At 70.9% G+C, this 109,275-nt stretch carries 105 protein-coding genes and 2 tRNA genes (2 of these 107 only partly in view); 49 read left to right on the plus strand and 58 right to left on the minus strand.

Annotation, left to right across the window (positions count from 1 at the left end; all coding sequences use genetic code 11):
• On the plus strand, window positions 1–1,461 hold the 3' portion of the coding sequence (locus ACO2Q3_RS07425) for a di-heme-cytochrome C peroxidase (RefSeq protein ID WP_423305919.1). It extends 300 nt beyond the left edge of the window; only the last 1,461 of its 1,761 coding nucleotides appear in the window; its start codon lies beyond the left edge, outside the window; it ends in the stop codon at window positions 1,459–1,461.
• A 59-nt stretch (window positions 1,462–1,520) separates the two neighbouring features.
• Here ACO2Q3_RS07425 and ACO2Q3_RS07430 read toward each other — a convergent pair whose 3' ends face one another.
• From ACO2Q3_RS07430 to ACO2Q3_RS07460, 7 genes are all read right to left on the minus strand, one after another.
• Entirely contained in the window at window positions 1,521–1,805 is a 285-nt protein-coding gene (locus ACO2Q3_RS07430; protein ID WP_423305920.1) for a hypothetical protein, read from the minus strand.
• A gap of 291 nt (window positions 1,806–2,096) precedes the next feature.
• Window positions 2,097–2,681 carry a hypothetical protein gene (locus ACO2Q3_RS07435; RefSeq protein WP_423305921.1) on the minus strand — a complete coding sequence of 195 codons (585 nt, stop codon included), beginning with the start codon at window positions 2,679–2,681 and terminating at the stop codon, window positions 2,097–2,099.
• A gap of 480 nt (window positions 2,682–3,161) precedes the next feature.
• Window positions 3,162–3,698 (minus strand): helix-turn-helix transcriptional regulator, encoded by a 537-nt coding sequence (locus tag ACO2Q3_RS07440; protein ID WP_423305922.1) that lies wholly within the window; start codon window positions 3,696–3,698, stop codon window positions 3,162–3,164.
• Window positions 3,699–4,226: 528 nt separating this feature from the next.
• A tRNA-Ser gene (locus ACO2Q3_RS07445) sits at window positions 4,227–4,314 on the minus strand.
• A 92-nt stretch (window positions 4,315–4,406) separates the two neighbouring features.
• On the minus strand, window positions 4,407–5,414 hold the full coding sequence (locus ACO2Q3_RS07450; protein ID WP_423305923.1) for a sodium:calcium antiporter: 1,008 nt from the start codon (window positions 5,412–5,414) through the stop codon (window positions 4,407–4,409).
• 260 nt (window positions 5,415–5,674) lie between these two features.
• Window positions 5,675–7,597 (minus strand): asparagine synthase (glutamine-hydrolyzing), encoded by a 1,923-nt coding sequence (gene asnB / locus ACO2Q3_RS07455; RefSeq protein WP_423305924.1) that lies wholly within the window; start codon window positions 7,595–7,597, stop codon window positions 5,675–5,677.
• Between the two features lie 173 nt (window positions 7,598–7,770).
• Window positions 7,771–8,949, minus strand: coding sequence for a glycosyltransferase family protein (locus ACO2Q3_RS07460; protein ID WP_423306923.1), 1,179 nt, complete (start codon window positions 8,947–8,949; stop codon window positions 7,771–7,773).
• A 170-nt stretch (window positions 8,950–9,119) separates the two neighbouring features.
• Here ACO2Q3_RS07460 and ACO2Q3_RS07465 point away from each other — a divergent pair, with 170 nt between their 5' ends.
• Both ACO2Q3_RS07465 and ACO2Q3_RS07470 read left to right on the plus strand, forming a co-directional pair.
• Entirely contained in the window at window positions 9,120–9,767 is a 648-nt protein-coding gene (locus ACO2Q3_RS07465) for a hypothetical protein (protein ID WP_423305925.1), read from the plus strand.
• A gap of 133 nt (window positions 9,768–9,900) precedes the next feature.
• Window positions 9,901–10,140 carry a sulfurtransferase TusA family protein gene (locus ACO2Q3_RS07470; protein WP_423305926.1) on the plus strand — a complete coding sequence of 80 codons (240 nt, stop codon included), beginning with the start codon at window positions 9,901–9,903 and terminating at the stop codon, window positions 10,138–10,140.
• 195 nt (window positions 10,141–10,335) lie between these two features.
• Here ACO2Q3_RS07470 and ACO2Q3_RS07475 read toward each other — a convergent pair whose 3' ends face one another.
• Window positions 10,336–11,466 (minus strand): CaiB/BaiF CoA transferase family protein, encoded by a 1,131-nt coding sequence (locus ACO2Q3_RS07475; protein WP_423305927.1) that lies wholly within the window; start codon window positions 11,464–11,466, stop codon window positions 10,336–10,338.
• 156 nt (window positions 11,467–11,622) lie between these two features.
• Here ACO2Q3_RS07475 and ACO2Q3_RS07480 point away from each other — a divergent pair, with 156 nt between their 5' ends.
• A complete protein-coding gene (locus ACO2Q3_RS07480; protein ID WP_423305928.1) occupies window positions 11,623–12,501 on the plus strand; it encodes an alpha/beta fold hydrolase in 879 nt (292 codons plus the stop codon).
• Window positions 12,502–12,669: 168 nt separating this feature from the next.
• On the opposite strand, the gene ACO2Q3_RS07485 is transcribed toward ACO2Q3_RS07480, so the two are convergent.
• A complete protein-coding gene (locus ACO2Q3_RS07485) occupies window positions 12,670–13,053 on the minus strand; it encodes an MmcQ/YjbR family DNA-binding protein (RefSeq protein WP_423305929.1) in 384 nt (127 codons plus the stop codon).
• 67 nt (window positions 13,054–13,120) lie between these two features.
• The gene (locus ACO2Q3_RS07490) at window positions 13,121–13,885 is read right to left on the minus strand and encodes an SDR family NAD(P)-dependent oxidoreductase (RefSeq protein WP_423305930.1); all 765 of its coding nucleotides are present in this window, start codon (window positions 13,883–13,885) and stop codon (window positions 13,121–13,123) included.
• 124 nt (window positions 13,886–14,009) lie between these two features.
• On the opposite strand from ACO2Q3_RS07490, the gene ACO2Q3_RS07495 reads away from it, so the two are divergent.
• A complete protein-coding gene (locus ACO2Q3_RS07495; protein WP_423305931.1) occupies window positions 14,010–15,335 on the plus strand; it encodes a diguanylate cyclase domain-containing protein in 1,326 nt (441 codons plus the stop codon).
• Window positions 15,336–15,362: 27 nt separating this feature from the next.
• Window positions 15,363–15,896 carry a hypothetical protein gene (locus ACO2Q3_RS07500; protein WP_423305932.1) on the plus strand — a complete coding sequence of 178 codons (534 nt, stop codon included), beginning with the start codon at window positions 15,363–15,365 and terminating at the stop codon, window positions 15,894–15,896.
• A 157-nt stretch (window positions 15,897–16,053) separates the two neighbouring features.
• Here the strand turns inward: ACO2Q3_RS07500 and mfd are convergent, their stop codons facing one another.
• From mfd to ACO2Q3_RS07515, 3 genes are all read right to left on the minus strand, one after another.
• Window positions 16,054–19,542 (minus strand): transcription-repair coupling factor, encoded by a 3,489-nt coding sequence (gene mfd, locus ACO2Q3_RS07505; protein ID WP_423305933.1) that lies wholly within the window; start codon window positions 19,540–19,542, stop codon window positions 16,054–16,056.
• Window positions 19,539–19,826 (minus strand): succinate dehydrogenase assembly factor 2, encoded by a 288-nt coding sequence (locus ACO2Q3_RS07510; RefSeq protein WP_423305934.1) that lies wholly within the window; start codon window positions 19,824–19,826, stop codon window positions 19,539–19,541. The genes mfd and ACO2Q3_RS07510 overlap by 4 nt, the downstream gene beginning before the upstream one ends.
• 73 nt (window positions 19,827–19,899) lie before the next feature.
• Entirely contained in the window at window positions 19,900–20,892 is a 993-nt protein-coding gene (locus ACO2Q3_RS07515) for a Tim44 domain-containing protein (RefSeq protein ID WP_423305935.1), read from the minus strand.
• A 112-nt stretch (window positions 20,893–21,004) separates the two neighbouring features.
• Here ACO2Q3_RS07515 and recG point away from each other — a divergent pair, with 112 nt between their 5' ends.
• Complete coding sequence (gene recG, locus ACO2Q3_RS07520) at window positions 21,005–23,080, plus strand: ATP-dependent DNA helicase RecG (RefSeq protein WP_423305936.1); 2,076 nt, start codon at window positions 21,005–21,007, stop codon at window positions 23,078–23,080.
• Here recG and ACO2Q3_RS07525 read toward each other — a convergent pair.
• Genes ACO2Q3_RS07525 through kdsA form a run of 5 tightly spaced genes read right to left on the minus strand, consistent with a single transcriptional unit; the run spans window position 22,998 to window position 28,801 of the window.
• Complete coding sequence (locus ACO2Q3_RS07525) at window positions 22,998–24,203, minus strand: DUF3089 domain-containing protein (RefSeq protein WP_423305937.1); 1,206 nt, start codon at window positions 24,201–24,203, stop codon at window positions 22,998–23,000. The genes recG and ACO2Q3_RS07525 overlap by 83 nt on opposite strands.
• Complete coding sequence (locus ACO2Q3_RS07530; RefSeq protein WP_423305938.1) at window positions 24,203–25,435, minus strand: FAD-dependent oxidoreductase; 1,233 nt, start codon at window positions 25,433–25,435, stop codon at window positions 24,203–24,205. The genes ACO2Q3_RS07525 and ACO2Q3_RS07530 overlap by 1 nt, the downstream gene beginning before the upstream one ends.
• 5 nt (window positions 25,436–25,440) lie before the next feature.
• On the minus strand, window positions 25,441–26,445 hold the full coding sequence (rfaD, locus tag ACO2Q3_RS07535) for an ADP-glyceromanno-heptose 6-epimerase (RefSeq protein ID WP_423305939.1): 1,005 nt from the start codon (window positions 26,443–26,445) through the stop codon (window positions 25,441–25,443).
• On the minus strand, window positions 26,442–27,908 hold the full coding sequence (gene rfaE2, locus ACO2Q3_RS07540; RefSeq protein WP_423305940.1) for a D-glycero-beta-D-manno-heptose 1-phosphate adenylyltransferase: 1,467 nt from the start codon (window positions 27,906–27,908) through the stop codon (window positions 26,442–26,444). Before rfaE2 ends, rfaD begins: the two co-directional genes overlap by 4 nt.
• A gap of 32 nt (window positions 27,909–27,940) precedes the next feature.
• Entirely contained in the window at window positions 27,941–28,801 is an 861-nt protein-coding gene (gene kdsA / locus ACO2Q3_RS07545) for a 3-deoxy-8-phosphooctulonate synthase (protein WP_423305941.1), read from the minus strand.
• A gap of 96 nt (window positions 28,802–28,897) precedes the next feature.
• On the opposite strand from kdsA, the gene ACO2Q3_RS07550 reads away from it, so the two are divergent.
• The 10 genes from ACO2Q3_RS07550 to ACO2Q3_RS07595 all read left to right on the plus strand — a co-directional run bounded on the left by ACO2Q3_RS07550 (window position 28,898) and on the right by ACO2Q3_RS07595 (window position 40,739).
• The gene (locus ACO2Q3_RS07550; RefSeq protein WP_423305942.1) at window positions 28,898–30,337 is read left to right on the plus strand and encodes a cryptochrome/photolyase family protein; all 1,440 of its coding nucleotides are present in this window, start codon (window positions 28,898–28,900) and stop codon (window positions 30,335–30,337) included.
• 57 nt (window positions 30,338–30,394) lie between these two features.
• Window positions 30,395–31,648 carry a class I SAM-dependent methyltransferase gene (locus tag ACO2Q3_RS07555; RefSeq protein ID WP_423305943.1) on the plus strand — a complete coding sequence of 418 codons (1,254 nt, stop codon included), beginning with the start codon at window positions 30,395–30,397 and terminating at the stop codon, window positions 31,646–31,648.
• 57 nt (window positions 31,649–31,705) lie between these two features.
• Window positions 31,706–32,728: a cysteine synthase A gene (locus tag ACO2Q3_RS07560; RefSeq protein ID WP_423305944.1), complete on the plus strand. Its 1,023-nt coding sequence runs from the start codon at window positions 31,706–31,708 to the stop codon at window positions 32,726–32,728.
• Entirely contained in the window at window positions 32,725–33,570 is an 846-nt protein-coding gene (gene sseA, locus ACO2Q3_RS07565) for a 3-mercaptopyruvate sulfurtransferase (RefSeq protein ID WP_423305945.1), read from the plus strand. Before ACO2Q3_RS07560 ends, sseA begins: the two co-directional genes overlap by 4 nt.
• Before the next feature lie 31 nt (window positions 33,571–33,601).
• On the plus strand, window positions 33,602–34,759 hold the full coding sequence (metC, locus tag ACO2Q3_RS07570) for a cystathionine beta-lyase (RefSeq protein WP_423305946.1): 1,158 nt from the start codon (window positions 33,602–33,604) through the stop codon (window positions 34,757–34,759).
• A gap of 66 nt (window positions 34,760–34,825) precedes the next feature.
• Window positions 34,826–35,431, plus strand: coding sequence for a hypothetical protein (locus tag ACO2Q3_RS07575; protein WP_423305947.1), 606 nt, complete (start codon window positions 34,826–34,828; stop codon window positions 35,429–35,431).
• An 88-nt stretch (window positions 35,432–35,519) separates the two neighbouring features.
• Window positions 35,520–36,314: an enoyl-CoA hydratase/isomerase family protein gene (locus tag ACO2Q3_RS07580; RefSeq protein WP_423305948.1), complete on the plus strand. Its 795-nt coding sequence runs from the start codon at window positions 35,520–35,522 to the stop codon at window positions 36,312–36,314.
• Window positions 36,315–36,428: 114 nt separating this feature from the next.
• Window positions 36,429–37,466: a bifunctional nicotinamide-nucleotide adenylyltransferase/Nudix hydroxylase gene (locus ACO2Q3_RS07585; protein WP_423305949.1), complete on the plus strand. Its 1,038-nt coding sequence runs from the start codon at window positions 36,429–36,431 to the stop codon at window positions 37,464–37,466.
• 82 nt (window positions 37,467–37,548) lie between these two features.
• Window positions 37,549–38,937, plus strand: coding sequence for a nicotinate phosphoribosyltransferase (locus tag ACO2Q3_RS07590; RefSeq protein ID WP_423305950.1), 1,389 nt, complete (start codon window positions 37,549–37,551; stop codon window positions 38,935–38,937).
• A gap of 278 nt (window positions 38,938–39,215) precedes the next feature.
• Window positions 39,216–40,739, plus strand: a complete 1,524-nt coding sequence (locus ACO2Q3_RS07595) for a DHA2 family efflux MFS transporter permease subunit (RefSeq protein ID WP_423305951.1) — start codon at window positions 39,216–39,218, stop codon at window positions 40,737–40,739.
• 1 nt (window position 40,740) lies between these two features.
• Here ACO2Q3_RS07595 and ACO2Q3_RS07600 read toward each other — a convergent pair whose 3' ends face one another.
• Complete coding sequence (locus ACO2Q3_RS07600; protein WP_423305952.1) at window positions 40,741–41,832, minus strand: M14 family metallopeptidase; 1,092 nt, start codon at window positions 41,830–41,832, stop codon at window positions 40,741–40,743.
• A 159-nt stretch (window positions 41,833–41,991) separates the two neighbouring features.
• On the opposite strand from ACO2Q3_RS07600, the gene ACO2Q3_RS07605 reads away from it, so the two are divergent.
• The gene (locus ACO2Q3_RS07605; RefSeq protein WP_423305953.1) at window positions 41,992–42,648 is read left to right on the plus strand and encodes a sulfotransferase family protein; all 657 of its coding nucleotides are present in this window, start codon (window positions 41,992–41,994) and stop codon (window positions 42,646–42,648) included.
• A 169-nt stretch (window positions 42,649–42,817) separates the two neighbouring features.
• Here ACO2Q3_RS07605 and ACO2Q3_RS07610 read toward each other — a convergent pair whose 3' ends face one another.
• A complete protein-coding gene (locus ACO2Q3_RS07610) occupies window positions 42,818–43,681 on the minus strand; it encodes a Ku protein (RefSeq protein WP_423305954.1) in 864 nt (287 codons plus the stop codon).
• 66 nt (window positions 43,682–43,747) lie between these two features.
• On the opposite strand from ACO2Q3_RS07610, the gene ACO2Q3_RS07615 reads away from it, so the two are divergent.
• Window positions 43,748–44,680, plus strand: coding sequence for a class I SAM-dependent methyltransferase (locus ACO2Q3_RS07615; protein ID WP_423305955.1), 933 nt, complete (start codon window positions 43,748–43,750; stop codon window positions 44,678–44,680).
• Window positions 44,677–45,414, plus strand: a complete 738-nt coding sequence (locus ACO2Q3_RS07620) for a pseudouridine synthase (protein ID WP_423305956.1) — start codon at window positions 44,677–44,679, stop codon at window positions 45,412–45,414. The genes ACO2Q3_RS07615 and ACO2Q3_RS07620 overlap by 4 nt, the downstream gene beginning before the upstream one ends.
• Window positions 45,415–45,589: 175 nt before the next feature.
• Here ACO2Q3_RS07620 and ACO2Q3_RS07625 read toward each other — a convergent pair whose 3' ends face one another.
• The 14 genes from ACO2Q3_RS07625 to ACO2Q3_RS07690 all read right to left on the minus strand — a co-directional run bounded on the left by ACO2Q3_RS07625 (window position 45,590) and on the right by ACO2Q3_RS07690 (window position 58,972).
• A complete protein-coding gene (locus ACO2Q3_RS07625) occupies window positions 45,590–46,666 on the minus strand; it encodes a M48 family metallopeptidase (protein ID WP_423305957.1) in 1,077 nt (358 codons plus the stop codon).
• Between the two features lie 15 nt (window positions 46,667–46,681).
• The gene (locus ACO2Q3_RS07630; RefSeq protein ID WP_423305958.1) at window positions 46,682–47,242 is read right to left on the minus strand and encodes a LemA family protein; all 561 of its coding nucleotides are present in this window, start codon (window positions 47,240–47,242) and stop codon (window positions 46,682–46,684) included.
• An 89-nt stretch (window positions 47,243–47,331) separates the two neighbouring features.
• A complete protein-coding gene (gene parC / locus ACO2Q3_RS07635) occupies window positions 47,332–49,560 on the minus strand; it encodes a DNA topoisomerase IV subunit A (protein WP_423305959.1) in 2,229 nt (742 codons plus the stop codon).
• 127 nt (window positions 49,561–49,687) lie between these two features.
• Window positions 49,688–49,975, minus strand: a complete 288-nt coding sequence (locus ACO2Q3_RS07640) for a DUF2061 domain-containing protein (RefSeq protein WP_423305960.1) — start codon at window positions 49,973–49,975, stop codon at window positions 49,688–49,690.
• A gap of 102 nt (window positions 49,976–50,077) precedes the next feature.
• A complete protein-coding gene (gene recO / locus ACO2Q3_RS07645; protein ID WP_423306924.1) occupies window positions 50,078–50,809 on the minus strand; it encodes a DNA repair protein RecO in 732 nt (243 codons plus the stop codon).
• Between the two features lie 48 nt (window positions 50,810–50,857).
• Window positions 50,858–52,339: a hypothetical protein gene (locus ACO2Q3_RS07650; protein ID WP_423305961.1), complete on the minus strand. Its 1,482-nt coding sequence runs from the start codon at window positions 52,337–52,339 to the stop codon at window positions 50,858–50,860.
• A 60-nt stretch (window positions 52,340–52,399) separates the two neighbouring features.
• Window positions 52,400–53,347, minus strand: coding sequence for a GTPase Era (era, locus tag ACO2Q3_RS07655; RefSeq protein WP_423305962.1), 948 nt, complete (start codon window positions 53,345–53,347; stop codon window positions 52,400–52,402).
• Window positions 53,344–54,045 carry a ribonuclease III gene (gene rnc, locus ACO2Q3_RS07660; RefSeq protein ID WP_423305963.1) on the minus strand — a complete coding sequence of 234 codons (702 nt, stop codon included), beginning with the start codon at window positions 54,043–54,045 and terminating at the stop codon, window positions 53,344–53,346. The genes era and rnc overlap by 4 nt, the downstream gene beginning before the upstream one ends.
• Window positions 54,046–54,075: 30 nt before the next feature.
• Window positions 54,076–54,939: a signal peptidase I gene (lepB, locus tag ACO2Q3_RS07665; protein WP_423305964.1), complete on the minus strand. Its 864-nt coding sequence runs from the start codon at window positions 54,937–54,939 to the stop codon at window positions 54,076–54,078.
• A 137-nt stretch (window positions 54,940–55,076) separates the two neighbouring features.
• Window positions 55,077–55,940 carry a signal peptidase I gene (lepB, locus tag ACO2Q3_RS07670; protein ID WP_423305965.1) on the minus strand — a complete coding sequence of 288 codons (864 nt, stop codon included), beginning with the start codon at window positions 55,938–55,940 and terminating at the stop codon, window positions 55,077–55,079.
• Window positions 55,941–56,029: 89 nt separating this feature from the next.
• Window positions 56,030–56,431 carry a holo-ACP synthase gene (acpS, locus tag ACO2Q3_RS07675; RefSeq protein WP_423305966.1) on the minus strand — a complete coding sequence of 134 codons (402 nt, stop codon included), beginning with the start codon at window positions 56,429–56,431 and terminating at the stop codon, window positions 56,030–56,032.
• Window positions 56,428–57,201 carry a pyridoxine 5'-phosphate synthase gene (locus tag ACO2Q3_RS07680; protein ID WP_423305967.1) on the minus strand — a complete coding sequence of 258 codons (774 nt, stop codon included), beginning with the start codon at window positions 57,199–57,201 and terminating at the stop codon, window positions 56,428–56,430. The genes acpS and ACO2Q3_RS07680 overlap by 4 nt, the downstream gene beginning before the upstream one ends.
• Window positions 57,198–57,782 carry an orotate phosphoribosyltransferase gene (pyrE, locus tag ACO2Q3_RS07685; protein ID WP_423305968.1) on the minus strand — a complete coding sequence of 195 codons (585 nt, stop codon included), beginning with the start codon at window positions 57,780–57,782 and terminating at the stop codon, window positions 57,198–57,200. The genes ACO2Q3_RS07680 and pyrE overlap by 4 nt, the downstream gene beginning before the upstream one ends.
• 65 nt (window positions 57,783–57,847) lie before the next feature.
• A complete protein-coding gene (locus ACO2Q3_RS07690; RefSeq protein WP_423305969.1) occupies window positions 57,848–58,972 on the minus strand; it encodes an AraC family transcriptional regulator in 1,125 nt (374 codons plus the stop codon).
• 447 nt (window positions 58,973–59,419) lie between these two features.
• Here ACO2Q3_RS07690 and ACO2Q3_RS07695 point away from each other — a divergent pair, with 447 nt between their 5' ends.
• From ACO2Q3_RS07695 to ACO2Q3_RS07705, 3 genes are read left to right on the plus strand one after another with little or no spacing between them, the layout of a single operon-like run.
• A complete protein-coding gene (locus tag ACO2Q3_RS07695; RefSeq protein ID WP_423305970.1) occupies window positions 59,420–60,001 on the plus strand; it encodes a GcrA family cell cycle regulator in 582 nt (193 codons plus the stop codon).
• 42 nt (window positions 60,002–60,043) lie between these two features.
• Window positions 60,044–60,694: a hypothetical protein gene (locus ACO2Q3_RS07700; protein ID WP_423305971.1), complete on the plus strand. Its 651-nt coding sequence runs from the start codon at window positions 60,044–60,046 to the stop codon at window positions 60,692–60,694.
• A gap of 22 nt (window positions 60,695–60,716) precedes the next feature.
• Window positions 60,717–60,998, plus strand: a complete 282-nt coding sequence (locus ACO2Q3_RS07705) for a hypothetical protein (RefSeq protein ID WP_423305972.1) — start codon at window positions 60,717–60,719, stop codon at window positions 60,996–60,998.
• A gap of 12 nt (window positions 60,999–61,010) precedes the next feature.
• On the opposite strand, the gene ACO2Q3_RS07710 is transcribed toward ACO2Q3_RS07705, so the two are convergent.
• Together ACO2Q3_RS07710 and rpoZ are read right to left on the minus strand one after the other, a co-directional pair.
• Window positions 61,011–63,230 carry a RelA/SpoT family protein gene (locus tag ACO2Q3_RS07710; protein ID WP_423306925.1) on the minus strand — a complete coding sequence of 740 codons (2,220 nt, stop codon included), beginning with the start codon at window positions 63,228–63,230 and terminating at the stop codon, window positions 61,011–61,013.
• A gap of 146 nt (window positions 63,231–63,376) precedes the next feature.
• Entirely contained in the window at window positions 63,377–63,736 is a 360-nt protein-coding gene (gene rpoZ, locus ACO2Q3_RS07715) for a DNA-directed RNA polymerase subunit omega (RefSeq protein ID WP_423305973.1), read from the minus strand.
• A 226-nt stretch (window positions 63,737–63,962) separates the two neighbouring features.
• Here rpoZ and ACO2Q3_RS07720 point away from each other — a divergent pair, with 226 nt between their 5' ends.
• The gene (locus ACO2Q3_RS07720) at window positions 63,963–64,145 is read left to right on the plus strand and encodes a hypothetical protein (RefSeq protein ID WP_423305974.1); all 183 of its coding nucleotides are present in this window, start codon (window positions 63,963–63,965) and stop codon (window positions 64,143–64,145) included.
• A gap of 46 nt (window positions 64,146–64,191) precedes the next feature.
• Here the strand turns inward: ACO2Q3_RS07720 and ACO2Q3_RS07725 are convergent, their stop codons facing one another.
• Window positions 64,192–64,728 carry an NADPH-dependent FMN reductase gene (locus tag ACO2Q3_RS07725; RefSeq protein ID WP_423305975.1) on the minus strand — a complete coding sequence of 179 codons (537 nt, stop codon included), beginning with the start codon at window positions 64,726–64,728 and terminating at the stop codon, window positions 64,192–64,194.
• A gap of 17 nt (window positions 64,729–64,745) precedes the next feature.
• The gene (locus ACO2Q3_RS07730; protein WP_423305976.1) at window positions 64,746–65,189 is read right to left on the minus strand and encodes a hypothetical protein; all 444 of its coding nucleotides are present in this window, start codon (window positions 65,187–65,189) and stop codon (window positions 64,746–64,748) included.
• 285 nt (window positions 65,190–65,474) lie between these two features.
• Between ACO2Q3_RS07730 and ACO2Q3_RS07735 the strand changes: the two genes are divergently transcribed.
• The 3 genes from ACO2Q3_RS07735 (at window position 65,475) to ACO2Q3_RS07745 (ending at window position 67,845) form a co-directional block, all read left to right on the plus strand.
• A complete protein-coding gene (locus ACO2Q3_RS07735) occupies window positions 65,475–66,368 on the plus strand; it encodes a LysR family transcriptional regulator (protein ID WP_423305977.1) in 894 nt (297 codons plus the stop codon).
• A gap of 172 nt (window positions 66,369–66,540) precedes the next feature.
• Window positions 66,541–67,563 carry a fatty acid desaturase gene (locus ACO2Q3_RS07740; RefSeq protein ID WP_423305979.1) on the plus strand — a complete coding sequence of 341 codons (1,023 nt, stop codon included), beginning with the start codon at window positions 66,541–66,543 and terminating at the stop codon, window positions 67,561–67,563.
• Between the two features lie 6 nt (window positions 67,564–67,569).
• Window positions 67,570–67,845 carry a hypothetical protein gene (locus ACO2Q3_RS07745; protein WP_423305980.1) on the plus strand — a complete coding sequence of 92 codons (276 nt, stop codon included), beginning with the start codon at window positions 67,570–67,572 and terminating at the stop codon, window positions 67,843–67,845.
• Here the strand turns inward: ACO2Q3_RS07745 and folK are convergent.
• Window positions 67,842–68,351: a 2-amino-4-hydroxy-6-hydroxymethyldihydropteridine diphosphokinase gene (gene folK / locus ACO2Q3_RS07750; protein WP_423305981.1), complete on the minus strand. Its 510-nt coding sequence runs from the start codon at window positions 68,349–68,351 to the stop codon at window positions 67,842–67,844. The two genes, ACO2Q3_RS07745 and folK, sit on opposite strands and share 4 nt — an antisense overlap.
• Window positions 68,352–68,381: 30 nt before the next feature.
• Between folK and ACO2Q3_RS07755 the strand changes: the two genes are divergently transcribed.
• From ACO2Q3_RS07755 to mdoH, 4 genes are all read left to right on the plus strand, one after another.
• Entirely contained in the window at window positions 68,382–68,975 is a 594-nt protein-coding gene (locus ACO2Q3_RS07755) for an NYN domain-containing protein (RefSeq protein ID WP_423305982.1), read from the plus strand.
• Between the two features lie 16 nt (window positions 68,976–68,991).
• Complete coding sequence (locus tag ACO2Q3_RS07760; RefSeq protein ID WP_423305983.1) at window positions 68,992–69,648, plus strand: uracil-DNA glycosylase; 657 nt, start codon at window positions 68,992–68,994, stop codon at window positions 69,646–69,648.
• A 50-nt stretch (window positions 69,649–69,698) separates the two neighbouring features.
• The gene (locus ACO2Q3_RS07765) at window positions 69,699–71,222 is read left to right on the plus strand and encodes a glucan biosynthesis protein (protein WP_423305984.1); all 1,524 of its coding nucleotides are present in this window, start codon (window positions 69,699–69,701) and stop codon (window positions 71,220–71,222) included.
• A gap of 72 nt (window positions 71,223–71,294) precedes the next feature.
• Window positions 71,295–73,208 carry a glucans biosynthesis glucosyltransferase MdoH gene (mdoH, locus tag ACO2Q3_RS07770; protein WP_423305985.1) on the plus strand — a complete coding sequence of 638 codons (1,914 nt, stop codon included), beginning with the start codon at window positions 71,295–71,297 and terminating at the stop codon, window positions 73,206–73,208.
• On the opposite strand, the gene ACO2Q3_RS07775 is transcribed toward mdoH, so the two are convergent.
• Genes ACO2Q3_RS07775 through dapA form a run of 4 tightly spaced genes read right to left on the minus strand, consistent with a single transcriptional unit; the run spans window position 73,205 to window position 76,068 of the window.
• Complete coding sequence (locus tag ACO2Q3_RS07775) at window positions 73,205–74,320, minus strand: saccharopine dehydrogenase family protein (protein ID WP_423305986.1); 1,116 nt, start codon at window positions 74,318–74,320, stop codon at window positions 73,205–73,207. The genes mdoH and ACO2Q3_RS07775 overlap by 4 nt on opposite strands.
• Window positions 74,321–74,342: 22 nt before the next feature.
• A complete protein-coding gene (locus ACO2Q3_RS07780; protein WP_423305987.1) occupies window positions 74,343–74,732 on the minus strand; it encodes a hypothetical protein in 390 nt (129 codons plus the stop codon).
• Window positions 74,729–75,181: an SsrA-binding protein SmpB gene (gene smpB, locus ACO2Q3_RS07785; RefSeq protein WP_423305988.1), complete on the minus strand. Its 453-nt coding sequence runs from the start codon at window positions 75,179–75,181 to the stop codon at window positions 74,729–74,731. The genes ACO2Q3_RS07780 and smpB overlap by 4 nt, the downstream gene beginning before the upstream one ends.
• The gene (gene dapA / locus ACO2Q3_RS07790; RefSeq protein ID WP_423305989.1) at window positions 75,181–76,068 is read right to left on the minus strand and encodes a 4-hydroxy-tetrahydrodipicolinate synthase; all 888 of its coding nucleotides are present in this window, start codon (window positions 76,066–76,068) and stop codon (window positions 75,181–75,183) included. The genes smpB and dapA overlap by 1 nt, the downstream gene beginning before the upstream one ends.
• Before the next feature lie 132 nt (window positions 76,069–76,200).
• Between dapA and ACO2Q3_RS07795 the strand changes: the two genes are divergently transcribed.
• The gene (locus ACO2Q3_RS07795; RefSeq protein WP_423305990.1) at window positions 76,201–78,372 is read left to right on the plus strand and encodes a lytic transglycosylase domain-containing protein; all 2,172 of its coding nucleotides are present in this window, start codon (window positions 76,201–76,203) and stop codon (window positions 78,370–78,372) included.
• Between the two features lie 15 nt (window positions 78,373–78,387).
• Here ACO2Q3_RS07795 and ACO2Q3_RS07800 read toward each other — a convergent pair whose 3' ends face one another.
• Complete coding sequence (locus ACO2Q3_RS07800) at window positions 78,388–78,804, minus strand: PilZ domain-containing protein (protein ID WP_423305991.1); 417 nt, start codon at window positions 78,802–78,804, stop codon at window positions 78,388–78,390.
• 177 nt (window positions 78,805–78,981) lie between these two features.
• Here ACO2Q3_RS07800 and ACO2Q3_RS07805 point away from each other — a divergent pair, with 177 nt between their 5' ends.
• Complete coding sequence (locus ACO2Q3_RS07805) at window positions 78,982–79,818, plus strand: DUF4118 domain-containing protein (RefSeq protein WP_423305992.1); 837 nt, start codon at window positions 78,982–78,984, stop codon at window positions 79,816–79,818.
• An 18-nt stretch (window positions 79,819–79,836) separates the two neighbouring features.
• Here ACO2Q3_RS07805 and ACO2Q3_RS07810 read toward each other — a convergent pair whose 3' ends face one another.
• The 5 genes from ACO2Q3_RS07810 to ACO2Q3_RS07830 all read right to left on the minus strand — a co-directional run bounded on the left by ACO2Q3_RS07810 (window position 79,837) and on the right by ACO2Q3_RS07830 (window position 82,992).
• Entirely contained in the window at window positions 79,837–80,478 is a 642-nt protein-coding gene (locus ACO2Q3_RS07810; protein WP_423305993.1) for an NrsF family protein, read from the minus strand.
• Window positions 80,468–81,019 (minus strand): sigma-70 family RNA polymerase sigma factor, encoded by a 552-nt coding sequence (locus tag ACO2Q3_RS07815; protein WP_423305995.1) that lies wholly within the window; start codon window positions 81,017–81,019, stop codon window positions 80,468–80,470. Before ACO2Q3_RS07815 ends, ACO2Q3_RS07810 begins: the two co-directional genes overlap by 11 nt.
• Window positions 81,020–81,158: 139 nt before the next feature.
• Window positions 81,159–81,545, minus strand: coding sequence for a hypothetical protein (locus tag ACO2Q3_RS07820; protein ID WP_423305996.1), 387 nt, complete (start codon window positions 81,543–81,545; stop codon window positions 81,159–81,161).
• A gap of 30 nt (window positions 81,546–81,575) precedes the next feature.
• Window positions 81,576–82,289: a DUF1223 domain-containing protein gene (locus ACO2Q3_RS07825; protein WP_423305997.1), complete on the minus strand. Its 714-nt coding sequence runs from the start codon at window positions 82,287–82,289 to the stop codon at window positions 81,576–81,578.
• A gap of 67 nt (window positions 82,290–82,356) precedes the next feature.
• Window positions 82,357–82,992 carry a TetR/AcrR family transcriptional regulator gene (locus ACO2Q3_RS07830; RefSeq protein ID WP_423305998.1) on the minus strand — a complete coding sequence of 212 codons (636 nt, stop codon included), beginning with the start codon at window positions 82,990–82,992 and terminating at the stop codon, window positions 82,357–82,359.
• Window positions 82,993–83,145: 153 nt separating this feature from the next.
• Here ACO2Q3_RS07830 and ACO2Q3_RS07835 point away from each other — a divergent pair, with 153 nt between their 5' ends.
• Together ACO2Q3_RS07835 and ACO2Q3_RS07840 are read left to right on the plus strand one after the other, a co-directional pair.
• Window positions 83,146–84,045 (plus strand): class I SAM-dependent methyltransferase, encoded by a 900-nt coding sequence (locus ACO2Q3_RS07835; protein ID WP_423305999.1) that lies wholly within the window; start codon window positions 83,146–83,148, stop codon window positions 84,043–84,045.
• Window positions 84,046–84,837: a TrmH family RNA methyltransferase gene (locus tag ACO2Q3_RS07840; RefSeq protein ID WP_423306000.1), complete on the plus strand. Its 792-nt coding sequence runs from the start codon at window positions 84,046–84,048 to the stop codon at window positions 84,835–84,837.
• A gap of 26 nt (window positions 84,838–84,863) precedes the next feature.
• Here the strand turns inward: ACO2Q3_RS07840 and ACO2Q3_RS07845 are convergent, their stop codons facing one another.
• The gene (locus tag ACO2Q3_RS07845; RefSeq protein ID WP_423306001.1) at window positions 84,864–86,468 is read right to left on the minus strand and encodes an APC family permease; all 1,605 of its coding nucleotides are present in this window, start codon (window positions 86,466–86,468) and stop codon (window positions 84,864–84,866) included.
• A 143-nt stretch (window positions 86,469–86,611) separates the two neighbouring features.
• Window positions 86,612–89,047: an ATP-dependent helicase HrpB gene (gene hrpB / locus ACO2Q3_RS07850; protein WP_423306002.1), complete on the minus strand. Its 2,436-nt coding sequence runs from the start codon at window positions 89,045–89,047 to the stop codon at window positions 86,612–86,614.
• 137 nt (window positions 89,048–89,184) lie between these two features.
• Between hrpB and ACO2Q3_RS07855 the strand changes: the two genes are divergently transcribed.
• The 3 genes from ACO2Q3_RS07855 (at window position 89,185) to ACO2Q3_RS07865 (ending at window position 92,043) form a co-directional block, all read left to right on the plus strand.
• On the plus strand, window positions 89,185–89,856 hold the full coding sequence (locus ACO2Q3_RS07855; protein ID WP_423306926.1) for an MBL fold metallo-hydrolase: 672 nt from the start codon (window positions 89,185–89,187) through the stop codon (window positions 89,854–89,856).
• 103 nt (window positions 89,857–89,959) lie between these two features.
• Window positions 89,960–90,709 carry a response regulator gene (locus ACO2Q3_RS07860; protein WP_423306003.1) on the plus strand — a complete coding sequence of 250 codons (750 nt, stop codon included), beginning with the start codon at window positions 89,960–89,962 and terminating at the stop codon, window positions 90,707–90,709.
• Window positions 90,706–92,043, plus strand: a complete 1,338-nt coding sequence (locus ACO2Q3_RS07865; protein WP_423306004.1) for an ATP-binding protein — start codon at window positions 90,706–90,708, stop codon at window positions 92,041–92,043. Before ACO2Q3_RS07860 ends, ACO2Q3_RS07865 begins: the two co-directional genes overlap by 4 nt.
• Before the next feature lie 4 nt (window positions 92,044–92,047).
• Here ACO2Q3_RS07865 and ACO2Q3_RS07870 read toward each other — a convergent pair whose 3' ends face one another.
• Window positions 92,048–92,692, minus strand: a complete 645-nt coding sequence (locus ACO2Q3_RS07870; protein WP_423306005.1) for a DUF1345 domain-containing protein — start codon at window positions 92,690–92,692, stop codon at window positions 92,048–92,050.
• Between the two features lie 117 nt (window positions 92,693–92,809).
• On the opposite strand from ACO2Q3_RS07870, the gene ACO2Q3_RS07875 reads away from it, so the two are divergent.
• A complete protein-coding gene (locus ACO2Q3_RS07875) occupies window positions 92,810–93,025 on the plus strand; it encodes a general stress protein (RefSeq protein WP_423306006.1) in 216 nt (71 codons plus the stop codon).
• 47 nt (window positions 93,026–93,072) lie between these two features.
• On the opposite strand, the gene egtB is transcribed toward ACO2Q3_RS07875, so the two are convergent.
• Window positions 93,073–95,241: an ergothioneine biosynthesis protein EgtB gene (gene egtB / locus ACO2Q3_RS07880; protein ID WP_423306007.1), complete on the minus strand. Its 2,169-nt coding sequence runs from the start codon at window positions 95,239–95,241 to the stop codon at window positions 93,073–93,075.
• Between the two features lie 270 nt (window positions 95,242–95,511).
• Between egtB and ACO2Q3_RS07885 the strand changes: the two genes are divergently transcribed.
• Window positions 95,512–96,078, plus strand: coding sequence for a sigma-70 family RNA polymerase sigma factor (locus tag ACO2Q3_RS07885; RefSeq protein ID WP_423306008.1), 567 nt, complete (start codon window positions 95,512–95,514; stop codon window positions 96,076–96,078).
• Here ACO2Q3_RS07885 and ACO2Q3_RS07890 read toward each other — a convergent pair.
• On the minus strand, window positions 96,030–96,992 hold the full coding sequence (locus ACO2Q3_RS07890) for a quinone oxidoreductase family protein (RefSeq protein WP_423306009.1): 963 nt from the start codon (window positions 96,990–96,992) through the stop codon (window positions 96,030–96,032). The two genes, ACO2Q3_RS07885 and ACO2Q3_RS07890, sit on opposite strands and share 49 nt — an antisense overlap.
• Before the next feature lie 90 nt (window positions 96,993–97,082).
• Between ACO2Q3_RS07890 and ACO2Q3_RS07895 the strand changes: the two genes are divergently transcribed.
• Complete coding sequence (locus ACO2Q3_RS07895) at window positions 97,083–97,775, plus strand: VOC family protein (RefSeq protein ID WP_423306010.1); 693 nt, start codon at window positions 97,083–97,085, stop codon at window positions 97,773–97,775.
• Here the strand turns inward: ACO2Q3_RS07895 and ACO2Q3_RS07900 are convergent.
• Complete coding sequence (locus ACO2Q3_RS07900; RefSeq protein ID WP_423306011.1) at window positions 97,772–99,184, minus strand: CoA transferase; 1,413 nt, start codon at window positions 99,182–99,184, stop codon at window positions 97,772–97,774. The two genes, ACO2Q3_RS07895 and ACO2Q3_RS07900, sit on opposite strands and share 4 nt — an antisense overlap.
• 161 nt (window positions 99,185–99,345) lie before the next feature.
• Here ACO2Q3_RS07900 and ACO2Q3_RS07905 point away from each other — a divergent pair, with 161 nt between their 5' ends.
• Window positions 99,346–99,696: a YciI family protein gene (locus ACO2Q3_RS07905; protein WP_423306013.1), complete on the plus strand. Its 351-nt coding sequence runs from the start codon at window positions 99,346–99,348 to the stop codon at window positions 99,694–99,696.
• A 112-nt stretch (window positions 99,697–99,808) separates the two neighbouring features.
• On the opposite strand, the gene ACO2Q3_RS07910 is transcribed toward ACO2Q3_RS07905, so the two are convergent.
• Window positions 99,809–100,510 (minus strand): alpha/beta fold hydrolase, encoded by a 702-nt coding sequence (locus tag ACO2Q3_RS07910; RefSeq protein WP_423306014.1) that lies wholly within the window; start codon window positions 100,508–100,510, stop codon window positions 99,809–99,811.
• A gap of 101 nt (window positions 100,511–100,611) precedes the next feature.
• Between ACO2Q3_RS07910 and ACO2Q3_RS07915 the strand changes: the two genes are divergently transcribed.
• Together ACO2Q3_RS07915 and ACO2Q3_RS07920 are read left to right on the plus strand one after the other, a co-directional pair.
• Window positions 100,612–101,535: a LysR family transcriptional regulator gene (locus ACO2Q3_RS07915; protein WP_423306015.1), complete on the plus strand. Its 924-nt coding sequence runs from the start codon at window positions 100,612–100,614 to the stop codon at window positions 101,533–101,535.
• 66 nt (window positions 101,536–101,601) lie between these two features.
• A complete protein-coding gene (locus ACO2Q3_RS07920; RefSeq protein WP_423306016.1) occupies window positions 101,602–102,063 on the plus strand; it encodes an NUDIX hydrolase in 462 nt (153 codons plus the stop codon).
• Between the two features lie 83 nt (window positions 102,064–102,146).
• On the opposite strand, the gene ACO2Q3_RS07925 is transcribed toward ACO2Q3_RS07920, so the two are convergent.
• Window positions 102,147–102,236 (minus strand) — tRNA-Ser (locus ACO2Q3_RS07925).
• A 211-nt stretch (window positions 102,237–102,447) separates the two neighbouring features.
• Between ACO2Q3_RS07925 and ACO2Q3_RS07930 the strand changes: the two genes are divergently transcribed.
• The 5 genes from ACO2Q3_RS07930 to ACO2Q3_RS07950 are packed head-to-tail and all read left to right on the plus strand — an operon-like array spanning window position 102,448 to window position 108,215.
• Window positions 102,448–103,989: an exopolysaccharide biosynthesis polyprenyl glycosylphosphotransferase gene (locus tag ACO2Q3_RS07930; protein ID WP_423306017.1), complete on the plus strand. Its 1,542-nt coding sequence runs from the start codon at window positions 102,448–102,450 to the stop codon at window positions 103,987–103,989.
• Window positions 103,989–105,437 (plus strand): lipopolysaccharide biosynthesis protein, encoded by a 1,449-nt coding sequence (locus tag ACO2Q3_RS07935; protein ID WP_423306018.1) that lies wholly within the window; start codon window positions 103,989–103,991, stop codon window positions 105,435–105,437. Before ACO2Q3_RS07930 ends, ACO2Q3_RS07935 begins: the two co-directional genes overlap by 1 nt.
• A 20-nt stretch (window positions 105,438–105,457) precedes the next feature.
• A complete protein-coding gene (locus ACO2Q3_RS07940) occupies window positions 105,458–106,369 on the plus strand; it encodes a glycosyltransferase (RefSeq protein ID WP_423306019.1) in 912 nt (303 codons plus the stop codon).
• The gene (locus ACO2Q3_RS07945) at window positions 106,369–107,169 is read left to right on the plus strand and encodes a polysaccharide deacetylase family protein (protein WP_423306020.1); all 801 of its coding nucleotides are present in this window, start codon (window positions 106,369–106,371) and stop codon (window positions 107,167–107,169) included. The genes ACO2Q3_RS07940 and ACO2Q3_RS07945 overlap by 1 nt, the downstream gene beginning before the upstream one ends.
• A complete protein-coding gene (locus ACO2Q3_RS07950; RefSeq protein ID WP_423306021.1) occupies window positions 107,166–108,215 on the plus strand; it encodes a sterol desaturase family protein in 1,050 nt (349 codons plus the stop codon). Before ACO2Q3_RS07945 ends, ACO2Q3_RS07950 begins: the two co-directional genes overlap by 4 nt.
• Here ACO2Q3_RS07950 and ACO2Q3_RS07955 read toward each other — a convergent pair whose 3' ends face one another.
• Window positions 108,216–109,275: the 3' portion of an O-antigen ligase family protein gene (locus ACO2Q3_RS07955; RefSeq protein WP_423306022.1), read on the minus strand. It continues 248 nt past the right edge of the window; the window shows 1,060 of its 1,308 coding nt (coding positions 249–1,308); its start codon lies beyond the right edge, outside the window; its stop codon occupies window positions 108,216–108,218.

A 109,275-nucleotide genomic window follows, 5' to 3' on the forward strand; every position in this document is an offset into this window, starting at 1 on the left:
CCCGACAAGCTGCCGGTGGGCTTCGTGGTCGACACCCGCACCACGCCGCACCAGCTGGGGCTGACCTGCGCGGCCTGCCACTCGGCCGAGATCGACTTCACCGACAAGGCCGGCAAGGCCCATGCCCTGCGCGTGGACGGCGCCCCCACCGGCGCCGACTTCCAGCGCTTCCTCACCGACCTGCAGGCCGCCGCCGACGCCACCGTGGCCAGCGATGCGGCGCTGGACGGCTTCGCCCACCGGGTGCTGGGCGCCGGCTATGGCGATCAGGCGGCGGGCCAGCTGAAGCGCGATTTCCGCGCCTGGGTGGCGCAGTTCGACGACTTCATGAACGCCAGCCTGCCCAGGGCCAATCCCTGGGGACCGGGCCGGCTCGACGCCTTCGGCATGATCTTCAACCGCGTGGCGGCGCGCGATCTGGGCGTGCACGGCAACTTCGCCCTGGCCGACGCGCCGGTCAGCTATCCCTTCCTGTGGAACGCCCACGCCCAGGACAAGGTGCAGTGGAACGGCGCGGTGCCGAACGGCCTCTACCTCGGCGCCCTGGGCCGCAATTCGGGCGAGGTGCTCGGGGTGTTCGCCGACTTCCAGCCGCGCGTGCTGACGCCGCTGCCGCGGTCGATCGCCTTCGACCGCAACTCGATCGACTTCGAGGGCCTGCAGACCCTTGAGGAAAAGGTCGCCGCGCTGAAGCCGCCGAAATGGCCCAAGGCCCTGTTCGGCTACGACGAGGCGCTGGCGAAGACCGGGGCCCAGGTCTACCAGGACCAGCACTGCGGCCAGTGCCACGACGCCGGCCCGTCGGCCCTCGTGCCCGGCGCGCGGCGCACCCTGATCCAGGCGGTGGGGACCGACCCGCGCATGGCCGCCAACGCCGCGCGACAGTCGGACACCGGCCTGTTCCAGGGCGCGCCGATGCTGCCGGCGCTGCGCCCGTTCGGCGCCACCGCCCCCACCGGCGAGGTGCTGCGCACGGCGGTGCTGGGCGTGGTCGGCGATCACCTGCTGCATCCGCCGCTGGGCCCGGCCAATGCCCTGAACCGCGCCGTGAAGGGCGACGGGCGCAGCAACTATGCGCCGAGCGACATCCTCAACCTGCTGCACGCCCAGCTGGCCACCGCCTACGACCAGGCCTATCCGACGGCGGGCGGCGCCGCCTACGAGGCGCGCTCGCTGCAGGGGATCTGGGCCACGGCGCCCTATCTGCACAACGGCTCGGTGGCCAACCTTTGGGAGTTGCTGACGCCGCCGGGCCAGCGCCGCGCCAGCTTCGCCGTGGGCAGCCGGCAGTTCGACCCGAAGATGGTCGGCTTCGACACCGAGCATTCGCCCCTGCCCGGCGCGGCCGGGCGGTTCACCGTCGACGCCGGGAACGGCAACGGCAACGGCGGCCACCCCTACGGCACGCAGCTGCCGCCGGACAAGCGCTGGGCGCTGATCGAGTACCTGAAGGGGCTGTGAGGGACCGCCGGCGGCGGGCCCCTGCCCAGTCTACCTAGGCCCGGCCTATTTGGGCCGGCCTATTTGGTCTTGTCGGTGTGCCAGTAGCGGGCCACGGCCTGGGTCACGATCACCCAGGCGCCCTGGCGGATGTTCTCGGCGACCTGCTTGGCGAAGTCCGCCACCTGGCGCACCGTCAGGTCGGAGTTGCGCAGGTTGAACTCCCCGCTGGGCAGCTGGTACCACGAGCCGTCGTCGGCCTGGACGATGCGCAGGTAGCCGCTCTTCTCCATGGCGACGTACAGGGCGTCGTAGTCGCCCTCGCTGCCGCCGCGAAGTTCAACGCGCACCGTGAAGTCAGCCATCTATGTCTCCCTGGCGGCCGTCCGGACATTGGATCCGACTCGGCCGATGTCGTCGCATTTGAACCGGACCCCGCGGGGGCGTCACGCCCTCGCGTTCAGCGCGGACCGGTCAGGGTCCGCGTGGCGAACCCCGGCCCTTCCGTCAAGTGCGATTTCCGCGCACGGCCGCCTGGAGCGCGCGCGCCGGCCTGCCCCAGACATGGCGCGGGCGGCGGCCGTGAAGCCGCCGCCCGACCGGGAAGCCGATGATGCGGCCCGTCGGGCCGCTTGGCCCGCAGGCCCGCAGGCCCGTTACTGGGGCGTGGCGGTCAGCGTCACCAGGCCGGAATAGTCGCCGGCGATCGGCCGGTCGTTGCCCACCGTGCCCTGCGGCAGGGTGATGTGCAGCGAGGCCTTGGAGTACTGGCCAGTGCCGGTCTCGAACGCGCCCGGCAGGGCGTAGGTCAGGATGCCGCCGTTGGTGGCGGAGGACACGCTGGTGGCGCCGCCGAAATAGGTCTGCAGCAGCTTGGCGTTGCCGTCGTTGCCGACGATCACGTCCAGATGGTTCACGAACGACGTGGGATCGCTGACGGCGCCCTGGGTCGACAGCGAGGTGACCGTCATCTGCAGGGTGCTGGGGGTGTTGCACCACAGGTTGTCGAACTCGATGTCCCGGTCGGCGACGCTCAGGAAGCCGTTGGCGTCGACCAGATCGCCGAGAGCGACGGTGTCGGAGCCGGCGGCGCGCAGGCCGTTGCCGCTCTGATGGCCCGTGCCGCACAGGCCCGGCACATTGCCGCCGAGAGCGACGGTGGTGGTGGCGCCGTCGGCGAAGGCCGGCGCCGCGGCGGCGATGAGCGTGGCCGTGGCGGCGGCCAGGAAGGCGAGTTTCATCTCGTAGTCTCCAAGTTCGGCCTGCCAGAAGGGCGTGCGAGCCCCCGGCGGACACAGCTGACGATGGGGCCGTCGGGCCCGGCTGGGCGGGCCGGCTCTGGGAGCTGGACCGCGAAACGCGGCCGCCCGGGACTGCGGGCGGAGATACTGGCGTCGTGAGCTGTCGGGCGCAGTCTGCCGCGCCGTGCGAAGCGAGCCCCGCGCGGTCCAGACGCTCTCGATGTTCAGGAAACCCCGGCCAGGCCGAGGTTGCCCCCCAAAGACGCAGGAGCGTTAATCTCTCCTTAATCTCAATCTAGGCGGGCGTCTGACTTGCAGCGTCCCCAATTTTGAGTACGCGCCCTCAAGTCACCCGCCAGGGGAATCCACATCGGCCATGATGGTCCGATGTCCTTGCCATGTCTGCGAGAAACATACCCGGCACGTCCTGTATTGGTAGATACAGATGCGTGTGAATGGTCACGATGTAGATCTATCTTACTAGATCACTGCGACCCTGAACGGGTCCAGAGCCGAGAACAATTCTTCCCGGCTGCCGACCGACAGCTTGCTGTAGATGCGGCGGATATGAGTTCTTACGGTTTCCGGCGAGATGCCCATCTCCCGGGCCATGGCCTCGGCGCGGTCGCCCCCCACCAGGCGCTTGGCGATACCCGCCTCGGCGGGCGTCAGGCCGAAGATTTCGCCAAGATCGGCCCAGGCGGAGGTGCGGCTCGCCGTCGCCGGATAGACCGTCAGCACCGTCGCCGGGTCCGCGTCGGGCGGGCTGACGGCGTCGGCCCTGACCAGCACGTGGCCGCCGTCCGCCGACCGGCAGGCCCAGGCGGCGCAGGCGTCGCCGAGGTCGGACAGGAAGCTCTGGAACCCCGCCAGCTGCCCCTTGTCGGCCGGCGCGACCCGGCCGGCGGCGCGGGCGAAGTGGCGGCCGGCGTCCAGGAGGGCGATCGCCGCCTGGTTCTCCCACAGGATCTCCAGGTCGCGGCCGACAATGATGGTCGGCGCTCGGCTGGCGCTCATCCAGGTGCGGAAGTACAGATCTGCGGGGCGCGTTCGTGCACGCGCGGTGTCATCCGCCGGAAATTCCGACATCTCCGCCCCCGATCTTCAGCCCCAATTGTCACTAGCCATGCCGTGTGACTGAAATATTGCAACAACGCAAAGACGTCTTTCCGGGAAAGACGCGCGGGTGGCGTGGGTGAGGCGCTGTAGCGAAATCCTCGCTTTCCGTTCCGCGATCCAGGTCAGCGCCGAGGTATCGGCGTCTCAGCCCAGGGTGTCAGCGCACTCATCTGTTCGAGCCAGCTGCGGCACCATAGCGCCGGAACGGTGTCTTCAAGACCGGCGAAGACCATGTTGGAGTACTCGCGGTGGACCAGCGCAATGGTCTCGTGCAGCGAAAAACAGTTGGCCTGCAACGGCAGACGTCTGCGACCCGACATAGGGGAGCCTTTCTTCTCAGATGTTGTGAAAAGACCCTTCGGGCCGAATCGCGCTCAGCAGGCGCTGCATCAGCTTATCACATCTCGCGGCGTGGTTTCGGAGACTTGGCGGATGGGGTGGGATTCGAACCCACGGAGGCTTTCACCTCGCCGGTTTTCAAGACCGGTGCCTTAAACCGCTCGGCCACCCATCCCCAGATCGCGCGCGGGAGCGCCCGGGAGCCCGGCCGCCGGGCGGCGGGCCGGGGTTCTTAGCAAGGGTCGGGCGATCACTCCAGCCGGCAGGCTAGAGATGCAGGCCGACCACCAGGGCGCCGAACACCAGGTAAAGGCCGGCCATCGACGCCAGCAGGCCGGGGCCGGCGCGCTTGAGGCGGAAGGCGATCAGCAGGATGGCGACGGCGACGGCGGTCACCGCGCCGGCGGCGATCAGCGTGCCGTCGAACAGCCAGGGGGTGAACAGGATGCCCAGCGCGCTGGGCACGGTGGCCTGGATCATCATCGCCCCGGAGATGTTGCACAGCGCCAGCCGGGTCTTGCCCTGGCGCAGCCAGATCACCGCGTTGAGGATCTCCGGCAGCTCGGTGGCGATCGGGCTGAACAGCAGGGCGGTCAGCTGGGGCTTCATGCCCAGGCGCGGCCCCAGGGTGTCCAGCTGGCCGACGAACAGCTTGGAGCAGATGAAGATCACCACCAGGGCCGCCAGGGTCTGGACCACGGCCAGCCACGCCGGGGGATCGGCGAGCCCGGGGGCCAGCTTCAGGGGCTCGAGCGCCTCGCCCTCCTCGTCGTCGGCGTCGCCGCCGCGCATCTCCTTCCAGAAGTAGGCCCCGTAGGCGGCCAGGAACAGCAGGCCCAGCCACGGCTTGATGGCGAAGGCGACCAGGCCGAGGCCGATCTTGCCCAGGAAGATCACCAGGAACCACAGCTGGTCGCGGGCCAGGTGGCCGTCCTGGTCGCGCAGCGCCGCGGGGGCGCCGCGCTTGCCGAGCAGCAGCAGCATGGCGCCGACCACGGCATAGGCGATGGTGCCCAGCACCAGGGGGCCGCCCAGGGCCGCGCCGACGCCGATCTGCTTCTGCGCGGCGGAGACGCCGAACACCACGGCGACGAAGGTCACCACGCTCTCCGGCAGGGCGGTGCCGGCGGCGGCCAGGATGGTGCCGGTGGCCTTCTCGCCGAAGGCGTACTTGCGGCCGACCCACTCGACGCCGTTCACGAACACTTCGCACGCCAGGTAGATGGCGACGGCGTTGGCCAGCAGCAGGCCGATCACCACGGGCAGGGATTGCATCGAAACTCTCGGGGGGCCGGACGGCGAACAAGCCAACGGGGAGCGGCGCCCTCGCCCAGCCCATGGACGAACGCCGAACCCGATGGTCTCGCCAGGTCGAACAGACCGTCCGCGCCACGGGCCAACACCGGATGATGCTGGCGCCGAGTATGTTGGCGCGGCCCCCTCTGGTACGCGAGGGCGGCTACTCCCCATGGAGTGGGCGCTGGACTAGGGGCCCGCCGGGCCCACGTCAAGCCTGGCGTGCGTGGGCCGGCCGCTCAGCGGCCGCGGGCGGCCAGCCACGACTGCCACATCAGCAGGGTCCACACGCGGGCCTCCACCGAGGTGTCGCCGGCCAGGTAGCGCTTCCAGACCTTGGTCACCGTGGCCGGGCGCAGCAGGCCCTGGCGGGCCACCACCGCGGGGTCCAGCAGGTCTTCGGCCCAGCTGCGCAGGTCGCCGGCCAGCCAGCCGTGCAGCGGCACGGAGAAGCCCATCTTCGGCCGCTCGATCAGGTCGCGCGGCACGTAGCGGTCCAGCACCTTGCGCAGCAGCCACTTGCCCTTGCCGTCGCGCAGCTTCATCGCCATCGGCAGGCGCCAGGCGAAGGCGGCGATGCGCGGGTCGAGCAGCGGCACGCGGGTCTCCAGGCTGGAGGCCATGGCCGCGCGGTCGACCTTGCACAGGATGTCGCCGGGCAGATACTCCATGGTGTCGCGCCAGATCAGCCGCTCGATGTCGTCGTCGAAGTGCGGCGCCAGCGGCCGTTCGCCCGGCAGCAGGTCGGGACCGTCGGCCATCAGCCGCGTCGGGTCGGCCCAGGACGACATGGTGTAGTCGTAGAGCTCGTCCTGGCTGCGGGCCTGCATCCAGCCGGCCGCGCGCTTGATGTGCGGGGCCAGGCGTCCCTTGGCGGCGAACTGGCGGGCGACGGGGCCGAGGCCGGCCAGGGCGCCTTCCAGCATCGCCATGGGCGCGGCTTCCAGCATGCGGCCGACCGCGCGGCGCATCGGCACCTTGCGGAATCCGTTCCACAGGCGCGGCACGCCGGGATAGCGCACGTAGCCGCCGAACATCTCGTCGCCGCCGTCGCCGGACAGGCAGACGGTGACGTGCTGGCGCGCCAGGCGGCTGATCAGGAAGGTGGGGATCTGCGAGGCGTCGGCGAACGGCTCGTCGAACATCGCCCCCAGGGTCGGCGCCACGTCGCGGGCGTCGGCCATGGTGACGTGGAACTCGGTGTGCGCGGTGCCCAGGTGGTCGGCGACGGCCTGGGCGTGGCCCGCCTCGTTGAACTCCGGATCCTCGAAGCCGGCGGTGAAGGTCTGCACCGCGCGGCCGGTCTGGGCCTGCATCAGGGCGGTGACCAGCGAAGAGTCGACGCCGCCCGAGAGGAAGGCGCCCAGCGGCACGTCAGCTTCCATGCGCTGGGCCACGGCGTCGCGCAGCAGGGCGTCGAGCGCCTCGGCGGCCTCTTCCTCGTCGGCGAAGCGGTCGCGCCGCCCCTCCTCCACCGCATCGCCCAGGGTCCAGTAGGGATCGACCTGCGGGGTCTCGCCCTCTTCCCAGGTCAGCAGGCAGCCCGGCAGCAGCTTGAAGACGTTGTCGTAGATGGTCTGCGGCGCGGGGATGTAGGCGGTCTTGAAGAAGGCCGCGAGGGCGGAGCGCGAGATGCTGAGGCCGGGGCCGACCAGCGCCTCGATCGCCCCCAGTTCCGAGGCGAAGGTCAGGCCGCCGCCGATCGGCGTCCAGTACAGCGGCTTCTCGCCGAATCGGTCGCGCGCCAGGGTCAGGCGCCGCTCGGCGCGGTCCCACACGGCGATGGCGAACATGCCGTTGGCGCGCTTCAGGGCGCCGTTCACGCCGAAGCGGGCGATCGCCTCGAGCAGCACCTCGGTGTCGGAACGGCCCTTCCAGTTGACGGCGCCGGCGGCGTCCATCTCGCGGCGCATGTCCGCGTGATTGTAGATCTCGCCGTTGAACACGATCAGGAAGCGCCCGCAGCCCGAGGCCATGGGCTGGTGGCCGCTGGGGGTGAGGTCCAGCACCGACAGGCGGCGGTGGCCCAGCCAGACGCCGTCGTCGCGCCAGGCGCCCTCTGAATCCGGCCCCCGATGGCTGAGACGCGACAGCGCCGCACGCGCCTCGCCCGGGCTGACCGGGCGACGCGCAAGCCCGACAGCGCCGGCTATGCCGCACATGAGCTATGTCCGAATGTACGCAGCGCGACGCCTGACAGCATGCGCTTTCACCCCAAATGATACAGCGGCGGAAGCCGCCCCCCATTCACAGGACGCCACCGAACGGCCGCCGCCGCAATGGGCTCCGTCAGGGTGCGGCTGTTTCTCGCGCCGGTCGAGGCCGGCGGGATCGATCAATTCAGGCGCGGGGGAAGGCGCGCGGCGTCCAGCACGGTCTCGATGCGGCTGTCCCAGGTGTGTTCGGCCAGCACCCGGGCCTGGCCGTCGCGGGCGATGGCGTGCGCCTGAACCGGGTCCTCGGCCAGCGCCGCCAGCCGGGCCATGCCGCCCTTCAGGTCCATCCAGCGGAACAGGGCGATCTCGCGGTCCTCGGCGAACGCCTGGCCGTAGAAGCGGCTGTAGTCGGAGAAGGCGGCGGCGCCGGCCAGCAGGGTCGACAGCGGCCGCTCGTGCGAGCCGGCGCCGAAGTTGCCGTTGGTGTTGAGCACGATGCGCGAGGCGCGCATCAGCTCGGCCATGCGCGACATCGGCACGGCGCCCTCGTAGGTCGCCCGCTTGAAGCGGTAGAGGTCGGCGTCCCAGCCCAGGCCGCAGATGCGGATCGGCAGGCCGGTCTTGGCCAGCGCCTTGACGAACTCGAACCGCCGCGTGCAGCGCACCTGCACGTCCAGGTGCCGGGCCGCGCAGCGGGCGCCGACATGGGCGGGATTGGCCAGGTCCACCCCGCGCGAGGCCAGCACCTGGTCCAGCGCTTCGTGCGGCGCCATCCATTCGACGGACAGCGCCAGGTCATAGGCGTCGTCGAACACCTTGCGCGTGGCGGGGTCGGCGTCGGCCCAGGGGGTGGCCTTGAGCTTCTGCAGGGTGCCGCACCAGAGGATCGGCGTGTCGCGTCCAGCCGCCCAGGCCTCGGGGTCCGCCGCCACCGGCGCGGCCTCCCCCACCGCCGCGTGCGGGCAGAAGCCGGTGTTGCTGAAGCGGTCCGGCCCGAAGATGGCCGACAGGGCCTCAACCTGGGTCGGATCGACCATCAGCAGGGCGGTATCGGCGGGCGTGCCCAGCAGGCGCTGTTCCTGGCTCAGCACATAGTCCACGTGCCAGACCACATGCGGTGCGCCGAAGATCTGCGACATGGTGCGGCCAAGGCCGTCGCGCGCCTCGCCCAGCATGTTGATGCTGAAGGTGAAGGCCGTGGGTCCGGCGCCGGCGGCCTCCAGGATCGGCAGGATCGGCGCCTCCAGCCCGGCCAGGTCGACGATCTCCGCGCGATAGCCCCGGCGCTCCAGGGCGGCGGCGGCATGGTCGATGAAGGTGCGGGTGCCTTCATATTGCGAAGATCCCTTCAGCAGCACGGCGCGCAAGCGATTCCTCCCAGGCGGATCGGCCGATTCCTGAGGGGCAACGGCAACGGTTTGGTTAACGGCGCGCGCGTCCGTACGGCGGCGGCTATAGCGCAGCTATGGAACCCTGGCGGGAAGGCGACGTTTTGAAGACCGATCCGACAACCTAAGGAGCGCCTGTCATGGCCGCCTCGAGTTACTACACGCCGGAGCCGGATTCGGCTTCCAATACTTACGTTGACCCGGTGTCCGAAGCGCCGATGATCGTGGGTAATCCTGCGCTTTCTCGCCGGACCCAGAAGCGGTCGAACAAGACCGCGCTGATGGTGGGCATTCCCGTGGCCGCGGTGCTGATCGCCGGCCTGGGCGCCGCCGTGCTGCTCAGCGACAAGGGCTCCGACGCCGGCGACAGCACCACCCAGACCAGCCAGACCACGACCACGGCCTCGACCGTGCCGGCCCCCGCGCCGGTGACCCCGGTCGCGCCGCCCGTCCCCACCCCGGTCCAGGCGGCCGCCAACACCATGGACGCCACGCCGCCGGTGACCCAGGCGGCCGAGCCGACCCCGGTCGCCCGCCACGCCACGGTGCGCCATAGCGTCAGCCACGCCCGCGCCGCCGCCCCGTCGGCCGCCGACACCGGCGCGGACGTCAGCGCCACCGTGCCGATGACCCCGCGCACCGGCGCCCCGGTCAATCCGCCGGCGACGCCGCCGCCGGCCGCCTCGACCATGGCGCCGCCGGTGATCAGCGCCCCGCCGCCCGCGGCCGCGCCGTCGGCCGGTCAGCCGGTGAATCCGGCGCCGGACACCACCACGACCCAGCCTTAACGGGTCCAGGGTAGCGGGGTCCGGGGACGTCCCGAGCAGAACCCCCGGAACAGGCGGGGCCGCGACCTTCGGGTTCGCGGCCCCGTCGCTTTGTGCGCTTCCCTTCCGGCGCGCCGCCCGGCATGAGGGGGCCATGCAGGACGAGGCCCAGGACATCGTGGTGGATGCGCGCGGACACCGCTGCCCGGTGCCGACGCTGAAGCTGCGCCGGGCGCTGGAGCGCGCATCGGCCGGCGCGGTGGTGCGGCTGCTGGCGGACGATCCGATGGCGCGCATCGACGTGCCGCACTTCGCCGGACAGGTCGGGGCGACGGTGCTGGCGGCCGGCGAGGCCGACGGGGCGCTGCGGTTCCGGGTGCGCAAGGGCGGCTGAAGGCCTGGCCCAAAAAGCATGCGGCGCGCCGCTCCGCTGGGAACGACGCGCCGTCAGGATGCTGTCCTGATCAACCGATCGACGCTACGAGGGACGGGAGAGCGCGGCGACCGGTTGACGATGCTGAGGATGCGACTCGCTGCCTGAACCCAGGCTGAACGGAATTCAGCCCGGACCTTTCTCGCGGCCAGGCGGCTACAGTGCGCCGGACGACTGCAGCGCGGCGATCTCGTCGCCGGAGAAGCCCCAGTCCTTCAGCGCCGTCTCGTTGTGCGCGCCGATCGCCGGCGGCGGCCCCTGCACCTGGCCGGGCGTGGCCGAGAACCGCGGCGCCGGCGCCGGCTGCACCACGCCGTCCAGGTCCAGGAAGGTCTGGCGCGCGACGTTGTGCGGATGCTTGGGCGCCTCGTCCATGTTCAGGATCGGCGCGAAGCAGACGTCGGTGGCGTCCATGATGGCGCACCACTCGTCCTGGGTCTTGCTGGCGATCACGGTGGCCAGCTTTTCGCGCAAGGAGTCCCACTTGCCGCGGTCCATCTGCGCCTGGAAGTCCGGATCGTTGATGCCGGTCTTCTCCAGCAGCAGCGCGTAGAACTGCGGCTCGATGGAGCCGATCGAGATCCAGCGGCCGCAGCTGCACTGGTAGGTGTCGTAGAAGTGCGCCCCGCCATCCAGCAGGTTCGAGCGCCGCCCGGCGTCCGACCAGGCGCCGCCGGCCTTGAAGCCATAGAACATGGCCATCAACGAGGCCGCCCCGTCGCTCATCGCGCAGTCGATCACCTGCCCTTGGCCGGTGGCGCGCGCGCTGATCACCCCGGCCAGCAGGCCGAAGGCGAGGTAGAGGGCGCCGCCGCCGAAGTCGCCCACCAGGTTCAGCGGCGGGATCGGCTTGTCGCGCGTGCCGATGGCGTCGAGCGCCCCGGTGATGGCGATGTAGTTCATGTCGTGGCCGGCCGCCTGGGCGTAGGGCCCGAACTGGCCCCAGCCGGTCATGCGGCCGTAGACCAGTTTCGGATTGCGCTTCAGCGCCACGTCGGGACCCAGGCCCAGGCGCTCCATCACCCCCGGACGGAAGCCTTCCAGGATGGCGTCCGCGCCCTCGATCAGCTTCAGGCAGGCCTCGACGGCGGTCGGCTGCTTGAGGTCCAGCGCCACCGAGCGGCGGCCCCGCGCGGTGATGTCGGACTTGGCGCCCCCGCGCCCGCCCTTGCGGTCGACCCGCACCACGTCCGCGCCCAGGTCCGACAGCAGCATGCCGCAGAACGGGCCCGGCCCGATGCCGGCGAATTCGACGACCTTCAGTCCGGAAAGCGGTCCCTGGCCCATGACGTATTCCTCTTGGAGTGGTTCGTTGCTCTGACCGCTTTAAGAGACGGCGCCGCGCGGGAAGGCAAGCGCCGCGAGATGCTGGCGCCGGGGGCGTCGCTGGGATATCGGAAGCGCCCTTCCCGTCCGCCAGTTCGTCTTTGCGAGTTCGCGCCCATGACCGACCCCTTCATCGGCCCCACCTCCCAGAGCTTCGTCTCGCAGCGCCTGCGGCTGCACTATGTGGACTGGGGCAACCCGACGGCGCCGCCGCTGATCCTGCTGCACGGCGGGCGCGACCATTGCCGAAACTGGGACTGGGTGGCGCGCGACCTGCGCAACGACTTCCACATCATCGCCCCGGACCTGCGCGGCCATGGCGACAGCGCCTATTCGCCCAGCGGCGACTATTCCATGCAGGCGTTCGTCTACGACCTGGCCCAGCTGATCCATCAGCAGAAGCTGGGCCCGGTGCCGATCATCGCCCACTCGCTGGGCGGCTCGATCGCCCTGCGCTACGCCGGCGCCTTCCCTGAGACGGTCTCGAAGCTGGTGGCGATCGAGGGTTTGGGCCCCTCCCCCGCCCAGCAGGCCGAGCGGGCCAAGCGCACCGCGGTCGAGCGCATCCGCCAGTGGGTCGGCGATACCCGCCAGCTGGCCGGCCGCATCCCGCGCCGCTACGCCTCGATCGAGGAGGCCTATGGCCGCATGCAGGGGGAGAACAAGCACCTCACCCCCGAGCAGGCCCGCTATCTCACCGTGCACGGCGTCGCCCAGAACGAGGACGGCAGCTACAGCTGGAAGTTCGACAACTACGTCCGCTCGTTCTCGCCGGTGGACTTCCGGCCCGAGGAACTGGCCGACCTGTGGCGCAACATCGACTGCCCGGTGCTGCTGGTGAACGGCAAGGAAAGCTGGGCCTCCGACCCGATCCGCGACGGCCAGATCGCCTATTTCAAGGACGCCCGCGCGGTGGCCTTCGACGGCGCCGGCCACTGGGTGCACCACGACCGCCTGGACGCCTTCCTGGCCGAGGTGCGGGCGTTCCTGAGCTAGGCCGACTGGCTTCCGTTCTCTTCCCCCTCAGGGGGAAGTACGGCCGAAGGCCGGGATGGGGGCTCAAGCGCGGCCGGCCGAGCCGCAAGGGTCGGCTCTCCGCTGGAGCCCCCTACCCCCGCTTCGCGGGTACTTCCCCCAGTGGGGAAAGTGAAACGGCGCAGCACGCTAGCTCAACGCCTCCAGCTCGGCCTTCTGTTTGCGCGTCAGGCCGGCGCGGACGAGGTCGTACGACTGGGCGACCAGCCGCTCGACCTCGGCGTCCGGCACGTCGGATCCCAGGGTGACGCAGATCCAGAACCGCCGGTCCAGGTGCGATCGGTGGCCGACGCCGGCGTATTGTTCGCGCAGGATCTCCACCAGGTGCGGATCGCACTTCAGGATCACGCTGGGCTCGCCGCGCACCGCCAGGATGGCGAACAGCCTGCCCATCACCTTGTACATCAGGGCAGGCGTCGGCCGGTTCGCCGGGACCGGCACGGGCGTGGCGCCGGCCCCGGCAAAGGCGTCGAGGCGGGCTTTCAGGGCCGTGGTGCGGGGATCGAGCTCCATCGGCGCCAGAGCTTGCGCCTGCAGGCCGTGGCCGGCAAGCCGGCGTCAACGAACGCCTGGCGATCCGCTAAAGCGTCTGTCCGTCGTCGAGGGTGATCACCGAGCCGGTGATGTGGCGTGCGCCGGGGCCGGTGAGCATCAAGAGGGCCGCGTCGAGGTCCTCGGCGTCCATCAGGCGGCGGCGGGGCCAGCCCTTCAGCTGCTTCTGGCCGCCTTCGCTGGCGAACCAGTGGGCGTTGAGTTCGGTCTCGATGTAGCCGGGGCACAAGGCGTTGACGGCGATGTCCTGGCGCGCCCACTCGCGGGCCAGCACCCGGGTCATCTGCGCCACCGCCGCCTTGGAGGCGCAGTAGATCGCCAGGCCCGGCAGGATGCTGTGCGCGCCGATCGAGGCGATGTTCAGGATCCGGGCATGGCCCGCGGCCGCCTCGCCGTTGTCCAGCATCCGCCGCGCCGCCTCGCGCGCGCCGAACAGCACCCCGCGGACGTTCACCGCGAAGGTGTCGTCGAACACCGCCTGCGACACCTCCAGCGCCAGGCCCTCGCCGCCGACGCCGGCGTTGTTGATCATGATCGACAGCGGCCCCAGGGCCGCCTGCGCCTGGTCCAGCGCCGGGCCGATGGCGGCGACGTCGGCGACATCCAGGGCGAAGGCCTCGGCCCGTCCGCCCGCCGCGCGGATCTCGCCCACGGCGTCCTGCATCCGCTCGACCCGCCGCGCCATCAGCGCCACGGCCGCGCCCTGGGCGGCCAGCACCTTGGCGAAATGCAGCCCCAGGCCGCTGGAGGCGCCGGTCACGACCGCGACACGTTGCTTCAGGGGCAGGTCCATCGTTTTCCTCCGCGCCGGGTCGGCCTATGAGCGTTGGGGCCGAAACCGGTATGCTGAACGGGAAACCGATTCTGGCCCGGCGACGGCTTAGCCCGCCCACGGCGGTGAGGTCCATGGGGAGCCCTTGTCGATCAACGCCCGTATCCTGATCGTCGCCCGGGACGACACCCGCGCCGGCCCGCTCGCCGAGGGGCTGGACCGGCTCGGCTGGCGCACCATCACCGCGCGCGGCCCCTATGCCGCCATGGCCGCCCTGGCGGACCTGCAGATCGAGGCGGCCATCGTCGACGTGATCGGCGGCGGCGAGGACTCGCTGACCATGGCGCGGCGGCTGAAGGCGGCCTGCGCGCCGCGGCGCCTGCCGGTGATCGCCATCGCCACCCCCTCGCCCGACATCGAGGCCGCCGGCTTCGACCTGACCCTCGCCCCGCCGCTGCACCCGTCGCAGGCGGCGCTGCGGCTGGAGTCGCTGGTGCGGCTGGCGATCTCCGAAGAGGAATTCGAGCTGCGGCGCGAGACCTTCGCCGAACGCGGCCGGCGCCTGGAACATCCGGAAGAGGAAGGCGGTCCCTACCGCGTCCTGGCCGTGGGCGAACCGGCCCCGCAGTTCCTGGCGCTCAGCAACGCCCTGGCCGAGGTCGGGGCCGAGGTGGTGGGCGCCTTCACCGCCTATACCGCCTTTGACTATCTGCACGAGCGGCCGTTCGACGCCGTCGCCCTGTGGGCCGGCGAGAACCAGCAGGAGGCGCTGTCGATCTCGGCGGGGATGCGCCGCAACACCCGGCTGTTCCACCTGCCGACGCTGCTCTACCAGCGCTCGGATTCCTACGTCACCACGGCGGAGGCCTACAACAAGGGCATCGCCGACGTGGCCTCGCCGGACACGCCTGAGACCGAGACCGCGCGGCGGATCGTCGAGCTGGCGCGGGCCTACCGGCGGCAGAACGCCATCCGCATCGCCCTGGAGCGGGCCCGCAGCTCGGGCCTGATGGACGCCGCCACGGGCCTGTTCACCCGCGACCTGTTCGCCGCCCACCTGGTGCGCCTGGCGCAGGCGGCGCGGGCGCGCAACCGCCCGCTGTCGGTGTGCGTGCTGAAGATCGCCGAGAAGCCCGAGGTGACCGTGGCCCGCGCCGGCGGCTGGCTGGACCGCGCCATCCCGCAGATCGGCTCGATGGTCGGGCGGCTGGTGCGGGTGGAGGACACCGCCGCCCGGCTCGGACCGGAACTGTTCGCCCTCGCCCTGCCCGCCACGGGCCTGACCGCCGCCAAGGCGGCCGGCGAGCGGATCGCGGCGGTGATCGCCTGCACGGCCTTCGACGCCGGCGACAACCGCCCGCCGTTCGTGGCCGAGTTCGACATCGGCGTGGCCGAGCTGCAGCCGGGCGAGAGCGCGGCGCGCACGCTGGAGATCGCCGCCTCGCGGGCGCTGCAGAAGCAGGCCAGCTAGGTTTCCCCCGGGGCTGCGGAGCGCGTCATGTTCGGTCAGGCTTCGGGCGGCAATTCCCCGCAACTTCTGGTTCTCATCGCCATCGCGGCGCTGGTGATCCTCGTGCGCAACGCGCGGCCCCGACGGCTGCGGGTCGAGGGCCTGTGGATCATCCCGCTGGTCTATGTGGCGATCCTCGTCGCCCTGCTGGCGGCGGCCCCGCCGCCGGTGACGCCGCTGGCGATCGGCGTGCTGGTGGCCGGCGCGGTGATCGGTGGCGCGATCGGCTGGCAGCGCGGACGTTTCACCCGCATCGACCTGGACCCGCAGACCCACGAGATGACCTCCCGCGCCTCCGTGGTGGGCATCGCCTTCATCCTGGTGGTGCTGCTGGCGCGCGTGGGCCTGCGCTCGATGGCGGCCGAGGGGCGGCTGAACATCGGCCTGCCCCCGCTGGTGATCGCCGACGGCCTGCTGGTGCTGGCCATGTTCATGCTGTCGGTGCAGCGGCTGGAGATCTGGCTGCGCGCCAGCCGCATGCTGGCCGAAGCCCGCGCCGGCGGTGGGCCGCCCGTGGTGTAGGGCCGCCCTCCCCTTCATGGGGAGGAACAGACGGCGAAGCCGCCAGGGTGGGGAATACCTGCCGGGATCGCGAACAGATCGGGTCTGGCGGAAGCGTCTGACTTCCCCACCCTGATCGCTTCGCGATCTGTCCCTCCCCAAAATGGGGAGGGAGGGTTCAGCCCTTCGCTACCTTGGCCAGGGCCGAGAGGATGCGCTCGGCGGCGGCGAGGCGCTGGTTGGGGGTGTCCCACTCGCCCTTGACCACCACCTTCTGGTCGGGCCGCAGGCGCCAGGCGACCTGGTTCTTCTGGATGAACGGGATCAGCCCGGCCGGGTTGGCGAAGTGGTCGTTGCGGAAACTGACCACCGCGCCCTTGGGCCCGACGTCGATCTTGGCCACGTTGGCCTCGCGGCACAGGCCCTTGATCGCCACCACCTTGAGCAGCTGGTCGGCTTCCGACGGCAGCGGGCCGAAGCGGTCGATCAGCTCGGCGGCCAGGGCTTCGCGGTCCTCCGCCTTCTCGGCTTCGGAGATCCGCCGATAGAGCGACAGGCGCACGTTCAGGTCCGGCACATAGTCCTCGGGGATCAGCACCGAGGCGCCGGTGTTGATCGCCGGCGACCAGCCGCGGTCCAGCGACAGGTCTTCCGGCCCGCCCCTGGCCTTCAGCTCGGCCACCGCGTCCTCCAGCATCTGCTGGTACAGCTCGACGCCGATCTCCTTGATGTGCCCCGACTGCTCGTCGCCCAGCAGGTTGCCGCCGCCGCGGATGTCCAGGTCGTGGCTGGCCAGCTGGAAGCCGGCGCCCAGGCTGTCGAGCGACTGCAGCACCTGTAGCCGGCGCTCGGCCGACAGGGTGATCGGTTTCTCGAACGGCGTGGTCAGATAGGCGTAGGCGCGGGCCTTGGAGCGCCCCACGCGGCCGCGCAGCTGGTACAGCTGGGCCAGGCCGAACATGTCGGCGCGGTGCACGATCAGGGTGTTGGCCGTGGGGATGTCCAGGCCCGACTCGACGATGGTGGTCGACAGCAGTACGTCGTAGCGTCCCTCGTAGAAGGCGCTCATCACGTCTTCCAGCTGGGTCGGCGCCATCTGGCCGTGGCCGACGACGAACTTCACCTCGGGGACCTGCTCGCGCAGGAACTGCTCCAGGTCCGGCAGGTCGGAGATCCGCGGGGCGACGTAGTAGGCCTGGCCGCCGCGATACTTCTCGCGCAGCAGCGCCTCGCGCAGGGTCACCGGGTCCCAGGGCGTGACGTAGGTGCGCACGGCCAGGCGGTCGACCGGCGGCGTGGCGATGATCGACATCTCGCGGATGCCGCTCAGCGCCATCTGCAGGGTGCGCGGGATCGGCGTGGCCGTCAGGGTCATCACGTGCACGTCGGCGCGCAGGGCCTTCAGCGCCTCCTTGTGCTTGACGCCGAAGTGCTGCTCCTCGTCGACGATCACCATGCCCAGGTCCTTGAACCCGACCTGCTTGGACAGCACCGCATGGGTGCCGACGACGATCTCCATCTCGCCCTTCTTCAGGGCCTCGCGGGTCTCGTTGGCCTCGGCGTTGGGGGTCAGGCGCGAAAGGCGGCCGATGCGCACCGGCCAGCCCTGGAAGCGGGCCTTGAAAGTGGCGTAGTGCTGGCGCGCCAGCAGGGTGGTCGGACAGATCACCGCCACCTGGCGCCCGCTCATGGCCATGACGAAGGCGGCGCGCAGGGCGACCTCGGTCTTGCCGAAGCCGACGTCGCCGCAGATCAGCCGGTCCATCGGCTTGCCCTGCGACAGGTCCTCCAGCACGTCGGCGATGGCGTTCAGCTGGTCGTCCGTCTCCTCGTACGGGAAGCGGGCGCAGAATTCGTCGAACAGGCCCTGCGGCGGGTCGACCTCGGTGGTGTGCTTCAGGGCGCGGGCGGCGGCGATGGCGATCAGGCCCTCGGCCATTTCGCGCAGCCGTTCCTTGGCGCGCGCCTTGCGACCCTGCCAGGCGGCGCCGCCGAGCTTGTCGAGCTGCACGCCCTCGCTCTCGGAGCCATAGCGGGTCAGCAGGTCGATGTTCTCGACCGGCAGGTAGAGCTTGGACTCCGCGGCGTAGTGCAGTTCCAGGCAGTCGTGCGGCGCATCCTGCACCACCAGCGTCTTCAGGCCCGCGTAGCGGCCGATGCCGTGGTCGATGTGCACCACCAGGTCGCCTGGGGTCAGGGCGGCGGCCTCGGCCAGGAAGTTGCTGGCCCGGCGTCGGCGCCGCGGCCGCGCCAGCCGGTCGCCGAGGATGTCGGTCTCGGAGATGACCGCCAGGCTGTCGGTCTCGAAGCCGTGCTCCAGCGGCAGCACCGCGCGCTGCGGCTTCTTCGGATCGGCGGCCTTGGCCGCCTGCCAGTAGGGCGCCAGGGCGACGCCGCGCATGCCGTGGTCGGCCAGCATCGAGCCCAGGCGCTCGGACGAGCCCTCCGACCACGAGGCGAACAGCACCCGCTTGCCGGCGGCGGCGAGGCGCTTGGCGTGGTCGGCGGTGGCCTCGAACAGGTTGACGCTGTCCTGCGCCCGCTCGGCGGCGAAGCTGCGGCCCAGCTTGGCCCCCATGTCGACGACCTGCTCGCCCCCCTCCCCGCGCAGCGGCTCGAACTGCCGCGTGGCGAAGTGGTCGAGGCCGGCGTTCCACTCCTGGGCGGAGAGGTACAGCAGGTCGGGGTCGATCGGCCGGTAGTGCGCCTTGCGGTCGGCCTGGGCGCGGGCGTCGTAGGCGTCGGCGATCATCGCCAGACGCTCGTCGCGGGCCTCGGCCGCCAGGTGGTCGACCCCGATCAGCGCCTCGGCCGGCAGGTAGTCGAACAGGGTCTCCATCCGCTCGTAGAACAGCGGCAGCCAGTGCTCCAGGCCGGCCCGGCGCACGCCCTCGGTGACCGCGGCGTACAGCGGATCGTCGCCCGGCGCCCCGAAGGCGGTCAGATAGCCGGTGCGGAACCGCGAGATGGCGTCGGCGTCCAGCAGCGCCTCGCTGACCGGCGGCAGGTCGACCGCCGACAGCTGGCGGGTCGAGCGCTGGGTCTCGCGGTCGAAGCCGCGGATCGACTCCAGGGTGTCGCCGAACAGGTCCAGCCGCACCGGCTCGTCGGCGCCGGGCGGGAACACGTCGATCACCCCGCCGCGGATGGCGAACTCGCCCTTGTCCGAGACGGTGGAGGCGCGGTGGTAGCCGTTGACCGCGAAATAGCGCTCGATGTCGGCGATATCGACGCTGTTGCCCACATGCGCCGAATAGCCGGCGCGGCCGACCAGGGCGCGGGTCGGCAGCCGCTGCAGCAGGGCCGCCGCCGTGGTGACGATCAGCAGCGGGGTCTTGCCGCTGGCGCCCTTCGCCAGGCGGGTGAGCGCGGCCATCCGCTGGGCGGAGACGCCGCTGGACGGGCCCACGCGGTCGTACGGCAGGCAGTCCCAGGCCGGGAACTGCACGACCTCGGTCTCCGGCGTGAAAAAGCCTATCGCGTCGGTGAAGGCCGAGGCGCGCGAGCCGTCGCGGGCCACGAACAGGGCCACGCCGCCGCGGGCGCGCAGCATGTCGCCCATGGCCAGGGCGTCATAGCCCTCGGGCGCGCCGCTGAGCACCAGCCGTCCCGGCGCCTTGGCCAGCCGCTTCAGGTCGGGCGCGGGAGAAAGCGTCTCCGTGCTCACGTCCGGCCGTCGCCCGTGGGCTTGCCCGCCGGTCTGGAAGGGTCGAACGCCTTCAGGCGGCGCATCACGTCATGCTCGTGTTCCGGCGGCGTCTCCGCCGAGCCGGTGATCCAGGCGTAGAGGTCGTGGTCGGGCTGGTCGAGCAGGGTCTCGAAGGCGGCCATCTCCTCTTCGGAGAAGCCCGGGGCGTGCAAATCCGCGAACGGCCCCAGAATGAGGTCCGCTTCCCGAAACCCGCGACGCCAGGCGCGGAACCTGGCCCTGTTCAGTCTCGTCTCGTCCATGGAGGCGCGCCATATAGGCTTCCTGACAGGCGAACGCCAGCGTCGCCTGTCAGCAGCCGTCCTTCCGAGGCTATCAAGTCTCCTGGATCGCCGAGAGTTTCCAGGCCCCGCCGTTCTCGCGGGCGAAGGTCCAGAACTCCACCGTCTCGGTGGGCCGGTTCGGATCGCCTTCGATCACGGCGCCGGTGCCCCGGTCGCGCATGACGTCGATGCTCTGGTAGCGCAGCGCCGCGGTGGCGTAGTCCACCGGCCCTTCGCGCCAGGCCTCGGTGACGTCGGCCTGCACCAGCCGCACGGCGGTGACGTCGTTGCGCCGGTTGTGCGTGGCGTTCTGGCTGAGCTCCTCGGCCAGGAACGACATCACCTCGGGCGTGGTGCGGTCGCGCAGGCGGCCGTAGTCCTCGTGGCCGAAGGCGTCCTGGATCTCCAGCAGCAGGCGCTCGAAGGCGTCGCGGTCCATCTGGGTGATGGGGATTTCCAGCGCCGGCCCTCCGCCGGCCGCGGGTTGCGGCGCGCCAAAGCCGCCGAAGGCCTGGCCGCCGAACATCTGCTGGGTCATCGGCGGTTGCTGGTTCGACCAGCCGCTGCCGCCCGCGAAGGCCGGCCCGCGCCGGCGGAACAGGCTGAACGCGAACCAGGCGATGCCGCCCAGGATCAGCAGCTGGATCAGGATGGTCAGGCCGCCGCCGCCGCCGGCGCCGCCCCAACCGCCGCCCCAGCCGTGGCCCATCAGACCGCCGATCAGGCCGCCGCCGATCAGGCCGCCCAGGAAGCCGCCGCCGAAGCCGCCCCAGAAGCCGGGCCGGCGATAGCCGTTGTTGAAGCCGGGCGAATAGCTCGGCGCATAGGACGGCGCGCCGGGGTACTGCGACGGCGAGGTCATCGAGCGCTGCACCGGACCGGGGGCGCTGGGGGACATGTAGCTGGAGCGTGGGGCGCTGTAGGTGCGCGCGCCGCGCGAGCCGAAGCTGCCGCCACGGCGGGCGTCGGCCGGATCGGCCATCAGGCCGCCCAGCACCAGGGCCAGGCCCAGGGCCGCGGCCCAACGCTTGTAGGAACGAGTCATCGGGAACCTCCCATGGCCCCTCATGTAGTCATTGGCCGCCCCGGCCAACAGACCCCCTGAGGCGGCGCTTGATTTGCAGCATGGACCGGCCCGGCCCACTATTCTGTTCACGATGCGTCCCGAGATTCTCTTTCCGCTGTTCGCGCCGGTGACGACGCTGAAGGGCGTCGCCTCGCGCACCGCGCCGCTGCTGGAGCGCGTGGTGGGCGGCGCGCTGGTGCGCGACGTGCTGTTCACCGCTCCGGCCAACCTGGTGCGCCGGCGCCAGACCACGGTGGCGGACGCCCAGGACGGGGAGACCCAGATCCTGCTGCTAGTGGTCAACGATCATCAGCGGCCGGGGCGGGCCAACCTGCCGTGGAAGATCCGCTGCCGGGACGACACGGGGTTCATCAACCTGGTCTGGTTCAAGGGCCATGGACCGCACCTGGAGCAGCGCTATCCCTCCGGGACCGCCCTGGCCGTCAGCGGCAAGGTGGAGCGCACCGACTTCGGCCTGCAGATCGTCCACCCGGACTACATGCTGCCCGCCGCGCGCGCCGGCGACATCCCGCAGAGCGAGGCGGTGTACCCGGCCACCCAGGGCCTGCCCTCGCGCAGCATCCGCCGCTTCGCGCTGGAGGCGCTTGAGCGGGCGCCGGCGATGCCGGAATGGCAGGATCCGGCCTGGCTGGAGCGCCAGCGGTGGCCCGCCTGGCGCGCCGCCCTCGAGACCCTGCACAACCCGGTCGGCCAGCAGGACCTGCTGCCCGAGGCCCCGGCCCGCCGGCGCCTGGCCTTCGACGAGCTGCTGGCGCACCAGCTGGCGCTGGCCCAACGCAAGCGCGAGCGGCGCATCCAGCCCGCCGCCGCCATCGAGCCCAGCGCCCTGGCCGACCGGGTGGAGGGTGCGCTTCCCTTCCGCCTGACCGGCGCCCAGGTGCGGGCGCTCAGCGAGATCCGGGGCGACCTGAAGGCCGGCCAGCGCATGACCCGGCTGATCCAGGGCGATGTCGGCTCGGGCAAGACGGTGGTGGCGATGCTGGCCATGGCCGACGCCGCGGCGGCAGGTCTGCAGTCGGCCCTGATGGCCCCGACCGAGATCCTGGCCCGCCAGCATTTCGAGACCCTGCAGGCGCCCCTGGCCGCGGAGGGCGTGCGCGCCGTGCTGCTGACCGGGCGCGACAAGGGCGCGGCGCGGGCCGAGAAGCTGGGGCTGCTGGCCGACGGCTCCGCCGCCGTGGCCGTGGGCACGCACGCCCTGTTCCAGGACGACGTGGTCTTCAGCGCCCTGGCCCTGACGGTGATCGACGAACAGCACCGCTTCGGCGTGGGCGAGCGTTCGCGGCTGCAGGCAAAGGGCGAGTCCACCCACCTGCTGGCGATGTCGGCGACACCGATCCCGCGCACCCTGGAACTGACCGTGTTCGGCGACCTGGACGTCTCGCGCCTGGACGAGAAGCCGCCCGGCCGCAAGCCGGTGGCCACCCGCGCCTCGCCGATGTCGCGCCTGCCGGAGATCGTGCGGCGCCTCAGCCAGGCGGTGTCGGGCGGGGCGCAGGCGTTCTGGATCTGCCCGCTGGTGTCGGAATCCGAGACCGTCGACCTGGCCGCGGCCGAGGCGCGGGCGGCGGCCCTGGCCAAGGTGTTCGGGACCCGCGTGGGCCTGATCCACGGCAAGCTGACCGGGCCGCAGAAGGATGCGGTGATGGCCGACTTCGCCGAGAACCGGCTGTCGGTGCTGGTGGCGACCACGGTGGTCGAGGTGGGGGTCAACGTGCCCAACGCCAGCATCATGATCATCGAACAGGCCGAGCGTTTCGGCCTGGCGCAACTGCACCAGCTGCGCGGTCGGGTGGGTCGCGGGGCGGCGGAGAGCAGCTGCGTGCTGCTGTACGACCCGCCGCTGTCGGAGATCGCCACCCGCCGGCTCGACATCCTGCGCCGCACCGACGACGGCTTCGAGATCGCCGAGAAGGACCTGGAGCTGCGTGGCGGCGGCGACCCGCTGGGGCTGAAGCAGAGCGGCTTTCCCGCCTATCGCCTGGCCGACGCCGCCGCCCACCGCGACCTGATCGCCGTGGCCGCCGACGACGCCCGCCTGATCCTGGCGCGGGACCCCGGGCTCACCTCCCCGCGGGGACAGGCGGTGCGGGTGCTGCAGGAACTGTTCGACTGGCGGCCGGCAGGGCTGAGCGAGGCGGGTTAGACGCCTGCCAGGCGGCCAGGCGGGCGGCCACATCCGCCTGAAGATCAGCATAGAACAGATTGAATCCAGGCGCTTTGTGCCGGATCGCCCAGCTGCCCCAGGGGCGCAGGCTGTCGGACCGCGGCTTGGTGTAACGCAGCAGGCCCTCGCTGCATTGCGCGCCCACCTGGCGCACCAGGAAGCCGGGCTTGGCCCCCCATTCCAGCCCCGTGGCGTTGACCGCCCCCAGGTTCAGCCGCTCCGGCGCCGCCACGTCGGTGGCCGCGCCGAGCAGCGGGTTGACGCACAGCGGCGCGCGCGGCGCCAGGCCGACCAGCTGGTCCTTGGCGTTCCACACCACCGAGCGGCTGAGGATGCGCCGCGCGCCGATCAGATCGCTCCAGCGCACCGAGGTCCAGGCGAGCACGCAGCCGGCCTGGTTGCGCGCGGCGCAGGCGGGAACCGGGGCGCCGGGGCCGTACTCGTCGGCGGGCGCGATGGTCTCGATGAGATAGGCCGCGGCCAGCCGCCGGCGCAGCCCCGGGTCGGGGACGATCTCCTCGCGCAGCAGACGGGCGGCCAGGGCGCCCCCCTGCTCCACCCCCACCAGCACCAGCGGCCGGTCCGGGTCGGCGTGGCGCAGATAGGCGCGGAACGCCTGCAGCACGTCGCCATAGGCGAAGCGCCGCGCCTCCAGGGCGTCCACCCACAGGGTCAGGGAGGTATAGAGGCTGGCCTGCCGGTAGCGGGGGGCGATCACCGGGCCGGCGTCGGCGAACGGCGCGGCGTAGTTGGGCATCATGATGCGGTTCAGCTCGGCGCTGGCGCCCTTGTCATGGATCGGCCCGTTCCAGTCCCGGCCGCCGTCGAAGGTGGTGGGGTGGATGAAGAACACCTCCGCCTGGCCCGGCTGGGCCGGCGCCGGGCGGGTCATCCAGGGGGGCGGCAGCACCCAGGCGTCGGAGCGGGCGTAGTCCGGGGCCGGCGGCGGGGTGTAGACGGCGTAGGGAATCTGCGGGTCCAGCAGGGCCTGCAGGATGTCGTCGCGCCAGATCAGGAACGCGGCGACGGTCAGGCTGACCACGAGGCCGACGAGAAGGCCCAGCCAGAGCCGGGCGCGCCTGGCGAGGCGTCCGCGGGACATCAGCGGGCGTGGGCGTCGGGGGTGCGCACGTGCTCCATCCGGAAGCCCATGCCGATCACCCGCGCGGGGATGCGCCTCAGCCACGGCAGCGCGTTGAACAGTTTCGCCGGCCAGGGCGCACGCACCCCGCCCCGCGCCTTCAGCGCCCGGCCGATCACCCGCTGCTGGATGAACAGTTGCAGCGCCTGCATCTGGGCGGTCGGCCGCTCGCGCACGCCCTGCACCGCCTGCAGATCGTGGAAGCTCAGGGTTCCCTCGCGCAATGGTCCGGCCAGGGCGTTGGCGGCCGCCACGGCGTCCTGGATCGCCAGGTTGATGCCGACGCCGCCGATCGGCGACATGGCGTGGGCGGCGTCGCCGATGCACAGCAGGCCCGGCCGCGCCCAGGTCTTCAGCCGGTCGACGGAGACGCTCAGCAGCTTGATCTGGTCCCAGTCCCGCAGGGTGTCGACCCGGTCGGCGAAGCCGGGGCTGGCCGCCGCGATCGAGGCCTTCAGCGCCGCCAGGCCCTGGGCCCGGATGTGGTCGTAGCCGCCCTTGGCCACCACGTAGCCGCACTGGAAATAGTCGCCGCGCGGGATCGCCACGAACACCAGGCCGGCGGTGATGCGCCCCAGCGGCATCTCCTCGTCGCCTGGCCGGCGGGGCAGGCGCATCCACAGCACATCCATCGGCGCGCCCAGGTCGTGCACGGCCAGGCCCGCCTTGTCGCGCAGCGCGGAGGTGCGGCCGTCGGCGGCGATCACCACCTCGGCGCGGATCTCCATCACGCCTTCCGGCCCGGTGGCGCGGACGCCGACCACCCGCTCGCCCTCGACGATCAGGTCGGTGGCCTCGGTGCGCATCCGCACGTCGAATTCCGGGAACCGGGCGCCTTCCCGCGAAAGGAAATTGAGGAAGTCCCACTGCGGCATCAGGGCGACGAACCGGGCGTGGGTCGGCAGGTGGCGCAGGTCGGCCATGTGCACCAGATCGGGCCCGACCTGACCGCTCAGCTGCTCGATGCGGTCGTGCGGACACTGCAGGAAGCGGTCCAGCAGCCCCAGCTCCCACATCGCCTCCATGGTTGAGGGGTGGACCGTATCCCCCCTGAAATCTCGCAGGAAATCGCCGTGCTTCTCAAGCACCATCACCCGCACCCCGGCCCGCGCCAGGATGTAGCCGGCCATCATCCCCGCCGGACCGCCGCCGGCGATCACCGCCTGGACGCCAGGGGCGGCTGTCGCGGGCATCGCCGCTAGCCGAGCGGGGGGTGGCGAAGGGCAAGATCGCGCGCGGCGTAGTCGGCGATCCCCTTCTCCAGCCCGGTGAAGGCGGCGGTGTAGCCGGCGGCGCGCAGCCGATCCATCCGGGCCTCGGTGAAGTACTGGTAGCGCCCCTGCAGGGCCGGGGGCATGTCGACGTATTCGATGTCCGGGTCGCGCCCGGCCGCCGCGAACACCGCGCCGGCGAGGTCGGCAAACGATCGGGCCCGGCCGGAGCCCAGGTTGAAGATGCCGCTCATTCTTTCGGACCGGGCCAGCCAGTCGACCACGTCGACCACATCGCGAACGTAGACGAAGTCGCGCAGCTGGCCGCCGTCGGCGTAGCCGGGGTGGTGCGAGCGGAACAGCTTCACCGTCCGGCCGGCGACGACGTCGGGCCAGATCTGCGAGACCACCGAGCGCATCGGCCCCTTGTGCTCCTCGTTGGGCCCGTAGACGTTGAAGAACTTCAGCCCGACCCATTGCGGCGGCGCGGCCTGGCGCGCGGCCTCGCGCACCGCGAACAGGTCGAACAGGGCCTTGGACCAGCCGTAGACATTGAGCGGCCGCAGGGCGGACAAGGCCGCGTAGCCGTTGTCGTCGTCGAAGCCCAGGGCGCCGTCGCCGTAGGTCGCCGCCGAGGAGGCGTAGATGAACCGGCGGCCGTTCTCTGCGCACCAGCGGAACAGGTCGCGCGACAGGCTGAAGTTGCTGTGGATCACCTTGTCGGCGTCGGGCTCGGTGGTCGACGAGACCGCGCCCATGTGCACGACCAGCTTCACCGCCTGGCCGCGGAACGCCAGCCAGTCCTGCAGCGCCTCGGGGGCGATGAAGTCGGCGATCGGATGCGGCGCGAGGTTGCGCCACTTGCCTAGGTCGGCCTCGCGCAGCCGGTCGCAGACCACCACGTCCACGTCCGGATCGGCGGCGAAGCGCCCGGCGATGTTGGAGCCGATGAAGCCCGCCCCGCCGGTGACCAGCACCACCCGCCGGCTCATCGCTCGCCCGCCAGCTTGCGCAGGGTCGAGGTGGTGGAGTGGCCGCCGACCAGTGTCGCCAGCCGCACCTCGCCGCCCCAGGAGGCCACCAGGTCGTGGCCGACCACCTCCTCCACGGCATAGTCGGCGCCCTTGATCAGCACGTCCGGCCGCGCCGCACGGATCAGGGCGATGGGCGTGTCGTCGTCGAACGGCGCCACCAGATCCACCGACGCCAGGCCGGCCAGCACCAGGGCGCGGGCCTCCAGGTCGTTCACCGGACGCCCCTCCCCCTTCAGCGCGCGCACCGACCGGTCGGTGTTGAGCCCGACGATCAGCCGGTCGCACCAGGACCGGGCCTGCGCCAGATAGGCCACATGCCCCGGATGGAGGATGTCGAAGCAGCCGTTGGTGAAGCCGATCTTCAGCCCGCGCTCACGCCAGCGGGCGACCTGGCGCGCCATGCGTTCGGGCGTGACCACCTTGGCCTCGGAGGGCGCCAGGGCGGCGGCCAGCTCGGCCTCGATCAGCTCCTCGGGGCTGGCGGTGGCGGTGCCGGCCTTCTCAACGACCACGCTGGAGGCCAGCAGGGCGAATTCGATCGCCTGATCGACCGGCGCCTTGGCCGCCAGCGCCAGCCCCAGGGCGGCGAGCGCCGTGTCGCCGGCCCCCGAGGTGTCGAACACCTCCGGCGGCGGTCGGCTGAAGTGGCGCACGGCCTGGCCGCGCACGGCCAGCGACATGCCCTTGGCGGCGCGGGTGACCACGATCGCCCGACTGTCCGTCAGCTGCAGCGCCCGGGCGAGGGCGGCCTCGACCTCGGCGTCGGTCTCGGCCGGCAGCTCGGTGGCGTAGGCCAGCTCGGCGGCGTTGGGCTTGATCAGGTCGACGGCGCCATAGCGGCGGAAGCTGCGGGCCTTTGAATCGACGATCAGCACCGCGCCGTTGGCGGCGGCGGCGGCCAGGCAGGCCTCGATCACCGTGGGCGAGGCGACCCCCTTGCCGTAGTCGGACAAGAGGATCGCGCCGGCGCCCCGCGCGGCGTCATGCAGGGTGCGGACCAGCCGCCGCTCGACCTCATCGGCGACGGGGTGGGTCTGCTCCAGGTCGACGCGCAGCAGTTGCTGACCCTGCGAGACGAAGCGGGTCTTCAGGGTGGTGGGCCGGCCGTCGTCGCGGATCAGGAAGCCCTCGACACCGCCCTCCTGGCCCACCAGGCGCAGGGCGTCGCGCGCCGGCTCGTCGTCGCCGATCACCCCCACCAGGGCCGCCAGGCCGCCGAGCGCGGCGACATTGCGCGCCACGTTGCCGGCCGCGCCCAGCATCAGGGCCTCGCTCTGGCGAGCCATGATCGGGATCGGCGCCTCGGGCGAAACCCGGGTGACGTCGCCATAGACGAAGCGGTCCACCATCACGTCGCCGACGGTGACGACCCGGACGCCGGCGACCGCGGCCAGCAGGGGCTGGAGACTGGAGAGGTCCATGGCCAGGGTCTGCGCTCGCTTGGGCGGTGCGGTCAACCGGCGGCGAGCGGCCGGCGCTTGGCCAGGGCGTCGAATTCCAGCAGCTCCGCCGCCAGGGCCTCGAAGGCGTTCAGCGGCACCATGTTCGGTCCGTCGGAGGGGGCGTGGTCCGGGTCCGGATGGGTCTCGATGAACACCGCCGCCACGCCCACGGCCACCGCGGCGCGCGCCAGCACCGGCACGAACTGGCGCTGGCCGCCCGAGCTGGTCCCCTGCCCGCCCGGCTGCTGCACCGAATGGGTGGCGTCGAACACCACGGGGCAGCCGATCGCCGCCAGGATCGGCAAGGCCCGCATGTCCGAGACCAGGGTGTTGTAGCCGAACGAGACCCCCCGCTCGCAGGCCATCACGTTCGGATTGCCGGCCTGCAGAGCCTTGTCGACGACGTTGCGCATGTCCCAGGGCGCCAGGAACTGGCCCTTCTTGATGTTCAGCGCCCGGCCGGTCTGCGCGGCGGCGACGATCAGGTCGGTCTGCCGGCTGAGGAAGGCCGGGATCTGCAGCACGTCGGCCGCCTGGGCCGCGCGGGCGCACTGGTCGATCTCGTGCACGTCGGTCAGCACCGGCAGGCCCGTCACCTCGCGGATCTCGGCGAAGATGGGCAGCGCCTCGTCCAGGCCGACGCCGCGCGCCGCGGCGGCCGAGGTGCGGTTGGCCTTGTCGAACGAGGTCTTGTAGATCAGCCCGACGTCCAGCCGCCGGGCGATCTCGGCCAGGGCGTGGGCGGTCTCCAGGGCGTGCTGGCGGCTTTCCAGCTGGCAGGGCCCGGCAATCAGGGAGAGCCGCTCGGCGTTGCCGATGCGCACGGCGTGGCCGGCGCCGGCCCTGACCTCGACCACGGAACTTGGCTGCATGTCGGTACGCTCCTGATCCAGGCGCTGCGCGCGGCCGTACAAGTGACCGCCTGGCCGTTGCGGCGCAAGGTGTTGGCGTTGGCGGGGGCGCAAGGCATGGGAACAGAGGCGCCGGCGATCGTCTGGTTCCGGCAGGATCTCAGGCTGACCGACAACCCGGCCCTGGCCGCCGCGCACGCCACGGGCCGGCCGGTGGTTCCCCTCTATGTCCTCGATGAAACCCCGGGCCTGCGCGCGATGGGCGCCGCCTCGCGCTGGTGGCTGGACAAGTCGCTGGCGGCGCTGGCCGAAGACCTCAAGCGCCTCGGCTCGCGGCTGGTGCTGCGCCGGGGCGAGGCGCAGACGGTGCTGCGCCGGCTGGCGCGGGAGACGGGCGCTGAGGCCGTGTTCTGGAACCGCGTGTACGACGGCGCCGGGGTGGCGCGGGACACGGCGGTGAAGGCGGCGCTGCGCGACGACGGCCTGGCGTGCGAGAGCTTCAACGCCGGCCTGCTGAACGAACCCTGGCAGGTCAAGACGGGCGCCGGCGGCCCCTTCAAGGTGTTCACCCCCTACTGGCGCGCGGCCCGGGCGATGATCGACCAGCCCGAGCCTTCGCCGCGCCCCCGCCGGCTGGCGACGCCGGACGACTGGCCGCCGACGCGCCGCCTGGCGTCCTGGCGCCTGCATCCGCGCAAGCCCGACTGGAGCGGCGGGTTCGGCGACTGGACCCCCGGCGAGGCCGGCGCACGCCGGCGGCTGGACGCCTTCCTGGACGGCCCGGCGCGCGACTATGCCGAGGGCCGGGACTTCCCGGCCCGGGCGGCGATCTCGCGCCTGTCCGCGCACCTGCACTTCGGCGAGATCGGCCCGCGGCAGGTCTGGGTCGCGGTCCAGGCGGCGGTGGCGCGCGATGCGCTGAGCGAGGACCAGGCGGAGGCCTTCCTGCGCGAGCTGGGCTGGCGCGAGTTCAACCACCACCTGCTGTTCCACAACCCCCGCATCGAGACCGAGAACTTCGCTGGCGGCTTCGACGGCTTCCCCTGGCGCCAGGACGCCGAGGCGCTGGAGGCCTGGCGCCGCGGGCAGACCGGCTATCCGATCGTCGACGCCGGCCTGCGCGAGCTGTGGACCACGGGCTGGATGCACAACCGGGTGCGCATGATCGTCGCCTCGTTCCTGGTCAAGCACCTGCTGATCGACTGGCGCGAGGGCGAGGCCTGGTTCTGGGACACCCTGGTGGACGCCGACCTGGCCAACAATGTCTGCAACTGGCAGTGGGTCGCGGGCAGCGGGGCGGACGCCGCCCCGTTCTTCCGCATCTTCAACCCGATCCTGCAGGGTGAGCGGTTCGACGCCGACGGGGCCTATGTGCGCCGCTGGGTCCCGGAACTGGCGAAGCTGCCGGCGAAGCTGATCCACCAGCCGTGGACCGCCGACCCCGCCCTGTTGCGCGCCGCGGGCGTCGCCCTGGGCCAGACCTATCCCAAGCCCATCGTCGGCCACGCCAGGGCGCGCGAGCGCGCGCTGCAGGCCTATCAGGCGCTTGCGGAGTGATTATCGAGCTCAAATATCAATGTTATAGTGCTCGTAGAGCAGAAGAGCGTGACGCCCATGACGCGTGCGACTGATGCAACCGCAGACATCTCCGCCGATGCGCGTATCGGACCCGGCGACCCGGAGCTGCGAAAGGCGCCGGCAGCCTTTCGGAGCGTCGTTGCGATCGCTTCTCAGAATTGGCAATTCGGAAGGCTGACGTTCGTCTTGCCGTCGGGCCGCGAGATCTTCATCCAGGGAACCGAGCCAGGGCCCGATGGACGACTGATCGTGCGGGATTTCCACTTCGTGGCCCGGGTTCTGGGCTCGGGCGACATCGGCTTCGGCGAAGGCTTCATGGCCGGCGAGTGGGACACGCCCGACCTATCCGCCCTGCTGGAGGCCTTCACCGCCAACCTGGACCGGCTGCAGCGCCTGATGGACGGCAATCCGGTGCTGCGGGCGGCGAACTTCGTCTCGCTGCTGTTCCATCGCAACAGCCGCAAGGGCGCGCGCCGCAACATCCAGGCCCACTACGACCTGGGCAACGCCTTCTATTCGCGCTGGCTGGATCCCAGCATGACCTATTCGTCCGCCCGCTATGAGCGGCCCGGCCAGACCCTGTCGGAAGCACAGCGCAACAAGTACGCCAGCCTGGCGCGCCAGATCGACCTGCGCGCCGAGCACACCGTGCTGGAGATCGGCTGCGGCTGGGGCGGCTTCGCCGAGTTCGCGGCCAAGGAGGTCGGCGCGCGGGTCACCGGCGTCACCATCTCGCCGGCGCAGTACGAGTTCGCGCGCAAGCGCCTGTTCGACCAGGGGCTGGCGGAAAAGGCCGACATCCGGCTGATCGACTATCGCGACGTGGAGGGCCAGTACGACCGCGTCGCCTCCATCGAGATGTTCGAGGCGGTCGGCGAGGAATACTGGCCGGCCTATTTCGGCAAGGTGCGCGACGTGCTCTCCCCCGGCGGCCGCGCCGGCCTGCAGATCATCACCATTCGCGACGAGCTGTTCGCCGGTTACCGCAGCCGCGCCGACTTCATCCAGAAGTACATCTTCCCGGGCGGGATGCTGCCGAGCGAGGCGCGGCTGCACGAGGAGGTCGAGCGCGCCGGCCTGGAGTGGAAAAGCGTGGTCCGGTTCGGCCAGAACTATGCCGACACCCTGGCGGAGTGGGCGCGGCGGTTCGAGGCGGCCTGGGACGACATCAAGGGCCAGGGCTTCGACGAACGCTTCCGCCGGCTCTGGCGCTTCTACCTCAGCTATTGCGAGGCGGGGTTCCGCACCGAGCGGACCAATGTGGTGCAACTGAGCCTGAGCCGAAGCTGAGCTTTTCTGACAGGCTTGCCCCTTGCGCCCCTCGCCGGACCCCGCGATTTAGGGGCCATGGCCAGTCCCGCGCGCACAGACCCCGTCTCCAAGAGTGTCCTCGACGCGATCGGCAACACGCCGCTGATCCGCCTGAACCGCGCCAGCGACGCCACCGGCTGCGAAATCCTGGCCAAGGCCGAGTTCATGAACCCGGGCCAGTCGGTCAAGGACCGGGCGGCCCTGTGGATCATCCGCGACGCCGAGCGCCGCGGCCAGCTGCGCCCTGGCGGGCGGATCGTCGAGGGCACGGCCGGCAACACCGGCATCGGCCTGGCCATGGTCGGCACGGCGCTGGGCTATCGCACCACGATCGTCATTCCCCGCACCCAGAGCCAGGAGAAGAAGGACGCCATCCGCCTGGCCGGCGCCGAGCTGGTGGAGGTGGATGCGGTCCCCTACGCCAACCCGATGAACTACGTGAAGTATTCGGGGCGTCTGGCCGAGGAGCTGGCCGCCAGCGAGCCGGCCGGCGCGATCTGGGCCAACCAGTTCGACAACGTCGCCAACCGCCAGGCGCACGTGGAAGGCACCGGCCCGGAAATTTGGGAGCAGACCGCCGGCAAGGTGGATGGCTTCATTTGCGCGGTCGGCTCCGGCGGCACCCTGGCGGGCGTGGCCATGGCCTTGCGCCAGCGCCGTGCGGACGTCGCCATCGGCCTGGCCGATCCCTATGGCGCGGCGCTGTACGACTACTATGCGCATGGCGAGCTGAAGTCCGAGGGGACCTCGATCAGCGAGGGCATCGGCCAGGGCCGCATCACCGCCAACCTGGAGGGCCTGACCGTCGACCACCCCTACCGCATTTCCGACGCCGAGATGCTGGAGCAGGTCTACGACCTGGCGCAGCACGAAGGCCTGGTGATGGGCGGCTCGACGGGCATCAACGTCGCCGGCGCGGTCCGCATGGCGCGCGACCTCGGCCCCGGCCACACCATCGTGACCATCCTCTGCGACCACGGCTCGCGCTATCAGAGCAAGCTGTTCAACCCGGACTTCCTGAAGGAGCGGGGTCTGCCGACCCCGCCTTGGCTCACATGAACCCTCTGGTCTCTCCCGCCTGGCTCGCCGAGCACCTGGCCGATCCCGACCTGGTGATCCTGGACGGCAGCTGGCAAATGCCGCAGGCGGGTCGCGATCCGGCCAAGGAGTTTGCCGAGCAGCACATTCCGGGCGCCCGGTTCTTCGACATCGACGCCATCGCCGACCATGCGACGGGACTGCCGCACATGCTCCCCTCGCCGCACGAGTTCGCCACCGCGGCCCGGCGGCTGGGCGTCGAGCCGACGTCCACGATCGTGGTCTACGACAGCGTCGGCATCATGTCGGCGCCGCGGGTGTGGTGGACGTTCCGCCAGATGGGCCACGATCGGGTGTTCGTGCTGGACGGCGGGCTGAAGGCCTGGCTGGCGGACGGTCGCCCCGTCGAGACGGGCTGGCCCGAGCCGCCGCCGCACGGCGAGTTCAAGGCGCATCCGCGGCCGGCGCTGGTGCGCGATGTCGCCCAGGTGAAGGCCACGCTCCAGGCCGGCGACGGCCAGGTGGTCGACGCCCGGCCGGCCGCGCGCTTCACCGGCGAGACGCCGGAGCCTCGCGAGGGCCTGCGCAGCGGCCATATGCCGGGCGCGCGCAACGTGCCGTTCGCCGCCCTGGTGACGGCCGACGGGACCCTGGCCGAGCCGGCGGCGATCACCGCCGCCTTCGAAGCGGCCGGCGTCGACCTGAAGGGGCCGATCACCACCTCCTGCGGCTCGGGGATCACCGCCTGCGTGCTGGCGCTCGGCCTGGCCCGCATCGGCCGCGAGGACGTGGCGGTGTACGACGGCTCCTGGACCGAATGGGGCGGCCGGGAGGACACGCCTGTGGTGACGGGGCCGGCATGAGCGAGGTCCTGCCGCTGGAGGCGAAGCGCGGATGACCGGCGGCCGTGACGAGACCCGGCTGATCCGGGCCGGCATGCGCTCGCACGGCCGGCTGGCCAAGACCGTCGGCCCGCCGATCCAGAAGGGCTCGACGGTGCTGCTGCCCGATGCGGCCTCGCTCTACGACGAGCGCCAGACCACCTACGGCCGCGGCGGGCTGGCGGCGCAGAATGCCCTGATGGACGCCCTGGCCGAGCTGGAGGGCGCGCAGGCCGTGCGCCTGTTCCCCTCGGGCCTTGCCGCCGTCACCGGCGCCCTGCTGGCCGTGCTCAAGGCCGGCGACGAGGTGCTGGTCACCGACACCGCCTACAAGCCGACCCGCCGGTTCTGCGACAACGTGCTGACCCGGTACGGCGTGCAGGTGCGCTATTTCGAGCCGCGCACGGCGCCGGACGCCCTGCCCTGGTCGGCGGCGACCCGGCTGGTGATGCTGGAGAGCCCCGGTTCGCTGACCTTCGAGATGCACGACGTCCGCGCCGTCGCGGCGGCGGCCAGGGCCCGCGGCGCGCTGACCCTGATCGACAACACCTGGGGCGCCGGCCTGCTGTTCAAGCCGCTGGCGCACGGGGTCGACATCAGCGTCCAGGCGCTGACCAAGTACGTCGGCGGCCATTCGGACGTGTTCATGGGCTCGGCCGCGGCCAGCGATCCGGCGCTCTGTTCGGCGCTGGACCACGCCATCTGGGACTTCGGCTGGGCGGTGGCGCCGGAAGACGCCTACCAGATGCTGCGCGGGCTTCGCACCCTGCCGACCCGCATGGCGCGCCACGGCGCCAGCAGCCTGATCGTGGCCGAGTGGCTCAGCCGCCAGCCGCAGGTGCTGCAGGTGCTGCACCCGGCGCTTCCCGGCGCGCCCGACCATGAGCTCTGGAAGCGCGACTACAGCGGGGCCGCGGGCCTGTTCGGCGTCGTGCTGCAGCCGGTCGCCGAGGCCAGGGTGCACGCCCTGCTGGACGCCCTGAAGCTGTTCGGCCTCGGGTTCTCCTGGGGCGGCTTCGAGAGCCTGGCGCTCGACTGCGATCATCAGCTGGTCCACCGCCGGTTCCGCAAGGCCTACGACGGGCCGGTGCTGCGGCTGAACATCGGCCTGGAGGACCCGGGCGACCTGATCGAGGACCTGAGCCGCGGCCTGGGCGCCCTGGCGGGCTGAGGCCGTCGCCAGCCCTCCCCGCGCCGGCCACGCCAAGCTATGCTGCCGGAAATCCGGAGAACGCCGATGCGGGTCGTCTTGCTTTCGATCGCGGCCGCCGGTGGGCTGGCCGGCTGCACGGGCAGGACACCCGCGGCGTCCACGGCGCCCGCCAGCGCCTCGATCGCGCCGGCGCCCGCGCCGCCCTCACCCGCCGACCTCGCGGCCGATCTGCAGGCGGCCAGACAGCTGCCGGCGGACGTGGCCAACTTCCGGGTCTGCCGCGGGTCCGCGCTCGATGCGCGCGATCCGGCGCCGCTGACCCTGCCGGCCGGTGTGATCTTCGACTCCTGGGGCCGCAAGGACGGCGACGAGCGCAACCCCAGGCTCGACGCCGATGCGCTGAAGCCGGATGCGGTGCGCTATGTGGTGGTGCTGGCCCGGCCCGTGACCCTGACCACGGCCCAGCCCTGCGCCGAAACCGTGGCCCAGACCGCCCATTCCGACCTCTTCGAATGGCGCATGCCCCTGGTGCGCAAGGCGCAGGACCTGCAGTTCCAGATCACGGCGGTCGAGAATCACATGGCCTATCCGCTCACCGACCGGCTGGGCGCCGTGGTGAAGGCGGGCATCGTGTTCGGCTATCCTACCGCCGACATCGGTCATCCGCGCCAGATGCGCGAGGAGAACTGACGGGCCTCGCCGCCGCCGCGCCGCGGTGGCACAGTGGCCCGCAAGCACATCAGGCCGGCGCTCAACCGGCCGCGAAGGGAGTCTGAAGATGTCGGAACTGGTGAAGGTCGCGGATAAGGGTCACGTCAGGACCATCACCCTGAACCGGCCGGAAAAGAAGAACGCGCTGAGCACCCAGCTGGCCTGGGCGATCGTCGCGGCAGTGGACGAGGCGGCGAAGAACGACGACGTCTGGGTGGTGGCGATCACCGGCAGCGGCGACGCCTTCTGCGCCGGGCTCGACCTGACGGGCGGCGAGCCCTACAGCCCGCACACCCGGATGACCGCGCAGCTGGACGACATCGGCTGGGTCGGCAACTTCCTGCTGGCGGTGCGCAAGCGCTGCGACAAGCCGGTGGTCGGCGGCATCAACGGCGTGGCGGTCGGCGCCGGCCTGGGGCTGGCGATGGCCACCGACGTACGCCTGATCGCCTCCAGCGCCCGGCTGATGGCCGGCTATACCCGCATCGGCGGGTCACCGGACGCCGGCCTGACCATCACCCTGCCGCAGATCATGGGCTACGAGCGGGCCATGCGCTTCATGATGGAGAACCGCACCGTCACCGGCGCCGAAGCCCTGGACTGGGGCATGGCCGGCGAGGCGGTGGACGACGCCCAGTTCGCCGAGCGGCTGGAGGCCTATTGCGCCCAGCTGTGCGAATGGTCGCCGATCACCCTGCGCCTGCTCAAGCGCGGCATGGTGAAGTCCATGGAATCCAATGACATGGAAGCACAACTTCGCTACGAGGTTGCGAACATCCGTATCGCCTTTGGCAGCGAGGACGGCCGCGAGGCGCGCAAGGCCTTCCTGGAAAAGCGCAAGCCGGTGTTCGTCGGGCGCTAAGCGCCGGGCGTGTCGAGCGACAACATAATGATGCTTGACACCCCTTATGCTCACTCATAGCATAACTCTCGCGGCTGGATAGACCGGCCGCGTTCAACCGCATGGGGGAGCCTCATGCCCTACGACTATCTGGTCCTGATCGGACGCTTCCAGCCGTTGCACAACGGCCACCTCTCTGTCCTGGCCCATGCCCTGCGCCTGGCGCGCAAGGTGATCGTCCTGACCGGCAGCGCGGGCCAGCCGCGCACCATCCGCAATCCCTGGAACGCCAGCGAGCGGGCGGTGATGATCCGCGCCGCGGCGGGGGACGAGGCCGGGCGCCTGATCGTCCGGCCCCTGCGCGACCATCTCTACAACGACACCCTGTGGGTCGCCGAGGTGCAGACCCTGGTGGCGCAGGCCCTGGCGGACGACGGCGCGGCCGCGGACGCGAAGGTCGGCCTGATCGGCCGGCAGAAGGACGACACCAGCGCCTACCTGGCCGCGTTCCCGCAATGGCCGCTGGTCGATGTGCAGCACACCGAGGTGCTGTCGGCCACCGAGATCCGCGCCTGGCTGTTCTCGGGCGACGCGGGGGGCCGCCTGATGGTCGAAGCCAATGTCCCCGCGCCGGTGTTCGCCATGCTGGAGGCGTTCCGCAGCGCCTCGCCGGCCTATGCCCAGCTGGCGCGCGAGGACGCCTTCATCCGCACTTATCGCCAGGCCTGGGCCGCGGCCCCCTACCCGCCCACCTTCGTCACCGCCGACGCCGTGGTCGTGCATTCGGGCCATGTGCTGATGGTGCGCCGGCGGGCCGAACCGGGCCGCGGCCTGTGGGCCCTGCCGGGCGGCTTCGTGAACCAGGACGAGACGGTGCTGGACGCCGCCCTGCGCGAACTGCGCGAGGAGACCCGGGTCAAGCTGCCGCTGCCGGTGCTGAAGGGCTCGCTGAAGGCGCGCCAGGTGTTCGACCACCCAGGCCGGTCGCTGCGCGGGCGGACCATCACCCACGCCTTCCACTTCGACTTTCCCGCTGGCGAACTGCCCAGGGCCCGCGCCGCGGACGACGCCGACCAGGTGCGCTGGATTCCGGTCAGCGAGGCGATGCTGATGGAGGAGCAGATGTTCGAGGACCACTTCCACATCCTCGAGCACTTCCTGGGCGGCGCCTGAGCCCGCACAACCCCGTTCACAGCGGCCCGACAGACGGGCCGGACCACCCCACCCGTTGGGGCCGCGCGAAGGAGCTTCCGCGATGTTCGACAACCTGATCCTCGACACCGACAGCTACAAGGCCAGCCACTGGCTGCAGTATCCGCCCGGGACCAGCGGCGTGTTCTCCTACGTCGAGAGCCGGGGCGGGCGTCATGACCGCACGGTGTTCTTCGGCCTGCAGGCGATCCTCAAGGCCCAGCTCGGCCGCCCCGTGACGCATGCCGATGTCGACGAGGCGCGCGACCTGTTCGCCGCGCACGGCGAGCCGTTCAACGAGGCCGGCTGGCGGCGGATCGTTGACGTGCACCGCGGGCGGCTGCCGGTGCGCATCCGGGCGTTGGCGGAAGGGACCGTGGTGCCCACGCACAACGTGATGATGACCATCGAGAACACCGATCCCGAGGCGTTCTGGCTGCCGTCGTATCTGGAGACATTGCTGCTGCGGGTCTGGTACCCGACCACCGTCGCCACCATCAGCTGGCACGTGAAGCAGCAGCTGCGCGCCGCCCTGGAGGCGACCAGCGACAACGCCGCCGCCGAGCTGCCGTTCAAGCTGCACGACTTCGGCTCGCGCGGGGTGTCGAGCCAGCAATCGGCGGCGCTGGGCGGCCTGGCGCACCTGGTCAACTTCCAGGGCAGCGACACGGTGGCCGCGATCCTGGCCGGCCGCGCCTGGTACGGCGAGCCGATGGCGGCCGCCTCGATCCCCGCCGCGGAGCACAGCACCATCACCAGCTGGGGCCGCGACCGCGAGGTCGACGCCTATCGCAACATGCTGGCGCAGTTCGGCAGGCCGGGCGCGCTGTTCTCGGTGGTCTCCGACAGCTACGATCTGTTCCACGCGGTGCGTGACCTGTGGGGCGGCGAACTGCGCCAGGCGGTGATCGATTCCGGTGCGACCCTGGTGGTGCGCCCCGACAGCGGCGATCCGGCGACCATGGTGGCCGAGACCCTCAAGGCGCTGGACGAAACCTTCGGCTCCAGCGTCAACGGCAAGGGCTTCAAGGTGCTGAACCATGTGCGGGTGATCCAGGGCGACGGGGTCAATCCGGTCAGCATCGGCCAGATCCTGGACCGGGTGACGGGCATGGGCTTCAGCGCCGAGAACCTGGCGTTCGGCATGGGCGGCGGGCTGCTGCAGCAGCTGGACCGCGACACCCAGAAGTTCGCCCTGAAATGCTCGGCGGCCTGCGTCGATGGCGACTGGATCGGCGTCTCCAAGGACCCGGTCACCGACCCCGGCAAGCGTTCGAAGGCCGGGCGGCTGATGCTGCAGCAGAACGCGGCCGGCGACTTCCGCACGGTGGCGGAGGGCGCGGAAGGCGCAGCCGATGGCGGCTGGAGCGACGCCCTGGACCTGGTCTGGGAGAACGGCCGGCTGCTGCGCGACCAGACCTTCGCGGCGGTGCGCGCCAACAGTGAGCGGTAGAGGGGGGGGGGCTCGCCGGCCCCGTTCCCGCTTCCCCCTTCCCCACTGTCATCCCGGACGGCGCGCAGCGCCGATCCGGGACCGCCGGAAACGCTGCCGCGCGCCGGCCGTAGCGAGCGCCAGCGCCTGCCGCAGTCCCGAATATCCGCTGCGCGGAGTCCGGGATGACAGATTGGGGGGTGTGCGGATGTTGGACCGGCAAGTCCAAGCTTGATTGACTCGGCGTGATCGGCGTTTACGCATAGCCGGGGGCGCGGCAAGACGCCGGGGGAAGACCAGTGGCGTCGGCGCAGGACATCCAGAATCGCATCCCGATCACCGGGGCCATGATCCTGGCCACGCTGATGAACACCCTGGATTCCACCATCGCCAACGTCGCCCTGCCGCACATCCAGGGCAGCGTCTCGGCGGCCCAGGACCAGATCACCTGGGTGCTGACCTCGTACATCATCGCCACGGCGATCATGACGCCGCTGTCGGGGTGGCTGTCGCAGAAGTTCGGCCGCAAGCGGATGTTCCTGCTGTCGATCGCCGGCTTCACGGCCGCCTCGATGCTGTGCGGCATCGCCACCAGCCTGCCGGAGATCGTCATCTTCCGCCTGCTGCAGGGGATTGCCGGGGCGTCGATGATGCCGATGAGCCAGAACATCATGCTGGACATCTTCCCCATGGAGCGCCTGCCCCAGGTGATGGCGATCTGGAGCGCGGCGGTGATCCTGGGGCCGATCGTCGGACCGGCCCTCGGCGGCTGGCTGACCGAGAACTATTCCTGGCGCTGGTGCTTCTACATCAACGTGCCGATCGGGGCCCTGGCGTTCGCCGGCCTGTGGATCTTCATGGACCACGACGACGGGGGACGGCAGCGCAAGTTCGACTTCCTGGGCTTCGGCGCCCTGGTGCTGTTCGTCGGCGCCTTCCAGCTGATGATGGACCGCGGCCCCAGCCAGGACTGGTTCCAGTCCAAGGAGATCTGGGTCGAGGCCGCCGCGGGCGCCGCAGGCCTGTGGGTGTTCGTGGTGCAGACGGCGACCTCCGATGCGCCGTTCTTCCACCGCGACCTGGCGCGCGACGCCAATTTCGTCGGCACCACCATCTTCGGCTTCTTCGTCGGCGCGCTGCTGTTCTCGATCACCGCCCTGCTGCCGTCGCTGATGCAGAACCTGCTGGGCTATTCGGTGCTGGAGAGCGGCCTGGCCAGCATGCCACGGGGCCTGGGCTCGTTCTGCGCCTTCATCTGTGTGCCCTTCCTGCTGCGCCGCTTTGGGCCGCGCAAGGTGCTGGTGGTGGGGCTGCTGGTGAGCCTTGTGGCGATCTCGATGATGACCCAGTTCGACCTCTCCATGACCTCGCAGCCGATCATGGTGGCCGGGGTGATCCAGGGGTTCGGGGTCGGCCTGCTGTTCTCGCCGCTGACCTCGCTGGCCTATGTGACACTGAACCCGGTGCATCGCACCGAGGGCACCATCGTCTCGACCATGGCCCGCAGCCTGGGCTCCAGCGTCGGCATCTCGATGATGCAGGCGCTGCTGATCCGCCACGGGGCGGTGGCGCACGAGGCGCTGACCCGCAACATCCAGCCGGGCGACCCGGTGCTGGCCTGGTCGCTGCCTCCGTTCATGAACCTCAACACCGCCAGCGGGCTGCAGATCCTCGACGGCGAGATCAGCCGCCAGGGCTCGATGATCAGCTACGACTGGGTGTTCGGCCTGATCTGGATCATCACCCTGGGCCTGTTCCCGCTGCTGCTGATCCTGCGCCCGCCCTCCGCGCCCGTGGTGGGGCCGATCGAGGCGTCGGAATAGCTCACCCGGCGGCGAGCGCGGCCACCGCCTGGCGGCAGACCAGCATCGACTGGCCGGCCACCATCCCCTTCCAGTCGTCGGCGTCGCCATAGAAGGCGTCGCGGATCTGGCGCTTGATCGGCGCGGCCTGTGGGCTGGTCGGATCGCCATGCGCGTGCAGCCAGGCGTCGGCGCGCAGGGCCAGGGTGACATCGGCGATCGGCCGGGTGCCAACCTCCAGCGCCATGCCGGTAACCTGGGCGTTCGACAGGATCTGCGGCGCCGCCGACAGGCCATCGCCGGTGATGTCGGCGCTGGTGGAGGTGCCGGCCGAAGGCGAGGTGATCGCCGAGCCGTACCAGGACCGCGCCCGCGCGAAGTCCGCGGTCTCCGGCCGCGCCACCACGATCTGTTCGCCAAAGCCCCACGGGCCGAGGCCGGTGTGGAAGTCGATGATCCCGACCTTCGCCGCCTTCGACAGGTGCGCGCGGTAGATCTCGGTCTGGGTGCGCCGCGACCAGGTCGGTCCGGCGCCGCCGAAGAACACCCCGTCGGGGTGGCTGAACTGGCCGCCGCTCATCGCCGCCTGCAGCGCCGCCGGCCCATGCTCCGCCGCGAAACGCAGCAGTTCGGCGGCGGTGTGCGCCTGGACCTCGGCGCCCCATTCGGCGGGGCAGAAGATGTCGTGCAGGCGGTCGTAGGCCGGGTTGGCCGGCAGGGGCCCGGCGAAGTCGATCCAGTTGCGGTTCAGGTCGACGTTGTCCTCGGTCACCCGCCGCAGCCAGGCGAAGCCGTAGGGATTGACCGCGTGTACCAGCATGACGGCCACGCCCGCCGGCAGCCGCCGGTGCTCGGCGCGGCGCAGCCAGTGCACCTGGGCGCCCGAGCCGCAGAAGCCTTCGACCCCGTGGGTGCCGGACAGGGTGACCAGCACCTTCTCGGCGTCGCGCGGCCCGAACCAGGCGATATCGGTGGCCAGCTCACCGCCGTCAGGTCCGCGTTCGGGATGGGTGACGCTGTCCAGGGACCCGTCGGCTTCGGCCACCGCACCCTGGAACATGGCCCGGGCGGCCTGGTAGTCGGCGGCAAAGCACTCGGCGGCGTTGAAGGCCATGGGGGTCTCCGTGGGCATGCGATGGGTCGGGGAGCGCCGGCACCTTAGCCTCAGAACCGGCCACGTCCAGTCGGTGACCGCCGTTACGGGGTCTGCTAGCGTGGCCTTTGGCGCGCCGGCCCGAAGCGGGGGCAGCGGGGCGCGGCAAGGGAGACGAACATGGCGCTGAAGGTGATCGGCACCGGCCTGGGCCGGACCGGGACGATGTCGCTGAAACTGGCTCTGGAACAGCTCGGGTTCGGGCCCTGCCACCACATGGTGGAGGTGTTCATGCATCCCGAGAGCGTGCCGCTGTGGGTCGAGGCGGGGCGCGGCCGGCCGGACTGGGACAAGCTGTTCGACGGCTATCAGGCGATGGTCGACCATCCCGGCTGCCGGTTCTGGCGCGAGCTGATGGACTACTATCCCGACGCCAAGCTGATCCACACGGTGCGCGACCCGAACAAGTGGTTCGACTCCACTCAGGCGACGATCTTCGCCCCGGGCGGCGGCGCGGTGAATCCGCCGGAGCCGATGAAGGATTTCTTCGGCATGGTGATGGAGGAATACCAGGGCCGCCAGCACGAGCGCGAGTACATGGTCGAACACTTCCAGCGCCACACCGACGATGTGCTGGCGACGGTTCCGCCGGAGCGCCTGCTGGTGTTCGAAGCCGCCCAGGGCTGGGCGCCGCTGTGCGCCTTCCTCGGTGTGCCCGTTCCGGAAACGCCCTATCCGCGCGAGAACTCCACGTCCGACTTCCAGGCCCGCGTGCGCACCAACGCCATGGACCCGGAGAAGATGAAGGCCGAGATCGACGCGATGCGCTCGCATTGAGAGCGGAGCCCGCCGCTCCCCTCCCCTCTGTCATCCCGGACGCAGCGAAGCGCAGATCCGGGACCGCCGGAAACGCCGATTAATCAGTAGTGGCTAGCGCCAGCGCCTGCCGCGGTCCCGGATATCCGCTGCGCGGATTCCGGGATGACAGTGGGAGGGGCAACCGGGCTCAGGAAGCCTTCTTCCGCGCCGGGGCCTTCTTGGCGGACGACTTGCGCGCCGCCGGCTTCGTGTGGGCCGCCGCCTTCGACTTCGCCCCCGGCTTGCCCAGGCTGCGGCGCAGGGCCTCCATCAGGTCGACGACGTTGGTGTCCTTGGGCTCCTCGGCGGTCACCTGGCGGCCAGCGCCCTTCTCCTTGGCGCGGATCAGCGCCTTCAGCGCCTCCTCGTAGCGGTCGACGAATTGGCTGGGGTCGAAGGGCCCCTCCTGCTGCTCGATGATCCGGGTGGCGATCTCCACCATCTTCGGGTCGGCCTTCAGCGAGGGGATGTCGTCGAAGAAGTCCTGCGGCTGGCGCAGTTCGGCGTGCGCGCGCAGGGTCCAGGCGATCATGCCGTCCTCGTAGGGCTCCAGCGCCAGCAGCCGCTCGCGCTGGTGCATCACCACCTTGCCGAGGGCGATGCGGCCCGCCTTGCGCATGGCCTCGCGGATCACGACGAAGGCTTCGGCCGCCGGCTTGCCGTCGGGGACCAGATAGTGCGGTTCGTCCCAGTACAGGCGGTCGATGTCGGCCTGGTCGACGAACCGGTCGATATCGATGGTGCGGGTGCTCTCCAGCCGGACGTTGTCGATCTCGTCCTGGGTGACCACCACATAGTGGTCCTTCTCCAGCTCGTAGCCCTTGACGATGTCGTCCCGCTCCACCGGCCCGGTCTCCGGATCGGTGGGCACCATGCGGATGCGGTTGTGCGTGGTCTTGTGCAGCATGTTGAAGTGCACGTCGCCGGTCCGCTGGATCGCCGAGTACATCGCCACCGGGCAACTCACCAGGGACAGGCGCAGGTGTCCCTGCCACATCGGTCTTGCAGCCATGTCACCCTCCAGGCCCCCGCCTCAAACGCCTGGAGACGCAGGCGGGTTCGCCGCTATACGACGGCGATGACCGATGCCGCCGTCTTGAGCAGAACCGCCGCCGTCTACGGCGCCCCGCCCCCCGCCCTCGCCGCCCCCGCCGCCGGCGCGGTGCAGGTCTCGCCGCTGTCGCCCGGCGCGACCGCGCTGGAGGCCATCGACGACGGATCGCTGGAGAGCCTGGTGATGCTGGCGCCCCCGGGCACGGTGGAGCGCCGCTACGCCCTGGCGCAGGCGCTGCGCGCCCTGAAGGTCGGCGGCCGTCTGACCGCCCTGGCGCCCAAGGACAAGGGCGGCTCGCGCCTGGGCAAGGAGCTGCAGGCGTTCGGCTGCGCGGTGGGCGAGACGGCCAGGAAGCATCACCGCATCTGCGTGGTCGCCCGGCCGCCCCAGCCGCAGGGACTCGATGCCGCGATCGCCGAGGGTGGGCCGCGCCAGCTGGGTGGGCTCTGGACCCAGCCGGGGGTGTTCAGCTGGGACCGGATCGATCCGGGCACGGCGCTGCTGGCCGAGACCCTGCCCTCCCTGTCCGGGGCCGGCGCCGATTTCGGCTGCGGCATCGGCATCCTGGGGCTGAAGGTGCTGGCCGCGCCGGCCGTGAGCCGGCTGGCGCTGCTCGACATCGATCGCCGGGCGGTGGAGGCGGCGCAGCGCAACGTCACCGACCCCCGGGCCGACATCCGCTGGGCCGACGTCCGTGGGGCCCACGGGGCGCAGGCGGGGCTCGCGGACCTGGACTTCGTGGTGATGAACCCGCCGTTCCACGACGGCGGCGCCGAGGACAAGGCGCTCGGCCAGGGCTTCATCCGCGCGGCGCGGGCGGCGCTGCGCAAGGGCGGCGTGCTGTGGATGGTGGCCAATCGCCACCTGCCCTACGAGGCGGTGCTGGCCGAGGCCTTCGCCAAGGTGACGCCGCACGCCGACCGCGGCGGCTTCAAGGTGCTGGAGGCCCGGGCATGAGCAAGCCGGCGACCTTCCGCCTGGACCGGCTGCTGGCCAATCTCGGCTATGGTTCGCGCCGCGAGATCCACGCCCTGGCGCGCGCCGGCGGCATCGAGCTGGACGGCGTCGAAGTGTCCGACGCGGAGCGCCGCATCGCCCTGACCGACGACCTCACCACGCGGCTGAAGATCGACGGCCGCCCGCTGGATCCTCCCCCCGGCATCGCCCTGATGCTGCACAAGCCGCTGGGCGTGACCTGTTCGCACAAGGAGGCCGGCCCGCTGGTGTACGACCTGCTGCCCGCGCGCTGGCGGCGGCGCGACCCGGCGATCTCCACCGTCGGGCGGCTGGACAAGGACACCTCGGGCCTGCTGCTGCTGACGGACGACGGCGCCCTGCTGCACCGGATCATCTCGCCGAAGGCGAAGCTGGAGAAGAGCTACCTCGCCACCCTGGCCCGGCCTCTGGACGGCTCGGAGGGCGCGGTGTTCGCCGCCGGAACGCTGATGCTGGAGGGCGAGGACAAGCCGCTGCTGCCGGCGGGGTTGGAGCCGCTGGGCCCCACCCTGGCGCGGGTAACCATCACCGAGGGCCGCTATCACCAGGTGCGCCGCATGTTCGCCGCCGTCGGCAACCACGTCGAAGCCCTGCACCGCGACCGCATCGGCGGCCTGACCCTGCCGGACGACCTGGAGCCAGGCAAGTACCGGCGGCTGGACGCGGCGGCGGTGGCGGGGATCTTCGGGGGTTAGGCCAGCGGTCGCACAAAACCCTCTGTCATCCCGGAAAGCCGCGCCAGCGGCTTATCCGGGACCGCCCAGATCGCTGATGCTTGCAGGTGGTGGCCGGCGCCGGCGCATGCCGCGGTCCCGGATATTCGCTGCGCGAATTCCGGGATGACAGATGGAGGGGGATGGCCCTCGCGGATTACCCCCACGGCCCCTTGGACTGATCGTCCGCCGGACGGGCCCATGGGCCGGTCGGTTCGTCGGCCGCCGGCGCCCCGCCCGCCGCGACCGACGCGCCCGGCGCCGCCGGCGGCGGTTCGACGATGCGGCCGCCGGCGTATTGCTGCAGGGCGGCGATGCGCTTGGCCAGTGGCGGGTGGGTGACGAACAGGCCGAGCACGCCCTCGTCGTTGTCCTCCAGGAACATGGCGCGCATCGATTGCGGCGCGTCGAGGTGCTCGCGGCCGGAGACCTTCATCAGCGCCGAGATCATCGCATCCGGGTTCTTGGTCAGCTCCACCGAGCCGGCGTCGGCGACGTACTCGCGGCTGCGCGACAGGGCCATCTGGATGACGATGGCCAGGAAATAGCCGATCGCGCCGATGACCATGGCCAGGATCACGAACAGGCCCATGTTGCCGCCATCCCGGTCGCGGCTGCGGCCGCCGCCCCAGCCGGCCCCCCAGTAGATCGCCCGGAAGATCATCTGGCAGATCAGGGTGATGATGCCGGCGAACACCGAGGCGACGACCATGGTGCGGACGTCGCGGTTGATGATGTGGGTCAGTTCGTGGCCGAGCACCGCCTCGACCTCGTCCTTGTTCAGATTGTCGATAAGCCCGCGGGTCACCGTCACCGAGAAGCGCCCGTCATGCAGGCCGCTGGCAAAGGCGTTCATCCCGTCGGTCTCGATGATGCGCAGCGACGGCGTCCGAAGACCGCGGGAAATGCACAGGTTTTCCAGCAGGTTGTACAGCTCGGGCATGTCGCGGCGGTCGACCTCGCGCGCGCCGGTGGCGATGTCGATGATCACCTGGTTGAAGAAATAGGCGATCACGAACCACACGCCGGCCACCGCCAGCGCCGCCGGCGCCGAGGCGGCCATCAGCTTCCACAGGCTGAAGCCGTCCTCGCGCGAGGGCAGCAGGCCAGCCACCGACGCCGCGATCTCCAGGGCGCAGATCAGCCCGATCAGAAGGAACGGGAAGCCGACCAGCAGGAAGAGCGAGCGTAGGTTGTTGTTCCAGATGTGGGTCTGCAGACCGACGGCCTGCATGGCGCCGCTCCCGCTCTAGAACTTGACCTGCGGCGCCACGTTGGCCGCCGCCCGGTCCGCGCCAAGATCGAAGAATTCCTTGGCCTGGAAGCCGAAGGCGCCGGCGAACAGCACCGCCGGGAAGGTCTGGATCGAGGCATTGTACTCGCTGATGGCGTTGTTGAAGAACCGGCGCGCCGCGGCGAGCTTGTTCTCGATGTCCTGCAGCGTGCCCTGCAGCTGCAGGAAGTTGGTGTTGGCCTTGAGGTCCGGATAGGACTCCGCCACCGCCATCAGCCGGCCGAGCGAGGCCGAGAGCGCGTTCTCGGCGGCGATCTTGCCGTCCAGGCTGGTCGCCGCAACCGCCGCGGTCCGGGCCTGGGTGACCTCGTCCAGGGTGCCGCGTTCATGCGTGGCGTAGCCCTTGACCGTCTCCACCAAGTTCGGGATCAGGTCCTGGCGCTGCTTGAGCTGCACGTCGATGTCGGCGAAGGCCTCGTTGGTCTTCTGCCGCAGGGCGACCAGGCGGTTGTAGACGCCGATCACCATCATCCCCAGCACGGCGATGACGACGACCACGATAATCAGAGGAATCATGTCCGCTCCCCGAAGAGTCCGGCTCCATACGTAATGGCGTTATGCGAGCGGGGCCAGCGCCGTGCGGATGATCTTTTCGTAAGGCGAGGCTACTTCGGCCTGAACCGCTTGCTGGTGGGGAAGCCCTTGGGGGCCAGCTTGCCGGAGGCGGCGCGCTTGCCGATCCAGTCCTTCCATTCCGGCCAGGCCCGGGTGCGGCCGGCGCCGTCGATCCAGGCGGCCCCGTCCTCGGCCTTGAACACCAGCGCGTCGCGCAGGGCGCCCTCGCGATAGGTCTGCAGCTTGACGCCCTTGCCGCGCGGCATTTCCGGCAGCTCGTCCATGCCGAAGATCAGGATCTTGCCATTGTCGCCAACGACGGCCACCTGGTCGCCGTCCGCCTCCATGCAGATCAGCGCCGCGCCGCCGTCGACGTTCAGCACCTGCTTGCCGGCCTTGCGGGTGGCCAGGGCCTCCTCCTCCGGCATGACGAAGCCGTAGCCCGCCTTGGAGGCCATGAAGCGCTTGCGGCCCGCCTTGAAGGGGAAGACGGCGACGATGCCGACCTTGTCCTCCAGTTCGATCATCAGGCGCACCGGCTCGCCGTGGCCGCGGGCCGAGGGAAGCTTGTCGCAGCCCAGGGTGAAGAACCGGCCGTCGGAGGCGAAGATCAGCAGCTTGTCGGTGGTCTCGGCCGGCGTCAGGAAGGCCAGCTTGTCGCCTTCCTTGAACTTCAGCTCCGAGGGGTCCTCCACCCGGCCCTTGGCCGCGCGGATCCAGCCGCGCTCGGACAGGATCACGGTGATCGGCTCGCGGGTGATGAAGGCCTCGGCGGTGGCGGCCGTGTCCACCTGGGGCGCCTCGGCGAAGATCGAGCGGCGGCGGCCGACGGTGGTGTCCGGGCCCAGGATCTTGCGCACGTCGCGCAGGCCCACGCCCACCAGCTTCCACTGCGCCTTGTCCGAGCCGAGCATGGCGTTGATGCCGTCGCGCTCCTCCGACAGGGCGGCGTGCTCGCGGCGCAGCTCCATCTCCTCCAGCCGCGCCAGCTGGCGCAGGCGGGTGTTGAGGATGGCGTCGGCCTGGATGTCGTCGATCTTGAAGGTCTCGATCAGCTTGGCCTTGGGCTCGTCCTCGAAGCGGACGATGCGGATCACCTCGTCCAGGTTCAGGAAGACGATCAGCAGGCCGTCGAGGATGTGCAGCCGCGCCTCGATCTTGGCCAGCCGATAGCGCGCACGCCGCACCAGCACCTCGCGGCGGTGATCGAGGAAGGCGACCAGCGCCTGCTTCAGGCCCATCACCACCGGGGCGCCGCGGGCGTCCAGCACGTTCATGTTCACCGGAAAGCGGCTTTCCAGGTCGGAGAGCTTGAACAGGCTCTCCATCAGCACCTCGGGCTCGACCGTGCGCGAGCGCGGCTCCAGCACCAGGCGGATGTCCTCGGCGGACTCGTCGCGCACGTCGCCCAGCAACGGGGCCTTCTTGCCCTCGATCAGCTCGGCCAGCTTCTCCACCAGGTCGGCCTTCTTCACCTGGTAGGGCATCTGGGTGACGACGATCTGCCAGCCGCCGCGGCCGGTGTCCTCCCTGTGCCATGCCGCGCGGTGGCGCACGCCGCCACGGCCGGTCTCGTAGGTCTCCAGCAGGCTCTCGCGGCTCTCGACGATCACCCCGCCGGTGGGGAAGTCGGGGCCCTGGACCTTGTCCATCAGCTCGACGGTGGTGGCTTCCGGCCGGTCCAGCAGCAGCACGCAGGCGTCGATCAGTTCGGCGGCGTTGTGCGGCGGGATCGAGGTGGCCATGCCAACGGCGATGCCCGACGAGCCGTTGGCCAGCAGGTTGGGGAAGCCCGCCGGCAGCACCACCGGCTCCTCTTCCTCGCCGTCGTAGGTGGCGCGGAAGTCGACGGCGTCCTCGTCGATGCCGTCCAGCAGCAGCTGCGCCGCCTCGGTCAGACGGCACTCGGTGTAGCGCATGGCCGCGGCGTTATCGCCGTCGATGTTGCCGAAATTGCCCTGGCCGTCGATCAGCGGGTAGCGCTGGGCGAAGTCCTGCGCCAGGCGCACCAGGGCGTCATAGACCGCCACGTCGCCGTGCGGGTGGTATTTGCCGATCACGTCGCCGACCACCCGGGCCGACTTCTTGGCCGAGGTGTTCGGGTCCAGCCGCAGCAGCCGCATGGCGTACATCAGCCGCCGGTGCACGGGCTTGAGCCCGTCGCGCACGTCCGGCAGCGCGCGCTGGGTGATGGTCGACAGCGCATAGGCGAGGTAGCGCCGCGACAGCGCCTCGCTCAGCGGTTCGTCCAGGATCTTGCCGGCGTCGTCAGCGGCCATGGAAGTTCAGTGAAACCCTTCGATTCGAGCCCGCCAGCTTAGCCCGGATCGGGGCGCGGCGTCCGGTCCCCGGATGCCGCAGCCTGTGAATCGTCAGGTTTTCATGGGGATGGGTGTCCCGCGCGCCTCAGGCGCCCGTCACAGGCGCGGCGCTGACAGGCGCCGCCACCGCCGCCGGCTGGGCGTTCGCCTCGGTCTTGTCCGCCCGGCCCCAGGGCACCAGGGCCCACGCGCGCTCGTGACCATAGAACAGGGCGATCTTGGTGAAGGTCTCCACCGAGGCGATCGAGGCGGCGAACACCAGCTTGCCGGTCACGAAGTAGCTGATGACGAAGGTGTCGATGCTGCCGAGAATCCGCCAGGAGACGGCCTTGAGGAAGGACCGGGAGTGGGCTTCGGGCGCGCGCAGGAACATCGGAACCCTCGCTGGGGATGGTGGCGTGGACAGGCCGCAAGATGGCCGCGAACCGCGTTCCGGGCCACGGGACAAATTCCCACCACGTTGATAGAATTTCTTCTATAAACGGCCGGCGTCTCGCAGCCGATCTAACAGCCAGACCCGCGCCGGGGGCAGCGGCCGGTTCAGCACGGCGAAGATGAAGCTCTCCAGGAAGTGGCCGGTGATCTCCAGACCCGCGCCCACGTCGCCGGGCCCGAGGCCGCCCTGGGCCGAGAGCATGAACGGCGGCAGCGGCAGCAGCCGGTCCCTGTAAGGCTCGCCCGCCGCGGCGCTGACCGCCCGTCCCGTGCGCGGGCTGACGTAGATCAGATCGTCGGTCACGCCCGTGGCGGCGCACTTGGCCAGGTCCAGGCCGAAGCCGAGATCCTGCAGCAGGCCCATTTCGTAGCGCACGAACACCGCCGGCCAGATGTCCGGCAGCATCAGGGCGGAGGTCAGCGCCTCGAACGCCAGGAAGGCGCCCGGATGCGGCTCGCGTTCCGGCAGCGCCCCGGCGGCCACGGCCGCGGCGGCGGCAAGGCCGGCCAGCGCCAAGGCGTCGTCGAACAGGGCCGCCGGCCCCTCCCCCACCGGCTCCAGCGCCGCCGAGCCCAGCTGTTCGGAGACCCGCGCCCGGTAGTGCACGATCACCCGCGCCCCGGCCTGCAGGAAGGGCCGCATCTTGCGCGAGCCGCCGCCGGCGACATGCGCCGCGTACTTGCCGTGCTGCGCCGTCAGCAGCTCGACGATCGCCCCGGCCTCGCCGTGCGTGCGGGCGGTCAGCACATAGGCGTCGTCTTCGAACTCCATGAACTGGACATAAGTGATCCGAAGACCGCGGTCACGCGACACGCCGCCTCACGCGATCGGTCCCCAACTCGGCTCGACGGTGATGTCGCCGGCCGGCGTAGGATCATCCGGAGCGCGAATTGGAACGTCGACGAGCAGTACATCCGGCTTCGCGGCGCTGGTCCCACCCACCTGGAAGACCGCGTGGACGCACGGCGCTGTGCCCCTTCGACAGGGGCCGATCGACACGAACGACAGCGTCGCCGTTGACATCCATCCGAACCGATCGGCTTTCGTGATGGCCGTTGCCGCGCGATCCAGCGCCAGCAGCGCTCGATCGGCCGTGACCGCGGAGTCTGCGACGAAGAAGCGATCGTCGGCCGAAACTCGGGCGCAGTCCGACGCCATGCGCCGGTAGAGGCGCGTGGAGACGAGCCTGTACGGAGGCACGGGCGTATCGATGAACGCCTTGAACGTTCGCGAGCGCCCCGAGGCGATTCTGGAATACAATTCCACGCGCCCGAAAAACATAGTGGTTTGCTCGTAGCTGCACAGGCCGGGGACGACGGTGCGGCGGGGTTGCGTTGCAAAGGAAAGCTTGTCCAGCAGATCCCCCAGGTAGACCATGCCCCGCGGTTCTTCCGGTCGCGCGACGTGCTGCGTGGTGCAGGCGATCTGCTGGAATACCGCCTGGATTGTCGCTGCTGAGTGGCGACGCCGGACCTGCTCCAGGGTCAACGACGGCGGACATGCCGCCGGCAGCTGGTCGCGATCACCTGCAAAATCCTCGCGCGCCGGCCCGCGCCACTCGTCCCGCGGACGTCGGTCAAACGTCACCTTGGCAGGCTCGTCGCTGCGTAGGTTGCGGTCTTCCCGGACGACGAGATCGCGGTCGCGGTCGTCGAACACGATCCACGTGCTGCTAACGTCGGCGACAGGCCCGGAGTGATGGATGTCGCGCACTTTGGACAGGTCGAGCGAAGCGAGATCCAGTCCGGGAGGCCGCGTCAGGAGCTTGTCGGGGTGACCGAGGGCGTAGAGGTCGAAGCTCGGGCTCCCGGACCAGTCGCTGGCGAAGAACGATGCCGGATCCAGCCGGGCGCAAGCGGCGCCACGCGCCGCTGTGGCGGTCTCGGAGGCGGCAGGTGGTCGAAAGTCCGTTATCGGGCCGTTGGCATGATAGCGCTCCTGCACGGCAAAGCCCTGCAGTTGAACGTCGCCGTCGCGACCATTCCGCACGGGCTCGAACGTGGCGTGAAGCACCTCCACGCTGCACATCCAAGGGTCATGCGCCACATCTGCCGGGCCATAGAGCTCCAGGCTGGCCAGTTGCGGCCCGCCTGGCGTAGGGCGCGTCATGATCTTGCCGACGCTGGTGAACCGCCTGGCGTAGCTCCGAAAGGCGCGGTCGATCACCTCGCGTTCCGGCAGGCTGCTGGCAAGGCTGAACGAAAGAGCGTCGCCGCTCGCTTCGCGCGCCATGGCCCGGGATGAGGTCGACAATAGCGCCGCGACAACGACGATGCGCAGGATCAGACGAACAGACAGCATGCGGCCCCCAGAGCGAACGGGCTCCAGCTTCACACGCTATAATTGACTCTCCGTTGCCTGTTAGACGTCGAAGTCCAGGCCCATGTCGCGGAAGATCTCACGGTCGTCGGCCCAGCTCTCGCGCACCTTCACGTGCAGGAACAGGTGCACCTTGCGGTCGAGGATCTCGCACAGCTCCTCGCGGGCCGCCTCGCCGATCCACTTCAGGGTCTGGCCGCCCTTGCCCAGCAGGATCGGGCGCTGGCTCTCGCGCTCCACGTAGAGGTTCTGCTCGATGCGCACGTCGCCGTTCTTGCGCTCCTCGAACAGGGTGGTCTCGACGCTGACGGCGTAGGGCAGTTCCTCGTGCACCCGCAGATAGACCTTCTCGCGGGTGATCTCGGCGGCCAGCAGCCGGGCGGGGATGTCGGCGCTCTGGTCTTCCGGATACAGCCACGGGCTCGGCGGCATGCGCTCCGCCAGGGCGGCCTTGAGGTCGTCGACCCCGGCGCCGTTCTCGGCCGAGATCATGAACACGTCGGAATAGACCCCGGTGTCGAACAGGGTCTGGGTCAGCGCCAGCAGCCGGTCGCGCTTGACCAGGTCGATCTTGTTCAGCGCCAGGATCGCCTTCTTGCCGGCGCCCTTCAGCCCCTCGACGATCGAGCGCACGTCCTCGGCCGAGCGGTGATCGGCCGCCTTGGCCTTGCCGTCGACGGCGGCGATCTCGGCCGCGGCGTCGACCAGGTGCACGACGACGTCTGCGTCCTCCGCCCCGCCCCAGGCCGAGCGCACCATGGCCCGGTCGAGCCGGCGGCGCGGCTTGAAGATGCCGGGCGTGTCCACCAGCACGATCTGGCTGTCGCCGTGCAGCGCCACGCCGCGCACCGGAAAGCGGGTGGTCTGCACCTTGCGGGTGACGATCGACACCTTGCTGCCGACCAGGCGGTTGACCAGGGTGGACTTGCCCGCGTTGGGCGCGCCGATCACGGCGGCGAAGCCGGCCCGTGTGTTGGTTTCGGTGGTCAAATCAAGCCTTCCCGTTGCAGCAGCGCCCGCGCCGCCGCCTTTTCCGCATCCCGCAGGGACGAGCCGATCGCCCGCTCCGGCGCATAGCCCTGCACCGTCACCTCGACGGTGAAGATCGGCGCATGGTCCGGGCCGGTCCTGGACACGGCCTGATAGATAGGGAGCGGCAGCGCCTGGGCCATGGCCCACTCCTGCAGGGCGGTCTTCGGCTCCTTGCCGGTCTCGGCCAGCGCCACCTCGGCGAGGATGTCCTTCCAGGCCAGCTGGAACAGGCCGCGCGCCGCGTCCAGGCCGCCGTCGAGATAGACGGCCGCCATCAGCGCCTCCATGGCGTCGCCCAGGATGCGGTCGTTGTCGCGCCCGCCCTGGTTGCTGGTGGAGCCCGCCAGGCGCAGGGCGCCGGAGAGGGCCAGCCCCCGGGCCACCCGCGCGCAGCTCTTGCCGCTGACCAGGGCCGCCTGGCGCCGCGTCAGGTCGCCCTCGCGCCAGTCCGGATTGAGCCGCACCAGCTCCTCGGCCGCCAGCAGCCCCAGCACCCGGTCGCCCAGGAACTCGAGCCGCTCGTTGTGGCGGATCTTCTTGTTGGAGCCGTCGCTGGCGCTGGCGTGGGTCAGGGCGGCGTCCAGCAGGGCCGGATCGGCGAAGGCGTGGCCCAGCCGGACCTCCAGCGCCTTGACCTCGGCCGCGCGCCTATCCACGAAGGCCAGCCTGCGGCGCCCGCCCGGCCACTAGTGCAGCCACCGGAAGAAGCGGCTGGGCCGCGCGTACATGAACCAGGTCCACGGCTTGAAGATATAGGCCTTGGAGTGGTCGCTGTCGTCCACGCCGGTATCCCAGGACAGCATGATGAACTGCGCCTTGCCGACCAGGTTCTCTTCCGGGACGAAGCCCACGCCCTCGTCCTGCAGCACCGCGTCGTGCTTGCGATCCCAGCCGCAGCCGCCCAGCTTCGGGTCGTCGGACGGCAGGCCCGGGTCGAAACGGCTGTCGGCCGAATTCTCGCGGTTGTCGCCCATCATGAAATAGCAGTGCGGCGGCACGACGTAGACGTCGGTGTCGTCGGCCGCATAGCCGGGGCCGCGCACCTGGATGGTGTAGCTGCGGCCCTCGGGGTTGGTCTCGCGCACCCACTTGGCCTGCTCCGGCGCGCCACGGTCGGTGACGATGTGCGTGCCCAGCACCTCCTGCTTGACCGGCTTGTCGTTGATCCACAGCACCGCGTTCTTCATCTGGATGCGGTCGCCGGGCAGGCCCACCAGGCGCTTGATGTAGTCGGTATGGCCGTCGCGCGGCAGCTTGAAGACGATGATGTCGCCGCGCTGGGGCGGATTGAAGAACACCCGTCCATTGAAGATCGGCGGGGAGAAGATCAGCGCATGGCGGCTGTAGCCGTAGCTCCACTTGGTGACGATGATGTAGTCGCCGCGATAGAGGTTCGGCTCCTCGGAGGCCGAGGGGATGGTGTACGGCTGGAACAGCAGCGTGCGGATCACCAGGGCGATGGCCAGGGCGTAGACCACCGTCTTGACGATCTCGACGAACTCTTCGACCAGACCGGGCTTGTGCTCTTCGGCCGCGGGGGCGCTGGGCATGGGGACGGGGGCTCTTTCGCGTGACTCCGGGCGCGCCCGGCCGTTTGCGCCGTAGCTAGACGCTGGACGGCGCGCGAGCAAGAACGGCGCCGGTCAAACGCGCCGGCGGCGTCGTCGATGCGTGCGCCGCTGGTCCCCTAGAGACGGTGGAAGAACCGATTCCAGCGCGCCTGGGTGAACCAGGTCCACGGCTTGAACAGGGTCGCCTTGGAGTGGTCGCCGTCGTCGACGCCGGTGTCCCAGGACCCCAGCACGAACTGCGCCTTGCCGACCAGGTTCTCCTCCGGCACGAAGCCGACGCCGGGCGAGGTCAGCTTGCCGTCCTTCGAGGCGTCCCAGCCGCAGCCGCCCAGCTTGGGATCGTCCGGCGCCAGCCCCGGGTCGAAGCGGCTGTCCAGCGAGTTGTCGCGGTTGTCGCCCAGCATGAAATAGCAGTGCTGCGGCACGACGTAGACGTCGGTGTTGTCGGCGTCGACGGGACCGTGATCCTGGGTCAGGTAGCTGCGGCCTTCCGGATTGGTCTCGCGCAGCCAGTGCACCGGGGTCGGCAGGCCGAAGTCGGTGGCGGTGTGCACGCCCTCGTCCTGCTGCTTGAGCGGCTTGCCGTTGATCCACAGCACGCCGTCCTTCATCTGAACGCGATCGCCCGGCAGGCCGACCAGGCGCTTGATGTAGTCGGTGTTGCCGTCGCGCGGCAGCTTGAAGACGATGATGTCGCCGCGCGTGGGCGGGTTGAACAGCAGCCGGCCCTTGAAGATCGGCGGCGAGAAGATCAGCGAGTGGCGGCTGAAGCCGTAGTTCCACTTGGTGACGATGATGTAGTCGCCGCGATAGAGGTTGGGCTGGTCCGACGCCGAGGGGATGGTGAAGGGCTGGAACAGCAGGGTGCGGATCACCAGGGCGATGGCCAGGGCGGCGATCACCGTCTTCAGGACATCGATCGTCTCGGCCAGGAAGCCCTGTTTCTTCTCGGGCGGATCCTTGGCGGTCGTGGCGGTCATCGGCGGCGGCTCGCTGCGGCTTCGTCGGGGTCTGGATACGGCAAGCGCGCAGGCCAGGCTCGTTAAACCTGCGTCATGCGGCCGGCAGGCTACTCCAGCGGCAGGGATTCGATGATCACGAACGCCTGCGCGTAAGGGTGGTCGTCGGTCAGCGACAGGTGGATCACCCCGCGCCGGCCCTCGCCCACGATCTCCTTCATGCGCTCGGCCGCGCCGCCGGTCAGCGCCATGGTCGGCTGGCCGGAGCGGGCGTTGACCACGCCCATGTCCTTCCAGAACACCCCGCGGCGCATGCCGGTGCCCAGCGCCTTGGCGCAGGCTTCCTTGGCGGCGAAGCGCTTGGCGTAGCTGGAGGCGCGGTCGGGCTTGCGCTCCGAGCGGGTGCGCTCGATGTCGGTGAACAGGCGCAGGGTGAAGCGCTCGCCGAACCGCTCCAGCGACCTGGCGATGCGCCGGATGTCGCTCAGGTCGGAGCCGATGCCGACGATCACGCGGCGACCGTCCGTTCGCGGGCGGCGTCCATCAGGGCGCGCATCCGGCGGATCGCGGGATCGAGCCCGGTGAAGATGGCCTCGCCGATCAGAAAGTGGCCGATGTTCAGCTCGGCGATCTGCGGAATTGCCGCCACCGCGCCCACCGTCTCGTAGTCGATGCCATGACCGGCGTGGACTTCCAGGCCCAGGGCGTCGGCCTGGGCGGCGGCGGCCTTGAGGTTCTGCAGCAGGGCCGCGGCCTCGGGCCGGCGCTCGCGCACCGCCAGGCAATAGGCCCCGGTGTGCAGCTCGATCACGTCCGCGCCGATCTCGGCCGCGGCGGCCACCTGCGCCGGGCTGGCCTCGATGAACAGCGACACGCGGATGCCCGCGGCCTTGAGCGTGGCGACCACCGGGGCGATGCGGTTGTGCTGGCCGACGACGTCGAGGCCGCCCTCGGTGGTGACCTCCTCGCGCCGCTCGGGGACCAGGCAGGCGGCGTGCGGGCGATGGGCCAGGGCGATGGCCTCCATCTCCTGGGTCACCGCCATCTCGAAGTTCAGCGGCCGGCCGCGCTGGCGGGTCAGCCCGGCCAGGGTGTCGATGTCGGCGTCGGAGATGTGCCGGCGATCCTCGCGCAGGTGGGCGGTGATGCCGTCGGCGCCGGCGGCCATGGCAATCTCGGCGGCCCTCGCCGGGTCGGGATACCCCTCACCGCGCGCGTTGCGGATGGTGGCGACGTGATCGATGTTCACGCCGAGGCGCAGGCGGCCGGCCTTGTGGTTCATTTCGCCAGCCTCCGGCTGCCGGGATCTTCCGTGGGGATCGCCGCCAGTTCCGGCGGCAGGGCGTCGGCGGGATAGGCCGGCACCACCAGGCTGGCCAGCGCCACCATGGGCACGCCGACGTCGGCCTTGCCGCCCGAGCGGTCGACGATGCAGGCGGCGCAGACCACGTTGCCGCCGGCCTCCTGAATCGCCTGCACGCATTCGCGCGAGGACAGGCCGGTGGAGACGATGTCCTCGACCATGGCGATGCGGGCGCCGGGCTTGATCTCGAAGGCGCGGCGGAACTTGAACGCGCCCCCTTCCCGCTCGACGTAGATCGAGGGCACGCCCAGCTGGCGCGCGGTCTCGTAGCCCGGGATGATGCCGCCCACCGCGGGCGACACGCAGACGTCCACCTCGCCCACCGCGGCGCGGATCTTGTCGGCCAGCGCCTTGCACAGGCGCTCGGCGCGCTCGGGATGCATGAACACCAGGTTCTTCTGCAGGAACACCCCGGAGTGCAGGCCGGACGACAGGATGAAATGGCCTTCGCGCAGGGCGCCGGCGTCGCGGAATTCGTTGAGCACGTCTTCGTTGGTCATGGCGGCTATTTAGCGGAGGCCGCCGCCGCGCGCCACGCCCTGTGCGCTCGATATCCCTTGCGGGATCAGTGATGCACGCCCTGGCGATAGTCGCGGGCGGTGACGCCGAAGGCGCCGCGGAACCAGCGCGAAAAGGTGCTCAGGCTGGAAAAGCCCAGCCGGTGCGCCACGTCGCCCAGCGGATAGTCCGTGCTGGTCAGGTGCAGCTGCGCCATCTGCCGGCGGGTCTCCTCCAGCAGTTCGGAGAAGGACGATCCCTCGGCGGCCAGCCGCCGGTGGATGGTGCGGCGGTCCACGCCCAGGTGCTCGGCCACCTGATCGACCGAACAGTCGCCCCCCGGCAGCAGCCGGGCGATCAGCTCGGCGACCCGGTCCTTCAGCTCGATGGCGGCGCCGGTCCGGCCTCGCTCCACCAGCCGGGTGAGCTCGCGCGCCATGTCCGGATCGACATTCGGAATGGCGCGGTAGGCGTCGGAGGCGGTGAGCACGATGCTGCTCTGCGGCAGGTCGAACACCACGCGTCCGAACTGGCGGTGATAGGGGCCCGGATCCGCCGGCGCGGCGTGCGACAGGCCCACCAGCTGCGGCATCCAGGCCTCGCCCAGCAGGGCGCGGAATACCTGAACGTAACGCGCAATGGTAAAATCTATCATCTGCCGGTCGGTGCGCGAGCGCGGGCTGAGCAGCACCGGCATGAACACCAGCGCGCCGTCGAACTCCTCGACCTGGATGTCCACGGTGTTGGTCTGCTGGCTCATGTAGCGGGCCAGCACGTCGATCGCCTTTCGCACCGTCGGCTGCTCCTTCACCAGCAGCCCGAGCGGCCCTTTCATCGACAACCGGAACGATAGCCCGACCAGCAGGCCGAAGTCGTCACGCTGGGCTGCCGCGGCGCTGTTGCTGAGCAGCGTCCGCACCCGGTCTTCTGGAACGGAGGTGTCCGGATCGAGCTGCGGGTCCTGCGGCAAATTGGCCCGTCGCAGCATCAGGGTCGGTTCCAAGCCGACCGACTTTGCGGCGTCGCGATAGGCGGCAAGCAGGCCACTGCGGATGAAACGCGGCAGCTTTGTGTCTGCGCGGCTGTCTCCAGATGCAAAATCGGAGTCTCGATTTGACAACTGACTCTGCCCGGCCTCGATCCACCCATCAACTTCATGGTTAACAGAGCGCAGCCCTGTTCCAGAAATCATAGTTAATCGCGAATGAATCTGCGCCTTTTACCCAACAACACTTACAGCTTCATCTTAGCCGAACGCGGTCCGTGTTCAACTGGCTGCAACGGGCGTACGTCGGATTATCCTCAAAATGGTGAGGGCCGTCTGTGAACCCCATTCGCCCGGCAGGCGAAGGCTTGGCAATGACACCGTCGGACAGCTCGCGCGGCCCATGCTGCATTTGCCACCGGAAGGTGCGGTGAGGTCTGCGTCAGCGTGCGCCATATCCGTGGCGGGAATCGCGCCGCAGTCTCTAAGGGTGCTGGGGAGCACGTTTTCCGTGTCTGGGGTTGAGGCGATTCGTGAATGAAAAGTGTATCAGCAACCGGTGTTCTCACACTGTGTGCAGCTGCACTTTCCCATTGACATAGTTAATGGGCGCGCCTTAGCCCTTGTAGCTGTACCGCTTGGGGAAGCTGTTCAATGGACTGGAACGAAGAGACGATCGCCGCCTTGCGGCAGATGTGGTCAGAGGGGATGAGCGCCAGTCAGGTCGCTCGGCAACTTGGCGGCGGTGTGAGCCGCAACGCCGTGATCGGCAAGGTCCACCGACTGGGCCTTTCCGGTCGCGAAGCCCCTTCCCGGCCCCGCTCGCTGGGCGGTCGCCCGCCGGGCAGCAAGACTCAGAACCGCGCGGCGGCGAATGCCGCTCCGGTTCGCGCCGCGGTGGCGGCGGCCGTCGCCGAAGCGCCGAAGATGGTGGCGTCGACGCCGGTGGCCGTGCCGCCAGTGCTGCGGCCGGCGGTGGTGTGCGAGGACAAGCCCTCGGCCACCATCCTGACGCTTGGGGAGCACGCCTGCCGCTGGCCGATCGGCGACCCCGATCAGGGCGACTTCGGCTTCTGCGGCGCGCGCCGCCTCGGACGCGGGCCCTATTGCGAGGGCCACTCCGGTGTCTCGATGCGCAAGAAGGCCAAGCCGATGACGGCCGAGAGCTTGGCGAAGTGGCTGGGCGACCGCCCGGCGCGACTGCGCCCGAGCTCCCTGCGCGAGGCGCTGTTCTAGCCTCTTTCTCTACTGTTCTTCTGTTTTCAGGAAAGCTTGGTCATGGGCGCTCTTGCCCTGGAAGGCCTCACCGTGCTCGTCACGGGGGTGGAGGCGAGCCTCAGTCGCGACCTGGTGCGGGTGTTTTCCGGCCTCGGCGCGACGGTGATGGCGGCGGACGCGGATACGCGCAAGCTGCAGCGCCTGGAGCGCGATGTGGCCCTCTACCGGGCCCGCATCGAGGCGGCGCCCATCAACCTGGCCTCTTCCAGTGAACTGCGCCTGTTCGAGGACAATCTGCGGCTGCTGGGCCGGCTGCCGCACGTGATGATCTGCTGCTGTCCGGCGCACAACGCCGGGGCGCAGCGGGACGCCAAGGGGCGCACAGCCTGTGTGGGCCGCCTGGCGGGACAGATCCTGCAGCCCAGCCTGTTCCTCCATCTGGAGCCGAACCGGGCCGGGGCCATCGGGCGGGCGCTTTCCGGTCTGGCCCACCCGACCCTGCTGTCCGTGCTCGAGCGCAAGCCCGGCCACGGCATCTTCAACCCGGATGCGTCCACGCGCTTCGTGCGGATCGCCTCCCACATCTTCTCGCTGCACCGGCAGATGGATGTGGGGACCGCCGCGCCGGACGGGTCCGTCACCGCCTTCCCGGCGCCGCGCCGCAAGCGTCGCGCCGAGACCCCGACCGCCCCGCAGGCCGACGCGGCCTGAGGACCCCTTAGGAGATCATGGCATGACCATCATCTACATCGAGAACCTGCAAGGCAGCGGCAAGACCGTGAAGGTCATCGAGGACTTCGGCGACTACGCCGTGCACCGCGACCTGGCGCCCGGCGAGCATGCCTGCATCGGCATTTCGCGCCTGAAGACCCTGCAGGTGCAGGAAGTCGCCCTGGGGGCCACGGGCGCGCAGCCCGAGCGCCGGACCCTGAAGTCGATCCGCGAGGTGATGGCCCAGACCCCGGCGCTGGCCAACACCGCCGCCCCGACCTCGCTGGAGCGCCGCGCCGGCTGATGGCCTAGGGGTCTAGAGGACGCCGCGCTCCACCGTCTGGATCGACGGGTTGGCGCGCAGCGCGGCGGCGATGTGGGTGAGGTGGCGCGCATCGCGCACCTCGATGTCGAACGCCACATCGAAGAAGTCCGAATGCCGCAGGCGCATGTCCACCGCGACGATGTTGCCCCCCGCCTCGCCGATGATGGTGCAGGCCTGGCCGAGAACCCCCGGCGCGTCCGTGATGGTCGCGTTCAGCCGGGCCCGGGACAGGGTGTCCCGCTCCGCCTCGTTGGTCCAATGCAGGTCCAGCCAGCGCTTATCCTGGTCCTCGTACTGCGCCAGGGTGGAGCAGTCGATCACGTGCACCGCAACGACATTGCCGGGCTCGACGATGCCGACGATGCGGTCGCCCGGCACCGGGCTGCAGCAGTGCGAGAACTTCAGGCTCATGGACGGGGTGATGTCGGCGCCGCGCACATAGAGCTTGGCCTCCTTGCCGTCGGTGATGCGATGCCGCTCGGCGGCGGCCGCCCGCTCGGTCTCCTTCAGCCCCGGGAACACCACCTCCAGCACCTGGGTCGGCGCGACGCGGCCGCGGCCGATGAAGTCGAACAGCTCGTTGTCGCTGGCCGCGGCGAAGCGCTCCAGCGCCGGGCGCAGCGAGACCGACGCCAGGGCCTTGCCGGCGCGGCCGAAGGTCTGCTCCAGGTATGACTTGCCGAGCCGCAGGTACTCGTCCTTCTCCGCCTGGCGGATGTGCCGGCGGATCGCCGAGCGGGCGCGGCCGGTGACGGTCAGGCTTTGCCAGTCGGGCGGCGCGGTCGGCTTGCCACCGCGGATCACCTCGACCACGTCGCCGTTCTGCAGCACCGTGCGCAACGGGCGCAGCTCGCCGTTGACCTTCACCCCCACGGCGGTGTCGCCGACGTCGGTGTGGACGGAATAGGCGAAGTCCAGCGGCATGGCCCCGCGCGGCAGGCTGATCAGCTTGCCCTTCGGCGTGAAGACGAACACCTGGTCGAGGAACATCTCGAGCTTGGCGTGCTCCATCAGCTCCTCGGCGTCGCCGCCGTGCTCCAGCACCTGCACCAGCTGGCGCAGGTTCGCCAGCGGGTCGCGGCCGCCGGACGCCTGCGCCGCCTCCGGGTCGAAGCCATAGCTGTCGTCGTTCTTGTAGCGCCAGTGGGCGGCCACGCCGTCCTCGGCGACGCGGTCCATCGCCTCGGTGCGGATCTGCATCTCGATGCGCATGCCGCGCGGCCCGACCACGGTGCTGTGGATCGAGCGGTAGTTGTTGCGCTTGGGCGTGGAGATGTAGTCCTTGAACCGCTCCGGCACGCTCGGCCAGGTGCGATGGATCACGCCCAGGGCCCGGTAGCAGTCGTCCTCGTTCTCGACGATCACGCGGAAGGCGAAGATGTCGGACAGCTGCGAGAAGCCGATCGACTTGCGCTGCAGCTTGCGCCAGATCGAGAACGGGTTCTTCTCGCGGCCGAACACCCGGCTGGCGATGCCGGCGGCCTCCAGACGCGCGGCGATCTCCTGGCTGACCAGCGACACCGCCCCGCCCTGTTCGGCGCGCAGGGCGTCGAGCCGCCGGATGATCGCGGTGCGGGCCACGGGGTTGAGCTGGATGAAAGCCAGCTCCTCCATCTCCGAACAGATCCGATGACAGCCGATCGAGCGCGCCAGGGGGGCGTAGATGTCGAGGGTCTCGCGGGCGATCCGCTCGCGCTTGGCCGCGCTCTTGATGAAGTGCAGCGTGCGCATGTTGTGCAGGCGGTCGGCCAGCTTGACCATCAGCACCCGCACGTCCTTGGAGATCGCCAGGATGAACTTGCGCAGGTTCTCGGCCTGGCGCTTGTACTCCGCGCTCATCTCCAGGCGTGACAGCTTGGTCACCCCCTCCACCAGCTCGCCGATCTCCGCCCCGAACAGCTGGTCGATGTCGGCGCGGGTGACGTCGGTGTCCTCGATGACGTCGTGCAGCAGGGCGGTGACGATGGTGGCGGTATCCATCCGGTAGTCGGTCAGGATGCCGGCCACCTCGATGGGGTGCGCGAAATAGGGATCGCCGCTGGCGCGCGTCTGGCTGCCGTGCATGCGCACGGCGTAGACATAGGCCCGGTTCAGGAGGTTCTCGTCGGCGTCCGGCTCATAGGCCTTCACGCGGTCGATCAGTTCGTATTGCCGAAGGAAGCGGCGGCGCTCGCTGGGCGCGGCCTCGGCCGTGGCGGGCTTGGCCGGCAGGCCGGAGTCCGGCCTGGGGTCAGGCCGGTCCGTCGTCGATTGAGAGGCAAGAGCGCCGGAGCCAGCCGGCGTGGTCGCCAGCGGCACAGGGCTTGAGACGGCGACGTCAGCCGCCGGGACAGGGAGAGGTTCTGCGCCGTCCGGGCTCAGTACCGCTCCTCCTGTCCGCCGTCGCGGTCGCTCTGCAGCGCCCGCACCAGTTCCTGCTCGCTCATCTGCATGTGGCTGGGATCGGCCAGCAGGGCCAGGGTTTCCGCCTCTTCCTCGGCTTCCGAGTGCTCGTCGACGCGCTGCAGGGTGCCGATCAGGTTCTCGCGCAGGTCCTCGGCGTCGAGCACGTCGTCGGCGATCTCGCGCAGGGCCACCACGGGGTTCTTGTCGTTGTCGCGATCCACCAGGATCTGACCGCCGGCCGAAATCGCCCGGGCGCGATGCGCCGCCAGCAGCACGAGGCTGAAGCGATTGGGGACCTTTTCAATGCAGTCTTCGACGGTGACGCGGGCCATGGAGTCTCTCAGACGGGGGATGGAACCCTGTAAAATAGAGGTTCTGAACGAATTGTGCAACGCCGCAAGGGCATTGGACGGCCGCATTGGACCGTGGCCGCGGCGGGGCGAACCCTCGCTTCGGCGACCCTTGTAATCTAAGCCGAAGAAACCTGTATTCAAGTCTACCTTTGGTGGCGCCGCGCGCCTAGGTTCCGCCTCCCTGCAACATCGTGAGGCATACCCTATGGATCGACGGTCCCTGGCCGGCGTCGAAACTTCTGTGCATGCATTCCAACGCGGCGAGACGGCGCGCGGCGTTCTCGCCAACCTCAAATGGCTCTGGCGGCAGATCCGCGGCTCCTGGCTGGAGTCGATGGACATCGCCGCCCGGACGGGCCGCGATATCTGGCGCCCGCCGTTCATGTGATCCGACCTGAGTGCGGGGCCCCGGCGACGGTCGTCGCCGGGGCCCTTCAGGGCGCCGCCCGCGACGCCGCGATGGCCTGCCCGAAGGCGGCGAGCGCCTGTCGCAGCGCGCCGGCGAGCGCAGGATCGGCGGCGACGCCGGCCCCGTCCAGCCCGCGGCCCATCAGCGGCAGGTCGATGGAGCCCGCGTCGACGATGTTCGCCGACATGGTCTTCAGCGTCTCGCGCATCTGCGCCTGGGCGAGGCTGGCGCGCGGAGAGGTGTTGATCAGGGCCACGGGCGTGCCCGGGAACTCCAGGCTGCCGACCAGCCAGTCCAGGGCGTTCTTGAAGCTGCCGGCGACGCCGTGGGCGTATTCGGGGCTGGAGATCAGCAGACCGTCGCAGCCGCCGATCGCCTCGCGCAGCGCCTGCGCCCTGGCCGGCGGCGCATCGTCCTGGTCCGGATTGAAATGCGGCAGCTCGGCCAGGCCGTCGTAGAGGACGATGCGCATGTCCTGTGGCGCCAGGGCGATCGCCGCCTCCAGCGCCGCGCGGTTCGACGAGGCGGCCCTCAGGCTGCCGCAGATGGCCAGCACGCGCATCGTCACTCCCCCTTCCGTCAGAACGGCAGCGCCGCCAGGTCCGGCGCCGCCCAGGCACGGCGGGCCGCCGCCGAGAACAGCCGCTCCCGGCTCCAATAGCTAAGCAGCCAGTCGCGATTTCCCAGGGGCGAGGCCATCAGGGCGTTGCAGCTGAGGTGCAGCGGCTCGCCCGCCGGGCGCCCTTGCAGGAAGGCGGCGGCGGCCCTCAGCGAGGCCAGGGTGATGGTCTCGTGGTAGCCGCTGGTGTCGGTGTTGGCGACGCCGGTGGCGGCGTTGTAGGCGCGGATCATCGGCGGCATGTCGCGCGGCAGGTCGAGGTCCGGCCGCTCGCGCATCAGCCAGACGGCGGCGGCGAAGTGGGCCGCGTGCGTCCACAGCGGCTTGGGCAGGCTGCGGTCGATCAGGCCGCGGCCGATCGTGGCGATTTCGTCGTCGCTGACGAAGGGGATGAAGGGGGGCATGGGGAGAGGCTCCTGGATCGCCGCGGCGCCGGCCTCAACTGAAGACCCCGCCGGTGCGGCGGGGTTTTCGGGGGTCGTGGTCTGGAAGTGTGGCCGTTCAGCCGATCCTTCCAGGCCGCGCGCCCGTCAGCGCCGCCAGATGGAGCTGGCGTTGCTGCTGCGGCATGCGGCTGGAGATCGTCCTGACCATGGCGACGGTTTAGGCGGGCGGTCGCCCGAAGTCCAGATCGCCGCGAAGCCCTGCAAGCCGTACAGTCGCGCCCGAACTGTTCGGGAGAGCGATCGATGGCGCCGGGACTCGATCTTGACGATCTGGCGCTGTTCGCCGCCGTGGCGCACCGCCAAAGCTTTCGCCAGGCGGCGCGGTCCTTGGGGATATCGCCGTCCTCGCTGAGCGAGCGGATCGCCGGGCTGGAACAGCGGCTGGGCCTTCGCCTGCTCAACCGCACCACGCGCAGCGTGCGGCCGACCGAGGCGGGCGCGGTGCTGCTGGAGCGGCTGGGTCCGGCGCTGGACGGCATCGCCGAGGCGGTGGAGGTGGCCCGCCAGCTGGGCGATACGGTGGCTGGGGTGCTGCGCATCAACGTCCCCGCCCCCGCCGCGCACTTCGCCATCCTGCCGCGCCTGCCGCAGTTCCTGGCCGCCCACCCGCGGCTGACCCTGGAACTGGTGGTGGAAGACAGCTTCGTCGACATCGTCGAGCGCGGTTTTGACGCCGGCGTCCGATTCGGCGAGAGCCTGGCGCGCGACATGATCGCCGTGCCGATCGGCGCGCCGCTGCGCTTCGGCCTGGCGGCCTCGCCGGCGCTGTTGGCGCGGTGCGGCCGGCCCGCCCATCCGCGGGACCTGCTCGGCCTGCCCTGCATCCGCCATCGCTTCCTGTCGGGCGCGCCGGCGGACTGGGAGTTCGAGAAGGACGGCGAGGTGGTGACGATCCGGCCGGAAGGCCCGCTCATCGGCACAGATATCCTCACCCAGGTCACGGCGGCGATCGAGGGCGTCGGCTTCTGGCACAGCTTCGAGGGGTACATGGCCGAGGCGGTGGCCGAGGGCCGGCTGGTCCGCCTGCTGGAGGACTGGCACCCGCCGTTCCCGGGCCCCTTCCTCTACTATCCGTCGCGGCGGCACATGCCGGCCGGCCTGCGGGCCTTCATCGACTTCTTTCGCCTGCGCGCGTGAACACGGGGCAACGCGACGCCGGGCCCATGACACGCGGGCAAGGTGAATTCGCAGACAGACGGGTGCGCGCCCATTGGCCGCAGGCCTCGGCTGGGCCATATCACCCTGTCGTCACCATCTTCCTACAGACTCCGCGGAATCAATGACCGGACTTTCGAGACACCGCGCCGCCATGGAAAGCAGCCTGCACAATCTGATCAGCCGCCTGGACGCCTATCGCCGGCCGAGTGCGCCCCGGGCGATCTGGGAGCTGTCGATCACCGCCGGCGCCCTGCTGGCGTTCTGGGGCGCGGCCTTCCTGGTGTTCCATCTCGGCTTCTGGTGGGCGGCCCTGCTGCTCACGGTGCCCGCGGCCCTGTTCCTGGTGCGGCTGTTCATGATCCAGCACGACTGCGGGCATCAGGCGTTCTTCTCCGCCAAGGCGGCCAACGACTGGGTCGGGCGAATCATCGGCGTGCTGACGCTGACGCCCTACGACTACTGGCGGCGCACCCACGCCATGCACCACTCCACCTCCGCCAACCTGGACCGCCGGGGCGGCCTGGGCGACATCCGGACCCTGACCGTCGACGAGTACATGGCGCTGCCGCCGATCCGGCGCCTGGGCTATCGCCTCTACAGGCACCCGCTGGTGCTGTTCGGCCTGGGCCCCTTCTTCACCTTCTTCCTGATGCAGCGGCTGCCGTTCGGCCTCTTCAAGGACGGCTGGCGGCCGTGGGCGTCGACGATGGGCACCACGGCGGCCGCCGTGGCGGGCCTGGCGCTGCTCGCCTGGCTGCTCGGCCCCGTCCCCGCCCTGCTGGTGACCGGCCTGACGATGCTGATCGGCGCGACCATCGGCGTGTGGCTGTTCTTCGTGCAGCACCAGTTCGAAGGCGTCGAATGGCTGCGACAGAAGAACTGGAAGCGGGACCAGGCCGCGCTGCTGGGGTCGTCGCACTACGACCTGCCCCAGCCGCTGCGGTGGCTGACCGCCAACATCGGCATCCACCACGTGCATCACCTGTCGGCGCGCATCCCCTTCTACCGGCTGCCGCAGGTGCTGAAGGACCTGCCGGAACTGAAGGATGTCAGCCGCCTGGGCCTGGTCGAAAGCTTCCGCTGCGCCAGCCTGGCGCTGTGGGACGAGGCCGGCGGCCGCCTGATCTCGTTCCGCGCCGCCCGCCGCATGCGCCTGGCCGCAGACACGGTCTGAAGCGGCGTGACCGGCTGGGTGATCGGCGTGCTCGTCGAGCTCGAGGACGAGCCCGACCCCAGGCTGCACTATTTCGCCGTGGGTCACGAGGATCGCGCCAAGGCGGAGTGGACCGCCGTGGACGCCGCCTCGGGCCTCGGCGGCATCGCCTCCAGCCCGTTCCGCGGCCAGGAGCCGGTGCAGATGCTGGGTCAGCTGACGCCGGGCCGGATGAAGATGCTCGGCCTCAAGCCCAACGAGATCCGCGCCTTCGGGCCCAAGCTGCCCCGCCGCTGGCTTTAGGCCGTCACCGGCGTCGCGTCGGCGCCAACCGTGGCCCGAGCCGCCCACGCGAGCGCCGTGCCTCCCAGGGTGGGATGCACCCAGTCCGGGGCGATTTCGGCGAGCGGACCCATCACGAACCGGCGCTCATGCGCGCGCGGATGCGGCAGCGTCAGGCCGGGCGACTCGAGGTGCATCCGGCCGTAGGCGATCAGGTCCAGATCCAGCGTGCGCGGATCGTTCGGCTGGTCGCGGCGGCGGCCGAACTGGCGTTCGATGGCAAGAAGTTCCCGCATCAGGCCGTCCGGAGACAGGGTTGTCTCGACAAGCACGACACCGTTGAGATAGTCAGGCCTCGATGGATCCGGCCACGCGGCCGAGCGCCACCAGCTCGACCGCCTTGCGACCACGAGCCCGGCGCCTGAGAACCGCGACAGAGCCGCTTCCAAGAGGACGGTACTGGACGCATAGTCACCTGAAAGATTTGATCCCATGGCGACGATGATCGCGTCGGCGAAGCAATCCATTTCAAGCCATTCATTCGAGAGGTCCGGCCGATGACCTTCTATCCAACGGACCGTCTGGCCCTCTTCATCGACGGCGCCAACCTCTATTCGTCGGCCAAGGGGCTGGGCTTCGATATCGACTACAAGCGGCTGCTGGAGGAGTTCCGCAAGCGCGGGATCCTGATCCGGGCCTACTATTACACCGCCCTGGTCGAGGATCAGGACTATTCGCCGATCCGTCCGCTGGTCGACTGGCTGGACTACAACGGCTTCACCCTGGTGACCAAGTCGGCGCGGGAATACACCGACGCGCAGGGCCGCAAGCGCTGGCGCGGCGACATGGACATCGAGATCGCCGTCGACATGCTGGAGATCGCCGAGCACGCCGACCACGTGGTGCTGTTCTCCGGCGACGGCGACTTCCGCCGGCTGATCGAGGCGGTGCAGCGCAAGGGCGTGCGGGTGACCGTGGTCTCCACCGTCAAGTCGCAGCCGCCGATGGCCTCCGACGACCTGCGCCGCCAGGCGGACGCCTTCGTCGATCTCGCCGACCTGTCGGACATCATCGGCCGGCCCGCACGCATGCCCCGCTTCCTGCAGGAACCCCGCGCGACGGTGCGCGAGGAAGAACCCGAGCACGACTGAATACTCGGCGCGATCGATGCCTGAACCGTCCAGAACCGCCGGCACGGCCGAGCCGCCGCGCGACTGCCCGCTGTGCCCGCGGCTGGTCGCCTACCGGGCGGAGAATCGGGCCGCGCATCCCGAGTGGTTCAACGGCCCCGCCCCGTCGTTCGGCGATCCCCAGGCGCGGCTGCTGGTCATGGGCCTGGCGCCGGGCCGGCAGGGCGCGAACCGCACGGGCCGGCCCTTCACCGGCGATTTCGCCGGGGTGCTGCTCTACGACACCCTGATCAGGCTGGGCTTCGCCGCGGGCGACTACCAGGCGCGGCCCGACGACGGCGTGACCTTGCACGACTGCATGATCACCAACGCGGTGCGTTGCGCGCCGCCCGGCAACAAGCCCACGCCGCTGGAAGAGGCCACCTGCCGGCCGTTCCTGCAGGCGCGTCTCGAGCAGTTGCCCAACCTCAAGGTGATCGTCACCCTGGGCGACGTGGCGCGGCGCAATGTGTTGAAGGCCCTGGGCCTGCCGGCCTCCCACGGGGCGCCGGGGCATGGCTCGGAGGCGATCGCCGGGCGCTATCACCTGATCAACAGCTACCATTGCTCGCGGCTGAACACGAATACCGGCCGGCTGACGCCGCAGATGTTCGAGGCGATCTTCCGGCGCGCCCGCACCCTGCTGGACGGCTGATCGCGCCTCCGGCGCCTTGAAATCGTCCCGCCCAGTGGCGACAAGGCCGCGTGACCAGCCGACGCGACCTCCTGGCGGCCCTCGCGGCCGTCGGCCTTCTCCCCGACACCGTGCTCGCACAGATCGCCCTGCCTCGGCTGGGTCCCGCCGTGCCGTTCTCGTGGGCGGGCCTGCAGGCGCGGGCGATCGCCCTGTCCGCCAGGCCCTGGCAACCGCCGCCCGCCCCGCCCGCCGCCCTGCAGGCGATCGACTATGACGCCGCCGGCGCCCTCGCCTATCGACCTGGAGCCACCGTCTGGCCGGGCCGCACCGGCGGCGTGCGCTTCTTCCACCAGAACCGCTATGCCCGCGACGCCGTCGCCGTGCATCTCGTGGACGGCGACCAGGCCCGCGCCGTGCTCTACGACGAGGCGCTGTTCGAACGGCCGGCCGGCGTGACCGTGCCGAACCTGGGCCCACAGGCCGGGTTTTCGGGCTTCCGGCTGCTGTCGCCTGGCGGGCGCAGCGACTGGCTGGCGTTCACCGGCGCCTCGTACTTCCGGGCCGCCGGCGCGCTGGACCAGTACGGACTGTCGGCCCGCGGCCTGGCCCTCAACACCGGGCAGCCGACGCCGGAAGAATTCCCCCGCTTCACCGCCTTCTGGCTCGAGCGCGGACCGGGCGAGGCCTGGACCGTCTATGCTCTGCTGGACAGCCCGAGCGCCGCCGGGGCCTGGCGCTTCGTCAACCGCAAGACCGCCAGGGGCGTGTTCCAGGACGTCAGCCTGACCGTGCGCCTGCGCGCCGACGTCGCCAGCCTGGGCTTCGCGCCGCTGACCAGCATGTTCTGGTACGGCGAGGGCAATCGCCGGCAGGCGGCGGACTGGCGGCCGGAGATCCATGACTCCGACGGGTTGGCGATCTGGAACGGGCGCGGCGAGCGGCTCTGGCGGCCGCTGAACAATCCGCCGCGGCCGATCACCAACAGCTTCGAGGATCGCGGCCCCCGCGGCTTCGGCCTGCTGCAGCGCGACCGGGCGTTCGACCACTACCAGGACGATGGGGTGTTCTACGAACGCCGCCCCAGCCTGTGGGTCGAGCCCGTGGGCGACTGGGGGCCCGGCGCGGTGACGCTGTACGAGATGCCCACCGCCGGCGAGACCGACGACAACATCGTCGCCTGGTGGCGGCCGGCCGGTCCCGCGCGCGCCGGCGACCGGCATGATCTGGCCTACCGCCTCAACTGGGTCGCCGACGAACCCGCCCCGTCGGCCCTGGCCCGGGTGGTCGACACCTGGACCGGCCAGGCCGGGCGTCCCGGCCTGCCCCCCGTCGCCGGCGCCACCAAGCTGGTGGTCGATTTCCAGGGGCCGCGCCTTGCGCCCCTCACCCGCGCCAGCGGGGTCAAGCCGGCCTGCAGCGCCGCACGTGGGCGAATCTTGAGCATGGACGCCTATCCGGTGGTCGGGCAGCCCGGCCGCTGGCGTCTGACCGTGGACATCGCTCCCGAGGGCGGCGGTCCTGTGGACTTCCGTGGCGAACTGAGGCTCAACAGCGACTCATTGACCGAGACATGTCTGTCTCAGCTACTTTAGGCGCGATACGCCGCAATCTTGCCGCGCTTTGCGGTGAACGGCGTACGTATGGTGTCATTGGTTTCACGCAGTATGCCCGTGGATGCACTTGAAGCCGCGTATCGCTCCGGCCAAGATTATTTCTCCCCTGAAAACTCTCTACTTGATCAACCGGAGCTTTACCGGGACAGCTTTCGCTCGTGGAAGCCGTCCGGGGACCTGCCGGTCGAATCGCCGCTGGAGATGCCCGAACAGGACTTCGCCGCCTGCGACGTGCGCGCCAGGGTCGCCCAGCCGCGCGGCATCATGGTGCGGCGCGCCATCCTGGTGGGCGGCGCCGGGGTGCTGGCGCTCGCCGCGGCGCGGGCGCTGAGCCACTATCTGGCGCAGGACGGCTTCGACCTGTTTGACGGCCTGCTGCTGGTCCCGTTCTTCGCCCTGTTCGCCTGGATCGCCTTCTCGTTCCTGGGCGCGCTGGCGGGCTTTCTGGTGCTCACCTTCGGCGGGGCGATCGACCTGGCCACGCCGCAGGCGGGCCGCGCGCCCAGGGGACGCACTGCGGTGCTGGCCCCGATCTACAACGAGGACGTCTCGGCGATCTTTGGCCGGCTGGAGCGGATGACCCGTTCGGTGGCCGAAGCCGGCGGCGGCCGGCAGTTCGACTTCTTCGTGCTCAGCGACAGCCGGCTGGAGAATCACGCCGCCGAGCACGCCGCCTACCGGGCCTTGCGCGCCCACAGCCGCGTGCCGGTCTACTACCGCCGCCGGCCGCTGAACCATGCGCGCAAGCCCGGCAACATCGCCGACTGGGTGCGCCGCTTCGGCGGGGCCTATGACTATATGCTGGTGCTGGACGCCGACAGCCTGATGAGCGGCGAGGCGATGATCCGCCTGGCCGCCACGCTCGATGAGCGCCCCGAGGTGGGGCTGGTGCAGACCGTGCCCGCCGTCACCGGCGCCGTCAGCCCCTTCGCCCGCTGGCAGCAGTTCGCTTCCCGGTTCTATGGGCCGGTGTCCGCCGCCGGCCTGATCTGGTGGTCCGGGGCCGAGGCCACCTTCTGGGGGCATAACGCCATCCTGCGGGTCCGCGCCTTCGCCGAGAGCTGCGGCCTGCCGAAGCTCAGCGGACGCGAGCCGTTCGGCGGCCACATCATGAGCCACGACATGGTCGAGGCGGCCCTGCTGCGCCGGCGCGGCTGGGCCACGCACATGATCGCCATGGAGCACGGCAGCTACGAGGAATTCCCGCCCACCGTGGTCGATCACGCCATCCGCGACCGCCGCTGGTGCCAGGGCAACCTGCAGCACCTGCGCCTGCTGGGCGCCGCGCGCTTCCACTGGGTGCACCGGCTGCATCTGCTGATGGGGGCCTCGTCCTACCTCACGGCGCCGCTGTGGCTGATGCTGATGGCGGCCGGCGTGGCCGAGCGGCTGAAGGCGCCCTTCATCCCCACCCAGACCCCGCCCGCGTGGCTGCTGGCGCTGACCGCGGGCCTGCTGTTCGGCGGCAAGCTGCTGCCGATGGTCTGGGCGGCGCTCAGCCCCAGGCGACGGCGGCGCTTCGGTGGCTGGCGCGGCCTGGTGGCCAGCATCGCCGTGGACCTGCCGCTGTCGGTGCTGATGGCGCCGATGATGATGATGAACCAGGTGGTGGCCATCGCCGACATCCTGCGCGGCCGACCCAGCGGCTGGCCGCCCCAGCGCCGGCAGAGCGACGGCATCGCCTTCATAGACGCGGTGGGCCACTACCGCGCGCACCTGGCCGTGGGCGTCGCCCTGGCCCTGGTCGGGCTGGTGGATGCGGCGGCGGCGGTCTGGCGGTTGCCGGTCACCGTCGGCCTTATCGCCGCGCCGATGCTGGCGACGCTGACCTCCAGCCGCGACCTGGGCGAGCGCCTCGCCCGCCTCGGAATCTTCCGCACGCCCGAGAGCGTCCAGCCGACCGCCAACCTGCGGGAACGCTGGGTTCTCTCCGAGAGCTCGGCCAGGCGGCAGGTGGCCGGCTAGCCCGGGGCGCGCGTCACGCCGGTGCGGATCGCGCGTGCGGCGAAGAACGGTGCGAAGTCGTCCAGCTCCAGCTCGTGCGTCGCCGGCCTCGCGCCGGGCGTGGGCGATGGCCCTGCGCTCAGACGGCGCAGGATCGCCGCCGCCGCCATGGCGGGGATGAACGGGCCGTCGGCCCCCTCGGCCACCAGCATCCAGGCGCACCTCGCCGGCCGGCCCGCCTGCAAGCCGCGCGCCTGGACGATCATGCCGCCGCGATCTTCGCCCCAGCGCAGGGCGTTGATCACCCGATGGAACAGCGGCGCCAGCGGGGTCAGCGGCGGCAGCAGCCGCCGGGACCGCAGCCAGGCCAGCGCGCGCAGCAGATGCAGCGGCGCCTGCGGGGCCGGGCCGGCGCCGACCCACACCGACTGCAGGCCAGGCCACGCCAGCGCCGCCAACCGCAGGTCCGGCGCGTCAGCCAGCAGGAACAGGCGCGGCGACAGGGGCGGAACGCCGGGGGGCGCGATCGTCAAGCGGCGCGCTTCCACGAGACCCGGCGCGGTGACATCCCGTCCTTCCCGGCGAAGGCGCACCGGCGCGCCGGCGTAGCTGGCTGTCGCCGCCACGACGCTGAGGCCCAGCGGCGCCTTTGGCGACGGCGCGACGCCGATCTCGAGGCTGTCGAACCGGTCCAGGCCCGCGGCCAGCATGCGGGCCGCGGCGAAGCTGAGCGCCGGAAGGGTGGAGAGGCCCGAGAGCGCCACCAGCCCCCTCCCCCTGGCCTCGGCGTCCAGCGCACCGATCCCCGCCACGAAGGCGGCGTCGTCGGCGAGGTCGAGATAGTGCGCCCTGGCGGCGAGGGTGGCCTCGGCCACGCGGTAGGGCCGCCCGCCGTAGGCCTGGAACGGTCCGCTGGCGTCCACCAGCACGTCGGGGCGCAGGGCCGCCAGCGCCTGGCCGAGATCCTTGTCGCGGTCGAGCACCGCCGCCTCGGCTCCCAGGGGCCCGGCGGCGGCGCGGGCCCGGTCCAGCGAGCGGCCGGCCAGCACTAGGCTCACGCCCGGATCATCGTGGATCAGCTGCGCCAGCCGCGAGCCGAAGGCGCCCGCGCCGCCGAGGATCACCACGCGCATGGCGCGGCGCCCTGGCGCGGCCTCAGCCGGCGTCGGTCACGTCTTCCTGGCACTCGTCCCTGGAATAGTGCTGCAGCGCGGACTCCAGCAGGTTGATGCACCAGTAGCCCTTGCCGTGCCAGGTCATCAGATCGCCCGCCTTGACGTCGACGGCCTCCTGGTAGCTGACCCCGTGCTCGGACGTCACCTTGAGCAGGTGGTGGCCGGCGGCCAGCGGCGTCACGGTCGAGCCGTAGCCTGGAACCGTGATCGGCTTGCCGTCCACGGTGACGTGCGCCGGCTCGGCGAGGTGCGAGGCGATGTGCAGCACGGTCGCGCCGCCGGCCGCGACATGGTGCGCCGGTCGGGCGGCCACCGTCCCGCAGGCGGCGGCCATCGCCAGCGCCAGGCCGGCCACAATCGCTGTTCTCATCCCCGGTCCCTCATCAGTCGGCCCTGTTCACGCTTCCAGTCGCGGTCGGCCTCGACGGCGCGCTTGTCGTGGATCTTCTTGCCCTTGGCCATGGCGACCTCGAGCTTAACCCGGCCCTTGTCGTTGAAATAGAGCTTGGTCGGGATCAGGGTGCGACCGTCGCGCTGCACCGCGCCCATCATCTTGTCGATCTGCTTGCGATGCATCAGCAGCCGTCGGGGGCGGCGCGGCTCGTGATTGAAGCGGTTGGCCTTCGAATATTCCGGGATATAGGCGTTGATCAGCGCCAGCTCGTCGCCCTCCACGGCCACGTACGACTCGGCGATGTTCGCCTTGCCCTCGCGCAGCGACTTCACCTCGGTGCCGGTCAGCGCGATGCCGGCCTCGATGGCGTCGTCCAGGAAGTAGTCGAACCGGGCCCGCCGGTTTTCGGCGATCAGCTTGCTCATCAGGTCACGCCGGCCGCCGCCATGGCCTCCAGGATCGCCGGCTTCACTGCATCCGAACAGGGGGCGATCGGCAGGCGCGCGTGGGCGCCGGCCAGGCCCAGGTGGTTGAGGGCGAACTTGGTCGGCGCCGGCGAATTGTCCAGGAACAGCGCCTTGTGCAGTTTCACCAGCTTGTCCTGCCAGCCCAGCGCCGTCTCCCAGGCCCCGCCCAGCAGGGCGTTGTAGAAGGCCGCGCACTGCGCCGGCGCCACGTTGGAGGTCACGGAGATGCAGCCGTGGCCGCCGTGCGCGATGTAGCCCAGGGCGGTGGGGTCGTCGCCGGACAGCATCACCCAGTCAGGCCCGCAGGCCAGGCGCTGGAAGCTGGCGCGGGTCATGTCGCCGGTGGCGTCCTTGACGCCGATGATGTTCGGCAGCTTGGCCAGCCGGGCCAGGGTCTCGTTGGTGATGTCGACGCTGGTGCGCGAGGGCACGTTGTAGACGAACACCGGCAGCTCCACGGCGTCGTTGATCGCCTTGTAGTGCAGGTAGAGGCCCTCCTGGCTGGGCCGGTTATAGTAGGGCGTCACCACCAGGGCGGCGTGGGCACCGACGGTCTTGGCGTGGCGCACGAGGTCGATCGCCTCGTCGGTGGAGTTGGAGCCGGCGCCGGCGATCACCGGCACGCGGCCGCGCGCGGTGGCCACGCACAGCTCGACCGCGCGCTTGTGCTCGTCGTGGCTGAGCGTCGAGGTCTCGCCGGTGGTGCCCACCGGCACCAGGCCGTGCACGCCGCCTTCGATCTGACGCTCGACCAGGGCGACGAACGCGGTCTCGTCCAGCGCGCCATCATCGCGAAACGGGGTCACAAGCGCCGTAATGACGCCCTTGAAAACAGGTAGGGACATAGGATGCAAAAGGCCGTGATCTTGCCGCTTGTTATTGCGGCTCTCGGAGTCGGGCCCGCAATATGTCGATCAGCGCCCGTTCCCGCAACGGTTCCGGGCGATGATTCGCACGTCCTTGGGAGTTGAAGAGCTTTGAGTTACCGGACCGCCAGAGCCGTTGGCGCGCTCGCCGCCCTGGCGCTGGCCGCCTCCATCGCCGGCGCCCAGACCCTGAGCCCGGACACCCCGCACGCCCCGGTCGCCCAGACCTATCCGATAGGCCAGGGCGGCCAGGCCGTTGGCGGCCAGAATGCGGGCGGCGCGCCCGGCGGCTATACGCCGAGCCCGCTGGTGACCACGCCCCAGGTCGGCTACCGCACCAGCCTGTCCGACAGCGACGCCCAGTACCTGGTGGCGGCGCTCAACACGGCCCGCTCCGGCGGCGGCGCCGGCGGCGTGCGCGCGGCGATGGAAGCCATCACCGATCCCCTGGCGCGCAAGATCGCCCTGTGGGCGCTGGCCGACAGCGCGCCGGACACCCTGAGCTTCAGCGAGGCGGACGCCGCCCGCCGCGACCTGGCGGGCTGGCCGCGCGCCGCCCGGCGCCAGCTCGCCGCCGAGAAGCTGATCGAGACCGCCGGCCTGGGTCCCCAGGCGACCATCGACTGGTTCGGCGGTTCCGACCCCGTCACCGGCCAGGGCGCGATGGCCCTCGCCTCGGCGCTGAAGGCGACCGGCAAGACGACCGACGCCTCGCAGGTGATCAAGGCGGCCTGGCGCACCCTGCCCTTCGACATCGACGTGCAGAAGACCATGCTGGCCCGGTTCGGCGACATGCTGTCGACCGACGACCACGTGACCCGCGCCGACATGCTGCTGTACGGGCCGCAGGGTCAGGCCGCCCAGGCCATGCTGGACCTGCTGCCGGCGGACCAGCGGGCCATCGACCAGGCGCGCATCGCCGTGCGCCAGGGGGCGGCGAACGCCCAGGCGCTGGTGGACGCCCTGCCGGTGAATCAGCAGGTGCTGCCTGGCCTCGCCTACGAGCGGGTGCTGGCGGCGCGCTCGCGGGGCCAGTTCTCCACGGCGGCGACCCTGGCGGCCTACCTGCCGGACAAGACCCCGTTCGACGGCGCCGGCGAGCGGCTGTGGAACAAGGGTCGGGACGCCAATGCGGCGTTGAAGGGCGGCGACTACAACGGCGCCTTCGCCATCGCCGCCCATACCGGCCTGACGTCCGGGGGCGACGCGGCCGACGCGGAGTTCATGGCCGGCTTCCTGGCCTTCTCGAAGATGCGCGATCCGCGCATCGCCGACGTCCACTTCGCCAAACTGCAGACCATTGGCCAGTCGCCGCTGACCCAGAGCCGCGCCCTGTACTGGCGCGGGCGCGCCGCCGAGGCGATGGGCGATCCGCTGCAGGCGCAGATCTTCTACGGCCAGGGGGCCAAGTACTACACGACCTTCTATGGCCAGCTGTCGGCGATCAAGGCCGGGGTCCGCACCCTGACCCTGGACCACGACCCGGTGATCACCAGCGCCGACCGCGCGCGGTTCGAGGGCCGCGACTACGTCCGCGCCACGCGCATGCTGGCCGAGATCGGCGCCAGGGACACCTTCAAGCAGTTCGTCGCCGCGCTGGCCGACACCCTGCCCACGGCGCAGGAAGAGGCGCTGCTGGTGGACATGGCCCGCGGCTATGGCGACCAGGAGGTGGCCATGCGCGCGGTGCGCAACGCGGCCAAGCGCGGCTTCATCCTGCCCGAGCGCGGCTATCCGATCCGCACCCCGCCCTCCGCGCCGGGCGCGCCGGAGCCGGCGTTCGTGCTGGGCATCACCCGCCAGGAGAGCAGCTTCGATCCGCGGGCCCGGTCCGGCCCGGGGGCGCGGGGCATGATGCAGCTGATGCCGACCACAGCCTCGATCGTCGCGCGGCGGCTGGGCATGCCCTATTCCCCCGGGCAGCTCGACGACCCGGACTACAACATGCAGCTTGGCTCGGCCTTCCTGGGTCAGCTGGTCAACCAGTTCAGCGGCTCATACGTGATGGCCTCGGCGGCCTACAACGCTGGCCCCGGACGCCCGACCGCCTGGGTGGCCGACTGCACGGACCCGCGCGCCAGCGGCACGGACCCGCTCGACTTCATCGAGTGCATCCCGTTCTCGGAGACCCGCGACTACGTGATGCGGGTGATGGAGGCGACCCAGGTCTATCGTGCGCGCCTGAACGGCGGCACGACGCCGATCACCCTGGCCAAGGACCTCAAGCGGGGCGGCTACAGCTACACCGTCTCGAGCGCGGCGACGGCCGCCGGCACGCCGTAGCGCGCCGGCCGGTCTCTAGACCGGCTTCCAGGCCCCGCGGCGGGCGGCGCGGTCGTCGATCATCGCCGCGCACTTGGCCAGCTTGCGCCGGCTGAGGCGCGGACGACGGTTCATCCATTCGCTGCGGATGGCGGCGAAGTGGGCGGGCGTCGGACGGCGCAGGTCGCGACCGACCTGGAACTGCACCCCCACCTGGGCGCCGCCGCGCCAACGGATCACGGATTCGTACGCCAGTCCGCTGGACCAGATCACCACGACGATCTGCTCGCCCATCACGATCGGCTGGGAGAACTCGAGCCGGGCGCCCCGGTCGTTGTAGTCGCGGATCACGCAATCGATGGATCCGGGAAACACCTTGGCCCGCAGCGCGGTCGGCACCCGCTCCAGGGTGCGGCGGTCGGCGGGATTGGCTGAGACTGCGACGCGGCTCATGGGCGCCACAATCGGCCACAAATGTTAAAAGGCGCTTGAAGCCTATGCCCAGATTGAGGGTTTACGCCGCCCTTACGTCCTGCCCCCGCTTTCGCATGGAGGCTTGAGGCGGGGAACCCTAGGTAGATCACCTACCGGCCGGCCCGCGCCGGCGCCACTGCAGAGTTGGAGGCGACCATGCCCCGCTCGACCGACGTCGAAGACACCCTGTTCCCGCAAGCGACGGCCCAGACGCCGACCCTGCCACGCCGCCGGCGGGCGGGGTGGGCCAGCTACCTGCAGACCACCGTGGCCGTCGGCGCCATCGTGCTGCTGGGCGAACTGGTACAACCCATGCTGCACGCGCCGAGCACCGCCCTGCCCTTCGTGCTGCCGGTGATCCTCGCAGCCGTCAGCTTCGGCTGGCGGACCTCGATGTACGCCGCGGTGCTGGGGGCGCTGGCCTACGACTTCTTCTTCACCGCGCCGGTGTTCAGCCTGCGGATGGACAGTGGCGCGGACATCTGGAGCCTCGGCCTGCTGCTGCTGGTGGGCGCCATCGTCAGCACCCTGGCCGCCCAGTCGCGGCAGCGGGCGCTGGACGCCGAACGGGCCGCCGCCCGCGCGCAGGCGCTGCAGGACCTGGCCGACGGCCTGATGCACACGCGCGAGCTGGGCGCCGTGACCGCCGGCGCGGCGGATGCGTTGGCGCGGATCTTCCAGGCGCCCGCCGTGGTGTTGATCCAGGGGACCGACCGCCTGCGGGTGGCGGCCAAGGCCGGCGGCGCGCATCTTTCCGGCGCGGACATGGAGGCCGCCGCCTTCGCCGCGGACTCGGGCCTGGCCACGCGCGCCGGAGTCTATCCGGCGGACAAGGCCGCCTACGACTTCTGGCCGGTGCGGCCCGATGGCGGCGCCGACGCCGTGCTGGGCGTGAAGCTCGCCGACGGCGACCGCGGCCGGCCGAAGGACGCCGGGCGCTTCATCCGCATCGTCGGCGCCTATGTCGACATGGCGCTGGGCGGACGGCCGTAGGGCGGGTCGAGGGCGACGCTACCAGCGCAGCAGGCGGCGGCCGATCAGCGCGCCGACCAGGGGCCACAGGGCCATACCCAGGGTGTACCAGACGGCAGTGAACGCGGCCGCGGTCTCCTGACAGTGCAGGCCGTAGACGGTCGCACCCAGGCCGCCGGCCAGCAGCCCAGCGGCCGCCCCGGCCACGGCCGGCCGGGTGGGCGCCATCCAGCGCAGGGTCAGCATGGCGATGACGAACACCGGCGCTGAGATCGCCAGGATCCGCCAGGGGCAGACCTGCGCGGACTGGCCCATCATGTCGGCCCGCCAGCCGGCCATCGGCATCCCCATCAGCTCGTGCGCCGCCAGGGCCAGGATGGTCACCACCGCCGCCCCGGCCAGGGCGACGCCCCAGCCCAGCCGCACGCCCGGCCGCCCGGCCCGCTCGACGATCAGCAGGCCGGCGACGCCCAGCGCCAGGGTGTAGCCGCCCTTCATCCAGAACGGCGAGGTGCGCATGGCGTGGTGCAGGTCGGGGCGCACGCCCCAGCCGAGGGTCATGACCACGGCCGAGATCGCCAGCGCCAGCAGCACGGCCAGGGCCCAGCGCCGCCAGACGGCGCCCTTGCGCACCGGCGCTGCATCCGCGGCCAGGGTGGCGATAAGGTCGTCAGTGTCCATCGCGCGCCCTCCTTGCCATGGCCTGGACGGCGCGATGAATGGAAACCTTCACGGCGGAGGCGGACATGCCGGACCGCTGCGACGCCTCCTCGATCGACAGGCCGGTCAGCTTGACGTCCTGCACCAGCTTGCGCTGGCGCTCCGGCAACGCCTGCATCAGCCGGCCCAGGTCGCGGCGCGCCTCGCGCGGGGCGACGTCGTCGGCGGCGAACAGGGCCCCGGCGTCCTCCAGCGGCGCCTCCGCGCGCGAGCCCGCTCGCCGGTAGTGGTCGAGCAGCTTGTAGCGCGCCACGCCATAGGCCCAGGGCGTGAACGGCTGGGCCCGGTCGTAGGAGGCGCGCTTGACGTGGATGGCCAGCAGGGCCTCCTGCACCAGGTCTTCGAGATCGGCCGCGTCGCGGCCCAGCCGGCGGGCGAAATAGGCGCGCAGGTAGCCGCTCAGCGCAGACAGCAGATCGCGCTGGGCGGCCGTTTCGCCGTCCAGAGCCTTGAGCATCAATGCCTTGAGCCGGGTCTCCACGCCCGTCAGGCTGTCCGTCACGCCAATGCGTCCGCCATCATCCCTCGCGAAGCGGAAGCTTAGCCCGTTCAGCGTCGCTGCGCCCACTCCTGATCTCCGGAATGGAAGAAACGGGGCGGCCATTGAGGGCATGGAGGCCGCCCCGCCCTCCCGGGGCGGCCTAGTGGGGGGCCATGCCGCCGGAAGCCATGCCGCCGCCGGCCATCGAATCTGACGCCATCGCGCCGCCCGCCGAACCGGCCGGGGTGGCGTGGGCCATCGGCGCCGGGGCCGACATCGCGGTCGCCCGGTGGTGGTGATGGCGCTTGTGGCGGGGTGGGGTCGCCATCGGCTTGTGCATCGGGGCGGCGGCCATCGGCGCGGACGGCGCGCCGTGATCCATTGCGCCGCTTCCCATCGAGCCCTGGGCCATCGAACCCTGGCCCATCGAGCCCTGGGCCATTGATCCCTGGCCCATCGAGTCGTGCGCCATCTGGGCGGCGGCGGCGGTGGTCATGGCCAGGCTGAGAGCCAGCGCGGCGGCCAGCCGTTGAGTGAGGACGTGCATGGGGTCTTCTCCTGTGGGGGTGTCGGAAGGTCAGCCGCGCGCGGCGGCGAGGATCGGTCCGCCGGCGGGCAGCTGGACCAGGATGGCGGTCTTCAGGGCCGGGTCCGCGGCGGGGGGCAGCGGGTAGCGGCTGGCCGCGCCGGTCCAGGCGCCCAGGCGGATCAGCTGCTTGACCACGTTCCGGTGCGGCAGGGTGCGCCCGGCGTTCTCGCCGCGCCGGATGGCGACCTGCTCGACGCGCGGGTCGTAGCGCACCAGCCAGACGTCGGCCGGCTTCGGCGGCGGCGCAGTGGCGGCGATCGACACCTCGGTCGGCGCCAGGCTGATCTGGGGTCCGACGGTGGCGCGGGCGCCCGTGCGGATCAGGCCGGCGAAATCGGCCGGGTTGGCGCCGACCCCGTCACGGCGGCCGTCGACCACGACCTGTGGGGTGAACACCCCCGGATGGCCAAGACCCCGGGCATAGTCCCACTGCCGCTGGGTGTACTGGTCCCGGGCGAAGGTGTCCTTCCAGCCGAGATTGTCCCAGTAGGTGACGCCGAAGCTGAGGGCGAGCACGTCCGGTCGGTCGGCGACGGCCAGCAGATTGGCGTTCGCCGGCGGACACGAGGAACAGCCCTGGCTCTGGAACAGCTCGACGACGGTCGGGTGCGCGGCGTCGGCCGCGCGGCCCGGCGCGGCGGCGCAGGCGGCGACGGACAGACTGGTGACGAGGCCGAGGGCCAGGGTGCGGAGGCGTGTCATGCCTCCGTATTCGCCGGCCGGCGACGCCCGGTTACAGGCGCCGCCGCGAAATCATCGACGAGCGCCTTTAGTCGGCGATCATGCCGTACAGCAGGCTGTCCATCATCACCTTGGTGAACTCTTCCGGCGAGGCCCAGTCGAAGGACGGCTTGGTGATGATCATGGCGGTCAGGCCATGGCACGCGGCCCACAGCGTCTGGGCGGCGGTGCGGGCGTCGCCGCAGCGCAGGCGGCCCTCGGCGGCGATCTCGCGCACCACGCCGACGAAGCGCTCGAAGCAGTCTGCGCCCAGCACGTTGGTGGCCTCCTGCTTGGCCAGGGAATTGGCCAGCGGCGAAGCGCAGAACACCAGCCGGTAGGCGTTCGGGTGGTTCAGGCCGAACTGGATATAGGCCTCCAGCATCCGCCGCACGCGGGCGACGGAATCGATAGGCTCGGCCGAGATCTCGCTGTTGATCGACAGCAGCTGCTCGATGGCGCCGGTGCAGATCTCGATCAGGATCTCGTCCTTGTCCTTGAAGTGCATGTAGAGCGCCGTCGAGGAGACCCCCACCTCGTCGGCGATCTTGCGGATCGTCGCGCCTTCGTAGCCCTGGGCAAGAAAGATGCGCTCGGCCGCCGCCAGGATCTCGGCGCGGCGCAGATGTCCGTCGCCCTTGGCCTTGCGGGCGGACTTCTGCGGCTTGTGGAGAAGAGCCGTCACCCCAATGTCCCCCTGGGTTTGTTTGCTGATGTTACTAAAGGGGAATCGGGCGCCCGCCGCAAGATGCCGTCCGGACACGGTTCAGCCCGCGCCCGGCCCCCCGCGGTTGTGCGCCACTGGACGCCAGGGGCGCTTGACCGCTAATCCGGCCCCATGACCCGCCCCGCCATCGCTCCCGACCCGCTCGTCATGCGGACCACGGCCTGGGACGACTACGCGCTGCTCGACTCCGGCGGCGGCCGCAAGCTGGAACGCTACGGCCCCTACCGGGTGATCCGGCCCGAGCCGCAGTGCCTGTGGCGCCCCGCCCTGCCGCAGCCCGAGTGGGACAAGGCCGACGCGGTGTTCGACCCGACCGACGAGGAGGACGCCGGCCGCTGGCGCTATGCGCGCAAGCTGCCGGAGACCTGGACCATGGGCTGGGGCGATGCGGTTCGCTTCCAGGGTCGGTTCACCGCCTTCCGCCACCTGGCCTTCTTTCCGGAACAGGCCGCAAACTGGGCGTGGCTGGCCGAGCGGCTGGCGGGAGCGGGGCCGGACACCAAGGTGCTGAACCTGTTCGGCTATACCGGTGTCGCCAGCCTGATCATGGCCGCGGCCGGCGCGGCGGTGACCCACATCGACGCCTCGAAGAAGGCGATCGGCTGGGCGCGCGAGAACGCCGCCGCCAGCGGCCTGGCCGACCGTCCGGTGCGCTGGATCTGCGAGGACGCCCGCAGCTTCGTGAAGCGCGAGCTGCGCCGCGGCAACGCCTACCAGGGCATCGTCCTCGACCCGCCGAAGTATGGGCGCGGACCAGACGGCGAGGTGTGGAAGCTGTACGACGACCTGCCGGAGCTGGTCGCCGGCTGCGGCCAGCTGCTGGCGCCCGACGCCAGCTTCCTGCTGCTGAACGCCTATTCCGAGCGGCTCTCCGGCCTGGCCCTGGCCAGCCTGATGGCGCAGGCGCTGGAGGGGCGCGGCGGCGTGATCGACTGGGGCGAGCTGGCCCTGATCGAGGATGGCGGGGAGCGGGGCATGGGATTGTCGTTCTTCGCCCGCTGGAGAGCCTGAGTGAGCGACCGCACCATTACCTCCCTGGCCAACCCGACGGTCAAGGCCGCCCGCGCCCTGCATCTGCGCAAGGAACGCGACGAGACCGGCCTGTTCCTGGCCGAGGGGCTGAAGATCGTCACCGAGGCGGTGGAGCTGGGGCACGCGCCGAAGATCCTGCTGCACAGCGCCGAAGCGGCCGGCCACCCGCTGGTGCGCCAGGCCGCCGAGGCCACGCGCAAGGGCCGCGGCGAGGTGATCGAGGTCAGCCGCGACATCCTCGCCAAGATTTCCCGGCGGGATAATCCACAGACCGTGCTGGCGGTGTTCCAACAGGTCTTCGCCCCCCTCGCCGCCCTGGAGCCGGCGCGCGCGCGCTGTTGGGTGGCGCTGCAGGCGGTGCGCGATCCGGGCAACCTCGGCACCATCATCCGCACGGCCGACGCGGCCGGATGCGGCGGGGTGATCCTGGTGGGCGACTGCTGCGACCCCTATTCGGTGGAGGCCGTGCGCGCCACCATGGGCTCGGTGTTCGCGGTGAAGATCGCCAAGGCCGGGGTCGACGAGTTCATCGCCTGGCGGAGGACCTGGCCGGGCTCGGTGGTCGGCACCCTGCTGAGCGCGACCACGGACTTCCGGGCCGCGGACTACCGCGACCCGGCGCTGATCCTGATGGGCAACGAACAGGCCGGCCTGCCGCCCGAGCTTGCGGAAATCTGCGACGTCAACGTCAAGATCCCGATGCGCGGGCGGGCCGACAGCCTGAACCTGGCCGTCGCCACGGGCGTGATGATCTACGCGGCGACGGCCTGAGGCCCAGACGTCTTTATCCTGGCGGCTCAGTCCATCCGGTGTGGCAGGTCCATCGGCTCCGGTTCATGGCCGCCGACGGGGATGCCCTTGCCGAGCTTGGAATTCCAGATGCCGTAGGCGAAGTAGACGATGATGCCCAGGATCAGATAGGCGCCGAAGAAGTTGCGCGTGTCCTTGGTGGTCATCAGGCTGGCCAGCAGCACCGCGCAGAGCACGATGGCCAGCCCGCCGGTCAGCCAGAACACCGGCGCCCTGAAGGGCCGTTCCAGCTCCGGCGCCTTGATCCGCAGATAGATCACGGTGGCGCAGACGATGGCGAACGCCGCCAGCGAGCCGACGTTGGACAGGTCCGAGAGCGCGTCCAGCGACATGAAGCCGGCCGCGCAGCAGGCGGCCACGCCGACGATGATGGTGTTGATCCAGGGCGTCTTGAAGCGCTTGTGCACGCTGGCCAGGGCCGAAGGCAGCAGGCCGTCGCGGCTCATGGTGTAGAAGATCCGCGTCTGGCCGTAGAGCAGCACCAGCATCACCGACGAAAGGCCGGCGACCGCCCCGATCTTCACGAAGATGGCAAACCACGGCAGGCCGATCTGGTTGACCGCCGTGGCGATCGGCGCGGGGTTGTCCAGCGAGGCGTAGGGCACGATGCCCACCAGCACGCCGGACGTCAGGATGTAGAGCACGGTGCAGATCGCCAGCGCGCCGAGAATGCCGATCGGCATGTCCTTGGCCGGGTTCTTGGCCTCGGCGCCGGCCGTGGAAACCGCCTCGAAGCCCAGGTAGGCGAAGAAGATGATGGCGGCCCCGTGGATCACGCCGCCCAGACCGTACTTGTGGCTGACGTCCCCGGTGATGATCGCCAGCAGCGCGCGCCCAAGCTGGTGCATTACGTCCATGTTGGTGCCCGGCGGCCGCGCCGGGATCTCGGCCGGAACCAGCGGGTGCCAGTTGGCCGGATGGACGTAGAACGAGCCCACGCCGATGAAGGCGATGACCACCGTCAGCTTGATCACCACGACGATGTTGTTGACCGTTGCCGACTCCGAGATCCCCACCACCAGAAGGGTCGTCACCGCCAGGATGCCGATGACCGCGGGAAGGTTCATGATCCCGTGCGTGACCACATGGCCCGCCGCATCCTTGACGGCCACGCCGGGCGCCGCCGTCAGGGCCAGGGGAATGTGCACCCCGAAATTGTCGAGCAGGCTGGTGACGTAGCCGGACCAGCCCACGGCCACGGTCGACGCGGCCAGGCCGTATTCCAGCAGCAGCAGCAGGCCCATGATCCAGGCCACCACCTCGCCCATCGAGGCATAGGAATAGGAATAGGCCGAGCCGGAAACCGGCAGCACCGAGGCCAGCTCGGCGTAGCACAGCGCCACCAGGGCGCAGAGGGTGCCGGTGATGATGAAGGAGATCATGATGCCGGGGCCGGCGAACTGCGCCGCCGCCCGGCCGGTGAGGACGAAGATGCCGGTGCCGATCACGCAGCCGATGCCGAGCAGCACCAGGTTCAGGGCCCCCAGCGAGCGCTTCAGCTCGCCATGTTCATGTTCGGATTGGATCTGCGCGACGGATTTTCGAAGGAAGATGCGGCCGATACCTCGGCCGCCGGCTGGCACAGTCGCCATCTGGATTCCTTTTTCCCATAACTCACTCGGCGCTTCCCCCCGAGTTTGGCCGGCAGGCTAGACGGGCCGGAGGGTTCCGGCAATCCGGCGCCTCGCCGGGGCGCCGGACGGCGCAAATCCTGCCCCTCAAGGCCCGTTGCCGGTCAATTCCTGGGCTTTGCGCGCGTGGTCGGGGCAGCGGCCGCGGGGTCTTCGGGCCAGGGATGCTTCGGATAGCGGCCGCGCATGTCCTTGCGCACGTCGCTCCACGATCCCTTCCAGAACCCTGGCAGGTCGCGGGTCAGCTGGATCGGCCGGTGCGCCGGCGACAGCAGCGCCAGCGTCAGCGGGACGCCCGCGCCGACGGTCGGGTGCTGGCCCAGGCCGAAAAGCTCCTGCACCCGCACGTCGACCCGCGGCCCACCCTCGGCGGCGTAGTCGATGCGGAAGCTGTTGCCGGTGGGCGCGGTCCAGCGGGCGGGCGCCGCGGTATCGAGCCGGCGCTGGACGTCCCAGGGCGCCAGCGCGCGCAAGGCGCCCTCGAGCGCGCCGTCGCCCAGGGCCTGAAGCGAGGACTTGCCGGCCAGCAACGGCGCCAGCCAGTCGTCGAGCCTGGCGAGCAGCGTCCCGTCGGAAAGGTCCGGCCAGGCGGCGTCGCCGGCGCGCAGGAAGGCGAGCCGCTGGCGCAGGGCGTTCGACGCCTCACCGAACGGCACGGCCTCCAGGCCCCGCCGCCGGACCTCGTCCAGCAACGCCGCCTCGATCAGCCGGCGATCCGGCCGGGCGATCAGCCGCTCCTCGACGACGAGGCGTCCCAGCCGCAGGGTCTCCTTGGCGCGCAACCCCCCGCCCGGCCCCGCCTCCAGCTGCTCCTCGCGCACCATCTGGTCGGCGAAGGCGGCCCTCAGCGCCGATTCGTCCAGCCGCGCCGCCAGCAGGATGCGGTCGCGGGCCTCGCCGCCGCCGAGCTCGGCCACGGCGAGCCAGGTCTCGCGCGCCAACCGGTCCGCGGGATCCAGCAAGGCGCCGCGGCCGCTGGCCAGCTGGTACTCCCCGGGCTTGCCACGGGCCTTGGCGATGCGCTCCGGAAAGGCCGCCGCCAGCAGCAGACCGTCGTCCTCGGCTGCGCCCTGGCCGCTGTCCCCGGCCTGGCGCGCCCACCGCGCGGCCAGCGCCATCGCGTCGCGGGCGCGGGGCGAGCGGTCTCGCGCCAACGCCTCCAGCCGCTCGGAAAGGTCGGCGGACCGGCCGCCCAGCCCGCGCTCCACCACCAGCGCGGCGATGCGGGCGGCGCGCAGGCCCTGGCCCTGATCGGCGCCGGCCAGCACCATGTGCGCCAGGCGCGGGGCCAGCGGCAGCTCGCTCATCCGGCGGCCGTGCGGGGTCAGGGCGCCGTCGGCGTCCAGCGCCCCCAGCCGGGCCAGCAGGCCCCGGGCCTCGGCCATCGCCGCGGCCGGCGGCGGATCCAGGAAGGCCAGCCCCTCGGCGTCCCGCGCGCCCCAGCGCGCCAGGTCGAGGGCCACCCGGGCCAGGTCGGTCTCCAGGATCTCCGGCTGCTCGAACGGGATCAGGGCGCGGGTCTCCGGCTCGTCCCACAGGCGGTAACAGACCCCGGGTCCGGTGCGGCCGGCGCGGCCGCGGCGCTGGTTGGCCGAGGCCTGGGAGACGCGCACCGTGACCAGACGGGTCAGGCCGCTGGCCGCATCGAACCGCGGCACCCGGGCCTGGCCGGCGTCGATCACCACGCGCACGCCCTCGATGGTCAGGCTGGTCTCGGCGATCGAGGTGGCCAGCACCACCTTGCGCCGCCCGGGCGCCGCGGGCTGGATCGCCCGGTCCTGGTCGCGGGCCTCCAGGGCGCCGAACAGCGGGGCGATATCCACGGCCGGGTCGCGCACCCGCTCGGCCAGGCGTTCGGCCGTGCGCAGGATCTCCCCCTGCCCCGGCAGGAACACCAGCAGGCTTCCGGTCTCCTCGGTCAGGGCGCGCTGGATCGCCTTGACGGCCTGATCCTCGATGCGCGCCGCCGGGTCGCGGCCGAGGTAGCGGGTGTCCACCGGAAACATCCGGCCCTGGCTCTCGACCACCGGCGCATCGCCCAGCAGCCGCGAGACCCGCGCGCCATCCAGGGTGGCCGACATCACCAGCAGACGCAGGTCGCCCCGCAGCAGCGACTGGCTGTCCCGGGCGAACGCGAGGCCGAGGTCGGCGTCCAGGCTGCGCTCGTGGAACTCGTCGAACAGCACGGCGGCGACGCCGTCCAGCGCCGGATCGTCGAGGATCATGCGGGTGAACACGCCCTCGGTGACCACCTCGATCCGGGTTCTGGCCGACACGCGCGACTCCAGCCGCACGCGGTAGCCCACCGTGTCCCCTACCCGCTCGCCGAGCGTGGCGGCCATGCGGGCCGCGGCGGCGCGGGCGGCCAGGCGCCGGGGCTCCAGCAGGATCAGCTTGCCGCCCCTGGCCCAGGGCTCATCCATCAGGGCCAGCGGCACGCGCGTGGTCTTGCCCGCCCCCGGCGGCGCCACGACCACGGCGCACGGCCCCGCCTGGAGAACGGCCTTCAGCGGCGGCAGGGCGTCTTCGATCGGCAGCATGGCGCGAGATTTAGTTTGAATCGTCGCGGCGAGCCCTATTTTAGCTGACGATGTGGCCTTCCGGCCAAGGAGGTTCCGTGGACGACGCGACGCCAAATCAGCAAACGGGGCAAGGGACAGCGGCCGAGGGCGCTGAGCTGCCGCCGATCCAGGCGTTGCCGATCCCGGTCACCCCGCTGCAGCAGAACTGCACCCTGGTCTGGTGCACCGCGACCAGGAAGGCGGCGCTCATCGACCCGGGCGGAGAGGTCCCCAGGCTGCTGGAGGCCGTCCGTGAGCTGGGCCTGACGCTGGAGAAGATCTGGATCACCCACGCACACCTGGACCATGCCGGCGGCGCGGCGTTGCTCAAGCAATTGACGGGCGCGCCCATCGAAGGTCCGCACCGGGACGACCAGTTCTGGATCGACCAGATCGAATCCAGCGCTGCGCGCTGGGGCATGCCAGACGCCTGCGCCTTCACGCCGGACCGCTGGCTGGAAGACGGCGACAGGGTCACGCTCGGCGAGACCGAATTCGAAGTCTACCACTGTCCGGGCCATACGCCGGGTCACGTGGTGTTCTTCCACCGGGAGGCCCGCTTCGCGCAGGTGGGAGACGTGCTGTTCCGCGGCGCCATCGGGCGCTGGGACTTTCCCAGGGGCGACTTCGGAACCCTGATCATCTCGATCCTGGGCAAGCTATGGCCCTTGGGCGACGACGTGACCTTCATTCCCGGCCACAACGAGCCCTCGACCTTCGGCCGGGAGCGCAGGACCAATCCCTACGTCTCCGACGAGGCCATAGAGATGCTGCGGCCGAAACAGTGACGCCGCAGGCCGGGCGCCCACCTTGGGCAATGTTCCGCCGGTCGTGTAGGTGATGTTACAGTCGGGACATTCCAAAGCTACAGCACACCGCCACCCTGGCGGCATGGATACTGAAACCGTCATGAGCCCGCAGGCCGAGGCCGCCGAACACATCCTGGTCGTGGACGACGACCCGGGCATCCGCGACGTGGTCTCGGAATTCCTTGAGCGTCACGGCTATGCCGTCGACACCGCCGCCGACGGGCGGGAGATGGAGCGGGCGATCAGCCGCCGGGCGCCGGACCTGGTGGTGCTGGACGTGATGCTGCCCGGCGAGGACGGCCTGGCCATCTGCCGGCGGTTGTCGACCCCCGACGGGCCGGCGATCATCATGCTCAGCGCCATGGGCGAGGAGACCGACCGCATCGTCGGCCTGGAGCTGGGCGCCGACGACTATGTGCCCAAGCCCTGCAATCCGCGCGAGCTGCTGGCCCGGGTGCGCGCCGTGCTGCGCCGCCGGCGCGAGCCGCGGGCGGGCGAGGAGAACCTGGACGCGGCCTGCGAATTCGCCGGCTGGCGGCTGGACCTGGTGCGCCATGAGCTGCGCTCACCGGACGGGGTGGTGGTGAACCTGTCGAGCGGCGAGTTCTCGCTGCTGCGCGCCTTCGTCGAGCGGCCGCAGCGGGTGCTGACCCGCGACCAGCTGCTGGAATACGCCCGCGGCCCGCAGTCGGACGCGTTCGACCGCGCCATCGACGTGCAGATCAGCCGGCTGCGCCGCAAGCTCGACCATGGCGGCGAGGGCGTTGAGCTGATCCGCACGGTGCGCAACGAGGGCTATCTGTTCACGCCGAAGGTCTCGCGCACGCCATGAGGCGCTGGCCAGCGCTTCCACTCTTTCTCCAGGCCCTGGGCCTGGTGGTGGCGACCCTGTTCGCCGCGCTGGCGACCAGCATCGTCGTGGCCTTCTACCTGCCGCAGCCGCCGCCGGAGGTCTATTCCGTGGGCGACGTGGCCCGCGCCATGCACAGTGGCCGGGCGATCCCCACGCGCGAGGGCCGCCCGCTGATCACGGCGACCTCGGCCGTCCCGCCGGGCGTGCAGACCGACGGCCACTACCGGCAGATCTTCCGGGTCGCGCTGGCGGGCGCGCTGCACATCGATCCGAAGTCCATCGTCGTGATCCAGAACCAGCCGCGCCTGGTCACCCCGCGTCCGGCGCCGAGCAAGGAGGCGCTGACCCACGGGGCGTTCGACCAGCCGCTGCTGTTCGACGAGTTCGTGCTGGGGGTGCGCCAGGCCGACGGCAGCTGGCTGGTGGTGCGGCCCGAGCCACGGCTGGCGCTCAGCCCCTGGCAGCAGCGGATTCTGCTGATCTTCGGCATTGCCGTGCTGCTGGTCTCGCCGCTGGCCTGGTGGTTCGCCCGCCGCATCGCCGCGCCGATGACCGCCCTCGCCGCCGCCGCCGAACGCCTGGGCCGTGACCCCCAGGCGCCGGCGATCGACATCCACGGCTCGTCCGAGGTGACCGCGGCGGTCAACGCCTTCAACCAGATGCAGGAGCGGCTGCGTAGCTATGTGAACTACCGCACCAGCATGATCGCGGCGATCGCCCACGACCTGCGCACCCCCCTCACCCGGCTGCGCTTCCGCATCGAGACCACGCCCGAGGACCTGCAGGTCAAGCTGGCGCGCGACATCGACGAGATGGAGGCGATGATCTCCGCCACCCTGGCCTTCGTGCAGGACGCCACCCGGCCACGCGAGCGCAAGAAGCTGGAAATCTCGTCGCTGGTGGAGACGGTGATGGATGAGGCCGCCGAGACCGGCAGGGACGCGGCTGTGGAGCGCGCCGACCGGGTGGTGATCGACGGCGATCCTATCGCGCTCAAGCGCCTGGTGGCCAATCTGGTCGACAATGCCCTGAAGTTCGGCTCCCAGGCGCGTGGCCGGGTCTATGCCGAGGACGGCATGGCGATCGTCGAGGTCGACGACAATGGCCCGGGGGTGCCGGACGACCAGGTGGAAAAGGCCTTCGAGCCGTTCCACAGGCTGGAGTCCTCGCGCAGCCGCGACACCGGCGGCATCGGCCTGGGCCTGGCCGTGGTGCGCGCCATCGCCCGCAGCCACGGGGGCGACGTGGCGCTGCACAATCGCGCGGGCGGCGGCCTCAAGGCCAAGGTCACCCTGCCGCTCGAAGTCGTCTGAAGCCCTATTTGCCCACCAGCCCCGACAGCAGGTTGATGCCGACCGCCAGCACCGCGGTGTTGTAGAAGAACGAGATCGCCGCGTGCGCCGTGACCAGGTTGCGCAAACGGCTGGTGGTGACGTTGGGGTCGGAGACCTGCGCCGTCGCCCCGATGCAGATCGCCAGATAGACGAAATCCATGTAGCCGCGCGGCGGATCGCCCGGGAACTTGAAGCCGGCGGCCTCGCCATGCTCGGCCACCGCCTGGAAGTGGCGATGGGCGTAGTGGCTGGCGAACAGCGACTGCAGCACCAGCCAGGAGGTGATCAGGGTGAGGGCCGACAGCGCGGCGATCGCGGCGCTGGCGTCGGGGCTGCGGTGCCCCTTGCCCACCAGGGCGGCGACGATGGCCACCAGGGCCGCCGCCACGGCGCCCAGCGCCAGGGCCAGGATCACGCCGCGCCGCTCGTCCTGAACGGCGGCGGCGGCGCGCACGTGCGCCTCGTCGGCGGTGAGGAACAGGCGCCATACGGACAGCAGGTAGATGGCCGCGCCGGCGTTCCAGCCGATCAGCGCCCGCTCCGGCGCCGGCGCCCCCAGCAGGATCGCCGCCGCCCAGCTTGCCACCCCGATCAGCGCGCCCAGTCCCAGGCGCCAGTGCAGCTTCATGCCGTCGCCTCCCGTCGCAGCAAAAAAGCGTGGCTTTGGACGAGGTTCCTTGGTGGCGGCGCGAAACCTAAGCCGCCGTCGGGGGTTAAAGCCCTAACTGCGCTAAGGAGGTCCCAGATGCAGAGCGGTACCGAAGACCAAAAGACCCGTCCCAGCCGGCGCGGCTTCGCGGCCATGGATCCTGAACGGCGACGCGAGATCGCCCGTCGGGGCGGGGCCAGCGTGCCCAGCGAGAAACGCAGCTTCGCCCAGGACCGCGACCTGGCCGCCAGCGCCGGCCGCAAGGGCGGCTCGGTGTCGCGTGGCGGCGGCCGCCCCCACTCGGCGACCTGAGCCGGAGGCCTGACGGGTCAGAGGTCACCCGCTGACCCGGCCGGGCTCTAGCCCAACAACAGAACAGCGAATTCCGGCGCCGGGCTTACCCAAGTCCGGCGCACTTTCCATCCGGCCCGGGCGGCCAGACCCGAGAATCCCTCGACCGTGAACTTGTAGGAGTTCTCGGTGTGGATGGTCTCGCCGGCGACGAACTCGAACGTCCGGCCCGCTGCGTGCGCCCGGTGCGAGCGCAGCACTTCCAGGTGCATCTCAACCCGCCCCTCCAGCCGGTTCCAGGCCGCGCGATGGGCGAAGTCCTGCAGGTCCAGGTCCCCGTCCAGTTCGCGGTTGATCCGCGCCAGCAGGTTGAGGTTGAAGGCGGCCGTGACCCCGGCGGCGTCGTCGTAGGCCGCCTCCAGGGTGGCGGCGTCCTTGGCCAGGTCGACGCCGATCAGCAGCAGGCTCTCAGGCCCCAACAGGCCCCTGATCCGCTGCAGCAGGGCGACGGCCTCCGCCGGCGCGAAGTTGCCGATCGTCGAGCCGGGGAAGAAGCCTATCCGCGAAGCCCCGGTGAGGGCGTCGCCCAGGTCGTCCGCGGCCGTGAAGTCGCGTTCCAGGGGCGTCACCGTCAGGTGCGGATAGTCCGCGCGGATCGCCGCCGCCGCCGCCTCCAGCGCCGAGGCGCTGATGTCGATCGGCGCGTAGGTGGCGATCTGCGGGGCGGCGTCGAGCACCAGGCGGGTCTTCACGCTGGCGCCGCTGCCAAGCTCGACAAGGGTCGCGCCCGAGGGGATGGCCGCCGCCACCTCCGGCGCGATGCGCCGCAGCAGCGCCGCCTCCTGCCGGGTGGGATAGTACTCCGCCAGCCGGGTGATGTCCTCGAACAGGTCCGAGCCGCGGGCGTCATAGAACCACTTGGCCGGCAGCGTCTTGCGCGGCGCCGACAGGCCGGCGATCACGTCCGCGCGGAAGGCCCCCTCCGCATCCCCCGCCGCCGCGACGTCGTCCTCCGCCAGGCGCACGCCAGAGAACATCCAGCGCTGATGCGGATAGAAGAAGTTGCGGTAGCTGGGCCGGGTGTGGCCGGGCGGCGTGATGCGGGCCCCGCCCTTGAGCACCATCTGCCCGACCATGAACTTGCCGTTGTACTCGCCCACCGCGCCGGGGGCCGAGACGAAGCCCGGATGGGGCGAATAGGCGCTGGCGGTCCATTGCCAGACCTCGTCCGCCATCTGCTCCAGGTCCGGGTGGCCGGCGGCGGCCTCCCACTCCGCCTCGGTGGGCAGGCGCTTGCCGGCCCAGGCGGCGTAGGCGGCGGCTTCGTAATAGCTGACGTGCCGCACGGGCTGCGCCGGATCCACCGGGCGCAGGCCGGAGAGATCGAAGGCCGACCAGCCGTCGTCGGTCTGACGCCAGTACTCCGGCGCGGTCCAGCCCTGGGACTGCACCATGGCCCAGCCGTCGGAGAGCCAGAACTCGGCCCGGCGGTAGCCGCCATCGGCCATGAAGGCCAGCCATTCGCCATTGGTCACCAGCCGGCTCGCCAGGCGATAGGGGCGCAGCAGCGTCTCGTGCCGCGGCCCCTCGTTGTCGAAGGCGAATCCGCCGCCGCCGTGGCCGATCGACACCCGGCCGCCATCGAACGCGACCATGGCGAGATCGCGGCTCGCCGGCTGGAACCCGGCCCAGGCGGAGCGGTAGGCCGGCTGCAGGGGGTTGAGCGCGAACAGGCTGAGGATGTCCATCAGCACCAGCTCCTGGTGCTGCTCCTCGTGCGCCAGGCCGAGGTCGATCAGCGCCAGGGTGGCCGGCGGCAGATCCTCGCGCAGCAGCCGCAGCATGGCCTCGTCCACGTGCGCCCGGTAGGCCATGATCTGAGCCACCGACGGGCGGGTCAGCAGACCCCGGGCCGGTCGCGGATGCCGCGCCCCGACCGCCTCGTAATAGGAATTGAACAGGTAGCCGAACGCCGGGTCGAACTCGACGTACCCGGCCAGCTGCGGCTTGAGCAGAAAGGTCTCCCAGAACCAGGTGGTGTGCGCCAGGTGCCACTTGGTCGGGCTGGCGTCAGGCATGGCCTGCGCGGCCTGGTCCTCTGCCGAGAGCGGCGCGGCCAGGTCGACGGACGCCTGCCGGATTGCCGTATAACGGCCACTGAAATCCTTTGCCCTGGCGGATGACAGATTCGTCTTGGTGTCGTTTTCAAGCAACGGAGCATCGTCGTGTGGCGCCATGGCTCGCTCTCTCTCTGGAATCCGTGGCGCTCGGCCTTTGTGGCCGTTTTGGGCGCCCCGCCCCTTGCTGTCTTGCGCTTCGGGAACGTTTCGTTCGCGGCGGAGGTTGCAGATGTCTGAAACGCCAATGACGGGAACAGAGGCCCGGTCTGGCGCGTTCGCTGTCCGGTTCCATAGATCGAACGGGAGAGGCCGCCGTCAAGCGCCGCCGCTGGGGCTCTTGTCAGGGGCTGTCAGCACATCAGTTTCAAGTCTGTGAGTGCGTAGAGAATGTCGGCCGAAGACAACGACTGGCCCAAGCAGGTTCTTGCTCAGATCCCCGCTTTGAGGGCGTTCGCCTGGTCAATCAGCCGCAATGGCCCTGACGCGGACGACCTCGTGCAGGAGACGCTGATCAAGGCGTGGCGCCACCGGGAACGGTTCACGCCGGGCACCAACCTGCGCGCGTGGCTTTTCACGATCCTGCGCAATACGCACTACACCACCTTGACCCGGCGACGGCGCGAGGTGCGCGACGAGGACGACCACTACGCGCGCCTGCTCGAGACCGAACCCAATCAGGAATGGGGCGCGGCGCTGGGATCCCTGCGCACCGCGCTGGACCAGCTGCCCGGCGAGCAGCGCGAGGCGCTGATCCTCGTCGCCGGCGCCGGGCTGAGCTACCAGGAAGCGGCCGACATCTGCGGCTGCGCGGTGGGCACGGTGAAGAGCCGGGTGAACCGGGCTCGCGCCCGGCTCGTGCGGATCCTCGATTTCGGCGACGTGATCTCGGTCGCCGACGACGACGATCAGGGGATCAAGAGCACCCGGCCGACGGCCTTGCGGCTCTCGATGTAGGCGTGCGCCTCGGCCGCCTGCGACAGCGGGAAGGTGCGGTCGATCAGCACCTCCAGCTGGCCCTCGGCCGCCTCGTTGATCAGCCGCTGGATGTTGTTGTAGGCGCGGTCGCCGCCGATCTCGGCGCCCAGGAAGACCCCCTGCAGGGTGCGGTTGCCGCCCATCAGCGAGGCGACGTCCACCTTCATGCCCTCGCGCCCGGCGCCGCCGACCATCGACACCCGCCCGCGGTAGGCCAGAGACAGGATCGACCCCTGCAGGGTCGAGCCGCCGACGCTGTCGACCACCAGGTTGACGCCCTTCTTGTTGGTCAGGCGCATGACTTCCTGCACCACGTCGTGGGTCTTGTAGTTGATGCCGTGGTCCAGCCCGAAGCGCTTCAGCTTGTCCAGCCGCTCGTCGCTGGAGGCGGTGGCCAGCACCGTCGCCCCGGCGCGCTTGGCCAGCTGGATCGCCGCCACGCCGACGCCGCTGGCGCCGGCCTGCACCAGCACCGTCTCGCCGGCGCGCAGGTGGCCGAACTCGAACAGGCAGTCGTCGGCCGTGCCGAACGCCACCGGGATCACCGAGGCCTTCTTCACGTCGTAGCCGTTGGGGACCAGCCAGGCGCTGCGGGCGGGGACGGAGCGCAGTTCGGCGTGCGAGCCGAAGGCGCCGCTGGTGGCGACCTTGTCGCCGACCTTGAAGTTGGTCACTTCCGAGCCGACCTCGATCACCTCGCCGCCGGCCTGGTAGCCGACGATGTGCGGGTGCGTGACCAGCGGCCCGCCGGCGCGGTTCAGGGTGTCGCCGCCCTCGATGCTGACCGCCTCGACGCGGACCAGGATGCCCTTGGGGTGGCACGTGGGATCGGGAACATCCTCGTACTTCAGGACGCTCGGATCGCCATTCTCGTAGTAAACCGCCGCCTTCATTGGGCGTCCTCCCTTTTCATACGCATGTTCGAATGCCATGCAGCGCGGGCCTGGGAAACGCAATCGCAGGAAAACTGAAGGGAGAGCGCCATGGATCTGGCCAAGCCGAGGGTCGACATCGGCCTTTCGACCAATGACATCGCGCCGATGCTGGCGTTCTGGCAGGGCGAGGCCGGCGTGCCATTCGACCATCTGCTGCCGATCCGCCGGGGACAGGACCAGCACCGCCACGACGTGCTGGGCTCGGTGCTGAAGATCAACCACCACGCCGCCCCCCTGCCCGACGCGCCGCCGTCGGGCTATCGCGAGCTGATCATCGCCCGTCCTGGGGTGACCGCGCCGACGCCGCTGGCCGACCCGGAAGGCAACCGGGTCACCCTGGTCCCGCCCGGCTGGAACGGCATCGGCCAGATCGGCATCCGGCTGGGCGTGCGCGACGTGGAGGCGCACCGGCGCTTCTATGTCGACGCCCTGGGCCTGACCGAGGAGCCGACCGCGGCGGCCGACGCCGCGTTCCGCGCCGGCGAGACCCTGCTGCTGGTCGACCACGCCGACGACGCTCCCGCCGACGCCGGCATGCAGGGCCGCGGCTGGCGCTACATCACCTTCCAGGTGTTCAAGGTCGACGCCGAGCACGCCCGGGTTCTGGAGCGCGGCGGCCGCGAGGCGGTCGCGCCGCTGACGCTGGGGACCACGGCGCGGATCTCGATGGTGCGCGATCCGGACGGCAACTGGATCGAGCTGTCCCAGCGCGCCTCGATCACCGGCTCGCTGGAGGTCTAGTCGGGCCAGGCCGCTGGGTGGGTTCCCAGCGGCACGGTGGGCCGCCGCCAGCGCGCGGGCGTGGCGGACAGGCTGACGGCGGGGCGCAGGTGGCTGACCTGGCCCCAGCCACTGTCGCTGTCGATGGCGAAGCCGCGCAGTTCGTCGCCGGACAGCGGCGCGGCGCGCGCCAGCCGCCCCGGGCCCTCGTCTCCCAGGTCGCGCACCCACACCGCGGTCTGGCACAGCGAGACCCGCACCAGGTAGCTGCCGCCGTAGAGCGCCCGCCGCTGCAGGGCCACCAGGGCGCCGAACGCGGCCAGATAGCCGGTGGTGTAGTCGCAGACGGCCGCGGGCTGCAGCTTCGGCCCGCCCTCGCCGCCGTGCAGGTGCGCCATGCCGGTCACGGTCTGGGCCAGCTGTTCCCAGCCCGCGCGCTCGCGCCAGGGCCCCTCGTGGCCGTAGCAGTTGATCGACACATAGACGATACCGGGGCGCAGGCGCGCCAATTCGACCGGCCCCAGGCCCAGCCGCTCCATCGCCCCCGTGCGGTAGCCCTGCGAGAAGACGTCGGTGGTCGCCAGCAGGTCGCGCAGCCGCGCCAGGCCCTCCGGCTCGGCGAGATCCAGCCAGGCCGAAAGCTTGCCGTGGTTGGTGTCGCTGATGAAGCCGGTCGACGCCGGCAGGTTCGGCGAGGCCAGGTAGAGGACGTCGGCGCCGTACTGGGCCAGGGTGCGCGCGCAGGTCGGTCCGGCCAGCACCCGGGTCAGGTCCAGCACGCGCACGCCGGACAGGGCGGCCTCGCCGCCGGGCGGCAATGGCTGCGGCGGCCCATCGGCGATCTTGATCACCTCCACCAGCGGCCGCCCGGCCATGATCCGGCCCTGTTCGGAAGCGTCCCATTCCTGCGGCGTGCGAACCATGCCGGTGCAGCCGCGCAGGGCCGCCACCGCGTCCTCGATCTGCAGCGCCTCGCGCGCCAGGCAGGCGCCGTCCACCGCCGCGGCCTCGTCGGCGCAGCCGAGCGCCTGCAGGATGCGCTGGGTTCCGGGCGGGAAGCTGGGGTGCAGGAAGACGTGCCGTCCGCCAGCGGTCGGCTTGAAGCCGAGGGCGTGGGTGCGCTGCATCGCCGCCACGCCCTCGCGTGTCGGCGGGGCGCGCTGCGGATCGGCGAAGCGCTGGTACTGGAAGCTGGTCAGGCTGGCGGCAGCCTCGCGCGTGGAGACCCGGACCTGCTGGGTCTGGCCGCTGCGAAGGGTCCAGAGGTCGGCGGCCACCGTCGCCCCCGCGGCCAGCGCCGCCGCGGCGGCCTCGTCGGCCGCGAAGCGCGTCTCCAGCGCCGGCGCCCCCTCGTCGAAGGCGACGAAGTCCGGCGCGGCGCGCCCATAGAGCCGCATCAGCCCGTCGAAGGCCGCTCGCGTCGCCGACATCCGGCGCCTCCCGTGAATCTGTCGTTCGCGGGATCATGGCCTGCCGATCCGGAGGAAGAAAGGCGCCGGCGCGACCACTGTTTCGCGCCAGCCACGGCGGGCGGCTGTCGCAAACCGTCCTCGCCGGACGTCTAGACTAAAGAGCTCACGGAAGGCGCATCATGCGATACCTCTGCATCGTCCACGTCGACCCCGACATCTTCGGCGCCCTGTCCGACGCCGAACGCGCCGCGCTGGGCCGCGCCAGCGAGGCCTACGACCAGGTGCTGACCACGCGCGGCAAGCTGGTGCTGGCCGAGGCCCTGACCGGGCCGGCGACGGCCGCGACGGTCCGGGTCCGCGCCGAAGGGACGAGCGTCACCGACGGCCGTTTCGCCGAGACCCGCGAGCACGTCGCGGGCTTCCTGCTGGTGGACGCCGACGACCGCGACGAGGCGATCAGCCTGGCGGCCGGCTGTCCGATGGCGCGGATGGGGGCGATCGAGGTCCGACCGCTGCTGTTCCAGCCCTGACGGGAGCCAGGGCCTGCGTGGGCTGGCGACCCCCGCTCCCGCCGCCAGGGCGGCCGCGATCAAGGGATGCGGACGGCAGGACTGGAGCGGCCCGGCCATCCCCTGGCCCGCGTCAGCCGGCGCGCACGGCCGCGGCGGCCTTGCGGATCACCTCGATGACCACGTCCGGCTGCGAGAGCATCGGCACGTGGCTGCTCCGAACCTCGGTGACCGAGGCGCCCATGCGCTGGGAGACCCAGCGCTGCAGGTCGGGATGGACGGTATGGTCTTCGGTGGCCAGGACGTACCAGCTTGGCTTCGAGCGCCAGGCGACCTGGTCGGGCGCCAGCTTCTGTTGCTGGAACAGGTCCGCGGCCGGTGCGTAGTGGGTCGCCCACACCAGCTTCTGATCAGCTTCGCTGAGATCACCGGCGAAGAACTCCGTGCCGTTGGGCAGCATCCAGGCCCGTCCGTCGGCGACCTGGACACGGCTGAAGATGTCGGACGGGTATTTGTCGAGTTGGTCCTGCACGGTCTCGCCGGCATCCGGCGCCACGGCCGCGATGTAGACCAGGCCGGCGACGCGGTCGTCGACGCCGGCCGCGGTGATCGTCGCGCCGCCGTAGGAATGGCCGACGAGGACGACGGGGCTGCCGACCCGGTTGAGCGTGCGCTTCACAGCCGCCACGTCCTCGTCGAACACGTCGAGGCCGTATTGTGCGGCGATGACCTCGTGACCGTCGGCCTGCAGGGCGGGGATCACTTTGCTGAAGCACGAGCCGTCGGCCCAGATGCCGTGGCAGAAGACGATGGTTGGCTTGGATGTCGCAGGCATGACTGTTCTCCGTCTGAATGCGGGCGACGCTAGATGTGGCTTTGGACGGCGACAAAGACCTAGTACGCTCGACCTATGCTTTGAAGGCATAGGATCCCGCCGTGGAGCTTCGCCACCTTCGCTACTTCGTCGCCGTGGCCGAGGAAGGCGGCCTGCTCGCCGCCGCCGTGCGCCGCCTGAACACCTCGCAGCCGTCCCTGAGCCGGCAGATCCGCGACCTGGAAGCCGAAGTCGGCGTGCCGCTGCTGGAACGGCAGGCGCGCGGCGTGGCGCTCACGGCCGCGGGAAAGGTATTCCTGGACCACGCCCGCCTGGCGCTGCTGCAGGTCGAGGCGGCGACCGAAGGCGCCCGCAGGGCGCAGCAGCCGCAGAAGGTGACCTTTTCCATGGGCTTCCTGGCCGGGCAGGAGGTCGTCTGGCTGCCGCATGCCCTGCGCATCCTCCGCGAGGAGGCGCCGGACGTGGAGATCACCCTGTCCAGCCAGTCCTCCCCCGACCTGGCCCAGGCGCTGATGCGCGGCAAGCTGGACGTGGCCTTCCTCCGCCGCGAGGCGCCGACCGTCGGGCTGCACTTCAAGTTCCTGGCCAAGGAACCGCTGATCGCGGTGCTGCCCGCGGACCATCGCCTGACGTCGCGCAGGAAGATCCGGCCGCAGGATCTCGCCCGCGAGGTCTACGTCAGCTCCGCGCGCATCTCCCCCGTGCTGAACGCGGTGATCCAGGAGTACGCCTCCACCGTGGGGATCACGCTCAAGGCGGCGTACGAAGGCGACAACCTGCCGTCCGCGATGTCGCTGGTGGCCTCCACCGGCGGGGTCACGCTGATCCCGCTGTATGCCCAGAACATGTTGACGCCCAACGTCGTCGCCCGGGCGCTCGACGGCGCGCCGCCGACCATCGACCTGACCCTGGGCTACAACGCGGCCAACCCGTCCGCCCTGCTGCGCCGCCTGCTGGCCCGCGCCGACGAGCTCGTGGAAGGGGTGGAGAACCGCAGCATCGTCAGATATGCGCAGTATGCCTGACGCCGCCGTCGCGCCGCCCCGTCGCCGCCACGCCGGGACCGGCCCGAAAACTCAAGCAGGCGCATCATGAGCTTCCGACTGGCGGCCTACGCGGTGTGCATAGAGGCGAACCGCGCGCTGCTCGTGCATCATAGGTCGGGAAGCTGGACGCTGCCCGGTGGACGGGTCGAGCACGGCGAAGACCCCTTGGACACGGTCAGGCGCGAAGTGTTGGAAGAGACAGGCTGTGCGGTCGCCGTCGAACGGCTGCTGGGGATCGACTCCCGGCTGATCCCGGCCGCCGAACGGGCCGTTCCGGGCGGGGAAGACCATCAGAACGTGGGCATCTTCTACCAGGGGCGGCTGCTGACGGGCGACCTGCGACCCGAGGCCAACGGCGACATCGTCGAGATCGCCTGGACGGCGCTGCCGCGGGTCGCGTCCCTGCGGCGCTCGTCGCTGGTCGATGTAGGCCTTGCGCTCGCGGCCACCCTGCCGGCGGACGGGCACGTGGCCGTGGTGCCGGTTGGCGGACTGATCCAGCACTGACCGGATGAGCCCGCTCCGAAGAGCGCGCCCGTGTCCTCGCGCGTCAGTCCGCAGATGGGTCCGCCAGCCTCAGGCGAAATGGGTGGCGGTGACGGTGGGATTCGAACCCACGATACCCTTTCGGGTATGACGATTTAGCAAACCGTTGCCTTCAGCCTCTCGGCCACGTCACCAGCGAGCGGCCCCGATAGCCTGTTCGCTCCGCCAAGGCAATCACTCCCATTCGGCGCACGGCGTTACGCGTTAACGCGGCGCCAAGGGGCCGTGGGGCATAGCTCTCGGCCCAAGACTTGCTGGGCGGCGCGTATCATGGCCTTGGCCTTCAAACATCCGGGTGAGCGGACGTATCAGGATGACGCAGCAGCGTCCGCCGCGCCGTCCGCCGTGTCCCGGATCGAGACGCCCGCCGCCGGACCGCAGGACGGCCGCTTCGCCGAGCGCGCAGCGCTTCCCGCCGAGGAGACGGCGCCGGGCGATCCCGCCGACCGTCGCGGCCCGATGCGGCCCGCCGAACTGACCCCGACCCGCTCGCGCCTGCAGGGCTGGACCCTGGGCGTGATCTTCCGCCTGGGCGACCTGGCCGGCGTCGCCGGCACGGTGGCCGTCGCCGGCGTCGTGGACTGGACGACCACGCCGGGCAGCGCGCTCGACGCCGTCGCCCCGCTGGTCATCGCCGGCGCGGCGCTGATGTGGAGCCTGGGGGCGACCCGGTCCTACGCCCTGGGCCACAGCGAGGGCCTGGCCCGGCACCTGCTGCGCGTCGGGGCCGGCTTCGGCCTGGCCGGGGTGCTGCTGCTGGGCCTGGTCACCGCCTTCAAGCCCGCGCCCGACAATGTCGCCGCCCTGGCGCTCTGGTTCTGCCTGGCGTTCGTCACCCTCAACGCGCTGCACGCGGCGTGGTGGCTGCGCGTGCGGCGCTGGCGCAAGGCCGGCCGGCTGACCCCGAACATCGTCGTGGTGGGCGCTACCGCCAGCGCCCAGCGGCTGATCGAGAGCACGCTGAAGAGCCACGAAGTCGCCGTGCTGGGCATCTTCGACGACCGCCTGGACCGGGCGCCCAAGCGCATCGGCGGGGTGCCGGTGCTGGGCGACCTCGACGCCCTGCTGAACCACAGGATCATGCCCTACGTCGACCGCGTGGTGATCGCGGTGCCGTCCCTGGCGCGCTCGCGGGTCAGCCAGCTGGTGCAGCGGCTGAGCGTGCTGCCCAACGAGGTCATGCTGCTGGTCGACTACGACAACGCCGCCGGCCGCTCGGCCGCCCTGTCGCGCCTCGCCGACGCGCCCCTGGCGCAGATGGCCGGCCAGCCGGGCGACGAGCGCCGGGCGCTGGTCAAGCGGGCGCAGGACGTGGTGATCGGCTCGATCGCCCTGGCCGTGTTCGCCCCGGTGCTGCTGGCGGTCGCGGTGGCCGTGAAGCTGGACAGCCCCGGCCCGATCTTCTTCCGCCAGCGCCGGCACGGCTTCAACAACGAGGAAATCCTGGTCTGGAAGTTCCGCTCGATGCGGGTGGAGAGCACCGACGCCACCGCCTCGCGCCAGGTCACCGCCGGCGACGACCGGGTCACCCGGGTGGGCCGCTTCATCCGCAAGACCAGCCTGGACGAGCTGCCGCAACTGCTGAACGTGCTGAAGGGCGAGATGTCGCTGGTCGGGCCGCGGCCGCACGCCGTCGGCATGAAGACCGGCGAGACCGAGAGCGCCCGCCTGGTGGCCGAATACGCCCACCGCCACCGCATGAAGCCGGGCATGACCGGCTGGGCCGCGATCAAGGGCTCGCGCGGGCCGGTGGACACGCCCGAACTGGTGCGCCGGCGCGTGGCGCTGGACATCGAGTACATCGAGCGCCAGTCGTTCTGGCGCGACCTCTACATCATGGCCATGACCATCCCCTGCCTGCTGGGGGACGTGAAGGCGGTGCGCTGATGTTCTGGCGCGGCGTCATCGGCTACCTGCCGGCCAATGTGGCGCAGGGCATCGTCGGCCTGCTGGCGATCGTCACCTTCACGCGCCTGCTGAGCCCGGCCGACTACGGCGCCTATGCGCTGGGCTTCTCGGCCATGAGCCTGTGCCACACCCTGGTGTTCACCTGGATGGAGGCGGCGATGGCCCGCTTCTACGCCCGGGAGGCCGAAGGCGGGCGCCTGGCCGACCATTTCGTCACCCTCTATCGCAGCTGGTTCTTCGCCGCGGTGCTGTTCCCGGTGGCCGCGGGCCTGGCCCTGTGGCTGTGGCCCAGCCACGCCGAGGTCAAGTGGGCGGTGACCGCGGGCCTCGCCTCGATCCCGGTGCGCAGCCTGGCCAAGCTGGTGCAGGAGCGCCGCCGCGCCGCCGGCGACGTGCGGGCCGCCGCCCTGCTGGACGTGGCCCAGACGCTCGGCGGCTTCGCCATCGGCGCCGGCCTGATCTTCGCCGGACTGAAGGGCGCCGGGCCGATCGCGGGCCTGGGCGCCATCGCCGCCCTCTGCCTGGTGTTCGCCCTGCCCGCCGAACTGAAGAGCCTGAAGGGCGGCCGCTTCGATCCCGCCCAGGCCCGGGCCTACGCCGCCTACGGCCTGCCGGTGGCCGCCTCGCTGATCCTGGCGCTGGCGCTGGCCACCACCGACCGCTTCCTGCTGGGCGCCTATCTGAACGAGGCCGCGGTGGGCGTCTATCACGCGGGCTACAGCCTGGCGAACCGCACCCTCGACGTGCTGTTCATCTGGCTGGGCATGGCCGGCGGGCCGGCCATGGTGATGGCGCTGGAGCGGGGCGGCCGCAACGCCCTGCACGAGGCCGCGCGCGAACAGGGCGCCGTGATGGTGGCCGTCACCCTGCCGGCCGCGGTGGGCCTGGCGCTGGTGTCGCGCCCGCTGGCCGAGGTGATGGTGGGCCCGGCCCTGCGCGAGGGCGCGGCGGCCGTGACGCCGTGGATCGCGGCCAGCGCCTTCTTCGCCGGCGGCACGACCTATTACCTGCACCAGGCCTTCACCCTGGCGCGCAAGACGCATCTGCTGCTGGTGGCCATGGCGATCCCGGCGGCGGCCAATGTGGCGCTGAACCTGGTGCTGATCCCGCGCTACGGCCTGGACGGGGCGCTGTGGGCGACCACGGCCAGCTACGCCCTGGGCGCCGTCGCCTCGTTCACCCTGGGCCGGCGCGCCCTGGCCCTGCCCTTCCCCACCGAGGCCCTGGCCCGCGCCGGCGTCTCCAGCCTGGCGATGGCCGTGGTGGTCGGGCGCATCCCCGCCTTCGGCGGCGTGCTGGAACTGGCCCTGAAGGCCGGCGCCGGCATGCTGGTCTACGGCGCCCTGGCCGCGGCGCTGGACGTCGGCGGCCTGCGCGCCCGCGGCGTCCGGGCGCTGGCGGTGCTGCGGCCGGGGGTGGCGACGTGAAAGGGACGGAGGACCGGGCCGTGATCCAAGACAACGCCGCCTGGGCCGGCGCCCAGCCCGTGCTGTCGGTGCTGATCCCGTTCATGCGCGACGATCCGACCGCCCTCCTGCGCGCCCTCGACGGCCCGGACGGCGCCGCCGAGATCGTGGTGCTGGACGACGGCACCGGCGACGACGCGCTGGCGGCGCGGGTCGCCGAGACCGTCACCGCCCTGCGCCGCCCGGCCCGGTTCGTCCGCCTGCTGGCCAATGAGGGCCGCAGCAAGGGCCGCAACCGCCTGGCCGCCAACGCGCGCGGCGGGCGGCTGCTGTTCCTCGACAGCGACATGCTGCCCGACAGCCCCGCCTTCCTCGAGCGCTGGCTGGGGCTGATCGCGGCGCGCGATCCGGCCGTGGCGTTCGGCGGCTTCTCGCTGATGCAGACGCCGGCGCGCCGCGAACACGCCCTGCACCGGGCGATGGCGTTGAAGAGCGACTGCCTGCCCGCCGCCGAGCGGGCCCTGGCGCCGGAAAAGCACGTGTTCACCTCCAACCTGCTGGTGCGCCGCGACGTGTTCGACGCCGAAGCCTTCGACGAGGGCTTCGCCGGCTGGGGCTGGGAGGACGTGGAGTGGGCCATGCGCGTGGCCCGCCGGCACGAGATCGTGCATGTCGACAACACTGCCACCCACCTCGGCCTCGACACCGCCCGCGACCAGGCGCGCAAGTACGAGCAGTCGGCGGCGAACTTCGCCCGCGTGGTGGCCGCGCACGCCGACGTGGTCCGCCGCTATCCCAGCTATCGCGTGGCGCGGGCGCTCAAGCACGTGCCGGCGCGGCCGGTCTGGCGCCCGGCGCTGAAGGCCATCGCCCTGGCGGACGCCGCTCCGGTGGGGGCGCGCGCCGTCGCCATGCGCCTCTACCGCGCGGCGCTGTACGCGGAGGCCGTCTGATGAGCGCCAAGGACGACGTGGTCGAGGCCTACCAGCCCGACCGCTCCCTGAAGGGCAAGCTTCGCCGGCGCCTGGTGCGCCTGGCCCACCGCCGGCCGGCCCGGCTGGACCTCGACCGCCCGATGGTCAGCTTCAGCTTCGACGACGCCCCGGCCACCGCCGCCGAGACCGGCGCGGCGATCCTCGAGGCGCGCGGGCTGAAGGGCACCTTCTTCTTCGCCGCCGAGCTGGCGGACCGGCAGGGGCCGATGGGGCGCTTCGCCGGCGAGGCGCATGTGCGCGCCCTGGCCGCCGAAGGCCACGAGATCGCCTGCCACACCTATTCGCACCTGGACTGCGGCCAGGCGAGCGGACCCGCGGCGCTGGCCGACGTGGCGCGCAACGCCCAGGCCCTGGCCCGCTGGAACGCGCCGGCGGCGACCACCTTCGCCTATCCCTACGGCGACGTCTCCGCCCCGGCCAAGGCCGCCCTGGCGCCGCGCTACAGCCTGCTGCGCGCCCTGCACCACGGCCTGGTGGAGGACGGGACCGACCTGAACCAGGCGCCGGCCGTCGGCGTCGAGGGACCGGACGGCGAGGCCATCGCCCGCCGCTGGCTGCAGGCGGCCGCCGCGCGCAAGGCCTGGCTGATCCTCTACACCCATGATGTGGCCGAGCCGGCCTCGGCCTGGGGCTGCACGCCCGGCGCCCTGGCGCGCCTGGCCGACGAGGCCGTGGCCCTGGGGTTCGAGGTGGTGACCGTGGCCGAGGGCGCCCGCCGCGCCGGTGGCGCCGGCCACAAAGGAGTTCGCGCACGATGAGCGACCAGTCCCTGACCCCGGGCGAGGCTGCCGCCTTCACGCCGCCGGCGCCGCGCGGCCGCTGGCTGACGCCGGAGCGGGGCCTGCTGCTGGCGGGGCTGGCGGTCTACCTGCCGCTTCTGGCCGCGGCGGCCTGGGCGTTCGTCACCTTCGTGCCGGACCAGCTCGCCTTCACCCTCGCCGGCCATACGTTCCACGTGCACGGCGTGCATGAGCGGCTGTTCGGCGACGCGGCGCTGATGTTCCTGATCCTGCCGGGCGTGCTGTGGGTGGAGTTCATGGCGCTGGGATGGGCCAGGAGCTCGGCGCGCCGGCTGCTGTTCGCCCGCAGCGCCTCGGAGAAGACCGATCTGGCCGTCTTCATCCTGGGCCAGGGGCACATCCTCGACCTGCTGGGCCGGCTGATGGTGCTGGGCGCGTCGCTGATCTCCGGCGCCTGGATCCGCGCCTGGCTGGCCTCCACCTTCGGCTTCGAAATCACCCCGCCGGCGCTGCCGCTGCCGGTGGCCGTGGTGGTCTACTTCTTCGTCTACACCTTCTTCGACTACTGGACGCACCGCTTCGACCACTCGCCGTACCTGTGGCCGCTGCACCGCTATCACCACTCGGCCGAGGAGTTCTGCGTGGTCACCGCCGCGCGGGTGCACCCGGCGGCCTTCACGCCGATCTTCCTGATCAACATCCCGATGGCCGTGCTGGGCGCGCCGCAGGACGTGATGATCTATGTGAACGTGATCGTCATCGCCATCGGCTTCCTGATCCACTCGCGGCTGGAGTCCGACTGGGGCTGGTTCGGCCGCTGGGTGATCCAGTCGCCGGTCGGCCACCGGCTGCACCACAAGCTGGACATGAGCTATCCGACCGGCAACTTCGCCATGGCCCCGATCTGGGACCGGCTGTTCGGCACCTATAGCGGCAAGTGCGACCCGCACCTGGCCATCGGCGTCGAGCGGTCCTACCGGCACGGCTTCTGGTTCCTGCCCGACCTGATGCGCGACTACTGGCACTTCTGGCGCGGGCTGTTCACCCTCAAGCCGCTGGAATAGTCAGCCCACCGGCGGCGGCTTGCCCTGTTCGCGGTCGGGGAAGGCCAGCTTCACCGCCAGGGCGACGAAGATCGTCCAGCGCATGTCGTTGTAGGTGACCGCGACGCTCTCGGTCAGGGTCTCCAGGCTGTAGACCACCAGGAACGGCAGCGCGAGATAGGCGCCCCGCTCGCGGTAGATGGCGACCAGGCCTGTGATCCAGGTCTGCAGGAACAGCAGCGCCCAGGCCCCCAGACCGAAGATCCCCAGGTCGACCCACTGTTCCAGCCAGGAATTGTGCGCGTGGTGCGCGCGAAAGCCAGCGGTCTTGGTGATCTTGGCCAGCGGCCCCCAGGCCCCCTCGTCGTCCCACACCGCGCCATAGCCATAGCCGGTGATCGGCCGCTCCTGGATGCGCTCCATCACCCCGGCCCAGATCTTGGTGCGCCCGGTCAGCGTCGCGTCCTTGCCGAGCAGGCCCAGGAAGATGTCGGAGGCGAAGACGATGAACGAGGCGACCAGGCCGATCCCCACCACCCCGGCCCAGGTCGAGGCGACGGACGAGGCCGGGCTGCGCCGCGCCAGGGCGATGAACACCATCACCCCCGAGCCCAGCAGCAGCGACACCAGCGAGGTCTTCGAGGTCGACAGCAGCAGCAGCAGGAAGGCCAGGCCCGCCGCCCCCCACCAGAGCCAGCGGCGTTTCGGATTGAGCACCGCGGCGGCGGCGCAGACCACGAAGGCGAAGGCCATGTTGGCCCCCAGGGCGTTCTTTTCCTGCCACAGACCGCGCCAGGCGCCGGGAAACAGCTCGGTCATCTTGCCGATCGACGGCACGAACAAGCCAACGAACAGGCAGAAGGCCGACAGGATGAGGAAGGCGGTGGCCATCACCTCCGCCAGCCGCGACCAGCGCCAGCGCGCCGCCAGCACCACCCCCGACAGCGTCGTGCAGTAGTTGGCGACGATCCGGCGCAGGGTCTGGTCCGGCGAGGTCGACCACAGGATCGAGGCGGCGACGATGCCCATGATCAGGATCAGGAACGGCTGGCGGATCAGCGCCCGGAAGCTGGTCCAGGGG

The organism is Caulobacter sp. KR2-114, from assembly GCF_049446115.1.
Taxonomy (GTDB): Bacteria; Pseudomonadota; Alphaproteobacteria; order Caulobacterales; family Caulobacteraceae; genus Acaudatibacter.

What these genes read in the sequence shown, in the direction of transcription:
- ACO2Q3_RS07430 (WP_423305920.1), bottom strand. Translation starts at nt 1,805, where the DNA reads ATGGCTGACTTCACGGTGCGCGTTGAACTTCGCGGCGGCAGCGAGGGC.
- ACO2Q3_RS07435 (WP_423305921.1), bottom strand. Translation starts at nt 2,681, where the DNA reads ATGAAACTCGCCTTCCTGGCCGCCGCCACGGCCACGCTCATCGCCGCC.
- ACO2Q3_RS07440 (WP_423305922.1), bottom strand. Translation starts at nt 3,698, where the DNA reads ATGAGCGCCAGCCGAGCGCCGACCATCATTGTCGGCCGCGACCTGGAG.
- ACO2Q3_RS07450 (WP_423305923.1), bottom strand. Translation starts at nt 5,414, where the DNA reads ATGCAATCCCTGCCCGTGGTGATCGGCCTGCTGCTGGCCAACGCCGTC.
- asnB (WP_423305924.1), bottom strand. Translation starts at nt 7,597, where the DNA reads ATGTGCGGCATAGCCGGCGCTGTCGGGCTTGCGCGTCGCCCGGTCAGC.
- ACO2Q3_RS07465 (WP_423305925.1), top strand. Translation starts at nt 9,120, where the DNA reads ATGGCCGCCTCGAGTTACTACACGCCGGAGCCGGATTCGGCTTCCAAT.
- ACO2Q3_RS07470 (WP_423305926.1), top strand. Translation starts at nt 9,901, where the DNA reads ATGCAGGACGAGGCCCAGGACATCGTGGTGGATGCGCGCGGACACCGC.
- ACO2Q3_RS07475 (WP_423305927.1), bottom strand. Translation starts at nt 11,466, where the DNA reads ATGGGCCAGGGACCGCTTTCCGGACTGAAGGTCGTCGAATTCGCCGGC.
- ACO2Q3_RS07480 (WP_423305928.1), top strand. Translation starts at nt 11,623, where the DNA reads ATGACCGACCCCTTCATCGGCCCCACCTCCCAGAGCTTCGTCTCGCAG.
- ACO2Q3_RS07485 (WP_423305929.1), bottom strand. Translation starts at nt 13,053, where the DNA reads ATGGAGCTCGATCCCCGCACCACGGCCCTGAAAGCCCGCCTCGACGCC.
- ACO2Q3_RS07490 (WP_423305930.1), bottom strand. Translation starts at nt 13,885, where the DNA reads ATGGACCTGCCCCTGAAGCAACGTGTCGCGGTCGTGACCGGCGCCTCC.
- ACO2Q3_RS07500 (WP_423305932.1), top strand. Translation starts at nt 15,363, where the DNA reads ATGTTCGGTCAGGCTTCGGGCGGCAATTCCCCGCAACTTCTGGTTCTC.
- ACO2Q3_RS07510 (WP_423305934.1), bottom strand. Translation starts at nt 19,826, where the DNA reads ATGGACGAGACGAGACTGAACAGGGCCAGGTTCCGCGCCTGGCGTCGC.
- ACO2Q3_RS07515 (WP_423305935.1), bottom strand. Translation starts at nt 20,892, where the DNA reads ATGACTCGTTCCTACAAGCGTTGGGCCGCGGCCCTGGGCCTGGCCCTG.
- recG (WP_423305936.1), top strand. Translation starts at nt 21,005, where the DNA reads ATGCGTCCCGAGATTCTCTTTCCGCTGTTCGCGCCGGTGACGACGCTG.
- ACO2Q3_RS07525 (WP_423305937.1), bottom strand. Translation starts at nt 24,203, where the DNA reads ATGTCCCGCGGACGCCTCGCCAGGCGCGCCCGGCTCTGGCTGGGCCTT.
- ACO2Q3_RS07530 (WP_423305938.1), bottom strand. Translation starts at nt 25,435, where the DNA reads ATGCCCGCGACAGCCGCCCCTGGCGTCCAGGCGGTGATCGCCGGCGGC.
- rfaD (WP_423305939.1), bottom strand. Translation starts at nt 26,445, where the DNA reads ATGAGCCGGCGGGTGGTGCTGGTCACCGGCGGGGCGGGCTTCATCGGC.
- rfaE2 (WP_423305940.1), bottom strand. Translation starts at nt 27,908, where the DNA reads ATGGACCTCTCCAGTCTCCAGCCCCTGCTGGCCGCGGTCGCCGGCGTC.
- kdsA (WP_423305941.1), bottom strand. Translation starts at nt 28,801, where the DNA reads ATGCAGCCAAGTTCCGTGGTCGAGGTCAGGGCCGGCGCCGGCCACGCC.
- ACO2Q3_RS07550 (WP_423305942.1), top strand. Translation starts at nt 28,898, where the DNA reads ATGGGAACAGAGGCGCCGGCGATCGTCTGGTTCCGGCAGGATCTCAGG.
- ACO2Q3_RS07555 (WP_423305943.1), top strand. Translation starts at nt 30,395, where the DNA reads ATGACGCGTGCGACTGATGCAACCGCAGACATCTCCGCCGATGCGCGT.
- ACO2Q3_RS07560 (WP_423305944.1), top strand. Translation starts at nt 31,706, where the DNA reads ATGGCCAGTCCCGCGCGCACAGACCCCGTCTCCAAGAGTGTCCTCGAC.
- sseA (WP_423305945.1), top strand. Translation starts at nt 32,725, where the DNA reads ATGAACCCTCTGGTCTCTCCCGCCTGGCTCGCCGAGCACCTGGCCGAT.
- metC (WP_423305946.1), top strand. Translation starts at nt 33,602, where the DNA reads ATGACCGGCGGCCGTGACGAGACCCGGCTGATCCGGGCCGGCATGCGC.
- ACO2Q3_RS07575 (WP_423305947.1), top strand. Translation starts at nt 34,826, where the DNA reads ATGCGGGTCGTCTTGCTTTCGATCGCGGCCGCCGGTGGGCTGGCCGGC.
- ACO2Q3_RS07580 (WP_423305948.1), top strand. Translation starts at nt 35,520, where the DNA reads ATGTCGGAACTGGTGAAGGTCGCGGATAAGGGTCACGTCAGGACCATC.
- ACO2Q3_RS07585 (WP_423305949.1), top strand. Translation starts at nt 36,429, where the DNA reads ATGCCCTACGACTATCTGGTCCTGATCGGACGCTTCCAGCCGTTGCAC.
- ACO2Q3_RS07590 (WP_423305950.1), top strand. Translation starts at nt 37,549, where the DNA reads ATGTTCGACAACCTGATCCTCGACACCGACAGCTACAAGGCCAGCCAC.
- ACO2Q3_RS07600 (WP_423305952.1), bottom strand. Translation starts at nt 41,832, where the DNA reads ATGGCCTTCAACGCCGCCGAGTGCTTTGCCGCCGACTACCAGGCCGCC.
- ACO2Q3_RS07605 (WP_423305953.1), top strand. Translation starts at nt 41,992, where the DNA reads ATGGCGCTGAAGGTGATCGGCACCGGCCTGGGCCGGACCGGGACGATG.
- ACO2Q3_RS07610 (WP_423305954.1), bottom strand. Translation starts at nt 43,681, where the DNA reads ATGGCTGCAAGACCGATGTGGCAGGGACACCTGCGCCTGTCCCTGGTG.
- ACO2Q3_RS07615 (WP_423305955.1), top strand. Translation starts at nt 43,748, where the DNA reads ATGACCGATGCCGCCGTCTTGAGCAGAACCGCCGCCGTCTACGGCGCC.
- ACO2Q3_RS07620 (WP_423305956.1), top strand. Translation starts at nt 44,677, where the DNA reads ATGAGCAAGCCGGCGACCTTCCGCCTGGACCGGCTGCTGGCCAATCTC.
- ACO2Q3_RS07625 (WP_423305957.1), bottom strand. Translation starts at nt 46,666, where the DNA reads ATGCAGGCCGTCGGTCTGCAGACCCACATCTGGAACAACAACCTACGC.
- ACO2Q3_RS07630 (WP_423305958.1), bottom strand. Translation starts at nt 47,242, where the DNA reads ATGATTCCTCTGATTATCGTGGTCGTCGTCATCGCCGTGCTGGGGATG.
- parC (WP_423305959.1), bottom strand. Translation starts at nt 49,560, where the DNA reads ATGGCCGCTGACGACGCCGGCAAGATCCTGGACGAACCGCTGAGCGAG.
- ACO2Q3_RS07640 (WP_423305960.1), bottom strand. Translation starts at nt 49,975, where the DNA reads ATGTTCCTGCGCGCGCCCGAAGCCCACTCCCGGTCCTTCCTCAAGGCC.
- recO (WP_423306924.1), bottom strand. Translation starts at nt 50,809, where the DNA reads ATGGAGTTCGAAGACGACGCCTATGTGCTGACCGCCCGCACGCACGGC.
- ACO2Q3_RS07650 (WP_423305961.1), bottom strand. Translation starts at nt 52,339, where the DNA reads ATGCTGTCTGTTCGTCTGATCCTGCGCATCGTCGTTGTCGCGGCGCTA.
- lepB (WP_423305964.1), bottom strand. Translation starts at nt 54,939, where the DNA reads ATGCCCAGCGCCCCCGCGGCCGAAGAGCACAAGCCCGGTCTGGTCGAA.
- lepB (WP_423305965.1), bottom strand. Translation starts at nt 55,940, where the DNA reads ATGACCGCCACGACCGCCAAGGATCCGCCCGAGAAGAAACAGGGCTTC.
- ACO2Q3_RS07680 (WP_423305967.1), bottom strand. Translation starts at nt 57,201, where the DNA reads ATGAACCACAAGGCCGGCCGCCTGCGCCTCGGCGTGAACATCGATCAC.
- pyrE (WP_423305968.1), bottom strand. Translation starts at nt 57,782, where the DNA reads ATGACCAACGAAGACGTGCTCAACGAATTCCGCGACGCCGGCGCCCTG.
- ACO2Q3_RS07690 (WP_423305969.1), bottom strand. Translation starts at nt 58,972, where the DNA reads ATGATTTCTGGAACAGGGCTGCGCTCTGTTAACCATGAAGTTGATGGG.
- ACO2Q3_RS07695 (WP_423305970.1), top strand. Translation starts at nt 59,420, where the DNA reads ATGGACTGGAACGAAGAGACGATCGCCGCCTTGCGGCAGATGTGGTCA.
- ACO2Q3_RS07700 (WP_423305971.1), top strand. Translation starts at nt 60,044, where the DNA reads ATGGGCGCTCTTGCCCTGGAAGGCCTCACCGTGCTCGTCACGGGGGTG.
- ACO2Q3_RS07705 (WP_423305972.1), top strand. Translation starts at nt 60,717, where the DNA reads ATGACCATCATCTACATCGAGAACCTGCAAGGCAGCGGCAAGACCGTG.
- rpoZ (WP_423305973.1), bottom strand. Translation starts at nt 63,736, where the DNA reads ATGGCCCGCGTCACCGTCGAAGACTGCATTGAAAAGGTCCCCAATCGC.
- ACO2Q3_RS07720 (WP_423305974.1), top strand. Translation starts at nt 63,963, where the DNA reads ATGGATCGACGGTCCCTGGCCGGCGTCGAAACTTCTGTGCATGCATTC.
- ACO2Q3_RS07725 (WP_423305975.1), bottom strand. Translation starts at nt 64,728, where the DNA reads ATGCGCGTGCTGGCCATCTGCGGCAGCCTGAGGGCCGCCTCGTCGAAC.
- ACO2Q3_RS07730 (WP_423305976.1), bottom strand. Translation starts at nt 65,189, where the DNA reads ATGCCCCCCTTCATCCCCTTCGTCAGCGACGACGAAATCGCCACGATC.
- ACO2Q3_RS07735 (WP_423305977.1), top strand. Translation starts at nt 65,475, where the DNA reads ATGGCGCCGGGACTCGATCTTGACGATCTGGCGCTGTTCGCCGCCGTG.
- ACO2Q3_RS07740 (WP_423305979.1), top strand. Translation starts at nt 66,541, where the DNA reads ATGGAAAGCAGCCTGCACAATCTGATCAGCCGCCTGGACGCCTATCGC.
- folK (WP_423305981.1), bottom strand. Translation starts at nt 68,351, where the DNA reads ATGGATTGCTTCGCCGACGCGATCATCGTCGCCATGGGATCAAATCTT.
- ACO2Q3_RS07755 (WP_423305982.1), top strand. Translation starts at nt 68,382, where the DNA reads ATGACCTTCTATCCAACGGACCGTCTGGCCCTCTTCATCGACGGCGCC.
- ACO2Q3_RS07760 (WP_423305983.1), top strand. Translation starts at nt 68,992, where the DNA reads ATGCCTGAACCGTCCAGAACCGCCGGCACGGCCGAGCCGCCGCGCGAC.
- mdoH (WP_423305985.1), top strand. Translation starts at nt 71,295, where the DNA reads ATGCCCGTGGATGCACTTGAAGCCGCGTATCGCTCCGGCCAAGATTAT.
- ACO2Q3_RS07775 (WP_423305986.1), bottom strand. Translation starts at nt 74,320, where the DNA reads ATGCGCGTGGTGATCCTCGGCGGCGCGGGCGCCTTCGGCTCGCGGCTG.
- ACO2Q3_RS07780 (WP_423305987.1), bottom strand. Translation starts at nt 74,732, where the DNA reads ATGAGAACAGCGATTGTGGCCGGCCTGGCGCTGGCGATGGCCGCCGCC.
- smpB (WP_423305988.1), bottom strand. Translation starts at nt 75,181, where the DNA reads ATGAGCAAGCTGATCGCCGAAAACCGGCGGGCCCGGTTCGACTACTTC.
- dapA (WP_423305989.1), bottom strand. Translation starts at nt 76,068, where the DNA reads ATGTCCCTACCTGTTTTCAAGGGCGTCATTACGGCGCTTGTGACCCCG.
- ACO2Q3_RS07800 (WP_423305991.1), bottom strand. Translation starts at nt 78,804, where the DNA reads ATGAGCCGCGTCGCAGTCTCAGCCAATCCCGCCGACCGCCGCACCCTG.
- ACO2Q3_RS07805 (WP_423305992.1), top strand. Translation starts at nt 78,982, where the DNA reads ATGCCCCGCTCGACCGACGTCGAAGACACCCTGTTCCCGCAAGCGACG.
- ACO2Q3_RS07810 (WP_423305993.1), bottom strand. Translation starts at nt 80,478, where the DNA reads ATGGACACTGACGACCTTATCGCCACCCTGGCCGCGGATGCAGCGCCG.
- ACO2Q3_RS07820 (WP_423305996.1), bottom strand. Translation starts at nt 81,545, where the DNA reads ATGCACGTCCTCACTCAACGGCTGGCCGCCGCGCTGGCTCTCAGCCTG.
- ACO2Q3_RS07825 (WP_423305997.1), bottom strand. Translation starts at nt 82,289, where the DNA reads ATGACACGCCTCCGCACCCTGGCCCTCGGCCTCGTCACCAGTCTGTCC.
- ACO2Q3_RS07835 (WP_423305999.1), top strand. Translation starts at nt 83,146, where the DNA reads ATGACCCGCCCCGCCATCGCTCCCGACCCGCTCGTCATGCGGACCACG.
- ACO2Q3_RS07845 (WP_423306001.1), bottom strand. Translation starts at nt 86,468, where the DNA reads ATGGCGACTGTGCCAGCCGGCGGCCGAGGTATCGGCCGCATCTTCCTT.
- hrpB (WP_423306002.1), bottom strand. Translation starts at nt 89,047, where the DNA reads ATGCTGCCGATCGAAGACGCCCTGCCGCCGCTGAAGGCCGTTCTCCAG.
- ACO2Q3_RS07860 (WP_423306003.1), top strand. Translation starts at nt 89,960, where the DNA reads ATGGATACTGAAACCGTCATGAGCCCGCAGGCCGAGGCCGCCGAACAC.
- ACO2Q3_RS07865 (WP_423306004.1), top strand. Translation starts at nt 90,706, where the DNA reads ATGAGGCGCTGGCCAGCGCTTCCACTCTTTCTCCAGGCCCTGGGCCTG.
- ACO2Q3_RS07870 (WP_423306005.1), bottom strand. Translation starts at nt 92,692, where the DNA reads ATGAAGCTGCACTGGCGCCTGGGACTGGGCGCGCTGATCGGGGTGGCA.
- ACO2Q3_RS07875 (WP_423306006.1), top strand. Translation starts at nt 92,810, where the DNA reads ATGCAGAGCGGTACCGAAGACCAAAAGACCCGTCCCAGCCGGCGCGGC.
- egtB (WP_423306007.1), bottom strand. Translation starts at nt 95,241, where the DNA reads ATGGCGCCACACGACGATGCTCCGTTGCTTGAAAACGACACCAAGACG.
- ACO2Q3_RS07885 (WP_423306008.1), top strand. Translation starts at nt 95,512, where the DNA reads ATGTCGGCCGAAGACAACGACTGGCCCAAGCAGGTTCTTGCTCAGATC.
- ACO2Q3_RS07890 (WP_423306009.1), bottom strand. Translation starts at nt 96,992, where the DNA reads ATGAAGGCGGCGGTTTACTACGAGAATGGCGATCCGAGCGTCCTGAAG.
- ACO2Q3_RS07895 (WP_423306010.1), top strand. Translation starts at nt 97,083, where the DNA reads ATGGATCTGGCCAAGCCGAGGGTCGACATCGGCCTTTCGACCAATGAC.
- ACO2Q3_RS07900 (WP_423306011.1), bottom strand. Translation starts at nt 99,184, where the DNA reads ATGTCGGCGACGCGAGCGGCCTTCGACGGGCTGATGCGGCTCTATGGG.
- ACO2Q3_RS07905 (WP_423306013.1), top strand. Translation starts at nt 99,346, where the DNA reads ATGCGATACCTCTGCATCGTCCACGTCGACCCCGACATCTTCGGCGCC.
- ACO2Q3_RS07910 (WP_423306014.1), bottom strand. Translation starts at nt 100,510, where the DNA reads ATGCCTGCGACATCCAAGCCAACCATCGTCTTCTGCCACGGCATCTGG.
- ACO2Q3_RS07920 (WP_423306016.1), top strand. Translation starts at nt 101,602, where the DNA reads ATGAGCTTCCGACTGGCGGCCTACGCGGTGTGCATAGAGGCGAACCGC.
- ACO2Q3_RS07935 (WP_423306018.1), top strand. Translation starts at nt 103,989, where the DNA reads ATGTTCTGGCGCGGCGTCATCGGCTACCTGCCGGCCAATGTGGCGCAG.
- ACO2Q3_RS07945 (WP_423306020.1), top strand. Translation starts at nt 106,369, where the DNA reads ATGAGCGCCAAGGACGACGTGGTCGAGGCCTACCAGCCCGACCGCTCC.
- ACO2Q3_RS07950 (WP_423306021.1), top strand. Translation starts at nt 107,166, where the DNA reads ATGAGCGACCAGTCCCTGACCCCGGGCGAGGCTGCCGCCTTCACGCCG.